The sequence below is a fragment of the Pseudoalteromonas sp. NZS71 genome (assembly GCF_015864715.1).
In the GTDB taxonomy this organism is placed as follows: Bacteria; Pseudomonadota; Gammaproteobacteria; order Enterobacterales; family Alteromonadaceae; genus Pseudoalteromonas; species Pseudoalteromonas arctica.
This window is the reverse complement of sequence record NZ_JADYWS010000011.1, coordinates 1-115,343: the sequence shown is the minus strand read 5'-3', so window position 1 is coordinate 115,343 and position 115,343 is coordinate 1. Positions and strand designations below refer to the sequence as shown.

The 115,343-nt window shown below is 39.7% G+C and carries 97 protein-coding genes and 1 rRNA gene (1 of these 98 running past the window's edge); 61 read left to right on the top strand and 37 right to left on the bottom strand.

Going from position 1 to position 115,343, the window contains the following annotated elements; genetic code table 11:
• A protein-coding gene (locus I6E85_RS09405; RefSeq protein WP_024589711.1) for an NRDE family protein crosses the window boundary here: on the top strand, positions 1-578 show its 3' portion. It extends 127 nt beyond the left edge of the window; 578 of the gene's 705 nt are visible here — the last part of the coding sequence; the start codon falls outside the window, past its left edge; its stop codon occupies positions 576-578.
• A 108-nt stretch (positions 579-686) separates the two neighbouring features.
• On the opposite strand, the gene I6E85_RS09400 is transcribed toward I6E85_RS09405, so the two are convergent.
• A complete protein-coding gene (locus I6E85_RS09400) occupies positions 687-2,450 on the bottom strand; it encodes a lysophospholipid acyltransferase family protein (RefSeq protein ID WP_024589712.1) in 1,764 nt (587 codons plus the stop codon).
• A gap of 352 nt (positions 2,451-2,802) precedes the next feature.
• Here I6E85_RS09400 and I6E85_RS09395 point away from each other — a divergent pair, with 352 nt between their 5' ends.
• On the top strand, positions 2,803-4,017 hold the full coding sequence (locus I6E85_RS09395; protein WP_007587289.1) for an HD domain-containing phosphohydrolase: 1,215 nt from the start codon (positions 2,803-2,805) through the stop codon (positions 4,015-4,017).
• Here the strand turns inward: I6E85_RS09395 and I6E85_RS20980 are convergent.
• Positions 3,977-4,300, bottom strand: a complete 324-nt coding sequence (locus tag I6E85_RS20980; protein WP_024592106.1) for a hypothetical protein — start codon at positions 4,298-4,300, stop codon at positions 3,977-3,979. The genes I6E85_RS09395 and I6E85_RS20980 overlap by 41 nt on opposite strands.
• A 294-nt stretch (positions 4,301-4,594) precedes the next feature.
• On the opposite strand from I6E85_RS20980, the gene I6E85_RS09390 reads away from it, so the two are divergent.
• A complete protein-coding gene (locus tag I6E85_RS09390) occupies positions 4,595-5,836 on the top strand; it encodes an outer membrane protein transport protein (RefSeq protein ID WP_024589713.1) in 1,242 nt (413 codons plus the stop codon).
• A gap of 113 nt (positions 5,837-5,949) precedes the next feature.
• Here I6E85_RS09390 and I6E85_RS09385 read toward each other — a convergent pair whose 3' ends face one another.
• The 3 genes from I6E85_RS09385 to pepA all read right to left on the bottom strand — a co-directional run bounded on the left by I6E85_RS09385 (position 5,950) and on the right by pepA (position 10,967).
• Complete coding sequence (locus I6E85_RS09385; RefSeq protein WP_024589714.1) at positions 5,950-8,805, bottom strand: valine--tRNA ligase; 2,856 nt, start codon at positions 8,803-8,805, stop codon at positions 5,950-5,952.
• A 53-nt stretch (positions 8,806-8,858) separates the two neighbouring features.
• Complete coding sequence (locus I6E85_RS09380) at positions 8,859-9,305, bottom strand: DNA polymerase III subunit chi (protein ID WP_007587285.1); 447 nt, start codon at positions 9,303-9,305, stop codon at positions 8,859-8,861.
• 150 nt (positions 9,306-9,455) lie between these two features.
• A complete protein-coding gene (gene pepA, locus I6E85_RS09375; protein ID WP_007587283.1) occupies positions 9,456-10,967 on the bottom strand; it encodes a leucyl aminopeptidase in 1,512 nt (503 codons plus the stop codon).
• A 309-nt stretch (positions 10,968-11,276) separates the two neighbouring features.
• On the opposite strand from pepA, the gene lptF reads away from it, so the two are divergent.
• Together lptF and lptG are read left to right on the top strand one after the other, a co-directional pair.
• Complete coding sequence (gene lptF, locus I6E85_RS09370; protein ID WP_007587281.1) at positions 11,277-12,389, top strand: LPS export ABC transporter permease LptF; 1,113 nt, start codon at positions 11,277-11,279, stop codon at positions 12,387-12,389.
• Complete coding sequence (gene lptG / locus I6E85_RS09365; RefSeq protein ID WP_007587278.1) at positions 12,386-13,453, top strand: LPS export ABC transporter permease LptG; 1,068 nt, start codon at positions 12,386-12,388, stop codon at positions 13,451-13,453. The genes lptF and lptG overlap by 4 nt, the downstream gene beginning before the upstream one ends.
• Positions 13,454-13,588: 135 nt before the next feature.
• On the opposite strand, the gene I6E85_RS09360 is transcribed toward lptG, so the two are convergent.
• The 4 genes from I6E85_RS09360 to I6E85_RS09345 form a co-directional block, all read right to left on the bottom strand.
• Positions 13,589-14,089, bottom strand: a complete 501-nt coding sequence (locus tag I6E85_RS09360; protein ID WP_024589715.1) for an RDD family protein — start codon at positions 14,087-14,089, stop codon at positions 13,589-13,591.
• 171 nt (positions 14,090-14,260) lie between these two features.
• A complete protein-coding gene (locus tag I6E85_RS09355) occupies positions 14,261-15,025 on the bottom strand; it encodes a DUF6515 family protein (protein WP_197236869.1) in 765 nt (254 codons plus the stop codon).
• Positions 15,026-15,403: 378 nt separating this feature from the next.
• Complete coding sequence (locus tag I6E85_RS09350) at positions 15,404-15,661, bottom strand: hypothetical protein (protein ID WP_010554878.1); 258 nt, start codon at positions 15,659-15,661, stop codon at positions 15,404-15,406.
• A 396-nt stretch (positions 15,662-16,057) separates the two neighbouring features.
• Positions 16,058-17,197: an alkene reductase gene (locus tag I6E85_RS09345; protein WP_197236868.1), complete on the bottom strand. Its 1,140-nt coding sequence runs from the start codon at positions 17,195-17,197 to the stop codon at positions 16,058-16,060.
• An 80-nt stretch (positions 17,198-17,277) separates the two neighbouring features.
• On the opposite strand from I6E85_RS09345, the gene I6E85_RS09340 reads away from it, so the two are divergent.
• From I6E85_RS09340 to I6E85_RS09320, 5 genes are all read left to right on the top strand, one after another.
• Complete coding sequence (locus tag I6E85_RS09340; protein WP_197236867.1) at positions 17,278-18,195, top strand: LysR family transcriptional regulator; 918 nt, start codon at positions 17,278-17,280, stop codon at positions 18,193-18,195.
• Between the two features lie 133 nt (positions 18,196-18,328).
• Positions 18,329-18,457, top strand: a complete 129-nt coding sequence (locus I6E85_RS21150; protein WP_269208790.1) for a hypothetical protein — start codon at positions 18,329-18,331, stop codon at positions 18,455-18,457.
• Positions 18,458-18,960: 503 nt separating this feature from the next.
• Positions 18,961-19,335 (top strand): hypothetical protein, encoded by a 375-nt coding sequence (locus I6E85_RS09330; RefSeq protein WP_197236866.1) that lies wholly within the window; start codon positions 18,961-18,963, stop codon positions 19,333-19,335.
• A 112-nt stretch (positions 19,336-19,447) separates the two neighbouring features.
• On the top strand, positions 19,448-19,870 hold the full coding sequence (locus I6E85_RS09325) for a hypothetical protein (RefSeq protein ID WP_197236865.1): 423 nt from the start codon (positions 19,448-19,450) through the stop codon (positions 19,868-19,870).
• A gap of 135 nt (positions 19,871-20,005) precedes the next feature.
• The gene (locus I6E85_RS09320; protein ID WP_024589723.1) at positions 20,006-20,350 is read left to right on the top strand and encodes a PDZ domain-containing protein; all 345 of its coding nucleotides are present in this window, start codon (positions 20,006-20,008) and stop codon (positions 20,348-20,350) included.
• Positions 20,351-20,620: 270 nt separating this feature from the next.
• On the opposite strand, the gene I6E85_RS09315 is transcribed toward I6E85_RS09320, so the two are convergent.
• Positions 20,621-21,478, bottom strand: a complete 858-nt coding sequence (locus tag I6E85_RS09315; protein ID WP_197236864.1) for an MBL fold metallo-hydrolase — start codon at positions 21,476-21,478, stop codon at positions 20,621-20,623.
• A 194-nt stretch (positions 21,479-21,672) separates the two neighbouring features.
• Positions 21,673-23,556 (bottom strand): propionyl-CoA synthetase, encoded by a 1,884-nt coding sequence (locus I6E85_RS09310; RefSeq protein WP_101216764.1) that lies wholly within the window; start codon positions 23,554-23,556, stop codon positions 21,673-21,675.
• A 186-nt stretch (positions 23,557-23,742) separates the two neighbouring features.
• Here I6E85_RS09310 and I6E85_RS09305 point away from each other — a divergent pair, with 186 nt between their 5' ends.
• Complete coding sequence (locus tag I6E85_RS09305; protein ID WP_165783606.1) at positions 23,743-24,144, top strand: NUDIX hydrolase; 402 nt, start codon at positions 23,743-23,745, stop codon at positions 24,142-24,144.
• Here the strand turns inward: I6E85_RS09305 and I6E85_RS09300 are convergent, their stop codons facing one another.
• From I6E85_RS09300 to I6E85_RS09290, 3 genes are all read right to left on the bottom strand, one after another.
• The gene (locus tag I6E85_RS09300) at positions 24,145-25,242 is read right to left on the bottom strand and encodes a polysaccharide lyase family 7 protein (protein WP_024589727.1); all 1,098 of its coding nucleotides are present in this window, start codon (positions 25,240-25,242) and stop codon (positions 24,145-24,147) included. It lies immediately after the preceding gene.
• 358 nt (positions 25,243-25,600) lie between these two features.
• Entirely contained in the window at positions 25,601-26,374 is a 774-nt protein-coding gene (locus I6E85_RS09295) for an ABC transporter substrate-binding protein (protein ID WP_024589728.1), read from the bottom strand.
• 92 nt (positions 26,375-26,466) lie between these two features.
• Positions 26,467-27,480, bottom strand: coding sequence for an AraC family transcriptional regulator (locus I6E85_RS09290; RefSeq protein ID WP_024589729.1), 1,014 nt, complete (start codon positions 27,478-27,480; stop codon positions 26,467-26,469).
• Between the two features lie 97 nt (positions 27,481-27,577).
• Here I6E85_RS09290 and I6E85_RS09285 point away from each other — a divergent pair, with 97 nt between their 5' ends.
• Both I6E85_RS09285 and I6E85_RS09280 read left to right on the top strand, forming a co-directional pair.
• The gene (locus tag I6E85_RS09285) at positions 27,578-28,024 is read left to right on the top strand and encodes an SRPBCC family protein (protein WP_024589730.1); all 447 of its coding nucleotides are present in this window, start codon (positions 27,578-27,580) and stop codon (positions 28,022-28,024) included.
• A complete protein-coding gene (locus tag I6E85_RS09280) occupies positions 28,021-28,842 on the top strand; it encodes a sterol desaturase family protein (RefSeq protein WP_024589731.1) in 822 nt (273 codons plus the stop codon). Before I6E85_RS09285 ends, I6E85_RS09280 begins: the two co-directional genes overlap by 4 nt.
• Before the next feature lie 11 nt (positions 28,843-28,853).
• On the opposite strand, the gene I6E85_RS09275 is transcribed toward I6E85_RS09280, so the two are convergent.
• The 4 genes from I6E85_RS09275 to I6E85_RS09260 all read right to left on the bottom strand — a co-directional run bounded on the left by I6E85_RS09275 (position 28,854) and on the right by I6E85_RS09260 (position 32,115).
• Positions 28,854-30,692, bottom strand: coding sequence for a DUF4105 domain-containing protein (locus I6E85_RS09275; protein ID WP_197236863.1), 1,839 nt, complete (start codon positions 30,690-30,692; stop codon positions 28,854-28,856).
• 79 nt (positions 30,693-30,771) lie between these two features.
• Entirely contained in the window at positions 30,772-31,254 is a 483-nt protein-coding gene (locus I6E85_RS09270; protein ID WP_024589733.1) for a DUF3015 domain-containing protein, read from the bottom strand.
• Between the two features lie 169 nt (positions 31,255-31,423).
• Positions 31,424-31,813 (bottom strand): hypothetical protein, encoded by a 390-nt coding sequence (locus I6E85_RS09265; RefSeq protein ID WP_007587227.1) that lies wholly within the window; start codon positions 31,811-31,813, stop codon positions 31,424-31,426.
• Positions 31,810-32,115, bottom strand: coding sequence for a hypothetical protein (locus tag I6E85_RS09260; protein ID WP_007587218.1), 306 nt, complete (start codon positions 32,113-32,115; stop codon positions 31,810-31,812). The genes I6E85_RS09265 and I6E85_RS09260 overlap by 4 nt, the downstream gene beginning before the upstream one ends.
• 273 nt (positions 32,116-32,388) lie before the next feature.
• On the opposite strand from I6E85_RS09260, the gene I6E85_RS09255 reads away from it, so the two are divergent.
• Positions 32,389-32,808, top strand: coding sequence for a VOC family protein (locus tag I6E85_RS09255; RefSeq protein ID WP_010554617.1), 420 nt, complete (start codon positions 32,389-32,391; stop codon positions 32,806-32,808).
• Positions 32,809-33,001: 193 nt separating this feature from the next.
• Positions 33,002-33,802, top strand: coding sequence for a hypothetical protein (locus I6E85_RS09250; RefSeq protein WP_231388428.1), 801 nt, complete (start codon positions 33,002-33,004; stop codon positions 33,800-33,802).
• Positions 33,803-33,843: 41 nt separating this feature from the next.
• On the opposite strand, the gene I6E85_RS09245 is transcribed toward I6E85_RS09250, so the two are convergent.
• On the bottom strand, positions 33,844-34,728 hold the full coding sequence (locus I6E85_RS09245) for an AraC family transcriptional regulator (protein WP_024589735.1): 885 nt from the start codon (positions 34,726-34,728) through the stop codon (positions 33,844-33,846).
• Between the two features lie 184 nt (positions 34,729-34,912).
• Here I6E85_RS09245 and I6E85_RS09240 point away from each other — a divergent pair, with 184 nt between their 5' ends.
• Together I6E85_RS09240 and I6E85_RS09235 are read left to right on the top strand one after the other, a co-directional pair.
• Entirely contained in the window at positions 34,913-36,058 is a 1,146-nt protein-coding gene (locus I6E85_RS09240) for an iron-containing alcohol dehydrogenase (RefSeq protein ID WP_007587207.1), read from the top strand.
• A gap of 216 nt (positions 36,059-36,274) precedes the next feature.
• Entirely contained in the window at positions 36,275-36,721 is a 447-nt protein-coding gene (locus tag I6E85_RS09235) for a DoxX family protein (protein WP_024589737.1), read from the top strand.
• A gap of 61 nt (positions 36,722-36,782) precedes the next feature.
• Here I6E85_RS09235 and I6E85_RS09230 read toward each other — a convergent pair whose 3' ends face one another.
• Positions 36,783-39,869: a beta-galactosidase gene (locus I6E85_RS09230; protein WP_024589738.1), complete on the bottom strand. Its 3,087-nt coding sequence runs from the start codon at positions 39,867-39,869 to the stop codon at positions 36,783-36,785.
• Positions 39,870-39,981: 112 nt separating this feature from the next.
• On the opposite strand from I6E85_RS09230, the gene I6E85_RS09225 reads away from it, so the two are divergent.
• The 5 genes from I6E85_RS09225 (at position 39,982) to I6E85_RS09205 (ending at position 47,004) form a co-directional block, all read left to right on the top strand.
• Entirely contained in the window at positions 39,982-40,800 is an 819-nt protein-coding gene (locus I6E85_RS09225) for a helix-turn-helix domain-containing protein (RefSeq protein WP_024589739.1), read from the top strand.
• An 80-nt stretch (positions 40,801-40,880) separates the two neighbouring features.
• Complete coding sequence (locus I6E85_RS09220) at positions 40,881-41,201, top strand: hypothetical protein (RefSeq protein WP_007378232.1); 321 nt, start codon at positions 40,881-40,883, stop codon at positions 41,199-41,201.
• Positions 41,202-41,351: 150 nt separating this feature from the next.
• On the top strand, positions 41,352-42,605 hold the full coding sequence (locus I6E85_RS09215) for a TolC family protein (RefSeq protein WP_024589740.1): 1,254 nt from the start codon (positions 41,352-41,354) through the stop codon (positions 42,603-42,605).
• Entirely contained in the window at positions 42,602-43,849 is a 1,248-nt protein-coding gene (locus I6E85_RS09210) for an efflux RND transporter periplasmic adaptor subunit (protein WP_024589741.1), read from the top strand. The genes I6E85_RS09215 and I6E85_RS09210 overlap by 4 nt, the downstream gene beginning before the upstream one ends.
• An 8-nt stretch (positions 43,850-43,857) precedes the next feature.
• Positions 43,858-47,004 carry an efflux RND transporter permease subunit gene (locus I6E85_RS09205; RefSeq protein ID WP_024589742.1) on the top strand — a complete coding sequence of 1,049 codons (3,147 nt, stop codon included), beginning with the start codon at positions 43,858-43,860 and terminating at the stop codon, positions 47,002-47,004.
• A gap of 86 nt (positions 47,005-47,090) precedes the next feature.
• Here the strand turns inward: I6E85_RS09205 and I6E85_RS09200 are convergent, their stop codons facing one another.
• Positions 47,091-48,326 carry a TMEM143 family protein gene (locus tag I6E85_RS09200; RefSeq protein WP_197236862.1) on the bottom strand — a complete coding sequence of 412 codons (1,236 nt, stop codon included), beginning with the start codon at positions 48,324-48,326 and terminating at the stop codon, positions 47,091-47,093.
• Positions 48,327-48,521: 195 nt separating this feature from the next.
• Here I6E85_RS09200 and I6E85_RS09195 point away from each other — a divergent pair, with 195 nt between their 5' ends.
• The 4 genes from I6E85_RS09195 to I6E85_RS09180 all read left to right on the top strand — a co-directional run bounded on the left by I6E85_RS09195 (position 48,522) and on the right by I6E85_RS09180 (position 54,407).
• Complete coding sequence (locus I6E85_RS09195; protein WP_010554604.1) at positions 48,522-49,106, top strand: YqaA family protein; 585 nt, start codon at positions 48,522-48,524, stop codon at positions 49,104-49,106.
• Between the two features lie 97 nt (positions 49,107-49,203).
• A complete protein-coding gene (locus tag I6E85_RS09190) occupies positions 49,204-50,109 on the top strand; it encodes a GGDEF domain-containing protein (protein ID WP_101163476.1) in 906 nt (301 codons plus the stop codon).
• 164 nt (positions 50,110-50,273) lie between these two features.
• Positions 50,274-51,635, top strand: a complete 1,362-nt coding sequence (locus tag I6E85_RS09185; RefSeq protein WP_121954641.1) for a hypothetical protein — start codon at positions 50,274-50,276, stop codon at positions 51,633-51,635.
• Between the two features lie 126 nt (positions 51,636-51,761).
• Complete coding sequence (locus I6E85_RS09180; RefSeq protein WP_024589744.1) at positions 51,762-54,407, top strand: DUF2339 domain-containing protein; 2,646 nt, start codon at positions 51,762-51,764, stop codon at positions 54,405-54,407.
• A 102-nt stretch (positions 54,408-54,509) separates the two neighbouring features.
• Here I6E85_RS09180 and I6E85_RS09175 read toward each other — a convergent pair whose 3' ends face one another.
• Entirely contained in the window at positions 54,510-57,950 is a 3,441-nt protein-coding gene (locus I6E85_RS09175) for a PAS-domain containing protein (RefSeq protein WP_024589745.1), read from the bottom strand.
• A gap of 414 nt (positions 57,951-58,364) precedes the next feature.
• Between I6E85_RS09175 and I6E85_RS09170 the strand changes: the two genes are divergently transcribed.
• The 12 genes from I6E85_RS09170 (at position 58,365) to I6E85_RS09115 (ending at position 72,691) form a co-directional block, all read left to right on the top strand.
• A complete protein-coding gene (locus I6E85_RS09170) occupies positions 58,365-58,628 on the top strand; it encodes a DUF4212 domain-containing protein (RefSeq protein ID WP_007377498.1) in 264 nt (87 codons plus the stop codon).
• A gap of 10 nt (positions 58,629-58,638) precedes the next feature.
• Positions 58,639-60,363 carry a sodium:solute symporter family protein gene (locus I6E85_RS09165; protein ID WP_007587184.1) on the top strand — a complete coding sequence of 575 codons (1,725 nt, stop codon included), beginning with the start codon at positions 58,639-58,641 and terminating at the stop codon, positions 60,361-60,363.
• A 125-nt stretch (positions 60,364-60,488) separates the two neighbouring features.
• Positions 60,489-62,327: a DUF294 nucleotidyltransferase-like domain-containing protein gene (locus I6E85_RS09160; RefSeq protein ID WP_197121367.1), complete on the top strand. Its 1,839-nt coding sequence runs from the start codon at positions 60,489-60,491 to the stop codon at positions 62,325-62,327.
• Positions 62,328-62,342: 15 nt separating this feature from the next.
• The gene (locus I6E85_RS09155) at positions 62,343-62,966 is read left to right on the top strand and encodes a 3'-5' exonuclease (protein WP_024589748.1); all 624 of its coding nucleotides are present in this window, start codon (positions 62,343-62,345) and stop codon (positions 62,964-62,966) included.
• Between the two features lie 150 nt (positions 62,967-63,116).
• On the top strand, positions 63,117-63,845 hold the full coding sequence (locus I6E85_RS09150) for an SIMPL domain-containing protein (RefSeq protein ID WP_024589749.1): 729 nt from the start codon (positions 63,117-63,119) through the stop codon (positions 63,843-63,845).
• 344 nt (positions 63,846-64,189) lie between these two features.
• Complete coding sequence (locus tag I6E85_RS09145) at positions 64,190-64,852, top strand: peroxiredoxin-like family protein (protein WP_024589750.1); 663 nt, start codon at positions 64,190-64,192, stop codon at positions 64,850-64,852.
• 178 nt (positions 64,853-65,030) lie between these two features.
• Positions 65,031-66,047, top strand: coding sequence for an erythrose-4-phosphate dehydrogenase (gene epd / locus I6E85_RS09140; protein WP_007587176.1), 1,017 nt, complete (start codon positions 65,031-65,033; stop codon positions 66,045-66,047).
• 64 nt (positions 66,048-66,111) lie between these two features.
• Complete coding sequence (locus tag I6E85_RS09135) at positions 66,112-67,287, top strand: phosphoglycerate kinase (protein WP_007587175.1); 1,176 nt, start codon at positions 66,112-66,114, stop codon at positions 67,285-67,287.
• Between the two features lie 201 nt (positions 67,288-67,488).
• Entirely contained in the window at positions 67,489-68,553 is a 1,065-nt protein-coding gene (fba, locus tag I6E85_RS09130; RefSeq protein WP_007587174.1) for a class II fructose-bisphosphate aldolase, read from the top strand.
• Between the two features lie 991 nt (positions 68,554-69,544).
• The gene (gene phoB, locus I6E85_RS09125; protein ID WP_024589751.1) at positions 69,545-70,234 is read left to right on the top strand and encodes a phosphate regulon transcriptional regulator PhoB; all 690 of its coding nucleotides are present in this window, start codon (positions 69,545-69,547) and stop codon (positions 70,232-70,234) included.
• Between the two features lie 65 nt (positions 70,235-70,299).
• Positions 70,300-71,607 carry a phosphate regulon sensor histidine kinase PhoR gene (gene phoR / locus I6E85_RS09120; RefSeq protein ID WP_007587170.1) on the top strand — a complete coding sequence of 436 codons (1,308 nt, stop codon included), beginning with the start codon at positions 70,300-70,302 and terminating at the stop codon, positions 71,605-71,607.
• A gap of 115 nt (positions 71,608-71,722) precedes the next feature.
• Positions 71,723-72,691, top strand: a complete 969-nt coding sequence (locus tag I6E85_RS09115; RefSeq protein WP_010554592.1) for a PstS family phosphate ABC transporter substrate-binding protein — start codon at positions 71,723-71,725, stop codon at positions 72,689-72,691.
• Positions 72,692-72,924: 233 nt separating this feature from the next.
• On the opposite strand, the gene I6E85_RS09110 is transcribed toward I6E85_RS09115, so the two are convergent.
• From I6E85_RS09110 to sfsA, 8 genes are all read right to left on the bottom strand, one after another.
• Positions 72,925-73,161 (bottom strand): hypothetical protein, encoded by a 237-nt coding sequence (locus I6E85_RS09110; RefSeq protein ID WP_007587168.1) that lies wholly within the window; start codon positions 73,159-73,161, stop codon positions 72,925-72,927.
• Positions 73,162-73,194: 33 nt separating this feature from the next.
• Positions 73,195-74,043, bottom strand: a complete 849-nt coding sequence (gene panC, locus I6E85_RS09105) for a pantoate--beta-alanine ligase (protein ID WP_007587167.1) — start codon at positions 74,041-74,043, stop codon at positions 73,195-73,197.
• A complete protein-coding gene (gene panB / locus I6E85_RS09100) occupies positions 74,043-74,837 on the bottom strand; it encodes a 3-methyl-2-oxobutanoate hydroxymethyltransferase (protein WP_007587166.1) in 795 nt (264 codons plus the stop codon). Before panB ends, panC begins: the two co-directional genes overlap by 1 nt.
• A gap of 30 nt (positions 74,838-74,867) precedes the next feature.
• Positions 74,868-75,353 (bottom strand): 2-amino-4-hydroxy-6-hydroxymethyldihydropteridine diphosphokinase, encoded by a 486-nt coding sequence (folK, locus tag I6E85_RS09095; protein ID WP_007587165.1) that lies wholly within the window; start codon positions 75,351-75,353, stop codon positions 74,868-74,870.
• A 4-nt stretch (positions 75,354-75,357) separates the two neighbouring features.
• On the bottom strand, positions 75,358-76,839 hold the full coding sequence (gene pcnB, locus I6E85_RS09090; RefSeq protein ID WP_007587164.1) for a polynucleotide adenylyltransferase PcnB: 1,482 nt from the start codon (positions 76,837-76,839) through the stop codon (positions 75,358-75,360).
• Positions 76,840-76,917: 78 nt separating this feature from the next.
• Positions 76,918-77,862 carry a tRNA glutamyl-Q(34) synthetase GluQRS gene (gluQRS, locus tag I6E85_RS09085; protein ID WP_024589752.1) on the bottom strand — a complete coding sequence of 315 codons (945 nt, stop codon included), beginning with the start codon at positions 77,860-77,862 and terminating at the stop codon, positions 76,918-76,920.
• A gap of 20 nt (positions 77,863-77,882) precedes the next feature.
• Positions 77,883-78,326, bottom strand: a complete 444-nt coding sequence (dksA, locus tag I6E85_RS09080; RefSeq protein ID WP_002962671.1) for an RNA polymerase-binding protein DksA — start codon at positions 78,324-78,326, stop codon at positions 77,883-77,885.
• A 316-nt stretch (positions 78,327-78,642) separates the two neighbouring features.
• Positions 78,643-79,362 carry a DNA/RNA nuclease SfsA gene (gene sfsA / locus I6E85_RS09075; RefSeq protein ID WP_024589753.1) on the bottom strand — a complete coding sequence of 240 codons (720 nt, stop codon included), beginning with the start codon at positions 79,360-79,362 and terminating at the stop codon, positions 78,643-78,645.
• Positions 79,363-79,485: 123 nt separating this feature from the next.
• On the opposite strand from sfsA, the gene pepB reads away from it, so the two are divergent.
• Positions 79,486-80,781, top strand: a complete 1,296-nt coding sequence (gene pepB / locus I6E85_RS09070; protein WP_024589754.1) for an aminopeptidase PepB — start codon at positions 79,486-79,488, stop codon at positions 80,779-80,781.
• Between the two features lie 183 nt (positions 80,782-80,964).
• Positions 80,965-81,531: a phosphoribosyltransferase gene (locus I6E85_RS09065; protein WP_007377478.1), complete on the top strand. Its 567-nt coding sequence runs from the start codon at positions 80,965-80,967 to the stop codon at positions 81,529-81,531.
• A gap of 48 nt (positions 81,532-81,579) precedes the next feature.
• Here the strand turns inward: I6E85_RS09065 and I6E85_RS09060 are convergent, their stop codons facing one another.
• Entirely contained in the window at positions 81,580-82,236 is a 657-nt protein-coding gene (locus tag I6E85_RS09060) for a Crp/Fnr family transcriptional regulator (RefSeq protein ID WP_002962665.1), read from the bottom strand.
• 288 nt (positions 82,237-82,524) lie between these two features.
• Between I6E85_RS09060 and I6E85_RS09055 the strand changes: the two genes are divergently transcribed.
• Positions 82,525-82,761: a YgjV family protein gene (locus tag I6E85_RS09055; protein WP_002962663.1), complete on the top strand. Its 237-nt coding sequence runs from the start codon at positions 82,525-82,527 to the stop codon at positions 82,759-82,761.
• A gap of 363 nt (positions 82,762-83,124) precedes the next feature.
• Here the strand turns inward: I6E85_RS09055 and rdgC are convergent, their stop codons facing one another.
• A complete protein-coding gene (gene rdgC, locus I6E85_RS09050) occupies positions 83,125-84,042 on the bottom strand; it encodes a recombination-associated protein RdgC (RefSeq protein ID WP_197236861.1) in 918 nt (305 codons plus the stop codon).
• Between the two features lie 367 nt (positions 84,043-84,409).
• Positions 84,410-86,179 (bottom strand): sensor histidine kinase, encoded by a 1,770-nt coding sequence (locus tag I6E85_RS09045; RefSeq protein ID WP_024593692.1) that lies wholly within the window; start codon positions 86,177-86,179, stop codon positions 84,410-84,412.
• A gap of 366 nt (positions 86,180-86,545) precedes the next feature.
• On the opposite strand from I6E85_RS09045, the gene I6E85_RS09040 reads away from it, so the two are divergent.
• The 14 genes from I6E85_RS09040 (at position 86,546) to I6E85_RS08975 (ending at position 102,605) form a co-directional block, all read left to right on the top strand.
• Entirely contained in the window at positions 86,546-86,914 is a 369-nt protein-coding gene (locus tag I6E85_RS09040) for a response regulator (protein ID WP_007587152.1), read from the top strand.
• A 228-nt stretch (positions 86,915-87,142) separates the two neighbouring features.
• The gene (gene thrA, locus I6E85_RS09035) at positions 87,143-89,560 is read left to right on the top strand and encodes a bifunctional aspartate kinase/homoserine dehydrogenase I (RefSeq protein ID WP_197236860.1); all 2,418 of its coding nucleotides are present in this window, start codon (positions 87,143-87,145) and stop codon (positions 89,558-89,560) included.
• A 9-nt stretch (positions 89,561-89,569) separates the two neighbouring features.
• Positions 89,570-90,505: a homoserine kinase gene (gene thrB, locus I6E85_RS09030; protein ID WP_197236859.1), complete on the top strand. Its 936-nt coding sequence runs from the start codon at positions 89,570-89,572 to the stop codon at positions 90,503-90,505.
• An 11-nt stretch (positions 90,506-90,516) separates the two neighbouring features.
• The gene (gene thrC / locus I6E85_RS09025; RefSeq protein ID WP_197236858.1) at positions 90,517-91,800 is read left to right on the top strand and encodes a threonine synthase; all 1,284 of its coding nucleotides are present in this window, start codon (positions 90,517-90,519) and stop codon (positions 91,798-91,800) included.
• Positions 91,801-92,060: 260 nt separating this feature from the next.
• Complete coding sequence (glyA, locus tag I6E85_RS09020) at positions 92,061-93,317, top strand: serine hydroxymethyltransferase (protein ID WP_024589760.1); 1,257 nt, start codon at positions 92,061-92,063, stop codon at positions 93,315-93,317.
• Positions 93,318-93,423: 106 nt separating this feature from the next.
• Entirely contained in the window at positions 93,424-93,873 is a 450-nt protein-coding gene (gene nrdR / locus I6E85_RS09015) for a transcriptional regulator NrdR (protein ID WP_002961761.1), read from the top strand.
• A gap of 166 nt (positions 93,874-94,039) precedes the next feature.
• Positions 94,040-95,164: a bifunctional diaminohydroxyphosphoribosylaminopyrimidine deaminase/5-amino-6-(5-phosphoribosylamino)uracil reductase RibD gene (gene ribD, locus I6E85_RS09010; protein WP_101164010.1), complete on the top strand. Its 1,125-nt coding sequence runs from the start codon at positions 94,040-94,042 to the stop codon at positions 95,162-95,164.
• Between the two features lie 26 nt (positions 95,165-95,190).
• Complete coding sequence (locus I6E85_RS09005) at positions 95,191-95,844, top strand: riboflavin synthase (protein WP_197236857.1); 654 nt, start codon at positions 95,191-95,193, stop codon at positions 95,842-95,844.
• A 29-nt stretch (positions 95,845-95,873) separates the two neighbouring features.
• Positions 95,874-96,986 (top strand): bifunctional 3,4-dihydroxy-2-butanone-4-phosphate synthase/GTP cyclohydrolase II, encoded by a 1,113-nt coding sequence (gene ribBA / locus I6E85_RS09000; protein WP_010554580.1) that lies wholly within the window; start codon positions 95,874-95,876, stop codon positions 96,984-96,986.
• Positions 96,987-97,086: 100 nt separating this feature from the next.
• Positions 97,087-97,551, top strand: coding sequence for a 6,7-dimethyl-8-ribityllumazine synthase (ribE, locus tag I6E85_RS08995; protein ID WP_007587130.1), 465 nt, complete (start codon positions 97,087-97,089; stop codon positions 97,549-97,551).
• Positions 97,552-97,566: 15 nt separating this feature from the next.
• Entirely contained in the window at positions 97,567-97,977 is a 411-nt protein-coding gene (gene nusB / locus I6E85_RS08990) for a transcription antitermination factor NusB (RefSeq protein WP_007587129.1), read from the top strand.
• A 46-nt stretch (positions 97,978-98,023) separates the two neighbouring features.
• On the top strand, positions 98,024-98,998 hold the full coding sequence (gene thiL / locus I6E85_RS08985) for a thiamine-phosphate kinase (RefSeq protein ID WP_197236856.1): 975 nt from the start codon (positions 98,024-98,026) through the stop codon (positions 98,996-98,998).
• On the top strand, positions 98,995-99,480 hold the full coding sequence (locus I6E85_RS08980) for a phosphatidylglycerophosphatase A (RefSeq protein WP_007587120.1): 486 nt from the start codon (positions 98,995-98,997) through the stop codon (positions 99,478-99,480). Before thiL ends, I6E85_RS08980 begins: the two co-directional genes overlap by 4 nt.
• Positions 99,481-99,518: 38 nt before the next feature.
• Entirely contained in the window at positions 99,519-102,605 is a 3,087-nt protein-coding gene (locus I6E85_RS08975) for a ligand-binding sensor domain-containing diguanylate cyclase (RefSeq protein ID WP_007587118.1), read from the top strand.
• Positions 102,606-102,678: 73 nt separating this feature from the next.
• Here I6E85_RS08975 and dxs read toward each other — a convergent pair whose 3' ends face one another.
• The 3 genes from dxs to I6E85_RS08960 all read right to left on the bottom strand — a co-directional run bounded on the left by dxs (position 102,679) and on the right by I6E85_RS08960 (position 105,779).
• Entirely contained in the window at positions 102,679-104,541 is a 1,863-nt protein-coding gene (dxs, locus tag I6E85_RS08970) for a 1-deoxy-D-xylulose-5-phosphate synthase (protein WP_197236855.1), read from the bottom strand.
• A 105-nt stretch (positions 104,542-104,646) separates the two neighbouring features.
• Positions 104,647-105,534 carry a (2E,6E)-farnesyl diphosphate synthase gene (gene ispA / locus I6E85_RS08965; RefSeq protein ID WP_101164007.1) on the bottom strand — a complete coding sequence of 296 codons (888 nt, stop codon included), beginning with the start codon at positions 105,532-105,534 and terminating at the stop codon, positions 104,647-104,649.
• Between the two features lie 2 nt (positions 105,535-105,536).
• Complete coding sequence (locus I6E85_RS08960; RefSeq protein WP_002961738.1) at positions 105,537-105,779, bottom strand: exodeoxyribonuclease VII small subunit; 243 nt, start codon at positions 105,777-105,779, stop codon at positions 105,537-105,539.
• Positions 105,780-106,100: 321 nt separating this feature from the next.
• Here I6E85_RS08960 and pomA point away from each other — a divergent pair, with 321 nt between their 5' ends.
• The 4 genes from pomA (at position 106,101) to I6E85_RS08940 (ending at position 110,433) form a co-directional block, all read left to right on the top strand.
• On the top strand, positions 106,101-106,868 hold the full coding sequence (gene pomA, locus I6E85_RS08955) for a flagellar motor protein PomA (protein ID WP_007587114.1): 768 nt from the start codon (positions 106,101-106,103) through the stop codon (positions 106,866-106,868).
• Positions 106,869-106,870: 2 nt separating this feature from the next.
• Entirely contained in the window at positions 106,871-107,791 is a 921-nt protein-coding gene (locus I6E85_RS08950; RefSeq protein WP_007587113.1) for a flagellar motor protein MotB, read from the top strand.
• Positions 107,792-107,934: 143 nt separating this feature from the next.
• Entirely contained in the window at positions 107,935-108,450 is a 516-nt protein-coding gene (locus I6E85_RS08945) for a hypothetical protein (RefSeq protein ID WP_024589766.1), read from the top strand.
• A 42-nt stretch (positions 108,451-108,492) separates the two neighbouring features.
• Positions 108,493-110,433, top strand: coding sequence for a DNA topoisomerase III (locus I6E85_RS08940; protein WP_024589767.1), 1,941 nt, complete (start codon positions 108,493-108,495; stop codon positions 110,431-110,433).
• Positions 110,434-110,509: 76 nt separating this feature from the next.
• On the opposite strand, the gene I6E85_RS08935 is transcribed toward I6E85_RS08940, so the two are convergent.
• The gene (locus I6E85_RS08935) at positions 110,510-111,820 is read right to left on the bottom strand and encodes a M20 family metallopeptidase (protein WP_024589768.1); all 1,311 of its coding nucleotides are present in this window, start codon (positions 111,818-111,820) and stop codon (positions 110,510-110,512) included.
• A 111-nt stretch (positions 111,821-111,931) separates the two neighbouring features.
• Between I6E85_RS08935 and I6E85_RS08930 the strand changes: the two genes are divergently transcribed.
• Both I6E85_RS08930 and I6E85_RS08925 read left to right on the top strand, forming a co-directional pair.
• Positions 111,932-112,789, top strand: a complete 858-nt coding sequence (locus I6E85_RS08930; RefSeq protein ID WP_024589769.1) for a tetratricopeptide repeat protein — start codon at positions 111,932-111,934, stop codon at positions 112,787-112,789.
• Positions 112,790-113,759: 970 nt separating this feature from the next.
• A 16S ribosomal RNA gene (locus tag I6E85_RS08925) occupies positions 113,760-115,295 on the top strand.
• Positions 115,296-115,343 lie beyond the last annotated feature (48 nt).

The window sequence follows — 115,343 nt, the reverse complement described above, 5'->3', positions numbered from 1 at the left end:
ATCCGCAAGGGGGTGGTACTTGGCTTGGTGTATCGCATTGGGGGCAAACATTAGCTTTATTAAACGATTATCAAAGTGCATTTGATATAAATGCCGTAAAGCACAGCAGAGGCCTCTTAATCCCGCATTTACTAAGCAATAATACCCCTGCATTGTCTCAATTAAAAAATATGGATTTATCGGGTTACGCGCCTTTTAAATTGTGTATTTTTCCGGATAAATTATCGCTAAATAATGGTCACATCGCTTTTGTTCGATGGGACTCAAAACAATTAATCGATTGCCAAGTTGAATCGCTTGCAACGTCATCTGGCGTTGAGCTAGAAACAGTTACACAAAAGCGTAAACAACAATTTAAGCAATTTATTGACTTAAGATATCCTGCAAGTGAGCAGTTTTTAGCATTTCATTACAGCAAAGCTGATCAAGGCCAATATGGTGTAAATATGCAAAGAGAAGATGCAATGACAGTCAGTATTAGCCATATTAAAGTTGGTAACACTATACGCTTTAATTATTTTGATAAGCAGTCTCAGCTCATTAGCAGCATTAGTTGTTTAAAAGTGGCTGCAGCTTAACTAAATATTTTTATAGCTGTTACATAACTAAAAAAGTCGACGCAATTAGTTGCGTCGACTTTTTTGTTGCTCTATTTTCATCTGCAGTATTAATACAGCAGGTGAAAATTATGAGTGATTTATATAATCATCTTTTTTATCACCAAGGTAGAGTTTAAGTAGCTTTTCAGGCGCACTTGGTAGGTGCACACTTAAAAGTAATCCTGGGGTGTGATTAAAGTTACTGTCAATTCCCATACAATGAAATTGAGCGCCTAGCTTATGATATTGCTTTAATAAAATCGGTATGTCTTTTTTATCTTCTTCTATTCCCATAACCAATGTTGATACATGATCTATGTTTAACGTGTGATCAATAATGAAGTCTTCAAACTCTGGATGAATTTTATTATTAAAAGGCGTATTGGCGCTAACACCTTGTTTATTATTAACCATTGCATGGTCAATAATTGCGACAGAACGAGGGTCGTAAAGCTTACTTAATGAAACCGTGCCATATAAAGTCCTATAACGTGGGTTTTGCGCCATAAACGCACCGATCCCTTTAAATAGCAGTAATAAGCCATGGTAACTGCCTTGATGTTTTTGAACTATAAACGAGCGACCCATTTCCAAGCACGGCTGTTGTTGATTAATAAAAGAGGGTTCAAAATTAAACATTTGCGATAAATAAAGGGCGCTCACGTCGCTATTTTTTTGTAATAAATCAGTTTGTCCAATTCGATAAGCTCCAATGATCTCTTCATTTTTATGATCAAAAATAAATAAATGCATGTAGCTTGCGTCAAACTTATCGGTATCACATGGCTCACCGCTTCCTTCGTTCAATGTACGAAAGGTTATTTCTCTAAGGCGTGTTATTTCAGCAACACAATTAGGTATTTGATCTTGATAACCGTAATAAACGGAGTAACTTTTAAAGTCTAATAAGTGCTGCTCGCTTGGTAAGCTAGCAAGTTCACTCGTCATTTTTGTTTTATCAACATCCTGCATAATCGCTTTTAGTTGCATTGATTGGGCATCGTCTTGCCAAGGTGTTACAAAGCGTTCATCGTTTAAATAGCAAAGCAGGCGCGCAATATCGTTAATGTCGTCAGTTTTCTCAAATTTATTTAATAACTTAGGTGTAAGTAAATTACCAGCACCTAAATTAATGGACCTTTTTTGAATTTTAAGTAATTCACGTATTAGCATTAATAATCTAAATCGGTAGTAAATACGTCCCAAATTGTAAAACATAGGGCTATTTTGACCACTAATAAACACAGGTAATAAAGGGGCTTGTGTTTTTAAGGCTAGTTGAGCCGCTAAGCGATTCCATTGACCGTCGGTTACACGTTGTTTTTTTGATTGAAAAAACGAAACCCTGCCAGCAGGAAAAACCACAAGTAAACCATCGTTATTTACATGTTTAAAACACTGTTTAATTGCACTGGTGTTAATGGCTGCTTTTGGTTTTAGCGGATTGGCAAAAATAAAATAGTCTTTAATTTCTGTAAATATTTTTAAACCAACGTTAGCCATTACTTTAGTATCGCTACGATAATGGGTGAGTAATTTAGCAATTATTACGCCCTCAATCATGCCATAAGGGTGGTTACATACTACTATGCAAGGGCCTTGCTTAGGTATTTTGTTAATAACACCTTGTGCGCCAAGTACATTAATACCCAATACATTTAAAAGCTTTTCACTAAACTTCTGCTTATCTAAACCCGATAAATTATTAGAGAGGTATATATCACGCAGTTTATTTATACCTAGTAAGCTATCGAGCAGTGGAGCGGCTACTTTTAATATATGACCCAAAGGCGAGGCTGTGTTTATTGCAGCCACACTTAGGTTTGATACGGGGTGGTTTAGTTTTGTCATATATTAGTACTCTTAAGAATTTAAAGCAGTTGTTATTAAGTGCTGTGTATATTGAGACCGAGGCAAAACAATATTATGTTCAAGAAAGGTTAATAAAGTTCGCTTTTTTATAATGATTAGATAAATTTTATAGCTAAATCACCTGCTTTTTAGTGATAAGCAATTTAGTGTAGTTGAGATGAAAGCGTTTAATTATTAAAAAGTAAAATAATCAGAATTACAGTGCAGCTCTAATAGGGCTGTAAATAATGGTTTTAGTTATATATAACTACTTACAACTCAAAAACTAGACTTTTAGGCTTAATTAATGCTATTTAAGGTACATATTCCTTAATAGAAAAATCCCGCCTTTATGCTAATTACTTTGCCCGTGTCTGAGCTTACTCCTGGTATGTATGTTGATAGCGTTACTAAGCAACATGAAGGGATCAATAGCATAAAAATTAAGACCAGTGGCTTAGTGCGCGATAGATCTATTATTAAGCGTTTAGTTTCCGAAGGGGTGCTTGAGCTGCTTATAGATTTTGCTAAAGGTGATGCCCCAGTTCCTGCCAAATATAAGCCTCAAAGCAAACCTAAAACATCTAATAGCCAGCAAAAAGCCGAAAAAACACCTATAGCAATCTCAATTGAACAAGAATTTGCTAAAGCGAGTGTCAATTACGATCAGCATGGCCGAAAGCTACAGTCGTTATACGGTGACTTAACATCTGGCCTGAGTGTTAATATAAAAGTGCTTGATGAAATAGCCAGCGAAATAGTCAGCTCAGTTTTTCGTAACGCCAACGCCATGACTATTCTTACTCGTATAAAAGATAAACACAGCTATAACTGGCGGCATATGATCAACTGCGCCATTTTTACCGCTGTATTTGCTAAATACTTAGGGTACAAAATGGCTGTTGTGCAAGAGCTTGCCATGGGCGCGTTACTTCATGATTTAGGCCAAGCTAAATTACCGCAGGGTATATTTTCAAAGCCAACTAAGGTTACTAATAATGAGCTCTTAGCGATTAAAAAGCATGTAGCGCAAGGTTTGGGTTTAGTTAAAGGCGAGAAGGGTATAACACCCCTTATGCTTGATATGATAGTGAATCATCATGAGCGCTTAGATGGCTCTGGTTATCCGCGAGGCCTACAGGCAGAGAAGTTAAGTCGTCCAGCGCGTATAATGGCAATTGTAGATGTGTACGATGCAATGACTGCCGATAGAATGCATCAAGATGGTGATGAACCAATCAACGCATTGCGGTACTTATTAGCCAATAAGCAATTGTTTGATGGTGAGTTAGTACAGCGTTTTATAAAGTGTTTAGGGGTTCATCCAGTAGGAACTATTGTAAAATTAACGAATGAACGTTTAGCTTTAGTGCTTGAAGGGAACGTATTAAATCCTATTAAACCTAAAATTAAGCTATTTTATAATGCTAAGCACAATCATCATGTTACACCGAAAGACATCGATTTAAGTGAGCACACCCAAGAGCTTAAAATACTATCAAGTGTTAAGCCCTTAGATTATCAGATTAATTTGTCTCGCCTGCTAAAAGAGCATTTGTTGAACTAGTTTTACTGCATTGCCTTTTTTTAGTTTGTTTTGCAGAAATAAACGCACCCAAAAAGCAATTTCCCATCAGTGTTAACCATAACAAAGTGCCTAGCTCTACGTGCAATGCAAAACAACACAGCGCTAAAGATATTAACGCATTTAACATTGCCCCTAGCCAATAATGGTTTACGGGGTTATCGCATTGTCCTGCTTGAGTACATGCGCAGTAGTTTGCTTTGTAAAAGCAAAACACACTCGCCCCACAAAATATTAGCCCTGTAATAATAAATAAAATGATCACAGTTTTACTTCCATTGCGATTTTATAATGAGTGTAAGTTGCTACTAATTTCAAGTCAATCTAAATGATAATTAATTACATTTAGAGTTTTTGCTCTAATACCACACTTCTAGTCCGATGAGTTTTAAATTACCGTTAATTTGTCGTTAAAATGTGGTTAAAAACCGGTTTTTTTGCTGTTTTTTGACACTTTCATAGAGTTTTTTACAAAAAATTAAGGTAGTGTAGCCAAGTTTTAAATCCTAATAACAACACACATAGTACCCAGACAGTCAGTTTGGTTAAGGACTCAACAATGAAATTTTCTAAAACTCTTATTGCAGCTTCGCTTGCATTTGTTTCAGCTGATAGCTTTGCAGCTGCGTTTCAATTATCAGAGCAAAATGCATCGGGTTTAGGCCGTGCATACGCTGGTGAAGCTTCTATCGCAGACGACGCGTCTGTAGTTGCACGTAACCCTGCACTAATGACTTTATTTAAAGAAAAGCAACTAAGTGTTGCTGCTATTGGCGTAATCCCAGATGTAAGCTTAGAAGGTGAAGGCGCGCCAACTGGTATTGATCAATCTTCATTAGATGACGATAGCATTGCACCAAGTGCAGTGGTACCAGCAGCTTACTTTACTATGCCTTACAACGATAAAGTATCGCTTGGTTTTGGTGCATTTTCTAACTTTGGTTTGTCAACTAAATTTAATGATGACTACGCCGCAGGCCAGATTGCGGGTGAGACTGAGATTTTTACAGTTAATATGAATGCAAGTGTTGCCTATAAAGTAACTGAGCAGTTTAGTTTTGGTGTTGGCCTAAATGTAATTTATGCTGATGCAACTATAGTTCGAAAAATAGGTGTAAACCCTTTTGGCGTTCCAAGTTCAACGAACGTTGTTGATCTTGAGGGTGATGATACTGGCTACGGCTTAAATGTTGGCCTAATGTATCAACTTGATGAAAATAGCCGTTTTGGTTTTAATTATCGTACAGAAACAGATATAACATTTGAAGGAACTTATTCAAGCGCTGCACGTGGTATCGCTGAGCGCTCAGGTTCTGTTGATATTACTCTACCCGCTATCGCTGAATTTTCTGGTTCACATCAGTTAGATGAAAAGTTAGGTTTACACTACAGCGTACTATGGACTGGATGGAGTAGCTTTGACAAATTAGAAGCTGAAGTTGGTTTACCACCAGAGCAAGGTTTTGAAAAAACAGAAGACTTCTCTGACTCTTTCCGCTACTCAGTAGGTACTGATTACCAGTTAAATGAAGACATACTACTTCGTGCTGGTGTTGCATTTGATGAGTCGCCGGTATCACAAACGCACTTATCAATCTCTATTCCTGATACAGACCGTTTCTGGTTCTCGTTTGGTGGTAACTACACAATTGATCAAAACTCTAATGTTGATCTTGGTGTGAGTATTATCCGTGGTAAAACACAAACGTTTACAGAAACTGATGACTCAGGTAGTCAGTGGGCTTTTGAATCTAAAGGTCACGCAGTACTAGTTGGTGCTCAGTACAACTACAAGTTTTAATGTAGAAGTGTCTTGTGGTTAATCACAGGGCACAAAAAAGCCGCTCACTTTAATTAAAGTGAGCGGCTTTTTTAATGCCTATTAAATAGTGTTAATAGGCATTTTATGAAAGCTTATAAACTTTCTATTTTAGTTTTTTGCTCAAGTAGCTTAGTTTTAGCATCGCTAAACTCAGCTAGTTTTGCATTTTCTTTAGCAAGTACAGCTTCTGGTGCGTTGTTTACAAACTTTTCGTTAGCGAGTTTGTTTTGCACTTGTGCTAGGCCTTTTTCTGCTTTTTCGAGTTGCTTATTAATACGCGAAAGCTCGGCTTCCACATCAATTAAGCCCGCCATTGGGATCATGATCTCAAGGTTGCCAACATAAGACGTGGCACATGCTGGTGCATCGTCTTTGTTTTCAAGCATTGTAAACTCTTCAATTTTTGCAAGTGATGCTAAAAATGATTTGTTTTCTTCAATGCGTCGCACGTCGTCGCTCGATGCATTAGCAAGTAATACGCTAAGTGGTTTACTTGGACTAATATCCATTTCACCACGAATATTACGAATAGCTAAAATGAATTGTTTAACCCACTCTAAGTCGTCCATTGCTTTAGCATCAACGCTTGCTTCATTATATACAGGGAACGGCTGAACCATAATGCTGGTGTTTGCTGTTTCAAGGCCTGCAAGTGGTGCAACACGCTGCCAAATAGTTTCAGTGATGTATGGCATCATTGGGTGCATTAAACGCAGTAAGCTTTCAAGTACGGTAATAAGTGTATTACGTGTACCACGTTGCTGCGCTTCATTACCTTTAAATAATACCGGCTTAGTTAGCTCTAAGTACCAATCACAAAACTGGTTCCAAGTGAATTCGTAAAGTGTGTTAGCAGCTAAGTCAAAACGGTAGTTATCTAAATGCTCTGTGTAGGTTTTAACGGTTGCTTCATATTGACCTAAAATCCAGCGGTCAGCTAATGAAAGCTCCGTTTGAGCACCGTTTGCAAAACCACAGTCTTGCTCTTCTGTATTCATTAATACGTAACGGCTCGCGTTCCATAATTTGTTACAGAAGTTACGGTAACCTTCAAGGCGGTTCATATCCCAGTTAATATCACGACCGGTAGATGCCATTGCAGCAAGGGTAAAGCGAAGGGCGTCGGTGCCGTGTGCTTCAATACCGCCTGCAAATACTTTACGCGTATCTTTTTCGATTTTAGCGGCAAGTTTTGGCTGCATCATGTTACCAGTACGTTTTTGTACTAGGTCTTCAAGTTCAATGCCGTCAATCATGTCTAGTGGGTCAAGTACGTTACCTTTTGACTTAGACATTTTATCGCCATTGTCGTCACGTATTAAGCCAGTTACATACACAGTTTTAAACGGGACTTGTGGTTTGCCATTTTCGTCTTTTACAAAGTGCAGCGTCATCATAATCATGCGCGCAACCCAGAAGAAAATAATATCAAAACCAGTTACCAACACGTCAGACGGGTGGAAGGTTTTTAAATCATCGGTATTTTCTGGCCAACCTTGTGTAGAGAACGTCCAAAGCGCTGATGAGAACCACGTATCAAGTACGTCTTCGTCTTGGCTTAGTGTTACACTATCTGCAATGTTGTTTTCACGGCGTACTTCAGCTTCGTCGCGACCAACAAATACGTTACCTTCATTGTCGTACCAAGCTGGGATACGGTGACCCCACCAAAGCTGGCGTGAAATACACCAATCTTGTACGTCGTTCATCCACGAGAAGTACATGTTTTCGTATTGCTTAGGTACAAATTGAATATCGCCATTTTTAACAGCGTCTTTTGCAGGTTCAGCAAGTGGTGCAACACGTACATACCATTGGTCGGTAAGTAGTGGCTCAATTACCACGCCAGAGCGATCGCCGTAAGGAACCGTTAAACCATGGTCTTCAATTTTTTCAAGTAGGCCTAGTTCTTCAAATTCTGCCACAATTGCTTTACGCGCTGCAAAACGATCAAGCCCGCGCAAGCGCTCAGGAATTGGCGCATCAAACTCAAGCTCTTTACCGTCAAAGGTGTATGTTTCACCTTGGGTTAAAATAGCGGCGTCTTTATCGAAAATGTTGATCATCGGCATTTGATGACGCTTGCCCACTTCGTTATCGTTAAAGTCGTGCGCTGGGGTTATTTTTACACAGCCCGTGCCTTTATCTTTATCGGCATGTTCGTCAGCAACAATTTTAATACGACGATTAACGATAGGTAATAAAATCTCTTTACCGATTAAATCTATGTAGCGTTCGTCATCAGGGTTTACTGCAACACCCGAGTCGCCAAGCATGGTTTCTGGACGCGTAGTTGCTACTACAATGTAGTCTTTTCCATCTTGCGTTGTAACGCCATCAGCTAGTGGGTAACGTAAGTTCCACATGTGGCCTTGCTTGTCTTTGTTTTCAACTTCAAGATCAGAAATAGCCGTGTGTAATTTTGGATCCCAGTTTACTAGGCGCTTGCCTCGGTAAATTAGGTTTTCTTTGTGAAGGCGTACAAACACTTCTTTAACAGCTTCAGATAAACCATCATCCATTGTAAAACGTTCACGATCCCAATCAACAGATGCGCCAAGGCGGCGAAGTTGCTTAGTGATAGTGCCGCCCGATTCTTTTTTCCATTCCCAGATTTTATTAATAAAATCTTCGCGGCCTAAATCGTGGCGTGTTTTGCCTTCTTCGGCATGCAGTTTACGCTCAACTAACATTTGCGTTGCAATACCTGCGTGGTCAGTACCTACTTGCCATAATGTGTTGTTACCTTGCATACGTTTAAAACGCGTTAGGGTATCCATTATTGTATCTTGGAAGGCGTGGCCCATGTGTAAGCTACCAGTGACATTTGGCGGCGGGATCATAATTGAATATGGTACGCCTTTGCCAGATGGCTTAAAGTAGCCTTTTTGTTCCCAGTCTTGATATAGAGACTGTTCAATATCTTGCGGATTGTAGGTTTTATCCATTACACAGAACCTTAAATAAGTACTTAAATTAGTTGGTTAGTTTGCCTGATTGGCTAGCTATTAATATCTTGCGTGGTGAGATTGGCACCGAGTTGGCGTAGCTTTTTAAAACGCTCGCGGGCTGCTTGTTTAGCCGCTGCTTCTACGGGTACAAAATCAAAAACTTGGTTAAACCGACGAATGTAATCCGGTAACTGAGTAGCCAAGTTAATTAAAACTTTACGATTGCCAACAGGTGGCGTAATACCAATTTCTACAGGTGCGCCGCCTTTAGGGCCTTCACCTTGTAAATTATGTGGCACAAAACTATCTGGATCGAATGCCCAAATTATTTCATCAATGGCACAGGCAGCTTCGTTATCGTTAACACAAATAAACACACGCTGCCCATTTCGATACTGATCGGCCGCAATTTGAGCAGCCAAAGCAAAATGATCGTCAGCCTTCGCTTTAGACTCATCTTGTTGCTTTAGAACGAAAAATTTAGCATTCATGTTCATTGTATCGGGGTTTCCCATGACATTGAATGTATACCAAATTGATATACATAAATTAAGAGGCAGATTTTGCCATATAACGGGGTTTGCTTCAATTAATACACAAATAAATAAGGCGCCAAATGGCGCCTTATAAATAGCTAAACAGTGTGTTTAATCTTGAGCGGCTTCACTTACGCCAGCTCTATTTAATAAATACTGAGTAAGCATTGGTACAGGTCGACCCGTTGCGCCTTTTTTAGCGCCACTGCGCCACGCTGTACCGGCAACATCTAAATGCGCCCAATGATACTTTTTAGTAAATTTAGACAAGAAACATGCCGCAGTAATAGTACCCGCAGAGCGTCCACCTAAGTTTGTAAAGTCAGCAAATGGGCTTTCTAGCTGATCTTGATAGTCATCCCATAACGGTAACTGCCATGCGCGGTCGCCACTTTGCTCAGACGCTTTTAATAAATCGTGTGCAAGTGGGTTATGGTTTGATAGTAAACCAGTCGCATGCGCGCCAAGGGCTACAATACAAGCGCCAGTAAGTGTTGCTACGTCAATAACCGTATCTGGATTAAAGCGTTCAACGTACGTTAGTGCGTCGCACAATACTAAACGACCTTCAGCGTCGGTGTTTAACACTTCAACTGTTTGCCCCGACATTGTTGTTAAAATATCACCTGGGCGATACGCGTTTGAGCCAGGCATATTTTCACAACCAGCTAAAACACCAATAACGTTAATTGGCAATTGCATTTGTGCAAGTGCACGCATTGCGCCAATAACACCTGCAGCGCCGCCCATGTCGTATTTCATTTCGTCCATGCCTTCGCCTGGTTTTAATGAAATACCGCCTGAGTCAAACGTTAAGCCTTTACCAACAAGTACAATAGGGGCTTGGTCGTCAGCGGCGCCTTTGTAGTTAATAATCGACATAATTGATTCGTTATCACTACCTCGGCCAACAGCTAGGTAAGAATTCATGCCTAGTTCTGCCATTTGCTTTTCGCCAATAATATCAACAGTGATGTTGTCAAAATTAGTTGCCAACTCTTGTGCTTGCTCGCCTAAGTACACTGGGTTACAAATATTTGGTGGCATATTAGCCACGTCTTTACACAGCTTACTACCTGCAGCAATGGCTAAACCATGCTCAATGGCACTTTCGCCAATCGTTAGTTCGCGTCGTGTTGGTACGTTAAACACCATTTTACGAAGTGGACGACGAGGGTCTACTTTTTTACTTTTTAATTGGTTAAACGTATATAAGCAATCTTGCGTTGTTTCTACTGCTTGACGAACTTTCCAGTAAGTGTCGCGACCTTTAACGTGTTGCTCTGTTAAAAAGCAGACTGCTTCCATAGAGCCTGTTTCGTTTAAAGTATTAATAGTTTTAGAAATAATTTGTTTATATTGCTTATCATCAAGCTCGCGCTCTTTACCACAACCTACAAGCAATATGCGCTCGCTTAATACATTGGGTACATGATGCAATAATAAAACTTGGCCTGGCTTACCTTCTAAGTCGCCACGGCGAAGTAAATTAGAGATATAGCCATCACTAATTTTATCGAGTTGTTCACCAATGGGGGATAACCTACGTGGCTCGTAAACGCCAACCACAATACATGCGCTGCGCTGTTTTTCTGGGCTACCACTTTTTACGTTAAATTCCATTGTCACTCCTGATTTTGAGTCATTTAAGTTAGTAAGTTGGGGCTAAAAAAGTATTTTCTAGTCTTATCTACGTAACTTATGTAAGGATAATTCTTATTTTAGCTGATTTTGCTAGACTCTTACTGTGTAATTGAACTTTATATGCTTAAGGGCTACTAATGCAACATTATATCGTGCACTTAGGTAGGATAATTAAATTTGATGGCTTATAATAATAGCCTATTTGCCGGTATTAATTGGGTAAAATAGCTATTTAACTATTCAATTCTCACTATCGTAGTGAAATTCCATGTTTAACAGGGGCGAGCATTGCTAATTTTCCGTTATTTGACCGCTGAGGTTTTAAAATCGCAGGTCGCCGTATTTTTAACTTTAATGACAATATTTTTGTCACAAAAGTTAGTTGGTATTTTAGGTGATGCCTCTGAGGGCAGCATTCCTGCTAAATTAGTGCTATCGATGATTGCACTAAAGCTTCCACAACTAGCCTCGCTAATACTTCCGCTGAGTATATTTTTAGGCATTATTTTGGCTTACAGCCGTATTTACGCCGATAGCGAAATGACCGTCCTTAAAGCCTGTGGCGTAAGTGAATGGTATGTTGTGCGCGTAACGCTTATATCAAGCGTTGGGCTTGCCATATTAGCCGCTGCATTGACTATGTATATAGCGCCGTGGGCAAGCGAGCAAGAGTATCAATTGAAAGAACAAGCCAAAGCCGATGCAGGGTTATCTGCACTCAGAGCTGGGCGGTTCCAAGAAACCGGTAACGAAAAAGCCGTGGTGTTTATTCATAATATTGAAAAAGGCGGCAAAGAGCTCAATAAGGTATTTGTTGCACAGTTACCTGATAGCGAAAAAGGCAATCTAGCGCGCTTAGTATATGCACAGCAAGGTGTTGTGGTTGAGGCCGTAAATGGTGAGCAACAGCTAGTACTAACAGACGGTAAACGTTACGAAACAGACGGCACAACGCCTGCACTTAATTTAACAGAATTTGACGGTTACAGCGTACAAATACGAGAACAAGAAATAGAGCATCAACGCCGTAAATTAGAGGCTGTGCCAACTAACCAATTATTGGCTATAAACACTCCTGAATCTATTGCTCAATGGCAATGGCGACTCGCTATTCCGTTATCAATCCCACTACTTACCTTACTGGCAGTGCCGCTAAGTGTGGTTAATCCTCGCCAAGGTAAATTTGCAAAACTAGTGCCTGCTATTAGCTTGTACTTAGGCTACTTTATTTTACTAAATGCCGCTAAATTTGCAGTTGAAGATGGCAAAATCCCGCCTTCAATCGGCTTGTGGTGGATTCACCTAAGTGCCCTGTTTATAGGTGGGTTATTAATTATAAAAGGGCGACCACTGGGCGCTTGGCTTAAAGCCGTTGTAACTAAGCGGGAGTTAGGCTCATGATGAAAACGCTTGATTGGTATTTAGGCCGCAGTATTTTACAAACTACCGGCTTTGCATTGTTGGTACTTGTTGGTATTAGCACCTTAATTAAATTTATCGACCAGTTAAAGTCGGTAGGGCGCGGCAGTTACGACTTAATGACCGCAATGCTTTACACGCTTTACACAATACCTGGCGATTTAGTGGTGTTTTTTCCGATGGCCGCGCTAATTGGTGGCTTAACGGGTTTGGGGGCACTTGCCTCAAACAGTGAGCTGGTAGTGATGCAAGCCGCTGGTATGTCGCGCTTACAAATAATTGGTTCAGTGATGAAAACGGCCATATTTATGGCTGTATGCATGATGGCACTTGGCGAATGGGGTGCACCTGAAGCGCAATTACACGCTAAAGAAATGCGAAACCAAGCAATACATGGCGGCGATGTGTTTAATACACAAAAAGGTGTATGGGCTAAAGACGGCAATAATTTTATTAATATTGAAGATGTTGATGAAAACGGCAGGCTCAACGGGGTACACATGTACCACTTTGATAAATCGCTAGAGCTTACCCAAATTACTAAAGCAAGAGATGCACTGAGCCGAAAAGAAGGCTGGCTACTTCGTGACGTAAATAAGGTTATTATTACTAGCGAAAAAACCACAACAGAGCAATTACCAGAAGAGTTTTACCCTTCGCAGCTCACAGCTGAAAAGTTAGGGGTTGTTTCGGTAAAACCGGAGTCACTTTCATTTACTGGGCTTTGGTCGTATTTAAGTTACTTAGAGCAAAACGAACAAGACACAAGTACCTATGAGCTTGCTCTATGGCGTAAGTTGATGCAGCCAGTATCTGTTGCGGTAATGCTGCTGGTGGCGCTCTCGTTTATATTTGGCCCACTACGTACCGTTACTATGGGCGCACGTATTATTATGGGTGTTGTAACGGGGATTGTGTTTCACTTAACTAATGAAATATTTGGCCCTGTCGTTATGGTTTACCAAATACCTGCCATTATAGGGGCGGTATTGCCCAGTATTATATTCATAGGCTTTGCGACATATTTGATGAATAAACGGGTATAGATTTACCTATTCAAAGCATGAAAAAGGGTGACCACTGGTCACCCTTTTTGCTTTTTAATTACCGCTTAACTACCGCTTAACTACCGCTTAACTACCGCTTAACTACCGCTTAACTCACGATTTGAAAAGTTGGTATTAATCAAGCTCACTATAAATACGTCTGTTTTCTTCTTTAGTAAGTGCAATAACTTCTGTTTTAGAGATGTAATCTTGCAGTGCTTTTTTGTTTTTAAAATCTACTAACACCACCAAATTACCTAAACCGAGTAAAGCGCTAACGCTGCGGATAATTGATTGTGGCCAGCTAATTAAATTACCCTCAATAGTTTGTACTTTTAAACGCCATGCACGCATGCCAATGGTTTGCCCGCTTTTAGTCCAAAAGTAGCCAAAAAATACTAAGGTAACAATAATTAAAAGAGCGGTACGAATACCCGAAAGAAGATTTGAGTTCTGAATAAAGGCAGATACATCCTCTGCGCCATTTAAACTAATTACATCGAGAGAAATAAGCCCTTGAACGGCAAATAAATACAGCACTACAGTTAACATCGCAAACGCAATAATGGCTAACGTATCGTAAACTAACGACGCAAAACGGCGCCAAAAACCAGCACGTGGAAACTCACCCGACATAAATACACTCTCACTATTAATATGCGAGCTAGTTTAGCAAAAAAGCTTACAAATACTAAGACATGTTAATGTTTAGAGAGGGAATTGATTTTATTGCTTTAAGTTATTACCTATAGGGGAAATGAAAAAGACCCTGCTATTGGTAGCAAGGCCTTTTAATTTATAGCGGATTTAACCTAGCTTTATAGCGAGGTATTTTATGTCGTCACCACTTATTTGCGGTAAAAAATAAATATCGCCGTATTTAAAATACTGCTGCGAGTTAATTATTACGGCCTGTGCTGCCTGAGGCAATGAATCGTAAGTTTGGCCCAAGCTATAATCATTCACATTACCCACTTTTATTGCCTGATTAAGACGGGTTGGTGGCTCATCAACCACTGTATAACCGTCATTATTTGCGACGTAATACACGTTTTGATATGTGTAGTAGGTGGTATTGTGATGCTTAAAATGCCTGTAATTTCTTGGTAGCGTATTTATACGCAGGCCTCTAGGTGGCGTAACTACGTGGTAGCCTCTTTTAGCTTTACGGTAGTAAAGGCCGTCGTTAAACGTAAACGAAATACCATTAAATCTAATCGATGCGCTATTGCGTGGTAAATGGTTTATAAATCGATTTTGTCTGTAAGCGACTGAATTATTATGGTTTGTTAAGTAGTTATATTTGCGCTGGTTGTAGCGGTATTGTTCACGCTTTTCCTGCTTGTACTTAGCAAGTTTACGTTTTTCTTGCTTTCGGTCTTCTCGTTTTTCTTTTTTATGCTCAATACGTTGCTTTTTTTCATGGCGGCGTTCATCGCGTTTATATTCAATACGTTTGTCGTGGTCACGTTTAAAGCTTTTATCATTCTCTCGCTCGTTTTGTGCTCCAAGCGCAAAGCCTGATACTGCGCCAATGGCGAGCAGTGCAGGTAGTAAAAAAGTAAGTTTCATAGTATTGCCTCGTTTATGTTTTTACATAACTGGGTTCAATACTAGCGGTTCAAACTGAATGTTAACTGACATACAACAGCAAACGGAGCTATGCTTACAGCTTTTTACATTTTACTGACGGTTCTTGACATAATCTCTAGTTTTTGACGATTTTTAAGGGTAATTCTGTTCTTTTTAAGTATATTTATTATGAGAGATATTTTAATAATATTGCTATTAAATTATGTATTTGGACTTTTTTGTTGTGCTTAGAAAACGTTATTTCCGTGCATTTTAGATGGGAAAATACCAATAATAGAGTTTAAATGGTGTAAAAAGCTAAGTTTGCGGCGCGTTGTTTATTGCCGCAAACATGACTTTATATTTTAAAGTGCGCATTTATCTTTTAATAAATTTAAGGCTAGGGTGATACGTTATGACATTAACTTTAACAAATGCTGTGTTATTAACGTTTCTTTTAACAACTTTAACTGGAACATACTTGATTACCTTAGTTTGGTTAATTTTTTTCAGTTCTCGTTTTAGCTGAACCTTTTTATATTCTTGCTTTGTATATCTATCATGTGGTGCTGCAAATGCAGAACTAGATAAAGTGCCAATAACTAATAGTGCAGGTAGTATAAATGTAAGTTTCATAATATTGCGTCGTTTGTGGTTAACATGGCTAGTATTGACGTTTGAAACTGAATGCCAACTGCATGCAGGGCAACTGTAGGGAGGCTTTACACCCCTTTACTTATCTTTACTATTCTTGACGCTAATACCAATCCGCAGTAATACTTAATCAATTTGAGAGATTCAATCTAACGCTAACTCTATTAAAAAATGACTGATATATGGCTGCATAAATGCAGAAGGTAGAGAAATGAAAGAGCAATTGTCGAGAACAACTAATAACAAATTCAGCAGTGTTATCAACACCGTTTTCTTACCTCAAAACAGGTAGCTTAATTAAGCTACCTGGTATAAAACCGTATCGGTTCTATGCCAATACCAATCCTTATCCCATATATCGTTTAGAGTTTAGGTTGGCTACTTTTGATAAAAAGGATAATCGCTATAACCGACTTCAGTACCGCCATACATAGTGGCTGCATCGGCCTCGTTAAACGTCCAATTATTCGCTATACGCTCTGGTAAATCAGGGTTAGCTATAAATGGGCGACCAAATGCAAATAAGTCACCGTAACCTTCACCTAAAATACGTACCGCTTTTTCTACTGTGTATTTACCAGCATAAATAATGCGACCTGAAAATTCAGCTCGTACTGCTTTATAAAATTCTTGTGGTAAATCAGGAGCATTTTCCCAATCAGCTTCCGCTATTGATAAGTAAGCAATGCCAGCTTGCTCAAGCACTTTAACGGCTTGTACATAAGTATGATGAGGGTTTGATTCTACAAGTCCTAGATACACTCGTGTTTCATCTGTGCTTTCAAATAAAGGAGCAAAGCGAACACCTAAACGATCAGAGCCTACAACGTCACTTACCGCTTCAACTATCTCTTTTAAAAAGCGCAGGCGATTACTAAGCGTTCCACCGTATTGATCGTCACGGTTATTAGTATGTTCAGAAATAAACTGATTAACTAAATACCCGTTAGCACAATGAAGCTCTACGCCATCAAAGCCTGCTTCTAGAGCATTACGTGCAGCTTGCGCATACATGTTTACCAGTTCGCCAACTTCAGTTGTTGTTAGTGCACGAGGCTCACTTGGGTCAGCCAATGCGCCTTCACCAGGTGCGGTTTCAATAAATACTTTTACATTGTCAGCAATAATATCTGAAGGGCCAACCGGTTTACCTGAATTTGGTTGTAGTGTGGCGTGCGATACGCGCCCTACATGCCAAAGCTGAGCAAAAATAACACCGCCTTTAGCATGTACTGCATGTGTTACTTTTTTCCAGCCTTCAATTTGTGCTTGCGAGTGAATACCTGGGGTCCAAGCGTAACCTTGCCCACGAGGTTCTATTTGTGTGCCTTCGGTAACCATAAAACCAGCCGATGCGCGCTGCGAGTAATACTCAGCCATTAATTCATTAGGAATATTGCCAGGCTGAGTGCTGCGAGAGCGAGTAAGAGGAGGCATCACAATACGGTTTTTAAGTGTAAAAGGGCCAAGCTCAATTGATGAGAATAAAGGAGCGGTATTAACTAATTCTGATTTCATTTTAAATTCTCTTATAAAGCAAACAAAGGCTTAAATAGTGGTTAAGCAACATTGGCAGCATAGAGATTTAAAGATACAATTTGAAACAACACTTTTTTGTGCAGCATACAATTATGAATGGTATTAGTCGGCTCGATATAAAACAGTTAAGAGTACTCAGTAGCTTATTAGAACTGCAAAATCTTTCGCAAGTAGCCAAAAAAATGGGGTTAACGCAACAAGCTATTAGTGAGCAACTACGAAAGCTACGAGACTTATTTGACGATCGCTTGTTTATTCGCCAAGGCAATAACATGGTTGCTACTCCTAAAGCGCAAGGACTCAAGGCGCCTATTAATCATATTTTAAAGCAATTAGAATCGTTATTAGAGCCCGAGCTGTTTAGTCCGCAAACTTATAAAGGTGTGTTTACCATAAGCGCAACCGACTACGCCACGCAGGCCTTATTGCCGCAATTATTTAATATTACCCGCCGCGAAGCGCCAGGTTTAAAGCTGATAGTGCGCGACTTTGCGTCTGACAACGTTAATCAACTTATAACGGCAGGCGAGCTTGATTTGCTGATAAGCTTTCCAGAATTTATACCCGACAACCTTTCTTATATCACTTTGTTTGAAGAACAGCATTTGTGTATTACCGGTATAGGTAACACTACTTACACTGAACCTTTGAGTTTGGCGCAATTTGCAAAGCATTCACAGCTAGTGGTGTCGCCATCGCGCGCTAATTTGCGCGGATCGCACGATCAGTGGTTTGAAAGCCAAGGGCTAAAACGTAATATTGTAATGTCGGTACCGAGTTTTTCAGCAGTGCCCGACATTTTACATACAACCGATATGCTAGCGTTTTACCCATCAAGATTATTACCAAACAGCAAAGTTAAACAGCTAAAAATAGAAGCTCTGCCTCCTACCTTTAAAGTAATAGCCGCATGGCATCCGCGTACCAATAACAGCCCAATCCATAAATGGTTGATAGAGCAGCTGCAAAATTTATAACGATGTAAAAAATCTAAAGTGATTACTTTTTACTGTTAAATTAATAACCCAACATTTAGATTAAATCATTTAACCCCTCCTTAACCCTCGACCTAATAAGCTATGTGTAATAGTACGAATTAGGCATAGTTAAATGGTTTATTTTAAAAAGCACTCAACCGGTTTTTTATTTGCACTTAGTTGCACGCTTGCTGCGTGTAGTAGTCAGCCAAGCTATCAAGGTAATGGCATATTGCACAACGAGATCTCTATAAGTAAATAGCAGCGTACAAACGGATACGCCACACACTGCTAATAACACAAATAAGCCCGCCAATATTGGCTACGGTTTAGGGGTGGAGTTAAGCGAAAAAATAATAAAACGACACGGTTGGGTATACGAAGTAAACGACATGCCTGGGCGTTATGAAGTGGTGGTCGATTTTAGTTAATACGCTTTTTTTAATACTTAGATTTAAAATATAAAAACCGCGCTAAGGCATCTTTAAAATTGCTTGAGCGCGTTTTTTTTATATTCAAAAATATTTAATTTAACGCTGAGAACATAAAAAACTTAGTGATAGTAATGTGTTAAGTAATTTGCTAAAACTGTAGGTAAGAAAAGTGAGGGTAGCGCGAGTAGGGATGTACGTTAATTTTGTACAGCTAACTTGTTGAGTTTCTTATAATGTTCGATTTATGTAACAAATAATGAGTAAAATAATATACGCAGTACGGAGTGTTAATTTAGACAAAATCAAAATAGGTGAGTCTAATGTACATTCAATGCTCAATAGAATACGAACGCATCAAACAGGCTCTGGAGATGAGCTTGAGTTGATCGGTGTGCACTATGGGAAGTACCAAACGGATAAGCAAATCCACCCTCTTTTAAATTCAAGCCATTCTCATTTAGAGTGGTTTAATAATACTGAAGAAGTAGCAAATTTCATCCAATCTAATTTTTTAATTTTTCCTAAAGCACTGTCACTTTTAACTGACATTAGTTGGTCAACAACAGAGACAATATCAACTGAAACAATCGCAATTAATGAGTATGTGAAAGGAAATATTAACAATAATGAGTTTACTACATGGTTGGCTAGCTTTAATGTTCTTGAATATATACAAAGTCAACTTAGAAAACACGAAGACGTTTAGCTTCAGTTAAAGTTAATTAAAGCAATTTGTTAGGTTTTTTCTATACATTATAACCTGCAGTTTTAGCACTGCTTAGTGCTACGTCTTTAGCATGCAAGAAAGGATAAGCTTTATGTTTGGATTTGGTAAGGGAAAGAAAATTGAGAAATTAATTGATGCAATTGGTTCTACTTTTTCTGGTCAAATGATGATATTACCAATTAGTCCTAAAGAGTTAATTTCGTTATCTAAGCATGACAAATTAATATCCGGTTATATTATGGGATTTCAATTGCATATTATTTCTCAATCACCTTTCAATGAAAAAGATCATAAAGGGATACTTTTAGATAGCTACTTTAATCTTTTTGGGTCGTATGATGCCCAAGAGGTGATTGATTTTGCTTTCAGTTCAGCAGGCGATAAATTGTTTAATTCAGGAGTTGCACTTGGAATTCAAGATATTATTAACTTCAGCAAAGATCCAATGGATGCCCCCTTAAGCCTAATAAGAATACTTAATGAAGAAAATCAAGGTGATGGTATACCATTTTGACTTGCTTCATAGCTAACGATACCATCAAGCCAGATTCGCAATAGTTGACTTAATCCAACTCAGCTAAACATTTTAGCGAACTATTACTCATCGCTTCTTATAGCTTAAATAGACTTACATGGAGTGTTAATTCATATGTTCAAATTCATAATTATTTTAATCTCAATTACTTCTTTCAATGCCTTGGCTGCAGAGAAGGTTAAACTTGGAGTTTTGGGGAACGTCGGGGCTGATGGTTTTTTTAGCCCGACGGTAACATCATTTGTTATTGAAAAAGTAGAGCCTAATTCACCCGCTGAAAAAGCAGGGATTGTTGCAGGACAGAAAATCATTTCTATAGAAGGCTGTAAAATTCCAGGCTGCCCTGCCAGTGAAGCAAAAGAATTAATGCGCAAGGAATCTGGAGAGATTTTACAATTACTTTTAGAGAATGAAGATGGTAGCCAAGTAACTTTAAAAATACCTATGAATGCTTGGTAAATCTAAGAAGTTTTTAAAATACCTAAATATACCCAGCCTATAAAGCATGGTTATTGTCAAAGCGTGGTTTTGTGTAAATGAGCTAGACGCAGTAAATATTGACAACGTTAGCGAGCTTTTGGAGTACTACTTACTCGGTTTATATGTAGGTTACTGCTTAAAGTAATTGGGATAGATTAAAAAGGTTTGATCAGTAATAACCTTATTTAATTAATGAATACATTGGTATTGCGTTAAATACGGCAATACCAATGATTATTAGACTAAAGCTTATAAATCGCTGCGCCAACCCATGCCAGACTCTTCCATTAAACGCTTGTACACGCCTTCTATGTTAAGTGGTAACCATGCATCAAACTGTTTAAAGTCACTAAATTGGTCTAATTTTACATTTTGTTTAATTTCGTCAAGCGTATTACCAGCTAAAACGCCTGCTGTTACTTGGCTATATAAATGCTCCAAATAACTTAAATAGCGCGCTACATCAGCCTTGCTGCCAATATCGGCATGTCCGCCTACAAAAGTATCAAAGTCATATTTGAGTACCGCTTGGGTTGAGTTAATCATGCCTTGAATATCGTAACTCCACAGCTTTTGCCACGGCATTCTGCCAATAACAATCCAATCAACTACAAATAACGTTTTTTGCTTTTCGAATAATATACTAACCGAACCACGACCATCGTTTGGACCATGGTAGTTAAGCTTTACTGTTGACTCACCAAGGGTAAGTAGTAGCTCGTCATCAAAAGTAAGGCTGGGCGTTACTGTTTTCATTTGTGTGTTTTTAATATCTTGCGCAGCGAGTTTATGCGCTACAAACGTGGTGTGCGGGCTTTTAAATACCTCGGCGCCGTAAATATGATCGCTGTGATTATGGCTATAAATTACATACTTTACCGGTACGTTAAAGCGGGTTTTAATTTGCTCGTTTAACCAGATGGCGGCTTTTTTATTAAGCGGGTCGGTAACAATTGCGCCCTCAGAAGTGATTAAAAATACTGAGCGGTGTCTGTCGTCTATAAAGCGGTGTAAGCCGTCCCCTAAGTCTTCTATTTCATAGGCTTGTGTGGCAAAGCCTATAAATAATAGGGCTGTAGTTAATAGTTTTTGTAGCAAGCGGGGCATACACCATTCCTTTTTAAATTGATTAAATTAATAACGCTATTAAAAGAAGAAAGTACAAAGCTGTAAAAAATTTCAGCTGTTGGTTAAATTAAAACTTAAAACTTAAACCTAAGCCTAAACCTAAGTAAAAGGATCAAATATGAGGATGAAATAAAAAGCCATTATAAAAATGGCTTTAGATAGGTTGGTTGGGTTTATCTTTGTGTTAGTTGTTGGTTTATTTCTTCAAAGATACTGGCATCATCTATGGTTGAAGGTATTTGTAGCTCTTCGCCATCAACCAGTTGGCGCAAATTTTTACGCAGTATTTTACCCGAGCGTGTTTTGGGCAGCCTATCTACGCTAACTATATTTTTAAGGCACGCAATAGCGCCAATTTGATTACGAACACTTAAAACAAGCGCTTGTTCTACGTCGGTACTTGAGCCTATAAAATCATTTTTAAGCACGATCATTCCCATAGGGAGTTGCCCTTTTAGGGGATCGTTTACACCAAAAACAGCGCATTCGGCAACAGCAGGGTGCGCGGCTACTATCTCTTCCATTTCGCCGGTAGAAAGCCTATGCCCTGCTACATTTATAACGTCGTCGGTTCTGCCCATAATAAATAGGTAGCCGTCTTCATCAATATAACCGCCATCACCAGATAAATAATAACCTTCGTATTCATTTAGGTAGCTTGCTTTAAAACGCGAGGTATCTTGCCAAATTGTTGGCAGGCAACCCGGTGGAAGTGGCAGTTTAATTACCACGGCGCCTTGCTCGTTAGCTGCGCATTCATTGCCATCCATATCTAATATTCGCACGTCAAAACCTGGAGTAGGCACGGTAGAGCTGCCAGGTTTTGTTGCTAAGTACTCAAGCCCTACAGGGTTACAAGCAATAGCCCAGCCGGTTTCTGTTTGCCACCAATGATCGAGCACTGGCAGTTTGGTTTTTTCTTTAAGCCACTCGTAAGTGGGAGGGTCTAATCGCTCGCCAGCTAAAAATAAACGTTTTAAGCTTGAGGTATCGTATTGATTAAAACCATCGGCATTTGGATCTTCTTTTTTGATTGCTCTAAAGGCGGTGGGGGCACTAAATAATGCATTTACTTTATATTCTTCAACCACGCGCCAAAATGCACTGGCATCGGGCGTTTTAACGGGTTTACCTTCATATAATACTGTCGCGCAGCGATACATTAGCGGCGCGTAAACTATATAAGAGTGCCCAACTACCCAGCCAATGTCAGACGCTGCCCAAAATACGTCGCCGGGCTTCATACCATAAACGGTTTCCATGCTGTATTGCATTGCCACTGCGTGACCGCCATTTTCGCGCACTACGCCTTTGGGTGTGCCTGTCGTGCCTGAGGTATATAAAATATAAAGCGGGTCATCTCCATTTACAGGCACCGGATCTGCGCTTGCAGCCGTTTGCATTGCCTGGGTCCAATCTATGTCTCGTTTAGGCTTAAGAGTGGCGGTAACTTGTGGACGCTGATAAATAATGCAGTGCTCTACTTTGTGCGTAGCTAAGTCTATTGCGTTATCAATGAGTGGTTTGTATTCAATAACGCTGTTTACTTCAACACCGCATGAGGCGCTAAGTATAAGCTTGGGCTTGGCATCATCAATGCGTACAGCTAATTCGTGTGCAGCAAACCCACCAAATACCACCGAATGAATAGCACCAAGACGAGCACACGCCAACATACCAATAACAGCTTGTGGGATCATTGGCATATAAATAACAACGCGATCGCCTTTTGTAACACCTAACGATTGTATTACGCCTGCAAATTTAGTAACTTCTTGTTGCAGTTGTGAGTAGCTATAAGTCTGCTTTGTATTAGTGACTGGGGAGTCGTAAATAAGTGCAGTTTGCTCGCCAAATCCGGCAATAACGTGTTGGTCTAGCGCTAAAAAACTGGTGTTTAATTGCCCGTCACTAAACCAATGATAAAGCCCGTCGTCGTCTTGTGTGTATGCTTTTGTGGGGGTTTTATACCATGGAATATTTTTACTTTGTTCGAGCCAAAATTGGGCTGGGTTTTGTTTAAAGGCAGTATATTGCTGTTTATATTCGCCTGACATGTAAGGCTCCTAAAGCTAAATTTGTGTGTGAGAGACCTTACAAAATGTAGGCTTTTTTTAGCAAGCAAGCTATTCGACCTTGGTCGGCTAAAAGTTAATCAATACACTGGTTTTAAAAATACCAAATTGACAATACAAAGCGTGTGGTTCAGCATGGCGGGCAGTAAAAATAAGAGAAAATACGATATGAGTAACGTAGTAAGAGTAGGGGTTGCGGTTATTATAATGCGCCAAAACACAATTTTACTAGGTGAGCGCATTGGTGCGCACGGTGCTAATACATGGGCAACACCTGGTGGGCATTTAGAGTTTGGTGAAAGTGTTGAGCAATGTGCAATACGAGAAGTGTTTGAAGAAACAGGTTTAAAGGTAAGTAAAATTACTAAGCTTGATTTTACCAATGATATTTTTACAGCAGAGAACAAACACTATATTACGTTGTATGTAAAAGCTGATTTTGAAGGCGGGGAGCCTGAGCTTAAAGAGCCTAATAAATGTTTAAAGTGGCGCTGGTGCGATATTAATAATCTACCAACGCCACTGTTTACATCACTAAAAAATTACTTATCTGAGGCTGTACTAGCCTAGTTATTTTGTTGGCGGTGTCGCTGGGCTTAACGCAAGTTTACTAAAGCTTACTTGAGCGTAATCGCCATTTTGTTTATCTGTAGACCAATCGCCAGTACCTAAACAACCTGGGTACCAAATACCTTTCGCGCTTTTAGTACTACATTGGTTATAAGCGCCGGCTTTAAAGTAATGCCAATCTGCAGCGTAACCATTTGGATGATCTTTTTCGTCTACTTTGCCATAAGCATCTACGTTATTACCTAAGTTAATAGAGTAGTTAACGTCTTCTTTGCCTTGTGTGCTAAATGTAAGGTGCATAACATTTTTATACACATTTACCGTGTAGCTAAATTCTTCACCTAGTGCAATACCGGCGCTGCCTGGCTCGTTAGGGTTTTCCCATGTATTACCCCAAACAGGGTAAGTAATGTCTTTACGGTCAGGATTTGTTTTAGGTAAATTACGTTCGTAGTTCCAAAAAACTGAGCCTGTTTTGTGCCCAGGCCATTTTTTGTAATATATTTTAATTGGTTCATTGCCCCAGCCATAACCAAGCTTGGTATCAATAAGTGCCTGATCTTTACCCGCGTGAATTTGTCCTACAACAACCGAGTAAGCTGCTTTTTTATCAGGGTCGGTCGCACGTAGCGCAACGTGATCTACTTTTAACGTTGCTTCCATTTTTCCACCAACAGAACCAAATCGGTCAGATAGCGGGTGAACAGCTAAAGCAAAGTTGTTTTTAGAGTGTTTAGTTTTAATTTTAGTATTTGATCCACGGATCATTTGTCTAAGTTCACTACGGGTATTAGTAGAGTTAGCACTTGTAAGCGCTTTATTAGGGGAGGTAAATACCATGTAGCCTTTTTCATCAAGGTAGAAAAAATCAGGGTGTGCGTAAGTCTGAATTTCTTCTACATCTATTTCATCAATTTTACCGTCGTTGTTTAAATCAACTGGTACATTTATTTTCCAGTGAGATAAATCAAACTTTGTTGCAGGTACCGGTGCATCGCTTTGCTGATTAGTGCTTTGGGTACTTGAACAAGCGGTAAAAAGTAAAGGGGTGATAACGGCTAAAGCCGTAAGTTTAAATGTGGATGTATTTTTTATCATTATTGTCTCTGTGTGATGAAGTAAAAATTGTGCGGTACAGGCATCGCTTAATCTCAATCTAGCATACCAATTTAACAATTAAAACTTACCAATTAGTAAAATTAAATATTTTTAAAATGATTTATTGTTATACCAATTTGGTTGAGGTGTTTTTTAACGGCTTTTATGGAGGTGTTTCCGGTATGTATTTTTTATGTGCTTGGCTATTCTCTTAGTGATATTTAACGTAGATTTTGGCGCTAAGGTGTAGTCTATTTTTTGGGGGGGAGGAGATTTTTAATTTTGTAGTTTGCTTTGCCGCGTTTAGCAAATAACTAAATAACCACTGCCAATAACTAATGCCGGGCTTTAACTATGGTTAGTGCTGCAAGTTAGTCGTGTTTGGTAATAAAAGTTGCCACTTGTTTAAAATGGCATGATATTCACCATTTTCTTTAATATTACTTAATGCGTCAGAGAGTGCTTTAGCTGTTTTAGGATTAAGTTGATTACTTGCTGCAAAATTAAGTGAGGAGGGAAGATCGCTTAAATGAATTCGTTTTGTTATTAGGCTAGGATCGAGTCCTAGGCTTTTTAGCTCGTTATTAAGTGTAAGTGTATTAGTTACTACAAAGTCGATCCGGTTTTTATAAAGCATTTGCCAAAGTTGATTATAGTAACTGACCAGTATTAAATTGTTATTTTCGGTAAAGCCTTTTTGCTTTAAGTAGGCTTCGCTCAGGTAGCCACGAATGGTTGCTACTTTATACTCTTTAGCAAAATTTAAGTGAACAACTTCATCTACATGGCTTTTTAAGCTAATTAAATAAGCATCTGCAAAATACACTTCGCCTAACCACGTATATTTATTAATCCGCTCTGGGGTTTTTAACAAAGACAACATTATGGCGTTGGTATTTGTTTTATGCTCCTTAAAAACGCGGGCCATAGGCATTATTTCAAAATTAGCGGTTAAGTTTGTTTGCTTCACAACTGCTTTGGCAATGTCGACTAAAGCGCCGCTTACTTCACCTTGCTGATTTTTAAAGTGATAAGGAGGAAGGTCTTCAGCTATAAAAGTAACCGAATCGGCGTTACACAGGGGGCTATATAAAATAAATACAAAAGCACTTAATAAAACACGCAAAAACATAAAAAATCTTTTAAAGCAATAATACACCTAGTGTAGAGAGTATTAACTAAAACATATATATATTATGTTTATATAACGTAAATAATTTGCACTTATTTGGCTGTGCTTGCTGTTTTGTATTTTATAAATTGTAATGGCGAGCATTTATGCCAGCGTAAAAAAGCTCGATTAAAAGAGCTTTGATCTTTAAATCCTAAAATATTAGATAAATCAGCAAGTGGCATGCTGGCTATTAATGTATCTGCACGTTTTTTACGTTCTTTTTCGAGTAGCTGAGCAAAGGTTAAGTTTTGTTGTTTTAAGCGTCGTTGTAGCGTTCGGGGTGTTAAATTAAGCGCATCAGCTATGCCTATTAGGTTGCAGTTTTGCAAGGTAGTTTTAGCTGTAAGTAACTGATTAACTTTATCGTCAATACACTGCTGGCTTTTAAAGTTAGAGAGTTGCTGCTCTGACAATTGCTTAAAAGTAGAATTAATAATGGCGTTATCGGTTTTAAAGGGCAGCGTCAAATAATCGCTCGGAAAGCTAATTTGATTATATTCAGCACTGCTTTTTACAGGGCATTTAAACCATGATTCAAGGGCGCGCCTTTGCGATGGCAACCAATTATAAGTGAAACTAATACTACTTGGCGAAAGCATTAAATTTATTAACTGGCGAATTACACTTACCCACGCGGTCATGTTTCGTAAAACAACATGCTCATTACAACTTTGGTGAGCAATCCAACGAATAGTTGCTGTATCAGTATTTAGTTCAAACTTGGCTTTACCAATATCAGCCACCAAGCTGTCGTAGCTTAACAATGCTTTAATGGCACTGCTTAAGTTATCGCTTGATTCAATTAAGTAACCTAAAACGCCGTAGTCAGCAGTGCGAATTTGCTGACCTAGGGTAAAACCAAAAAGAGGATCGTTAAGTGTTTTCTTGCCATAAACTAATAAAGCATTGTAACTATTTAAACTAATACGCGGCGCTAATTGATGGGTACGCTGATTACTAAATTCGTCAAAGCTAATAGCGTGCAAAGCCGTTTTAGTATTAATGCCTTGCGCTTGTAAGTAATCAAGAATACTTGAAAAGTAATGATCAGCCAATGTGTGCATTTGTCATCTAAAGCTAAAAAATAGTCGTGTATTAGCAAGTTTGCCACGTTAAATTTTTATATGCTAGTTGAATGCCTAATAACCTCTTGCTGTAAAAATGATACTTATAACAATTAAACAAGCGCTTAATGCACAGCCACAGCAAATAATAAGCACACTATTGGATCATCAACAGTTGCATCGATTTTTTAATGCCAAATTTACGCTGCTACAAGCACAAGACGAAGGGCAAATAGAAGGCGGAAAAGGAGCTGTTAGGCAAGTGAAAATAGGTAAAATAACTTTTTCAGAGCAAATAATCAGTGCCGATCAAAATCAGATCAGTTACCAAATAGTAGGCGATAAACCAGTAGCTAATCATCGAGGCGACATATACCTCAGTGCAAATAAAGACATCAATACTTTAGTTACCGAACTTAACTATTGCATAAGCTGCTCAGCTCCATGGTGGATGCCAAATGCATTACTTAAATATGTTATTACAAAAGATATAACCCAAGCGTTAAACAATTTAAATAATTATTTTTTGGCGGGTAAAGTATGAACTCAGAAATTATTTTGCTCGCTCTTAGCCCGTTATTTTTGATATTTGTTTGCTGTGAGTTTATTAAGTTTAAGTGCTATTACGACATAAAAGATAGCCTAGCAAATACAGTGTTAGCGCTATTACACCAAGGCGCAGATGCTATTGCGTTACTGCTGTTAATGCCTTTATTTAATTGGTTGTATGACTATAGATTGTTTGATATTGAAGTGAGTGTGTTAAGTATTGCATTTGCATTTTTACTACAAGATTTTTTGTATTATTGGTTTCATAAAGCATCGCATCATATTCATTGGTTGTGGGCTGCACATGTGGTGCACCACAGCTCAACTAAAATGAATTTTACCACCGCATTTAGGCAAAGCTTAATGTACCCCGTAGCCGGTATGTGGGTGTTTTGGCTACCTATGATTTTAATTGGATTTGAACCGCTAACAGTATTTAGCGTGGTTGCATTAAATTTGGCGTATCAATTTTTTGTACATACTCAAATAGTGGGTAAGTTAGGCTGGTTTGAAAAAGTATTTAATACGCCTTCGCATCACCGAGTTCATCACGCAATAAATACAGGCTACCTTGATAAAAACTTTGCAGGTGTACTTATTATTTGGGATAAGTTATTTGGCACCTTTGTAGAAGAAGATAAATCAAAGCCTTGTAAATACGGCATTATAGGGCAGCTTAATAGCAATAACCCAGTCGTTATTACGTTTCATCAGTGGGAGCACTTATTGAAAAGTGTTTATAAGGCATCGGGAATAAAAGCTAAATGTAGAGTGCTATTTGGCTACCCTACAAGTAGCATTAAATATAAATAATATTGAGAAAGTTAAAAGTAAAACTGCATAGCTAAACTCATTGATGAATTATGGCTATGCCATTGAGCATGCTGTACTTTGCTGCGCAGCGATACATTGCGAGAAACAGCGTAATTCCATGTTATAGCTATTTCGCTGTGCTTACTTGCTGCGTTATCAGTTAGCCATAATATATTGCCAGTTAAAGCGAGTTTATGGTTATTGCTTATTTGCCAAATTACACCGGCTTCGCTGCCTATTCCAGTACTAAGTCGGTCGGTTATATCGCCTGTATTTAGCTCAAATTGACCAAGAATATAGCCGTGTAGATTATTAGGATCGCCATAAGATTTACCATAGCCTCCTTTTGTAAAAAAGCGGCCTAAACGTTTATTGTCACTTGGTTGTCGGTCAAAGCCCATTTTAAAGTTCCACGACCAGCTATCAAATACGCGGTTATCGGGTGCAAGCGACATAGCATCTAATAAGTAAAAATGTTCAATATCTGCATTTCCTTCGTCAGTAATAGCGGCTTCCAAATCAAAAAAACTAATTTGTGCACCCGCTATAAAACCTTCAGGCCTATCTAATAAGTCATGATACGCAAGCCTATAACCAAAATTTGTAAGGTTTGCTTGGTTATTATTTTGTACCCTACCTAGCGATACTTTAGAAGAACCATGACCTTGCTCTGGGGAAGCAATAGGGCGGCTTGGCTTAGTAAATGGCGAAGCTACTTTATATTTGCTGCGCATTAGGAGTAGCTTAGTTAGTCGCGGGGCAATTTCTTCACGATTTAATGCTTTATCGTAAAATTCAAAATTTAACCATTCATACGCCATTTCTAAAATAGCGACTAATTGCGACTGTGAGTAATTACGAGTATTGAGAGAGCCACCTTGCATTAACTCTCTTGCATCATCAAGTTGTTCGTCAGTCATTTGAGTAGAGTAATGGTAAAGCTTAGTACCAAAAGCAGGGCGGTAATTAGGTGTTTGTAATAAGTTGTTATTTCTTAGTACTGCAACGGTATCTGATGGAATAGCTTGCATATTAAATGACGATGTTAAATCAAGGTCCTCTTGTGCAAGTTGTAATAATGCAAGTAATTGGTAAGAGCAGTTTTCATCAATAAAAAAGTAATCGAATGTAGCTAATTGTAGCTCCCATAAGTGCAATAAAATAAGCTCTACCTGTGGCTCTGATAAATTAAGTTTGTATTCCCAAATATCACGAGATTCTAAATCATTATATTCGCGTACTTTTTTATAGTATGGCATAAGTGAAAACTTACCTGGATAGCTGCCAATCAAGCCTTTTAGTGCATACATAGCTGCGTTATCTGAGCCGTCTGGTTCTGCTGCAAAATTAACTGCGAATGCGAGCAACTCTTTATGGCGAGTCTGATCTTTTGCATCAATACGAAGTAAAGTGTGGCCAAACATTGATGATGGGCTATTCATAAATGCAGTTGGAAAAACTAACGTAACCCCTTTAGGGTTTATTATTTTTTGCCACGCCTGTAGCTCTGGGCAATTAAGTTCGGGCCAGTTATTTTCAATTTTTGTTTTTAGCCATTTATAACGTGCAGGAAACTGACAACGATATTGTGTTGTTTTTGGGTCAGTATTTTTACCACTAAATGCGGCTATAGTGGCTTTAAGTTCGTCATATGGGCTTGTTTTACCTGTAGGAGATAAAAAAAACTCAGCACTGTCTACTTCACTTTTCCAATCACCTAATGTGGCCAAGCGGTAGTGACCTAATTTAAGCCAGTAAGAGTGTGTTGCTAATGTATTTGTTTCAATACTTTGAGCGTTTGAGTAAGTACTAAAAAGAGCGAGCAGTAAACCAAATAATATTTTTTTCATAATCACTAAATTACAAAAGCCGCTAGAGAAATACTCCAGCGGCTTTATTTATACGTATAAAACCGGCTAATTTAGCTGATTAAGAAAGAGTATAAGAAGCAAGTTGTGCGTTACTTGCAAGAACAGTGTTTAGGTTTTCTAAAACTGTTTGTGAAGTCACGTTTTCAGAAGTAAATACTGAAGAAAACTGTGCTTGAGCAAGCTTATTGAACGCTGCTTTATCTTGATCTGCAACACCCCAAGCTTCAGCTAGAGTAGCTAAAGTTTCGCCTTCACCTTTTGACATATCACGAGCAAGTTGCTCCATGTTACCGTCAATGAATAAAGCGATTTTTTCTGAAGAAGTTACTGTACCAGTACCATCACAACCAAGAGTACCAAAAGTGATACCAAAAGTTTGGTTACCAGATGTACCATTTGTTGTAGCGCCTAAAATTTTAACGCCTTTACCTTGCTGACCAGCAAATAACATAGAACCAAGACCACAACCAATATCTTGGTCAGCCATTGCGTTTGAGAAAGGAAGTAAAGATAGAGCTGCTACTGCGATTAGTTTTTTCATTTTCATAAATCCATATATGATTGTCTTTATTTAGGGTAAATAAAGTTCGCGGAAGATTCTAACAGACTTGCAGAAAAAAGGAACAGGTTAAAACATGAATATTTTACACTCTAATTTTTAAATATATTAAAGTTAATGTCAGGATAAAAATCAGCCTAGTTTCCACTTTTTATTGAACTGGTGGCGGTTTTTTACTTCTTGGGGCACCTAATAAAATACAAGTATGGCAAATACATACAGATAAAAATGCACTAATACCCAATGCACCGCCATAGCCGTCAAGTTTTGGTACAAGAAATTCAAATAAGATTGAAAACAAAATAGATGAGCTTGCTACAGTATAAATACCAAATCGATGTGGGGCGCTCATACCTATGAATGTGCCGCCAAAAAATACAATTGCGTATAAATCGGGGTTCAAATTTAAAGCGCTAAAAATTAAATAAGCAATAATAGAAAGTGAAGACGACGCTCTAACCCCGTCAAAGCGACTATGCTTAGCTAAATAAAATGTTAAAAAAGCCCCAAGCAGTACAAGTAATGGATATTCAATACTCATAATACAATTCCTTTGGCTAATACAAAAAGTGCCACGCTTGCAAAAGCTACGCTGCCAAGCTTGCCACCAAAACCTGTAAACATATTCATAGTAAGCACATACAAACTTGAGCCAATAAGCGAAATAATAGCAATTTCCCAGTAACTGGTAATTAAATGAGTTGAACACATGCCTGCAAAGCTACCAGCATAAATTGCAGCATACGGATGGTTTTTATAATGTGCAGGAAAAGGAATAAACGAGCCAATAAGCCCCGTTAGCGCAGCAGAAATCACTAAAGGTAATGCAAAAGTAGTGTGCATAGCAAAGCAAGCTACAAAGCCTAAAAAGAAAGTGATGAATTTTAAAAGTAAGAATTTAATCATAGCGGCGCATTTTAAACTAATCCTTTTGCGCTTTCTAATACTCTCTAACAAATAAATGTTATAAGTAATTACAAACTTTAAAAGCGTGTTTTTTAAACTGCATTTAGGTATTAAATATGCTTAATAGTGCCGCTGTTAATGTTCTATAAATCACAAGTTATGTATAATGGCGATAATTTAATGTATTAAAGTGTTAACCAAGGGTTATTTATGTCTAACTGTTTACATCTGGCTATTCCGGCTGGCGATTTAAAAGTGGCTAAAGCGTTTTATTGTGACGTACTAGGCTGTAAAACGGGTAACAGTGAAGAAGGTCGCTGGGTAGATATAGATTTTTGGGGTAATGAACTTACCTTGCACCAAAGTGTTGAGCGCCTACCAACAGTTCGCCATGATGTTGATATGGGAGCTGTAGCAGTACCTCACTTTGGGATTCACTTATCTGAAGATGAATTTAACGGGTTAAAAACACGTATTGAAGATGCGGGTATTGAATACCTAGATAAACCATATCGCCGTTTTATTGGTGATGAGTTTGAGCAAGAAACGTTTTTTATTGAAGATCCAAATGGCAATGTGCTTGAAATGAAAACCATGGTAAATCCAGAGGTTTTATTTAAAAAAGTATAAATGCTGTTGTTTAAGTTAAGCTAAAAAACCACTTTAACAAGTGGTTTTTTTATAACTATTAATCAGTGTTTTGATAAATTAGTTAATATTTACAGGTAAAAAAAATTACGCTACATACATGATTTTTATTCACTCTACAATGTAGGTATAGACACGTAGACTTAATTTCAATTCTCATACTTTATTGTTATTTATGCTGCTTAAACTCATAATTGCACCTTTGCTTATTTTACTAATAACATTCGCCCAAAAACGCTTTGGTAGTTTTGTTAGCGGCATAATTCCTGGCTTGCCTATTACCTCTGGGCCTATTTCTTATTTTATAGCATTAGAGCAAGGTAAATTATTTGCAGCTAACTCAGCGGTGGCCTCTCTTTATGGTATGAGCGGTATAGGCTTATTTTGTTTTAGTTACTTGGTTGTATCACGAAGGTTTGGAATGCTTAAATCGCTTTTTACAGCGTTGAGTATTTGGTGTGTATTTAGCGTTATTACTTTATTTTTACCAGTGAATATTATTGTGGCGAGTGTGGTTTCACTTTGTATTTTACTCGGTTTAACTATTATCTCTACAAAGCTAAATATATCGGTTGATGCAAAACCATTAAATGCTCGCTGGGAGCTTCTGGTAAAAATGATATTAGTGACGAGCTTTATCGTGCTTGTTACGTTTATATCACAGCATATAGGGTCTGCGTGGAGCGGGTTAATATCTACCTTTCCGGTTATTTTGGCGGTAATGGGCAGTGTTGCCCATTTTAGTGACAAACAAGCCTCAACGTTTAAAATTCTTAATGGCGGTCTTATTGGTTCATTAGGTGGGTGTGTATTTTTTGCGGTGATTGCGTTTATGTTAAAACATAACTTTATGATTTGGCAGGTGTACGCAACAGCTGCCATTTTCTCAACGTTATTTACTATTATTTTTAGCCAACTTATTAATCGCCAATTTACTAAGCAAGCTTTGCTAAACACCAAAAAAAGCAGTGCTTAAGATTGACTCTCTCGGTTAATTTACATCTCTAAAACCATTACCTAGTTATGTAGTTGAATTAACATTTCACTGGGGGTTTTATTAAAGTGGCGTTTAAATTCGCGGCTAAATTGCGATGGGCTGGTATAGCCAACCTTTAATGCGGCTTCGTTGGCTTTGCTTCCACTACTGGTTATAAGCTCTTTAGCCTTAGCTAAGCGTACTTTTTTTAAATACTGCAAAGGTGACTCAAACGTTACTTGCCTAAAAGCACGATGGAACGACGATACGCTCATGTTTACATCTTCAGCCAACCCCTCAACTGTAATTTGATTGGCATAACTACTGTGCATAGTTGAAAGCGTGCGGGCGATACGCGCATAATGCCCATCATGCATAGCAAGCCCTATTAAAGTATGTCCTTGTGGGCCACAAAGTACACGATATACTAATTCTTTTACTATATCTTCGCCAAAAACGTCAGCCTCAATGGGGTTATTAAGCACGCTAAGTAAACGGTGGGTTACTTGCTCCATTGCGCCATCTATTTTAGCCGATTGAACGCCACTCATTTGCCCAGTAGTGAATGGCTTATGTGTACCAATTTGGTTTACTAATTTATGTAACATTACCGGGTTTATATCTATAACAATCCCCATAACAGGCAGGTTGTTATCGGTAAAAGCTTCGCATTCAAGTGGCACAGGTACACCTAAAACAAGGTAGTCGCCTTCACCATATTTTATTTGATGATCAGGAAAATGAATTATCTTATGTCCTTGTCCAACAATAATAATACCTGAGTTATATATAAGTGGCTGGCGCGGCGAGCTTTTACTTGCACGATGAAAATACACACCTGGAATAATGGTTTCCATGTTGCCTTCAAAGTTAAGTAAATTATTGTGCTCTGCGAATTTTTGCATCATGTTGGCTATTGAGGACATTAAAACTTCTACTATCGTACGAATTTTGCGTAAAATATCAATCTTGACAGTTTTAGGCAAGCTTTTGCGAGTTATTGGGCTTTTTTTATGTTTGTTTTGCCACTAATATGCACTCATTGAAGTTTAGCCTAGTTAGTAACTAAGCATTCTATTTAGTATTTAACCGTCACCTAGGAGCAAAATAATGAAATTTAGCTACGTAAACCCAACACTTATCCAGTTCGGCCAAGAACAAATTGCCTCACTAACTGATTTGATCGCAAAGGATCAAAAAGTACTTGTAGTGTACGGCGGCGGTTCAATTAAAAAGAACGGCGTGTACGACCAAGTTGCAGCAGCACTTGAAGGCTTTGACTGGGTTGAGTTTTCGGGTGTTGGCGCTAACCCAACTATAGAAGTACTAGACCAAGCAGTAAAAATTTGTAAAGAACAAGGCATCGACTTTGTACTAGGTGTAGGCGGCGGTTCAGTAATCGACGGCGTTAAATACATTGCAGCATCTGCAGTTTATGATGGCGAAGGTTGGGATATTCCTACTGGTAAGCACACTATTACTAGCGCATTACCAATTGGTGCAATATTAACATTGCCTGCAACGGGTTCAGAGTCTAACCAAAACTCAGTTGTGAGCAAAGAAGCAACAAAGCAAAAACTACCGTTTGCATCACCAGAAGTACTTCCTAAATTTGCGATTATGGACCCTGATGTAATGAAAACATTACCACAGCGCCAACTTGTGAATGGATTAGTAGATGCATGGGTTCATACCTGTGAGCAGTACCTAACATTCCCTGAAACAGCATTGGTTCAAGAAGGTTACGCAGAGGCACTTTTAAGAACGCTTAAAACACTGGGCGATAACTTTGAAAACCAAGACGACGCATGGCGTGCAAACCTTATGTGGGCAGCTAACCAAGCACTTAATGGTTTGATTGGTTCTGGTGTATCGCAAGATTGGGCAACACACATGATTGGCCACGAGCTTACAGCCGCTTACGGCGTTGATCATGCTCGTTCACTTGCTATTGTTCAGCCTTCTTTACTACGCAACCAATTTGCAGTTAAAAAAGCAAAACTAGAGCAAATGGGTAAAAACGTATTTGGTCTTGAGCAATCTGACGATTTAGCTGAGAAAACAATTTTAGCAATCGAAGCGTTTTACCACAGCCTTGACGTAGCGACCCAGCTTACTGAGCATGGCGATGATAAAGCCGCTGCTATTGACAATATTATTGGCAAACTTGAAGCACACGGCATGCTGGCACTTGGTGAAAACCAAGCTATTACGCTTAAAGAAAGCCGCGAAATTTTAGAGCAAGCAGTTGCTTAATTTTCAAAGCTAAGCGCTTACTTAAATATACTAAGTTTTAGCGTTAATAAAAAACCGTCGACCTTTAGGTTGGCGGTTTTTTTATGGTTTATTATAAATACTGTGTTGCTAATTAACCAATAAAGTCTGTATTAATGTTTTTAATGATGATAGTAAACTGTGCTCAACGGTTAGGAAAAATCTAACGATTAAATAAATTAAAACAGGACTAAACTCATGAAATTACTAAACACATTACTTAGCTCAAAAGCAGGCGTAGCAGCATTAATTTTACGAGTACCAGTTGGCCTTATTTTAGCGGCGCATGGTGCACAAAAACTATTTGCTTGGTTTGGCGGTTACGGGCTTGAAGGTACAGGTCAATGGATGGCGAGTATTGGTTTAGAGCCTGGCTATTGGTTAGCAATGATGGCAGGTAGCGCTGAGTTTTTTGGTGGCATTGCATTAGCAATTGGATTGTTAACTCGCCCAGCAGCTGTAGTTGCCGGCTTTACTATGATGATTGCTATTTTTAGCGTACATATTAGTAATGGCTTATTTATGGCAAACAATGGCTATGAATACGCATTAACGTTACTTGTAGTAACTGTAGTTTTAGCAATTCAAGGAGCGGGAAGCTTTTCGCTTGATAACGTATTAGTTAAAAAGCTAGCTAAAAAATAGAGTTTATTAATTGAAGAATAGCGGCCAATTTGGCCGCTGTTTTTGTAGGTTAACTACTAAATTATTTAGCTGAAAAAGTTAAAGAATAACTGTACTGCTTTTGCTCAAGTAAATACTCTTTATGAGTACTTGGGCTCCATGAATCATCGCCACCTACGCCCATATGTTGATGATCAATGTGTACATGTACGCAATCATCAGCAATTAGTTCGTTAGTGTGCTTTGCTTGCGTTAGCGTACTTTGCGAATACTCGCTGGCTGCAAACAAAAACGCGCCAGTTACAGTTAAGTTATTAATACTCAGCAATTGGCAATCGCTACGCAGGCCATTATCAGTTGGAAATATATACGGTGTATGTAGCTCATTTAAGCTCAAGCTGTAATAACCTAAACGTGCTGCGGCTTTGCGATCTGGGTAGTTTTCAAAAGGCCCTAAACCTAGCCAGTTTACTTTTGTATCGCTTTGCTTGTTAAGCGTTGTGCTTAGCCCTATACGCGGCATTGGCGGCAGAGTATCGTTTAAGTGCACGTCAATATTTAAGCTAATATTGCCGGTATTATTTAGTGTATATAGCCACTGTGTTTGAGCCTGTAGCACGCCATTAAACTCGTAATTAAATACACAAGTAATACGTACATCAACACTTGATTGCACTGCGTGAATCGAGCTGCATGTGCGCTGCCATTGCCCTATACCTGCACGCAACCAACGAGCCTCCCATGCATTGGGGTCTAGGTTGTCTACTTCGCTTACACCAATGTCGTTATCAAGTGGGGCACGATAAAAGTTATCAACCAGTGGGCTACTAATAACCTGAGTATCGTTTTGTAACCACTGCTCTATAAGCCCTGATTGCTTGCTAAAAATAAGTTTAAATTTATCGTTTTCAATACTTAGTTGAGAGTCGGTTTCATTAACACTTATAGCGTTTTGCTCAGATGATGATGCAAATGACTTACTGCTTAAATTATTACTATTTATAAGCTTAAATTGTTCGGTATCCATAATATGTTGAGCGTTTGCAAAGTGTGAGTCGTTAATTAGTGCTACATCTAAATTAAGGTAATATTGTGCACCTTGCTCAAACGCTGTTTTAGTTTTAATCGTTAACGTGTGCGTACTTTGCGGGGCAATATTAAGTACATGCTCGCCTTGCTCAACACAGATGCCATTTTGCATTAATTGCCAAACCAGTTTTTCGTTATCTGTGTGTCTAAATACGTAATCGCTTAATATATCAATGGTGTATTGGTTTTGATTTTGCTCACGCAATGTAAATTGTAAATGTTGCTGGCTGTATTTAGCCTCAAACAGGCTAGGGTGCGGCGTGCGGTCTGGGAACAATAGCCCGTTTATACAAAATTGACGGTCATTTAGTTCATCACCAAAGTCGCCGCCGTAAGCCCAATAATGCTTGCCGTTTTCGTCTGTTTTAGATAAACCTTGATCTACCCAATCCCAAATAAAGCCGCCTTGCAGGCGTGGATATTCTCTAAATGCTTGCCAGTAATCGTCAAAGCTACCTAGGCTGTTACCCATTGCATGGGCGTATTCACATAAAATAAGCGGGCGAGTTTCACCTGGTAGGCTCAACCATTTTTTAATAGAGTATTTAGGTACCGCATCGTCTTTAATATCGGTATCTACACGGGCGTACATTGGGCAAATAATGTCGGTAGCCGTTGTGTTTGCGCCTCCGCCTTCGTATTGCACTGGGCGAGAGGGGTCAAAGCTTTTTGACCAGCCGTACATGGCATCATGATTTGCGCCGTGTCCGCATTCGTTTCCTAGTGACCAAATAATAATTGAGGCGTGGTTTTTATCGCGCTCAACCATTTGCGTATAACGCGACATAAATGCACCAGCCCACTGCGGATCGCTAGCTAAACGCCCCATAGGAAACATGCCATGGGTTTCTATATTTGCTTCATCAACTACGTATAAACCTAGCTCGTCACACAGTTCGTAAAAACGAGGGTGGTTAGGGTAGTGAGCAGTACGTACGGCATTAAAGTTATTTTGCTTCATCAGCTTAATATCTTCAATCATATCGGCGGTAGTAACTGTATGGCCGTTTTCTGGGTGGTGTTCGTGGCGGTTAACACCGCGAATAAGTAGCGGTTTGCCGTTTAAGCAAAGCTGCCCGTTAAGCATTTCTACTTTTCTAAAGCCAATGTTATAAGCTTCAACGTCGACGGTATTGCCTTGTTCATCAAGCAGACTCACAACGCAGCGATATAAGTACGGGGTTTCGGCGGTCCATTTTTTAGGGCTTTGTATATCAATTGTTTGAAATACTACATCGCTCCAGCCACCTTTTTCATCAACACGTTTATTGTTAGTACTTTGAATTTGTGGCTCACATAGTGGTGTTTTATCATCAAAAATTTGCATTGCTACTTGGTAGTTATTCGGCGCATTAATCGCCGTTTTTATATGTAGTGCTGCATCGCGATAGCAAGCGTCTAAATCGGGGGTTATAAACACATCACGTATTTGGTTTTGTGGTTTTGTAAGTAAGCTAACATCGCGAAAAATACCGCTTAGCCACCACATGTCCTGATCTTCTAAATAACTGCCATCGCTCCAACGAATAACCATAACGGCAATACGGTTAGTGCCTGCAACTAACAGTTCGCTTAAATCAAACTCGCTCGGTAAACGGCTATCTTGTGAATAACCCACCCACTGTCCGTTACACCACAGGTGAAACGCCGAGTTAACGCCTTCAAAAATAATATGATTACGCTGAGTTAGCTGACTTTCGCTTATATTAAATTCAGTGCGGTAACAGCCTGTAGGGTTGTCGCTTGGTACAAAAGGCGGGTTAACTGCAAATGGGTACTTAACATTACAGTAAATAGGTTTATCAAAGCCGTGTAATTGCCAGTTAGAAGGCACTGTAATACTTTGCCAGTTGCTGTTTAGTGTTTCACTTAGCAACGATTCATCAACCGCTTCGGGTTTATCAAATAATTTAAAGTCCCACTGACCGTTTAAACTTTGTTTTTGCGATTGCGTGTTAGTACGGGCATGGTCAACGCTTTTAAATCCATTGAGTGGGCTGTGCGCTTTTACTTGATTAACTTGTACTGAAATTGGGTTTTCCCAATCTCGGCGATTAATTATGTGCTGTAAAGAGGTCATGTTTATCCTATTGCATAAGCGGGCAATTATAATGCGCTAAATATAGCTAAAAATAATCGCAGGGGTTATGCTTAAAGCTCTCCTTTATTTATCCAAAACTATCATTGTAATTATGCGCTATAACATTAAAGACATACTCGATATTGGTCCGCGTTGTATAGAACGCTTTATTGATTCACAAACGCTCGCGCAAATGTCAAACCTTGAAATAGCACTTGCGGGTTGCTCAAACCTATCGGGTCGTTATTGCGTAGCACGCTCAGCACCGCTAGAACATACACTTTTTTATACGCTTGCAGGGCAGGGTAAATTAACAACACAAAATGAGCAGTACACACTTAATGCCAATACACTTATTGTGCTACCAGCAAAGCAAAGCTTTGAAGTGAAAATTGATGCTGAACATTGGGATGTTATTTGGTTAAACCTTGCAAATACTAAACGTTGGCAGCATTTAAACTTAGCGCAAGCACTGGTACTAACCGAGCAAAAACTTGAACCGTTACACCTTGCTATGGAGCTTTTATACAGCGAGTCTAATGCTAATTTACGCGAAAGCGTAACGCCTATTTTAAGTCATTACTTAAATGCTACGCTGCAAAATAACTCACAGGGTGCGGCGCATAACCGTTTAATTAGTCTGTTTGAAGAGGTAGACAAGCGCTTGCAGTTTGATTGGACAATAGAGGTAATGTGCGAACATGTGCATTACTCATCGCCGCATTTGCATCGTTTATGCCAAGCGCAATTTGGTAAAAGCCCAATACAACAACTTATTTATTTACGCATTGAACGGGCTAAAAACTTATTGTTAAACACGGCTTGGCCAATTTCGCATGTGGCAAGTTATGTGGGGTACTCTAATATTTTTAATTTTTCCAAACGTTTTAAGAAGTCGGTAGGTGTGTCGCCAAGCGAATTTAGAAAATAACGTTAGCGGCTCTCTACATTTGAATAAATTTAAGGTATTGTGCGATTTCTTAAATTGCATTTTAGAGTTTTAGGTAGGTAATGCGCTCAAACCGTTTTTTAATAGTGATATTATTAGTGCTTGTACATAGCTTTATTAGCTGTGATGGCGCTGCGTATCATTTGCAAGAAGACGTTGATCACGTAACCAGTTCGTTATCGCAAGGCGACTCCACGGCCGATGATAACCAAAGCGATAAAACATCAACTACCGAGATTCATGCCCACCAACATTGCCATTGTGGCTACAACAGCACTTCTAGCCACTCAATAAGCCCAGAGCAAAGTAAAGCAACTTCGCCTGCTTGCTATAACGGGTTAAATTACCCGCCAGATGTACCGCCACCCAATTCACTTAGTTAGTTTTTAATTTTAAATACTTTGTAAAAAACTGCCTGCGCTTGTGCGCTATTAGGCTAGTTATTTACATATTTAGGTTGCTTGATCGCGCTTATTTTTAAAATAGGCGTAGTGATTAAGTTAACTCTGTTTGTTAAAAAACGGACACGCTATATGAATAAAAAACCAATTATGTTGGTGGCGCTAATGTGCGCGCTACCTGCTTTTAGTACTTTGGCGAATGTTAAAACATTAACCCTTAAGCAGGCACTGAGTAATACCGAACAACAAAATCTGGTATTAAAACGCTACCCTTATCATCAAAAAATATTGAGTGCGCTTAAATCTCAAGCTGCACTTTCGCCTAATCCTGTATTGAATGTTGAAGCCGAAAACTTACTGGGTACTAACAAGGCGCGTGGCATTCAAGGCGCTGAAATAACGCTCGGGCTTAGCCAACTAATAGAGCTGGGCGATAAGCGGCAACACCGTATTAATTACGCAACCGCCAATATTAAAGCCCAAGCAATACAGTATCAAAATACCCGTTTAGCGTTATTGGCAACCACTGCTGAGCGATACTATCAAGGGCTTAAATTTCAAACATTATTAAGTTTAAACAACGAGCGTAAACAGGTCGTTATCCAAGCGCTTAAAGCGATTGAGCAAAGAGCCAATGCGGGTGCTGCGTCGCAAGCTGATGTAACGCGCATGCGTTATGCACTTAGCCAAGTAGAGCTTGATAAAGCCATGCTTAATAGTGAATTTGAGCGAGCAAGTTTATCGCTTAACGAGCTGTGGAGTGAGGAGCAACCCTACGATACTTTTGCTGGCAATATTAATGTAATTATTGCGCTTAAATCAGCGCAAGCACTTTTAGATGCGGTTAACCAAGCCCCTGAATTTGCATTATTACAGCAGCAATATTTACAGCAAACAGCTAACTTAACACTGCAAAAAGCAAACGGACAAAGCGATATTAATGTAGGGGGAGGCGTGCGCTATAACCAACAAAGTGACTCCAGCTCATTAGTGTTTTCGTTTTCTATGCCACTGCAATTAAGTAATTCAAATAGCGGAAATATTGCATCTGCAAATAGTCAGCTCATGCTTTTAAATGAGCAGCAAGGGCAATTGCGCATCCAGTTACGCCAGCAAGTACGTACTTTGTACGCTTATTATCAAGGTCGAGCTAATCAGGCAAAGCTGTTATCTGATCAAATTATTCCTCAGGCACAAACATTGATTGAGCAAAGCTTAAAAAGTTATCAACGCGGACAAATATCGGTGTTGCAATTGCTTGATGCTCAACAAGCACTTTTTGATTCTAAACGCACACTTATTACAACTCACGCAGAGCTGTACCAAGTGCTACTTACTCTTGAGCGTTTAACAGGCCAATCTTTAATTGAGACTCATCAATCATGAATAAAAATATAATCGCATTACTAGTATCACTTTCGTTTGCCAGCAGCTTTGTAAGCACAGATGTATTTGCCTCTGCTGAGCATGGCGAGTCAGGTCATAAAAAAACAGAACAACACGAGCAAAAGCAAGGTCCACACGGCGGCTTTTTATTAACTGACCCTAAATTAACCCTTGAGCTTAAATTGCAAGAATTTGCAGGTAATGTTGAGCTACGTGTATACGGCTATAAACAAAATCAGCCGATTAATATAAACGACTTAAACATAACAATGAGTTTAAAGCGCTTAGTTGAAGCGCCGCAAAATATACAGTTTACAGCTGAGGGCGACTATCTTGTTAGCACGCAATCAATTAACGAACCACATTCGTTTGCACTTGCCGTTACTGCTAATTATAAAGGTGAGAGCATTAGCTATGAATACGACCAACACGAAGGGCAAACTACGCTAACAGAGCGAGCTATTGAGCGCGCAGGCATTAAAACCGAGATAGCGCAAAGTGGTGAAGTGGATATTACCGATACGCTTTTTGGCGTTATTGCACCAACGCAGCACGGCACGGTAGAAGTAATGGCGCCGTATACGGGATTGATCAGCGATATTTTTGTAAGCATTGGTCAAAACGTTAAAAAAGGCGAGGTACTTGCCAGCGTAACCAACCGTGAAACACTGCAAAATTACCCCATTAAAAGTCCAATTAGCGGTGTTGTAACCGAGCAATACTTAAAGCGTGGCGAGCTTGCAAGTACCAGTGCACTGATGCAGGTAGTTAACCTTGATAAAGTATGGGTTGAGTTATCGGCTTTTCCTGAAAACATTGAAAAGCTAGCCATAGGGCAAAGCGCAAAAGTGTACGACTTACATCATCATTTAAACGCGCAAGGTGAGGTGTTTTACATAGCCCCTATGATGAGCGGCGGGCATATTGCGCGTGCGCGAATCGAGCTTAAAAACCCTGATGGTCATTGGCGTCCTGGTATGCATGTTAATAGCGACATTAGTACTGCAAAAGTAGATGCTGCAGTGCGAGTAAAGGCTACAGCTGTGCAGGAATTTAACGGCAAACCTAGTGTGTTTATTAAAAGCGGCAATGTATTTGAAGTACGCCCTGTAAAGCTTGGTGCTAAAAACAGCGAGTGGGTAGAGGTACTTGAGGGGCTTTCGCCAAATAGTGAGTACGTAACGCAAAACAGTTATGTAATTAAAGCTGATATTTTAAAAAGCGGCGCAAGCCACGCTCACTAGGAGGCACCATGATTAATTGGATAGTTTCTTTTGCGGTTAAACGCCGCATGCTGGTGCTTGCGCTTACATTTTTATTTGCTGGATTTGGTGTATACAACATTCAAAATTTAGCGGTAGACGCAGTACCCGATATAACCAACGTACAAGTGCAAATTAATACCAAAGCGCAGGGCTTTACGCCATTAGAGGTAGAGCAACGCATTACCTACTTAGTAGAAACCGCCATGGCGGGCATACCTAAGCTTGATTACACCCGCTCGCTTTCGCGTTATGGGCTTTCGCAAGTAACGGTTATTTTTAATGAAGGCACCGATATTTATTGGGCGCGTCAGCAAATTGGTGAGCGTATTCAAAGTATTCGATCCGACTTACCTAATAACGTAGAGCCAAACTTGGGTCCTATTGCCAGTGGTTTAGGCGAAATATTTACTTATAGTGTGCACGCCGCGCCTAATGCGTTAAAAGAAGATGGCACTGCCTACAACGCCGAAGACTTACGTACTTTGCAAGATTGGGTTATTCGTCCGCAGCTTTTAAAAGTAAAAGGCGTAACCGAAATAAACAGCCAAGGTGGTTTTGAGCGTCAATACCAAGTAGCGCCAGTGCCCGAAAAACTCATTGCCTATAAGCTTACTATTAGCGATGTAATTAGTGCACTTGAGGTTAATAACAGTAACCGAGGCGCAGGCTATATTGAACGCTTTGACGGGCAATATTTAGTACGCTCGCCTGGGCAGCTTAAAACCATTGATGACATAGCCAATACCGTTATAGCTAAGCGCGACGATGCACCTGTACGCATTAAAGATGTGGCTAACGTGTTTTTAGGCAAAGAGCTTAGAACCGGCGCGGCCACTTATAACGGCGAAGAAACCGTGCTCGGCACCGCCATGATGCTAATTGGCGAAAACAGCCGCGTAGTGGCAAAAGCTATGGCTGATAAGTTAGTTGATGTGCAAAAAAGCTTACCCGCTGGCGTTATTGTTGAAGCGGTTTACGACCGTACAACTCTTGTTGATAAAACCATAGCAACCGTGCAAACCAACTTATTTGAGGGTGCCGTTTTAGTGATAGTGATTTTGCTATTACTGCTGGGTAATGTAACGGGCGCGCTTATTACGGCAATGGTTATTCCGTTGAGTATGTTGTTTGCCGTTACAGGTATGGTGGGTAATCGCGTATCGGGTAACCTAATGAGCCTAGGCGCAATCGACTTTGGTTTAATTGTTGATGGTGCTGTAATTGTAGTTGAAAACTGCCTGCGCCAACTCGGTGTAGCTCAGCATAAACATGGCAGGCTACTTACCTTAAACGAGCGTTTAAATGTAGTGACCGCAGCCACCAAAGAAGTATTTACACCGGCTGTATTTGGCATTGTTATTATTATGCTGGTTTACTTACCTTTATTTGCACTAAGCGGCGTTGAAGGCAAAATGTTTCAGCCAATGGCATTTACTGTAGTTGCGGCGTTAATTGGCGCGCTTATATTTGGCGTTACCTTTGTACCGGCTGCTATTGCAGTGTTTGTTCGCGGTAAGGTTGATGAAACCGAAAACGCAGTCATGCGCGGCGTTAAAAAAGTGTATAAGCCATTACTTGGTATATCGCTTAAATTACCGTGGCTGATGGTGGGTATTGCCACTGCATTAGTATTAGTGCTTGGTTTTAAAGTTAAAAACATGGGCGCAGAATTTTTACCGAAACTTGATGAGGGTGATATTGCTATGCATGCGCTGCGCATTACTGGCACCGGTATTGAGCAATCTGTGCAAATGCAAAAAGAGCTTGAGCAAGCCATATTAGATCAGCCTGAGGTTGCTAACGTATTTTCAAAAATTGGTACTGCCGATGTAGCAAGCGATCCTATGCCGCCCAATGTTGCCGATACTTTTTTAATACTCAAACCGCAAGATGAGTGGCCTAATCCAGCACTTACTAAAGCAGAATTGGTTCAGCAAATTCGTACCCGTGTTAACGATGTCCCTGGTAATAATTACGAATTTACACAACCAATAGAAATGCGCTTTAATGAGTTAATTGCTGGCGTGCGCGCCGATGTGGCACTGCGTATTTATGGTGACGACTTAAGCGTACTTAAAGAGTTTGGCGAAAAAGCCACAGGGCTAATGCGTAATATTGCAGGTGCTACCGATGTACGTTTGGAGCAAATGGAAGGATTGCCAACACTTTCGGTAACACCAATGCGCGACCATATGGCGTTATTGGGTTTAAGCGTAAACGACATTCAACAAACACTTGCCGCCGCTGTTGGCGGCGTGCAAACCGGGCTAATTTACGAGGGCGATAAACGCTTTTCGTTATTAGTGCGCCTTGATAAACGTTGGTCTAGCGATGTATCAGCACTTGCTCGTTTGCCAGTTGCTTTACCTAAAGATAGTAACCCAGAACTTGCGTTTGTACCGCTTGGCGAAGTGGCAACAATTAGCATTGAAAAAGGGCCTAATCAAATAAACCGCGAAAGTGGTAAGCGCAACGTCGTGGTAACTGCCAATGTAGAGGGGCGCGATTTAGCAAGCTTTGTAAGTGATGCGCAAGCGAGCATGAATGAATCACTTAATTTACCAAGTGGCTATTGGCTTGAATACGGCGGCACGTTTGAGCAGCTACAATCGGCAAGTAAGCGATTGTCGTTGGTTGTACCGGTCACTTTACTGCTTATATTTGGCTTACTGTACAGCGCCTTTGGATCGCTTCGTGATTCATTGATTATATTTAGTGGTGTGCCACTGGCATTAACGGGTGGTGTGCTTGCGTTATTGCTGCGCGATATGCCGCTTTCAATATCAGCAGGTGTCGGCTTTATTGCCCTAAGCGGTGTCGCGGTATTAAACGGCGTGGTTATGCTGTCGTTTATTAAGCAATTACGAAGCGATGGTTTAAGCTTGTTTGATGCAATTCACAGCGGTGCATTACAGCGCCTGCGCCCAGTACTGATGACTGCGCTGGTGGCAAGTTTAGGCTTTATACCTATGGCGCTTAATTCGGGAACGGGTTCTGAAATGCAAAAACCTCTCGCGACAGTAGTGGTTGGCGGGATTATTTCATCAACTTTACTGACACTGTTAATATTGCCTGCGCTTTATAAGTTAGTACATTCTAAATTTACTAAAAAAGCAGAAGCTGAATTAGCTTAAATACTAGCTATTAATAATGTAATAAAAAAAGCAGCTGTACTTACAGCTGCTTTTTTATTTGGGTATTATTTAGCAAAAATACTACATTAATTATATTGAAAAAGATTATCCCAACGCTCATCTAATATCGTTTTTGCGTGATCTAAATTTATTGCGCTATACACATCACTAGTGCACGTTACCAAACGCATACGCACCAGCTTTTCAAGTGCGTCGCTAATTTCAAAATCAAGATCGCACTGGTATTTACTTTTAAACCAATGCTCTATTTGTTCATCAAGCGTTTGTGCGGTTAAGCCGCTTTCTGATTTGAGTAAAAAGGTATACGCAAGCAGGGCTTCTTTTATGTCTTCTTCTTCGGCAGCGTCAATAAGCGTGTGAAAAACACCCGCGTTATTATCAAGGTTTTTAAAGTAGAGGTTATCGCTAAGCGCTTTCATAAATTTAATTTTACGGTTTTTAAACTTACTCCATTCTTTAAAAATAAAGCTGCCAAATACTCCCATGCCAATAGCAAAGGTAATAAAATGTTGTTGGGTCATTTCTACAGCTTCACTTCTAAAACCACCCCAAAAAGCAAACAGAGCAAGCAATAATACGATTGATGCGCCAAGTTTAGTTATAAGTACCACTGCACCGCCAACTAAAGCCGATGAGCCAATAATTGCTTTATCAATAGGGCGCATGCGTACTTCGCTATTAGGAAATAGCATTTCGAGATCGGCCTTTGGCACATTTTGAAACAGCTTTACTATGGTTGAGCTTGGCTCAAATCCCATTGGCGTTTTATTTTTAGCTTCAAAATAAGCGCTATCTTTAAAGCGAATAAACACGGCAACACGGTCGTAATTAGTAAAGTGCAGCGGCTTTTTACGCAAGCCCCAAAAGCTGGTAATAGTTTCAGTGAGTTGCGACTCGCCACGGCGATAAAATACCACTTCTTCAAAGTCGTCAAATTCAACTTCAAGGCGCACCTTAAATAATGACTCTTCATTTAATGCATCTTGTAAGTCTTCATTGGTTATCACTTCAAAATTAGCGGCATTAAGCACCTTAGCAAAATCTTTAGCAAACTCATGTTGGCACTGCGCTTTTTGATCCGCCGATACTGGCGCTAACGATCGCGTGTCACTGTTGGGATCAAAAGGGGCGTAGTTGTTTTTAAGTGACTCAAGTGTTGAGTGGTAATCGTAATGAATAAGGCTTGCTAGTAAATCGCAAAATTGTTTAAACGATGTTTTTTGTGTACTGCTTTTAAGCTCTTCGTTACACATATCAACAATATCTTGCTTTCTAAAGGGAATAAAACGCGCACTTTGCATAAATTAATAACTACTGTGATAGGGAATCTAACTGCATGGGCACATAATAAAATATTCTTATGGATATTACTAATTTGTTAATGCAGTAGGACCTGATAAATTTAGTACGCTGTTTTCAGCGTGTATTAACCTAAATGTGTAATTATTGGCTTATTGAATACTCTTGTTCTTACTGATAAGTGAAAAGGATTTACTATGGCCATTCAAAAAAAGCTAAAAGAAAAAACGCGTAATTTTATTGACTCTAAGCATATGCTTAGCGGTATTACAGTGGCGTCGTTTTTAGAGTCAACCATAGTTCCTATTCCACTTGAAGCTGTATTAGTACCGCTAATGCAGGCTCGTCGAGAAAAGCTATGGCTTATAGCATTAATGGCGACCTTGGGCTGCATAGTGGGCGCATTGTTTGGTTATGCGTTGGGTTATTATTTATTTGATGCGGTTGGCGATTGGATTATTAATACGTTTTCGAGCCCTGAGCAATTTGAAAACGTTAAACAGCAAATGCAAGATCAAGGTTTTTGGTTTGTAATAACACTAGGCATAGTGCCTATTCCGTTTCAAATAGCGATGCTTGCAGCTGGCGCGACTAAGTACTCTATTTGGCTGTTTTTGTTGGCCTCGGGTATTGCGCGTTCTATTCGTTACTTTGGTCTGGCTATTATTGTTTATTATGCAGGTAATGAAGCTGAGCGAATCATTAGTAAACACAAAACTAAGGCAATGGTTTTAATAACGTTACTTGTGTTAGGAGTTTGGGGATTAAGCTTGGTGATTTAAGCTCATTATTAAAGGTTATTAACCACCTTATTCTAATAAGCCTTTTTGGTAATGTGCTATAGTTTTTTAATATAGTATCGAAAAGCTTAGGGTTAATATGATTGAAACTGTAAAACTCACTATCAGGCTTTCTAATTTTTTTAAAATGAGCTGGAAAAATAAAACTGTAAGCCTATTTTTATTAGCTTATATTGTTATTTTTTCAGCCTACTCCCTAACTAACTTTCCTCCCCTACAAGTTCAAAATAATGTTTACGGTTTTACAACTGATTTTATTAATTTAATTGTTCTTATTTTTTTATTTTGGATGGTTCAGTGCTCCAAACTTTCAAAGCTTGCATATACATTTTCGACTCTCGGATTAATGCTCTGGTCCATGGGTAATACAGCTGATTTAATCGATGAGATAGTGATACAGCCTTACTGGGTAAGTATTTATTTTGAAGATTTATGCAGAACCAGCGGCATGCTTTTAACTTCCTATGGTTTATTTAAAACGATGCGCTTTATACAAAGTATTAATAATCGATTAGCGCGTGAGCTAATTATTGACGATTTAACCAAGGTACATAATAGACGTTATTTTTATCAGCACGCTAAAGATGCTCAGCACTCACCTTACGTTATTTTAATTGTAGATATAGACCACTTTAAAGCAATTAATGATGAATTTGGTCATGATGTTGGTGATGTGGTGCTTAAAGAACTAGCAACTAAATACGACAATGCTTTTACGCACCAAAACAAATTTGCTCGCCTCGGTGGTGAAGAATTTGGTGGCTACTTGCCTATAAATAATATGACGCAAGCGTGTGATTTTTCGCAGCAATTAATTGATCTTGCACACACCATAAATGTTCAAAATTCTCGCCACTTAACAGTAAGTATAGGTGTTGCAATGCAAACGCCTAATGAGCCTTTAGATAAAGTAATGAAGCGCGCTGATCAAGCTTTATATTTAGCTAAGAAGAGTGGCCGAGATCGTTTTGAAATTGCCCCGTAAGCGTTTTTAACTATATAAAAACACGTCCTTATTGTTTGCACATTTACTACACTTTTTAACGTTTTCGTAAGGAAATGTCAGTGAGGGTAATGCTTTGTAAATCATGAAATTAAAATAGAATGTTTAGGTCATAATGGGGATATTAATAATAAGGAATAACCTTAATGACCAACTCCCTTTTAAAAGCTGCATTACCCTTAAGTCTAATTACTATTTTGTCGGGCTGCGGCTCTGATGATAGCTCAAGCTCTACAGGTTACATCCAATTGTATAACGGCTCTTACAATAGCCCATACACACGTTTGTTTGTTGAAGAAACAGAGCGTTCAGGCGCTGATTTTGCCGATGTAACTACTCGCCACAACTACAGCACAGGCACTTATGATGTAAGTTTTGAATACCTAGATGCTAACGACAGCTATATAACAATTAGCGACCAAGAAATTTCTATTAAAGGTGACAAAACACAGTTAGTAGTAATGAGCGGCAACTTTGATGAGCCTACATTTACAGAGCTTAGCGTACCTATTACAAGCGATACGGGTGAGTTTAACTTAGGGTTTTATAATATTGCAGGGGAGGATACTAACTACGATATTTACTTAGCAACTGATGATGGCGTATTTGAAAGCGCGACACTTTTTTCATCGGCTCAATATTTAAGTGAGTTAGATCTGCAAAGCGTTGATGAAGGTTATTACACTATTTACATAACCGAAGCGGGCAGCAGTGATGTTGTGTATGAGTCGTCATCTGTTTATTTATACGACGAAGCAAGCTATGTTGCAATGATCCGCCCAAGTTATGCTACAGAAGAAGGCGGTATTACGCTTGATGTAGTAACCGATAATAACTACGTTACTGAGCTTAAACATCAATCTGCACTGGGGCAATTACGCTTTATAAATACGGTCGATGACTACTCACCAGTGAGCTTTTCTGCTACACGCGGTACAACTGTAAACACAACAAATACAGTCGCTAGTGACTCTTATACCGATTATGTTGAACTTTCGCCCAATAGTTACAGCGTAGCGATGTACGACGAAGAAGGTACAAAACTAGCTGATAACTTTTTAATGACGCTAGAGCGTGAGCAAAGTGCGGTGGGTATTTTTTATAACGACGTTGATAACGGTTTACGTATGATGAGCGTTGAAGAAAACCTAACACCAAGTAGTTACAGCCATACGGTATCGGTTGTAAACCTAATTGAAAGCTACGCAGGGCAGTCGGTTTCAGATGTTGATGTGTACTTTACACTTAACGGCGAAACGGTAGACGACACCAGTAACGTAGTCGATGGCCTAGATAAGTATGACCAAGAAGAACAGGTTGTAGATAACGAAATTTACACGGTTTATGTTGTTTATGAAGATAATGGCCAGCAAATTGTGCTTATTCAGCAAAGCGATATGGACTTTACACAAGAGGGTAACTACATATTGATTTTAGAGCATGATGAAACAACAAGCTCAGGTTATAAAATGACCCTAGAGCGCACTATTACCGATAGTGTTGAATAAATCTAAACATATTAAGTAGCATAAAGCCTAAGCACTTTAAGTACTTAGGCTTTTTTATTGAACAAAATTTACCTACTCATTAATAATTAGGTACACTCAGGGCATAATAATTAATAAGAGTGTGCCATGGATGATTTAGTTGGGTTAGCCGTCATAGTAATACTGGTTGTAGTTGCCGGTGCTATCTGCGGTTTAATAGCGCTAGTGCAGTTAAATGGATTAAAACAAGAAGTGGCTGTTTTAAGGGCCAAAGTAACACACTTACAAACACATAAACCGATATCGCAAAGTGAACCTCAAAGCGAAGCATCTACTGCTCAGGCAGCGCTTTCAAGGTCTGAGCCAATTGCTCATAAAACACAGCCAAACTTAACGTCCCAAAGCGTGTCGCCACCTGTAATAAATCAGCCATCAGCGCCTCCTAAAAAAGCCAAACCAGCTGAAGCATCAGCCATAGAATTACTATTTAATAAATTACGCGCAGGGTTTGAGCAAAACTGGATGACCTGGATAGGCGCAATAGCGCTTGCGTTTGGTGGCATATTTTTAGCTAAATACAGCCTAGAAGCGGGATTATTATCGCCTGTAATGAGGCTGAGCTTAGGCGGCTTATTTGGGCTTGGCTTAATTGCAGCTGCGGCTTATTTACACCATAAACGTATTATATTTGAAGGCTTTAATAATTACATACCCGCAGCGCTTGCAAGCGGCGGGTTTATTACCTGTTTTGCTTTAACGCTTTTAGCCTACAGTAGCTACGATATGCTTAGCCCTACCGTGGCATTTTTTACACTGGCAGTTATTGCAATTAGCGCAAGTGCTATGGCGCTTAGGTTAGGCCCATTATTAGCGGTATTAGGTATTATTGGCGCTTATAGTGTACCAATATGGGTTAGCACTGGCAGTGGTAACTTGTTTGCATTATTTATGTATGTTGGCTTTGTAAGTTTGTCGGCCGCGTTAGTTGCACATAAAGTACAGCGAGCTTGGTTGTGGTATTTATTATGGGCAGGGCACATTGGTTGGTATTTAGTTGGTTTTACATTACTTAAAATTAATACCGTTTGGTTAATGGGGGCATTTGCTTTACTTAGTATTATTGGGTTAATTGCTATACCGCGCTTAGGTCTAAAACTGAATGTTATTGAACATCGCCCGCACAGTTTAAAACGCTTAATTAGAGTGCTTCCAGATCATGCATTATTACTCGCCTTTATGGCGCCCTTAATATTTACCATGCTAATAAGTCACTTTGATATGCAGTGGCAAACAATCGGCGTGTTGAGTATTGTATTGGTGTTGTTTTTAGTCCTTAAAAATAGCCGTTGGGATATTTGGCAGGGTGTAGCGTTAGTTATTTCAACGCTATTAGTGATAGGCGCTCAGCGCACGCATCTTTCGCCAAACCTATTTGATGACGCACTCTTTATATTCAAAAATGAGTATGGTTTGGGTTTATTTCTCGGATTGTTACTTACCGCTTTTGGGCTTTATTACGGTAAAAAACAGATTAAGCGTTTAGCGTTTCATATTACGGGGGCATTTAGTGTATTTGTAATGATAGCGACTTTATATACGCTTATTCCTAATTCCGCGTTAAGTACTGCATATCCACTTTGGGCCGTTGTATTGTTTGTAGTCGCCGCTATTTTAATAAAGCTCGCGCAACATAATACAACGCTATTTCAGCGTTTTACTTATTGGGTAGGCGCTAATGCCAATATTACGTTAGCAATTACCATGCTACTAAGTGACAGCGGCCTAACCATTGCTCTTGCTGTACAAGTATTACTTATAAGCGTACTTATTAAACGCTATAGCGTGCCTATGCCACATTGGCCTATAAAAGCCTTGGTTGCTGCGTTATTACTGCGCCTTACGCTTTCACCTTGGACGCCAAGTTACGATGCACTCACGGTATTTGGTTTGCATTGGAGCATTGTGGTTTATCCGTTATGTATTGCGTTATTTTTTGCCGCAGCTAAGTGCTTTGACTCATCAAAACTGAAAATATGGCTCGAAGGTGCAGCGCTTCATTGTTTAGCACTTTTTATTACCACCGAAACAAGTTATCAGTTAGTAGGGCATTATCCGCAATTTGATTCACTTAACTTTTACGAACAAATACTCCTTACCTGTAACTGGCTGGCATTAGGGTGTGTGTATTTACACAGAGCAAAACTTGCCGGTACTTTAGCTAAGTTATACCAAGTTGCGGGCTTTGCACTTGTAGGGTTAGCAGGGCTTTTTGCTATTAAAACACTGCTTGACGACAACCCATTATTTGAATCACTTTACATAGGTGAGCTGCCAATATTTAACTGGTTATTACTATTGTGGTTAGTACCTGCAGGATTAACGCTTTGGCTGGCCAAGCTTGTAAAACCAATAAACGCTAAAGCTACGCCATTTATATTGGCCGTTGCGGGTGGGTTTATATTATTGGCAATAAACAGCTTTATTCGCCAATACTGGCAAGGGCCTTATATTTACTTATCAAAAGGCGCAAGTAATGCAGAGCTTTATAGCTACTCTGTTATTTGGTTAGTAATGGGGGCGGGTACTGTTATTTTTGGTCATTTAAAAAACCAGTTATTAATACAAAAAATAGGCTTAGGCTTACTAGCTGCAGTTATTGTTAAAGTGTTTTTAATTGATATGGCTAACTTGGAGGGCTTACTTAAAGCGCTTTCGTTTATTGGATTAGGACTTTCGTTGGTGGGGTTAAGTTGGTTATTCCAAAAGCTTAGAAGCCGAGTAAATCCAGTTTAACTTTATAAACACTTAATAAAGCAAAGCCCAGTGAAGATACTGGGCTTTTTGTTTTACGCTATTACTTGATAGCTTTTAACTTGATCACTTTTAGCTCGCTTATTATGTACTGTGATTAAGCAGTGCCTTTAGTTTGCCCGGTTTAATTGGTTTACTTAAATAATGAATATTAGCGGCTTTGGTTTCTTGTTTAAGCTCGGTGTCGCGCACTGCGGTAATTAAAATAGCGGGCACTTGGCTTTGCCAAATTTCGCGCAGGGTTTTAATTAGCGTTATGCCATCGCAGTCATTGCCTAATTGGTAGTCCATTAAAATAACATCGGGTGCACCGTTTTGCTTAGCGTGCGCCAGTACATTATTTACATTATCAAATAGCGTGTAATTAGCTTGCCACTTTTTAAGTAAGCTTGCCATTGCAGCTAGATTTTCAGGATCGTCGTCTACGGCAACAATATTAATTGCTGCACGGTTTTCTATTAGGCTGTTTGTCGTACTTTTTTGTTGTACAAACTGCTCGTCACCATAAGGTACCTCAATGCTAAAACGGCTACCTTTATTTGGCTCAGAATGCACATCAAGCGGCAAACTTAATAAGTCAGCCATACGTTTTACAACACCTAAGCCTAAGCCTACGCCTTTGTTATCGCCCGACTCAACACGGTAAAAGTCATTAAATATTTTAGCTTGCTCTACTTCGCTAATACCAGGGCCTGTATCCCATACTTCTATTCGTAAATTATGCTTTCGGTTCCTACAGGCAATTAATACACGGCCATTATCGGTGTATTTAACTGCATTAGAGACCAAGTTTTGAATAATTCGGCGTAAATAGGTTATATCGCTGTGCACAATTTGCTGGTGTGAACGCACACTAAGCTTAAGGCCTTTATCACTTGATAAAATAGCGTATTCACTTTGCAATGGCGCTAAAATATCTTCAATATAAAAATGGCGAGGGGTTGGGGTCATAGCGCCTTGTTCTAGCTTGGCTATTTCAAGTAGTGCCGACATTAAGTGCACGGTTGAATCGAGACTGTCGCCTAATTTTTCAAAGCTGTTTTGGTTAGTGCTGTCGAGTTGCTTTTCGTCAATGGCAGCAAGGTATAAACGTGCTGCGTTTAACGGCTGTAAAATGTCGTGGCTCGCCAGTGCTAAAAAGCGCGTTTTACTGTCGTTGGCTTGCTCTGCTTCTCGTTTGGCTAAAGTAAGTGCTTGCTCGGTTTGTACACGGCTATCTATTTGAGCTTGTAAGTCTCTATTAATGGTTTGCACTTCTTGAGTTCGCGCTTCTATGCGGTTTTCAAGATCCATGTTTACTTCTTCAAGCGCATTTTGCGTACTTATGTGATTGGTAATATCCGAAAAGCTGGTAACAAATCCACCATCGGGCAGCGGATTACCAATCATTTCGTATACTTGGCCATTACGACGGTGGCGAATAAAGTGATGCGAGCTGCCGTATTTTAAATGCTGCACACGTTTTTCTACTTGGCGTTCTATTTCGCCAGGGCCACATTCACCACGGTTAGCGTTGTATCTAATAATATCTTCTATGGGTTGGCCTACTTCTAAAAATCCTTCAGGATAGCCAAACATTTCGCTGTAGCGTCTATTCCAAGCTACTAGCTTTAAATCTTTATCAACAACTGAAATACCATGGCTTAAATTTTCGAGTGAGGTAAATAACAGATTTTGATTAAATTGCAACGCTTGTGTGGTTTCGTCAAAAAAGTTTACAACTTCTTCAAACGCCATACGCTTACCCGACGATACCGTATGTATTAATGCTTGTGCGGAAGATGCGCCCAGCACGCCTGTTAACGCGCGTTCGCAGTAGGCTATAAATTCAGGCTCTGGGTGTGCGTTGTTATCGCTTAAGTGATGGGCGAGTGCGTAATGCGCCAATACTTGTTGGCTGCGCTGAATACCTAAAAAGGTTTGTAGTAGTATTTTAAAGTCGTAAACAGTGGCTTTTACGTCTTTATTTAAGCGCCTTGATAAAATAGCCTGATCTTTAGGGTTAACAAAAGCAGCTGCCTGAATCTTATCAATTAAGCGCTCCTCAGCCCCAAGTGAAAAACTAATATAACACCCAATATTGGCAAACAAAGCTATCAAGGTTCCGCGTGTTATAAGCGTTTGTTGTAGCTCGCTATCAAGCGTTGCACCGGCATCGAGTATTGGCAGCATTAAAAATAGTACCCAGCAAATAAAGCCCGCAACTAAACCTGCATAAACCCCATAAGCATGGCCTTTTCGCCAGTATAAGCCGCCCACAATAGCGGGTAATAATTGAGTAACAAGTGAAAAAGCAACTAAGCCCATACTTGCCAGTGCGCTGCTATGGCCAAACCATTGCTGATAGAAATAGGCCAAAATTAATATGCCTGCAATAGCAAAGCGCCTTACAAGTAAAATGCGAGACTTATAACTGGTGGTAATTAAGTTGCGTTTAAATTTACGACGTAGCATTAGGGGTAATACCACATCGTTTGAAATCATCGTGCTTAATGTAAGCGTTGCTACCACTATCATTGCGGTGGCGGCCGATAAACCACCTATAAATACAAAGGTGGTTAAAAAGGCGTTGTCGTTAATTAACGGTAGGGCAAGTACAAAGCTGTCGGGTGAATAGCCGCTGCCAATTTCAGGATGAATAGCCGCAGTCGCAATAGGTAAAATCATTGCGGCAGTTAATAGTAAATACAGCGGGAAAGCCCAGCGAGCGGTAAGTAAGTGGCGTTTGTTTTGATTGTCGACCACGGTTACATGAAACTGGCGTGGTAAACATATAATAGCCGCCGCAGCCATTAAAGACTGGCCAATAAAGTTAAAACTAAAAAAGTTAAAGTCGCTCCAATGGGCCCAAATCGACTCGGTTACTTTATTTGAAGTAGGCTCTGGCATATTAAATAAGGTGTAAACAGCAAGGCCTGCTACAGCAATAAGTGCAATAAGTTTAATCATCGATTCAAACGCGACAGCAAGCATTAACCCAGAGCGATACTCTGTTACGTCCACTTTGCGGGTACCAAAAAATATTGCAAATAAGGCCATAATTAATGTGGCAGAAAGCGCGAGCATATCGCCTGATATTTTATTACTGTTTTGCAAAAGTAAAAAGCTGGTACTAAGCGCTTTTAATTGCAGTGCAATATAGGGAATAGTCGCTAGTAAGGCGATTACAGTAACCATAATAGCGGTAGTTTGGCGTTTGCCGTAACGAGCTGAAATAAAGTCAGCAATAGTGGTTATGTTTTGTTTTTTGCTTACCAGTACCAGCTTACGTAAAAACCCTTGGCCGAATAAAAACAGCAGCGCAGGGCCCAATAATATTGGCAAATAACTCCAACTGCTGGTGGCGGCTGTACCCACTGAGCCGTAGTAAGTCCAAGAGGTACAGTAAATCCCAAGTGAGAGTGAATACACAAAAGGGTGATGGCTAATACGCTTTGCCAAAGGGGTTGTTTTATCGCCCCAATTGGCGAGCCAAAACAGCACACCTATATAACTTAAAGCAACAATAATGAGTACGGCAGTCATGTTGTTATTAAACCTTATTATTTTAAATAGTCCCTCAACCCTATGAGGGATTAACACAATACCAGAACTGAGGTTAAGTGTGAGGCTTGAATTTAAAATAAAACTTTCATTTTATTTCTATCTTATTGAATATTAATAACAAAAATAAAATCATCTCAAGCATTAGACTAATGTCGCATTAATAACCAACTTACCAATTTAATCATAAAGCCAGCTTACAAAAACAGCCTAAGCAATTGAAATAATATAAAAATATATAAAACACGCTTGAATGATAAATACAGTTTACGTAAACGTTAACAAGCTGTTACGACTATGGTCTCAATTCAATATGTAACCAGCGTTGCTAAATTGGTAAGCGAAGATAAAAAACCACTCATCGCGATATTGCGGTGCTTAAAGGGGAAAACAAAAATGGCTTTTAAAGATGAAGAACAAGCAAAAGCTTATTGGGCAGAAAACATTTCGCTGTTATTTAAACTATTAGCAGTGTGGTTTATCGTGTCTTTCGGCTTTGGCATATTACTGGTTGATGTACTTAATGAAGTGCGTTTTTTTGGGTTTAAACTTGGCTTCTGGTTCGCCCAGCAAGGCGCGATTTATACCTTTGTTGCTTTGATTTTTGTGTACGTTTTCAAAATGAATACGTTAGATAAAAAATACGGCGTAGACGAATAGGAGCTAAGCAATGGATGTTCAAACACTCACGTTTATAATTGTTGGTTTAAGCTTTGCGCTTTATATCGGCATAGCAATTTGGGCCCGTGCGGGTTCAACTAAAGAGTTTTATGTAGCAGGCGGCGGCGTACCTCCTCTTGCTAATGGTATGGCAACGGCTGCCGATTGGATGAGCGCCGCGTCGTTTATTTCAATGGCGGGTATTATTTCGTTTGCAGGTTACGATGGCAGCGTTTACTTAATGGGGTGGACAGGTGGTTATGTATTATTAGCCATGTGTTTAGCGCCATACTTACGTAAATTCGGCAAGTTTACTGTTCCTGATTTTATTGGCGACCGTTACTATTCACGCACTGCGCGTTTAGTAGCCATTGTATGTGCCATATTCATTTGTTTTACTTACATTGCAGGGCAAATGCGTGGTGTAGGCGTCGTATTTTCACGCTTTTTAGAAGTAGAAATTGAAACCGGTGTTTACATTGGTATGGTGATTGTATTCTTTTATGCGGTACTTGGCGGCATGAAAGGCATTACCTACACACAAGTAGCGCAGTATTGTGTACTTGTATTTGCCTACCTTGTACCAGCCATTTTTATCTCGATGATGATGACGGGTCACTTTTTCCCACAAACCGGTTTTGGTGCCACATTAATTGGCAGCGATGGCGTGTACGTACTTGATAAACTAGACGGCTTAAGCGCTGAACTTGGTTTTGCGCAATATACCGAAGGCTCTAAGAGCATGATTGACGTGTTCGCTATTACTGGCGCGTTAATGGTAGGTACTGCTGGTTTACCACATGTAATTGTTCGCTTTTTCACTGTACCTCGCGTAAAAGACACGCGTATTTCTGCGGCATGGACGTTAGTGTTCATCGCGATTGTTTACACAACAGCACCTGCGGTTGCAGCCTTTGCTCGCGTAAACATGGTTGATACTATTAATGGTAAAGACGGTAGCGGTACAGCTTACGCAGAAGCACCAGGATGGATTAAAAACTGGGAACGCACAGGTTTAATTACATTTGATGATAAAAACGGCGATGGCAAAATGTTCTACACGGCGGGTAAAATCACCGATCCGAACAGTGCTAACGAAGTAAACGTAGACCGCGACATTATGGTATTAGCTAATCCAGAGATTGCTAACTTACCAGCATGGGTAATTGCACTTGTAGCTGCTGGTGGTATTGCCGCGGCACTTTCTACAACAGCAGGTTTACTACTGGTTATTTCGACCTCGGTTTCGCACGATTTACTCAAGCGAACCCTCAAGCCCGATATTACCGACAAGCAAGAGTTACTTGCAGCGAGGTTGGCAGCCATGGTCGCTATTGTTATCTCCGCGTACTTTGGTATTAACCCGCCTGGGTTTGTGGCATCGGTAGTGGCATTTGCATTCGGCTTGGCGGCAGCGAGTTTCTTCCCCGCAATTATTATGGGTATATTCTCTAAAACAATGAACCGCGAAGGCGCAATTGCAGGCATGGTAACGGGTATTGGCTTTACCGCTGCATATATCATTTTCTTCAAGTTTGTTAGCCCAGAGCTAAACAGCCCTGAAAACTGGTTCTTAGGTATTTCGCCTGAAGGTATTGGCTTAATTGGTATGATTATTAACTTTGCAGTTGCTGCAATTGTTCTTAAGTTTACTAAACCAACACCGGTTGAAATTCAAGAAATGGTTGAAAGCATTCGTAACCCTAAAGGGTCTGCAGAAGCACACGACCACTAGGCTACAATTTATAGATATAGTTTAGAAAACATAAAGCACCAAAAGCCCGACTTTAGTCGGGCTTTTTATTTGTTTAATAAATAAGTACATTAGATTGGTACATCACCATTTAAAGAGCGAATACAATGAGTGTAGAACAACAAGAAATAGCCCAATACGTTTGTTTGCAAGCACCTTTTACTATGCTTGATAGCAGCGCATACGAATATTTTGTAAATCATCTTGATATTATTTACCTCACCCGCGAAAACCAGACTCAGTGGTTACAAAGTGAAAACCCTAAACTGTTTTTAATTCGCTCTGGTTTGTATGACCTAGTTGATGGTAAGGGCGATGTTGTTACACGCTTAGCGCAAGGTGACTACTTTGGTTTTCCGTCGCTGTTAACCGGTGAGGCAATTCAAAATAGGTTGGAAGTACAAAAAGAGGGCATAGTGTATATGCTCTCTCAAACGCACTTTGATTTTTTACGCAGAGAATATAAATCGTTTGAGCAATACTTTGTACGCGCTCATGCTAACCGGTTGTTGTCATCGCATTATAAAAGTAAAAACGATAGTTGGTCTGAACGTAAAATATCAGAGCTGATGACCCGCACCGCCATTACGCTTACGCCCGATGCAAGTATTAGGCAAAGTGCTAAAAAAATGAAAGAGCATGGCGTATCGTCAATAATGATAACGCAGCACGCACACTTAGTGGGAGTTGTGACTGACCGCGACTTACGTAATCGAGTACTTGCCGACGAAGTAGATCCACAAGACGCAGTAAGCAGTATTATGACAGCCAAACCTAAGTTTATATTTGAAAATAACAGGGTGTTTTCGGCGCTGCACTTAATGCTTAAATACAATATTCATCATTTACCCGTGCTTGACGAAAATCATAACCCAATAGGGATGATAACCAGCACCGATTTACTACGCCAACAAAAAAGCGACCCCGTACAGCTTATTGGGCGCATATATAAAGCGCATACTGTTACTGATTTAAAACGCTACGCTAAAGAAATTCCCGAACTTTTGCGTGGTTTTTCGTACAACATTGACGACATATCGCTAATTGGTAAATTACTCAGTGGTTTAACCGATGCGCTTACATCGCGCCTGATTCACTTATTTCAAGAAGAGCATGGCGCAGCGCCAACCAGCTTTAGTTTTATTTGCTTTGGCTCGCAAGCACGCGAAGAACAAACCCTGCATTCAGATCAAGACAACGGCTTGTTACTCCCTAACGACTTAACCACCGAGCAACACGCTTACTTTAAAAGTATGGGGGAGTTTGTATGTGAGAATTTAGTTGAGTGCGGCATTAGGCGTTGCCCAGGTAATATTATGGCAAGCAGTGATGAGTGCCGAATGAGCGTAAACGATTGGAGCGAGCGCTTTTTTAAATGGATAAAAAGCCCCACACCGAATGCAATGCTTAACTGTAAGATATTTTTTGACCTGCGATTTATTGAAGGTTCAAATGCTTTATATACCGCTTTTTGCGAGCAATTAATTCGTATATCGCGTAACGACTTATTCTATGCCGCAATGGCAACCGACATAAGCAGCAACAGCGTGCCAATTGGTTTATTTAATAAATTTAAAACCGAAAAAACAGATCAAAATAATAAATACATAGATTTAAAAAAACGTGGTGTCGTAATTATAAATGACATAGTGCGGTTATACGCTTTAAAAGCGGGTATTAGGCGCGCCAACACACAAGAGCGGTTGGATGCACTACTAAAACATAAACTGATCAGCAAAGAAGATATATACAACCTAAAAGACTGCTGGCGGTTCTTAACGCAGCTTCGTTTGAGTACACAAATAAACGAAGAGGGCTTACCGAGTAATTGCATTAACCCTAATAAATTAAACTCACTAGAGCGCCATCAACTAAAAGAAGCGTTTTACCTTGTTAAACAAGCGCAGCAAGCCGCCGCGTTTAAGTTTGCTCGCGGCAGTTTATAATGATGGATTACTAACATGGTAAAAAAGCTGCTCACTCGGTATTTAAAGCGCCGTAAATTACTAGGTAAAAATGCCTTACAACAACGTTATTTGGTGATTGATTTAGAGCTCACTGGCCTTGATGCAAAACAGCACGAAATTGTATCGGTAGCGTGGGTGATAATAGATAATCAATGTATAAAAATGAGTGAGTCACAGCACCTTATAAATAAAGACGTAAAAAGCCTTGAGCAAAGTCCTGTTTTTCATGGAATTAGCGACGATGCTATAACAAAAGGACAGAGCTTGTGCAGTATATTAACGCAACTAAGCTGCCATTTTAGCGACTGTATTTTAGTGTTTCATAATGCCATGCTCGACTGGGGTTTTTTAAAAATAGCGCTTAAAAATGCCAATATAACAATACGGCCTAAACTGATACTCGACACACTGCATATTGAGCAAAAGCGCTTACTCCATCATTCAACTGAAATAAAACAAGATGATTTAACCCTTAATGCATGCCGCACACGTTATGAGTTACCAAGCTATCATTGCCATCATGCCCTCACTGACGCACAAGCAACCGCTGAGTTACTGCTAGCCCAGTGCCATCAAATAAGCCGTGGCAAAAAGCTAAAAGTAGGCGAGTTGACGTAGGTTGGATAGAGGACAGCGAAACTCAACGATAAAATGCCTTATCGGTTAACACCGAGGTTTAGTAATATACAGTTTACTTTTATTGTTGTATGTATAATTATGGGTACAGTTACGTAATCATTATCTAACTAATCGCTTCAAGGAACGAACATGAAACTCATTACCACTATTTTTCTAACCTTATTTCCTCTTATCACTTTTGCTAATTCAAGCTTAGCTACAAATCGTCAAATTGCAGTTCAAGGTACTGCAGAGGTGCTTGCCAATCCTGATATCGCTAAAATACTATTTCAAATTATAAGTATTAAAAACGAACCTTTAGCAGCTAAGAACGATCTTGATAATAAAGTTAATTTACTAATTGACGGACTAAATCAATTTGAAATAACTGCCGATGATGTAGTTGCTTCAAGTGTTAAAGTTGAAAAAACGGGTATGGATTACATTGAAACAGGGCATCAGGCCCCCGCAGAATACGCAGCTATAAGGACCTTTGAAGTAACACTAAAAAATATTGAAAGAGTGAATGATTTAAGTGATTTTTTATTGAGTTTAAAAGTAAATGCGATTCAAAATACTGAGTTTTTATCTTCAAAAGCTGAGCTGTTACAAGCACAAGCTACACAACAAGCACTTAATAACGCAAAAGAAAAAGCAAATATGCTTGCTAACTCCTTTGGTACAAAAGTGGGTGAAGTACGCACTATTAGCTCAACTCAAAAAAGCGTTTACAGTGGCTTTGGTGCAGCGGTTAAAAAAATAGATAGAGTAAATCCAATGAGCGATTCATTTCCTAAAGCTCGCAAAAATTATTTACAACAAACGGTAAGCTTTAAATCATCAATAAACGTGGTGTTTGATTTAGAAGTAAATGATTAAGTTAGGGCGTGTTTTTCTTTCGATGTTGAATTTGCAGCGGTATGTTTGGTATTAAAGCAAGGCAGAGCCTATGGTGTGTAGTTATTCCACATAAGTAGGCGATAACACAGCATAAATACCAAACATGCGCTGCCCTTTGGGTTCGTCCTAGGGACAACTCACTCTTTGTTGCTCAGTTTTTACTTAGCCCACTAGGTTTCAAATCTCGCGCCGCGATTAAATAGCCCCTAGATAGAACAAATTTAACCCTGAAAGGTCAACACGCCCCAAAATTTTCATTCCAAATACATTTTCATAATGTAAGCTGGCTTTAAGTTTTTGATTAATTTGAAGGTAGCCATATTATGAGCGATGAAAATAACACGTTAAAAGCACAAACTGAGGCAAAAATAGCAGCAGGGCGTAAAGGTAATCCTGATTTTATGAAAGGTGTTGATGAAACGATTGCACAAGCAAAAGCGTTTCAACAAGGTGCTAATGCACTTGATTTAAACCAAAGCGCACCAAGTTTTGAGTTACCAAATCAACATGGTCAATCGGTGCAGTTAACCGAGTTACTTGCTAAAGGGCCTGTGGTTGTTACTTTTTATCGTGGAAGTTGGTGTCCGTACTGCAATTTACAGCTCAAAGCGCTTCAAGCACGTTTACCTGAAATTCACGCATTAGGTGCACAATTGGTGGCTATTAGCCCACAAGTACCCGATGGCTCACTTAGTGATGATGAAATAAGTAAAATGGATTTTTTAGTGCTGAGTGATCAAAATGCGGATGTAGCAGCAAGCTACGGAGTAGCATGGCAAGTACCCACATTTTTACTCGAGCATATGCGAGTAGACCGAGGCTTAGATTTAGAGTCGGTTAACAATGGCAATAGTAGTGTTTTACCGATCCCTGCCACCTTTGTTTTAGATAAACAAGGTAAAGTGACTTGGCGTTATGTTGATGTTGATTATCGTACTCGTTCTGAGCCAGAAGATATAATTAACGCATTGAAAAATTTAGTATAAAAAACTTAATTTTAAAAGTCAGAACCCTCGAAGAGCTTGCAATGCCTAAGCTCTTTAACCTTAATTTAAAGTTTCTAATGCTTCCCTCTTATAATCAGATGCAAGGTCGATTACAATACAGACATCTAAAAGGCGTATTGCCTTTATCTGCACGCTAAAAGAGTGGATTTTATATTTCATGGCAATCAAACTTGCAATTAATGGTTTTGGTCGTATTGGTCGAAATATTGTCCGCGCGTTATACGAGTCTGGTTTGAGCGACGATATAAAAATTGTTGCGATTAACGAACTTGCTGATCCTGAAGCTATTGCTCATTTATTAAAATACGACACATCCCACGGTCGTTTTTCTTTTCCTGTAAAACTTGGTGAAGACACCATTAGTGTTGCAGGCGATACCATTGCACTTTTTTGTGAAGAAAACCCAATTGAATTACCTTGGCAAACGCTCGATGTAGACGTTGTACTTGAATGTACTGGTGTTTATCACTCGCGTGAACATGCGCAGTTACATATTACCGCAGGCGCTAAAAAGGTGTTGTTTTCGCATCCGGCCGATAACGATGTTGATGCTACGATTGTGTATGGCATTAACGACGATGAGCTTAAAAACGAGCACACAATTGTGTCTAACGGCTCGTGTACAACTAACTGTGTTGTGCCGGTTATTAAAGTATTAGATGATGCATTTGGTATTGAGTCGGGCGCTATTACAACGATTCATGCGTCGATGAACGATCAACAAGTGATTGATGGTTATCATCATGATTTACGCCGTACTCGCGCTGCAAGCCAATCAATTATTCCAGTTGATACAAAGCTCGCCCGTGGTATAGACCGTATTTTACCTAAATTTAAAGGCCGTTTTGAAGCTATCGCCGTACGTGTACCGACTATAAATGTCACGGCAATGGATTTAAGTGTAACGGTTAATACCGATGTAGATTTAAACGCAGTAAATAACGCACTTAAAGCACAAGCAAAAGACCGCTTAGAAGGTATTTTAAGTTATACCGAAGAGCCGCTTGTGTCGGTTGATTTTAATCACGACCCACATTCTTGTATTATTGATGGCACACAAACACGTGTTAGTCACAAACGACTGATAAAGTTATTAGTATGGTGTGATAACGAATGGGGTTTTGCTAATCGTATGCTCGACACAGCGCGTGCTATGATGGCAGTGAATAAGTAATTTATTAATATAATAATTTTAAACGTATTTTTCAGGTTCAGTATCGTTAACTAAGGAGATGTTCATGTCGGTCATAAAAATGGCAGATTTAGATTTAAACGGCAAACGCGTATTAATTCGTGAAGATTTAAATGTACCAGTTAAAGCAGGTAAAGTGACGTCAGATGCGCGTATTCGTGCAGCACTACCTACTATTAAATTAGCGCTTGAGATGGGTGCTAAAGTAATGGTTATGTCACATCTTGGCCGTCCTACGGAAGGGGAATATGATGAAGCGTTTTCGCTAGCACCTGTCGCTGATTACTTAAACGATGCCCTTGAGCAAACTGTACGTTTAGAAAAAGATTACCTAAACGGTGTTGATATTGCTGATAACGAAGTTGTTGTTTTTGAAAATGTGCGCTTTAACAAAGGCGAGAAGAAAAACGACGAAGCGTTATCTAAGCAACTTGCAGCACTGTGTGATGTATATGTAATGGATGCATTTGGTACGGCTCACCGTGCGCAAGCATCTACGCATGGCGTTGGCTTATTTGCTGATGTGGCATGTGCAGGTCCATTGTTATCAGCTGAACTAGAAGCGTTAGGCAAAGCACTTGATAACCCAGCTCGTCCATTAGTGGCGATTGTTGGTGGTTCTAAAGTTTCAACTAAGCTAACCGTTTTAGATTCACTTTCTAAAATTGTTGACCAATTAGTTACCGGTGGCGGTATTGCAAATACCTTTATTGCTGCATCAGGTAGCCCAGTTGGTAAATCGCTTTACGAACCAGATTTAATGGATGAAGCTAACCGCTTATGTGCAGCAGCGATTGCTAATAATGGTGAAATTCCGGTACCGACTGACGTAGTTGTTGGTAATGAGTTTTCCGAATCTGCTGTAGCTACGCTTAAAGATGTAAGCGAAGTAACAAGCGACGATATGATTTTTGATATTGGTCCTGATACAGCGAGCAAGCTTGCAAAAATTATTGCAAATGCGGGCACTGTTGTATGGAATGGCCCTGTTGGCGTGTTCGAGTTTGACCAATTTGGTAATGGCACACGTGCTATTGCACAAGCAATTGCTAACTCAAATGCGTTTTCAATTGCTGGTGGTGGTGATACCTTAGCCGCAATTGATAAATACGGCATTGCCGATAAAGTTTCTTATATTTCTACTGGTGGTGGTGCGTTCTTAGAGTTTTTAGAAGGCAAAAAACTTCCAGCAGTTGAAATGCTAGAGTCGCGCGCTAAGTAATTTTAGTGGCGTAAGGTGAGGGGGTAATAGCTCTCACCGACAATTAATTATTAAATACCTCTCACCCTAATTTAATAGTTAATTTAGACGGAATATTACTGCAAAGCAGTGGTTTTTCGTGGCGTTGTTATAACGCCAAACTAACACATCCGTTCAAACTAGATGGTAGGGAACTACTGTCGATAAATTGGAGAATACCCAATGGCTTTAATCAGTATGCGACAACTTTTAGATCATGCAGCAGAGCATGGTTACGGCGTACCTGCTTTTAACGTTAACAATCAAGAGCAAATGCGCGCAATAATGGAAGCGGCTGACAAAACAAACAGCCCAGTAATCGTTCAGGGATCAGCTGGCGCACGTGCTTATGCTGGTGCTCCATTTATTCGTCATATGATTTTAGCAGCCGTTGAAGAATGGCCACATATTCCCGTTGTTATGCACCAAGATCACGGCACATCGCCAGGTGTATGTCAGCGTTCAATTCAGCTTGGTTTTTCATCAGTAATGATGGATGGCTCGTTAATGAGCGACGGCAAAACTCCTTCAAGCTACGAATACAATGTAGAAGTAACGCGCGAAACTGTTGCTATGGCGCATGCTTGTGGCGTATCGGTTGAAGGCGAGCTAGGTGTACTTGGTTCACTTGAAACAGGTGAAGCTGGCGAAGAAGATGGTGTTGGCGCAGAAGGGTTACTAACCACTGAGCAAATGCTAACAGACCCTGAAGAAGCGGCTGACTTTGTAAATAAAACACATGTTGATGCACTTGCAATTGCCTGTGGTACTTCGCACGGAGCTTATAAATTTACTCGCCCACCAACAGATGACATTTTAGCGATTGACCGCATTAAAGCGATTCATGCACGTATTCCTAACACGCATTTAGTGATGCATGGTTCATCTTCAGTTCCTCAAGAGTGGTTAGAAATTATTAATCAGTACGGTGGCGAAATTCCAGAAACTTATGGTGTGCCAGTTGAACAGATTGTTGAAGGCATTAAATTTGGTGTTCGTAAGGTAAATATTGATACCGATTTACGTTTGGCATCTACCGGTGCAATTCGCCGTCATATGGCGCTTAACCCATCTAACTTTGATCCACGTAAATACCTAGCTGAAGCTACAAAAGCAATGACAGAGATTTGTGTTGCGCGCTATAACTCGTTTGGTACTTCTGGTCAGGCTAGTAAAATTAAGCCAATTTCACTTGATGAGATGCACCTTAAATACTTAAGCGGCGAACTAGACCCTAAAATTAGATAATAGATCAATTTATAATTGATCATTATTAGGGCCTGTTTATCTTTCGAGGTTAAATTTGCAGCAGTATGTTTGGTATTTAGGCAAGGCAGAGCCTATGAAGTGTGGTTATTCCCCATAAATAGGCGATAACGTGGAATAAATGCCAAACATGCGCTGCCCGAAGGGTTCTGCCTAGGGGCAATTTACTCTTTGTTGCTCGGTTTTTACTTAGCCCGCTAGGTTACAAACCTCACGCCGCGATTAAATCGCCCCTAGATTGAACAAATTTTAATCCTGAAAGGTCAACAGGCCCTAAGCCAGTAACTTTGTTGCTGGCTTTTTTAATGTCAGCCCTTTTTATATTGCAGGTTACGGCTTCTATTGATCAGATCGCTGTACTATCAATGCCGTACTTTGGGATCACGCATTTACTAACACAGCCTTTTCGGATCATTACTTTACTAAGCCAAATACACTTTTTCGCTATTTTAGGCTCTGAGATAATTTGATCGTTATTTATTTGTATAAACAATCAACAACTTATGGCTTTGACTAGGTACAACTCTGATCTGAGAGTGGATCGGCTTGGTAAAAATCTGATCCTTTATTTTGGGCTTAGTAAAATTTAGATCTATTTTTAAACGTATTGATTGTTACACAGGCGGGTTTGTTAATTTTAAAATAGCTTTAAAGCTACTTTTAAACGATCGATCTGTAAAAATGTCTTGGTTAGTAAAACAATGATCCCAGCTAATTTTGTATTATTTAATGATTTAACTAGCGACAAAAAGCAGATAATTTCAAAAATTAGCTATTTATAAATTTATCGTAAATCTCTTATTATTACGTTAAATATTAAAAAGGTTTTAAAAATATGACGTTAATGAGGTTTTTTGTCACTAATTTGTGTTTTTTTTACCACCATTTTAATTTACACGTTACACTTTCATAAAAATGTCATACTTAGTCATAATAATGAAAACTAATTCGATAGCGTAAGAGATAAATTGGAATGTCACGTAAAGTACTAGTCGTAGATGACGAAGCTCCTATCAGGGAGATGTTGATTTTTGTTTTAGAGCAAAATGGATTTCAAGCAATTGAAGCAGAAGATTACGACTCTGCTATTGCAGCTATGGTTGAACCTTACCCAGATATGGTTTTACTTGATTGGATGTTACCAGGTGGAAGCGGTATTCAAATTGCTAAAAAGTTTAAGCAAAACGAACACACCCGCCAAATCCCAATTATTATGCTTACAGCCCGCGGCGAAGAAGAAGACAAAGTACGTGGCCTTGAAGTAGGTGCTGACGATTACGTAACTAAGCCGTTTTCTCCTAAAGAGCTTATGGCACGTATTAAAGCGGTTATTCGCCGTGTATCGCCAACCTCATTAGAAGAAGCTATTGAAGTACATGGCCTGCGTCTAGACCCTATTTCGCATCGTGTTACCTCAGAAGGTAATGAGCTTGATATGGGGCCAACCGAATTTAGATTACTGCACTTTTTTATGACTCACCCAGAGCGTGTTTATAGCCGTGAACAACTGCTTGATCATGTATGGGGAACTAATGTTTACGTAGAAGATCGCACGGTTGATGTGCACATTCGTCGTCTGCGCAAAGCAATTGGCCCACTTGGACATGACCGTTTGGTGCAAACTGTACGTGGTGCGGGATATCGTTTTTCAAGTAAGCTGTGATCAGCTTAAAGCTTAGCTAATGTATGAAATACGCATGTATTACTACTCTAAGGTAAAGTGAGTGTATGTATCGAGTTGTTAATAAGCAGGCGTTAGTAAAGCGCCTGTTTATCTATTTTTTACCCTTACTATTAATTGGTGTGCTAGTTGGCGCGCCATTTTTGCTTTTATTTTTAGGATCTTTTTCCCTCCTTATTTGGCACTACCATCAACTTTATCGTTTGAGCGATTGGCTACTTAATCAACGTAGCTTTAATCCACCTGAGGGCGAGGGTGCATGGGAGCAAGTGTTTGAAGGTATTTATCATCTACAGCACCGTAATCGTAAAAAACGTAATGAGCTTGCTGATTTAATTCGTCGCTTTCGCGATGGAGCTGAAGCAGTACCTGATGCGGTAGTGGTATTACAAAACGATTTAAGTATTGTGTGGTGTAATCAATTAGCCCTTAAAGTGCTTGGTTTGCAGTGGCCAACCGATCATGGTCAGCGTCTTGATAATTTAATTCGCGAACCTAAGTTTGCTAAATACATGCACAAAGGTGAATTTGACGACGCGCTTGAGCTGGATAACGGCCATAGCATTGAGCAAGTACTAGAATTTAGGGTAATGCCTTATGCAAGCACGCAACTTATGGTTGTTGTGCGTGATGTAACGCGCTTAAAACAGCTAGAACAGATGCGTAAAGACTTTGTAGCCAATGTGTCACACGAACTACGTACACCGCTTACAGTGGTTACTGGGTATCTTGAGATGATGGATGGCGACATGATGCCGCCGCCAGCAATGTGGAACAAAGCGCAAAATACTATGCTTGAACAATGCAAGCGCATGGATAGCTTAGTCAGCCAATTACTATCGCTTTCGCGTATTGAAGGTGCTCGTCGCCAAGACAATGATAAAGCCATAAACGTACCGCAATTACTTGGTTATATTCACACTGAGGCAAACTCAATTAATCAAGACAAAGGCCATGAGCTTATTTTTAATATTGATAAAACCCTCGATATTAAAGGCTCTGAGGATGAACTGCGTAGTGCGTTTTCTAATTTAGTATTTAACGCCATTCATTACACTAAACCCGGTGGCAAAGTGGAAGTATGTTGGCAGCGCAAAAACAATAAAGCGTGTTTTAGTGTTACCGATAATGGTGATGGTATTGCGCCAGAGCATATTAACCGTTTAACTGAGCGTTTTTATCGTGTTGATAAAGCCCGCAGCAGAACAACAGGTGGCTCAGGCTTAGGGCTCGCGATTACAAAACATGTACTAACGCGCCACGATAGTAAATTAAATATTAGCAGTGAAGTTAACAAAGGTTCGTGTTTTTCTTTCGAATTTTCAATAGATAAGATAGTTTCGCTAGCTAAGTAATTAGGCTGAAAAGCAAAGTCATAAAAGTGTCATTTAAGAGTAATGTAACTGTCATGTACTCACTTTAGAGTGGGCAGCAGTTAGAAAATGGGACGAACAAACCGGAGAACCCTACATGAAATTTAAAAACTTAGTTGCCGCAATGGGTGTGGCTGTTACAACTTTCGTATCTGCACAAGCAGTTGCTTTAGATCAAGATATTCCTGAGTATCAAAAAATTAGTGGTGTTTCAGGTAACTTCTCATCAGTAGGTTCTGACACTTTAGCCAACATGATGACGTTCTGGGCTGAAGAGTACAAACGTATTTACCCAAATGTAAATATTCAAATTCAAGCGGCAGGTTCTTCTACTGCACCACCGGCACTTACCGAAGGTACAGCTAACCTAGGTCCAATGAGCCGTAAAATGAAATCTAAAGAAATCGAAGCGTTCGAAAAACGTTACGGTTACAAGCCAACAGAAGTTCGCGTAGCTATTGATGCACTTGCTGTATTTGTACATAAAGATAACCCAATTGAAGGTCTTCGTATTGACCAAGTAGATGCTATTTTTTCATCTACTCGTAAATGTGGCGCACCAGAGCAAGTTAATCGTTGGAGCGATGTCGGCCTAACAGGTGATTGGGCAGCTAAAGATGTGCAACTTTACGGACGCAACTCAGTATCAGGTACGTATGGCTACTTTAAAAAGAAAGCACTGTGTAAAGGTGATTTCCGTAATAATGTAAATGAGCAACCGGGTTCTGCATCAGTAGTACAGTCAATTTCATCTTCATTAAATGCAATTGGTTACTCTGGTATCGGCTATAAAACATCGGGCGTACGTACAGTACCGCTTGCTAAAAAAGGCGATAACTTTGTTGATGCAACACTTGATAACGTTGCGCAAGGTAAATACCCGCTATCGCGCTTTTTATATGTTTATGTGAATAAACACCCGAATAAGCCACTATCACCTATGGAAGAACAATTTTTAAGAATGGTACTTTCAAAAGATGGTCAGCAAATTGTAGAAAAAGATGGTTATGTACCACTTTCTGCAAAGCTAGTAAAAACAGAACTTAAAAAGCTTGGTTTGAACTAATACCAATTGCATTAAATTAGTGAGTTATTATAGCGATAAGAAAATAGCGCAATAACAAGGCTAAAATTATGATACATAGTTGTTCTATATAAATAATTTTTAACGTAGTTAGTGAGTTATTTAATACGCTAGAATGGTCATGTTTTTAATAAAATTGGTATGATAAACCATAGGCAATAAAAAACCGCTCATTGAGCGGTTTTTTTGTGCCTAAAACTAAAAACTTTAAGGAATTAAATATTACCTAATTTTTCGGCTTGTGCTTTACATTGGTTGTAGCTCTCAACACATTTTCCAGAGCATACTTGCTGCTTTAAGCCCTCAGCAGTTGTTTGCTGTTCACATGTACTTTCGCATTGGTAATTTTGCTGAGCACACTGATTCATTTCAGGGTTTTCAACTTGGTTTTGGCAACCTACTAATAGTGCAAAAGTAAGGGCGACTACGCTTGTTTTTATTAAAGTGTGCATGCTTCTTATCCTTAAAATGGAGTCGCAATAATATTAAATTTCGACTTGAATATTGTCGATCAATCTAACACCACCAAAATAGGCTGCGGCTAAAATAACAAATTGAGTATCTTCGATTGTAGCAGTTTTTAATGTATCTCGTTGAGCAATCTCAAAATAGTCTGGCTTTAGGCCAGCTTGCTCTAAGCTCTGTTTAGCTAAGCTTTCAAGTTTTACGAAGTCTTTTTCGCCGCTTTTAAGTTGCTCAGCGCATGTATTAAGTGCTTTAAATAATACGGTTGCAGTCGCTTTTTGCTCATCAGATAAGTAACCATTACGTGAGCTCATAGCAAGGCCAGAAACTTCTCGCATTGTAGGTACACCAATAACTTCAACCGGAATTGATAGGTCGCGTGCCATGGTTTTAATTACTTGCAGTTGCTGAAAATCTTTTTCACCAAAGCAGGCGTAATCGGGTTGTACAAGGTTAAATAATTTTGTAACTACCGTGGCAACACCTCTAAAGTGACCAGGACGTGAGCCACCACAGTAACCTAATGAAATATCAGGCACATCTACAAAGCTCTGTGCGCCAAGTCCATTTGGATAAATTGTTTCTACACTTGGGGTAAATACAATATCAGTGCCTAGTTCTGCAAGGCCTTGTTTATCTTCGTTTAGTGTACGAGGATAGTTATCTAAATCTTCGTTAGCACCAAATTGCATTGGGTTAACAAAAATACTCACAACGACTTTATCGGCTAAGTTTTTTGCTTTTTCTACTAGCGAAAAATGCCCACGGTGCAAGTTGCCCATTGTTGGCACAAGTGCCACGCTAAGACCCGCTTGGCGCCATGCTTTAATTTGACTACGTAACGATCTGATTTCAGTAATTGACTGCATTATTTAAACTCGTGTTCAGCGCTTGGAAACGCGCCATTTTTAACGTCTGTACAATACTTTTGAACGGCTGCAGGCATATTGCCTGTTTCGAGCAAAAAGTTTTTAGAAAATTTAGGAATGTAACCTGCTGAAATACCAACAAGGTCATGCATTACCAGTATTTGGCCGTCAGTTAAACTGCCCGCACCAATACCAATTGTTGGGATGCTTAGGGCGTCTGTAATGCGTTTTGCCAGTGCACTTGGAATACATTCAAGTACTAATAATTGTGCGCCAGCAGCTTCTAGTGCTTTTGCGTCATCAATCATTTTTTGTGCTTTGTCTTCTTCGCGACCTTGTATTTTAAAGCCACCAAATACATGTACTGACTGTGGTGTAAGGCCTAAATGCCCGCAAACTGGAATACCTTGTTGAGTAAGCGTTTTAATGCTCTCGTAAAGCCATTCTCCGCCTTCAAGCTTAATCATGTTTGCGCCAGCGCGCATAAGCTCAGCTGCATTTTTACAAGTATCACTTACGCTTGAGTAGGTCATAAAAGGTAAGTCAGCAATTACAAATAATTCGCGGCTACCAGCGCGTACACAGCGGGTATGATATGCAATATCTTGATTGGTTACGCCAAGGGTGTCATCGCCGCCTTGTAGTACCATGCCCAAAGAGTCGCCCACTAAAATAACTTCAACGCCGTTATCATGAAATAACTTTGCAAAACTAGCGTCGTAGGCTGTTAATGCAGTAATCTTGTTATTTTCTGCTTTCATTTTATTTAAAGTAGAAACGGTTATTTTAGACATAATATCCTCGCAGGCAAAAGCCTAGGTTAATTACAGAGGTAATTGTTGTAAGTCGTTGAGCGGTAAATTATTTGCAATGGTTTTTAATGCAATGCCGCTAGGTAAAATAAGTTCAGGTGCAAGCTCTAATAGTGGATAAACCACAAACTCGCGATTATTCAAACCATAATGAGGCACAGTTAAGCGCACCGTATTTATAATTTGATCATCAAATAATAGAGTATCTATATCAAGTGTGCGTGGACCCCAACGCTCAGCCTTTCTTACTCGACCATGCTCAAGTTCAATTCGTTGCGTTAAATCAAGTAATTGCTCTGGCTCAAGGGTCGTTTTAATGCACGCTACTGCATTGATATAGTCTGGTTGATCTTGTGGGCCCATAGGCTTACTTGCATAGTAATGCGATACGTTTATAAATTCACAATTAGGCAGCTTTTTAAGCGCGATTACCGCGTTATCAAGCTGCTCTTTTGGTGAGTTTAGGTTGGCACCTAAACCCAAATAAACACAGTGCATGTTATTACTCAGCTGGCTTTTTAGTAGGTCGACGGCGCTTTCGCGGCTTAGGACCACCTTGATGGCCTAAGTTTTTAACCATCTCTTTTTGGCCGTTTATATCTTGGCTTAAGTATTGTGTCCACCACTGGGCAAGCTCAGTATGCTGTGTTTCGCCTGCATCTACGCGTAAGAGTAAAAAGTCGTAGGCGGCTTTAAAGCGAGGTTGCTGCGTTAGTCTGTAAGCACGTTGGCCTGCGCGTTTATCCAAACGGTGCTGAATATGCCAAATATCGCGAGCACCTAAAGTAAAGCGTTTAGGAACCGCAATGTGTTGTGAGTTATCGCTTAGTACTTTATTCATTGCTTGTGCGAAAGCATCGTATTCTGCAAGTTGCTCTTGGCTTTGAATCTTTTTAGTACGCTCAAGCAGCGGGAACCAAAGTAGTGCGGCAAAAATAAACGCTGGTGTTACTTTTTTATCGGCATTAATACGTTTGTCGGTATTTTGAAACATTTGCTGAATAAGCGTGTGTTCTAAGCCACTTGGGTTTTTATCTAAGATTTTATCAAGCTCAGGAAACAGTGAGCGGAATAAGCCGTATTTACGCAGCATTAAAAAGTTGGCTTCGGCCTTGCCATTTAAAAACAGCTTAAGAATTTCTTCAAATAAACGTGCTGGCGGAATGTTATCAAGCAAACTTGCAAGCTCACTAATTGGCTTTTCACTTTTAGGCGCAATGCTCATATCAAGTTTAGTAGCAAAGCGAACTGCACGTAACATACGAACAGGGTCTTCGCGGTAACGCGTTTCAGGGTCGCCGATTAGCTCAATTTGTTTAGCTTTAATTGCCGCTAAGCCGTTGGCGTAATCGTGAATACTAAAATCTTTGATTGAGTAATAAAGTGCATTGATTGAAAAGTCGCGGCGTTCTGCATCTTCTTCAATACTGCCAAATACGTTGTCACGTAGTAATTGGCCTTCATCGCTTGATTGGCTTATTTGATTTTTGTCTTCTTGCGCTTCGTGGTGGCCACGCATAGTCGCCACTTCAATAATTTCACGGCCAAATACAATATGTGCTAAACGAAAGCGACGACCAATAAGGCGACAGTTTCTAAATAGTTTTTTTACTTGATCTGGCGTGGCATTAGTAACTACGTCAAAATCTTTTGGCTGTTGGCCTAACAATATATCGCGAATACAACCACCAACAAGGTAGGCATCGTAGCCACCGTCTTTTAAGCGGTATAATACTTTGATTGCATTTGGGCTAAATTGTTTGCGAGAAATACCATGCTCACCACGAGTGACAACAATAGGTTCACTGCTTACAGAAGCGCTTTCGGCACTGGTATTCGGGCCGATTATTTGTCGGCAAAATTGAAAAAGCTTGGAAATAATAGTCTGTCTCCTAGAAGGTGTGATTGACTCTGCATCGCAATCAAAAGTTACAGCAAATGGGGCGGTTATAGCCCAGTACAAGCTGTTTGACGTAATTAGCATATATTTAGGCGGCTATCATATACCAGCAGGGTTTAAAAATTAAGTTGATGTGTTGAAATTAAGCCGTTTTTAGCTATTTTATTTACTTAAATGTGTAAATTGGACTTTCTGACTACGTGGATGCTGAGAAATTTGTATTTCGGATACTTGTGGTACCTGTTTTAAGCTAAAGTTTTTAATTCCCCAAGCGATTAATTGTTCAATATTTAAATCGATTAAATCAGCTATAACAGGCAATCCTAAAAATTCAAATGCACTAATTAAAGCAGGCTTTGGATTTTGTTTGCTAATGGCAGGAGCATAATTTTGTTTAGACAATTTGAAACCAGGCTTGGCAACCGCTAAAGGTAAATGAGCAAATTCAGGCACAGGGCTATCGAGTTGTTTAAATAAACTAATTTGCCGAGCGGTTGGCTCAATTAAATCAGCACCTCTTACAATTCGATTAATCCCTTGAGCAATATCATCGACGACCACAACAAGTTGATATGCAAATAAGTCATCGCTGCGTTTAATTAAGTAATCTTCATGGGAAAGGGCGCTATTTACCGTTATATCACCTTGAATTAAGTCATTAAATTGAGTCGTTGGATGTTGCTGAACTAAGCGAAGCGCACCGGATTGAGTATTATGATTAAGTGTTTGGCAATGCCCCTGATAAATACCGCCAATGGCTTTTATTTGTTTGCGAGTACAGGTGCAACCATAAACAAGGTTTTGTTTTAAAAGTGAGTGGGTAATATCTTGGTATAAAGGCAGACGCTGCGTTTGATATACAACAGGTTCGTCCCAGTGAAGGGCGTAGGCATGTAAGGTATTAAGAATATCGGAGTCGGCGTTTTTAACCACGCGCGTAGTGTCAATGTCTTCTATACGAACTAACCAATCTCCTTGGTTAGCTTTTGCATCTAGATAACTACCCACAGCCGCTACAAGTGAGCCAAAATGTAATGGCCCAGAAGGAGACGGTGCAAAACGACCGCGATATTTACGCATAGGCGCAGTAACGGCTGTAGGAGACATAACTAATTAATAAGTATTAATTAGCCGCGTCCAGATTGCTTTTCTTTGATTTCTGCAAGTGTTTTGCAGTCTACGCATAAATCGGCAGTAGGACGTGCTTCTAAGCGACGTATGCCAATTTCGATGCCACAAGACTCACAAAATCCAAAATCATCTTCTTTAATCAAATTAATTGTTTTTTCAATTTTTTTGATTAATTTACGTTCGCGGTCACGAGTACGAAGTTCTAAAGAGAACTCTTCTTCTTGTGCAGCGCGGTCAACTGGGTCAGGAAAGTTAGCAGCTTCGTCTTGCATGTGTGATTTAGTACGATCAACTTCGTTACGTAAATCATTACGCCAAGTTTCTAAAATCGCTCTAAAATGAGCACGTTGTGCATCATTCATGTACTCTTCGCCTGGTTTTTCTTGGTATGGTTCTAAACCGGCTTGAGCCAATAAACCATGTTTCTTTTGGTCTGGCATAACTCTCTCCTAAATCCTTAATTTAATGCCTCAGCATTAGCCGGCGGTATAAATAACAGAATCTTATATCCTAGGCAAATTTATTTTTAATTAATCGAATTAGCTTCAACCATGCTTACTGAGTAAAAAGTGTATTAATAGTCTATTTACACTTTTAATTAATTCACATATTCGCTTTCTAAAACTTGCCTTGTTATGTGGGCAAAAGCTTTAAAAACAAGTTAATTTTTATAATTCACTTTGTATAACTTTTTTTAATTTGAGTACTTTGCTTATTTTGCAAATTACGCTTAGTTCAATCCCTTGGTTTAATACACTATTGTGCAAATACTATTTTTTTATGAAGTAAAACTTCATTAGCAGAAATTGTGGCCTTGTATGCTAATACTTCAACGCCGGCTATTATTGCTTGGCTTAATAGCGTGGCGTATTTTTTATCAATATGCGCAGCTGCACTTACTGTATTTATTCCTTCATGCAAAACAGCGAACAGTAATACTGCTCGGTGGCCTTGTTCGATCATTTCTATTAGTTCGCGAATATGTTTTTGTCCGCGCAGTGTTTGCGCATCAGGAAAGTAGCCTTGCCCGCTTTGTGGTGCATCTTCGCTTAATAATGTGACTGATTTAACTTCTACGTAGCAATCAGGCTTATTTTCGTCAGTGAGCAAAAAGTCGATTCTGCTGTTTTCGCTGCCGTACTTTACTTCGCTTTGCAATTGACTGTAGTCGAGTAGCTCGCTTATTACATTATTGTTTATTGCTTCTTCTACTACTTTATTAGCCACTGCTGTATTTACACAAATAAGCTGCGATAAGTTATTTTGCGTAAGCTCTAATGAATGCGGGTATTTTCGTTTTGCGTTATCGCTTGTTGAATAAAAAGCAGCAAAACCCGGCTCTGCGCATCCCGTCATTTTACCCGTATTAGCACAGTGGGTGGTAAATTCACTGCCATCACTTAATTGTAAATCAGCTAAAAAGCGTTTGTAGCGTTTTAATAAGGTGGCAGGTTGCAGAGTTGGCGTGTACTTCATGATAACTTCCAAAGCGTAAATACTGCACAGCAGTGTGGTTTATGTTATTTATCTCAAGCTGTTGGGAACTTAAGCGCTCTATAGTAAACTCGGTGGCACATTTAAGTGCAAGGGTATTCTAACATGAGTGAAAAATTTGTTGTTCAACTAAGCGAACAAGCAGCAGCGAGTCATTGGGGCGATAATGCGTCATTGTCTTTTAATGAGCGCGGTGCAACTGTTCATTTGTCTGAGCAAGAAACATTGAAAAATGTTCAAAAAGCTGGTCGTACTATTGCAATCCAAGGTATTAAAAACGTTGAATTAGCAGGCGATGCTTGGTGTACAGAAAGCCAGTGGGCTTTTTATCAAGGCTTTGTAACACCAAAATCGTTAAATGGTGTTGAGTTTGTTGATAACGCACAATCAGATATTAAAGAACTTGCTCACTTAAAAACGTCAGCAATTTGGGCACGTGAAATGGTTAACGGGACTGCCGATGACATTTACCCAGAAAGCCTTGCTGAAAAAGCAGCTGAGTTTATTCAATCATTAGCGCCTGAGCATGTAAGTTACCAAATTATTAAAGGTGATGCGTTACTAGAGCAACAGTGGATTGGTATTCATGCTGTTGGTCGCGGTAGTGTTCGCCCGCCAGTATTGCTTGAGCTTGATTACAACCCAACAGGCGACGAAAATGCACCAGTAAGTGCAGCGCTTGTAGGTAAAGGTATTACGTTTGACTCAGGTGGTTACTCAATTAAATCAAGCGAAGGTATGCTTGGTATGAAGTGCGACATGGGCGGCGCTGCAACAGTAACTGCAGGTTTAGCATTGGCTATTAACCGTGGTATTGAAAAACGTATTAAACTGTTTTTATGTTGTGCTGAGAACTTAATTTCGGGTCATGCATACAAATTAGGTGATATTCTTACTTATAAAAATGGCACGACAGTTGAAATTGTAAACACCGATGCTGAAGGTCGCTTAGTACTTGCAGATGGCCTAATGGCCGCAGGTGAGACTGGCGCTCCACTTATTATTGATGCAGCAACACTAACTGGCGCAGCGCTTGTTGCTGTTGGTCAAGAGTACAATGCATTATTTGCACTTGATAAAGAACTTGTACGTGAAGTTGAGAGTTTTGCATCTCAAGAAATGGAAGCTGCTTGGCCACTTCCTCTTGAAAAATGGCATCAACAAAACTGCCCATCTCCTTATGCTGATACGGCGAATAGCCGTGCGCAAAAAGGTGGCGGTTATGGCGGTGCATCGAATGCTGCAGGCTTTTTATCGCGCTTTGTGCCAAACGATGGCAAAGGCTGGGTACACATCGATTTAGCGGCTGCATTTAACATGGGCAGTACAAGTCAATGGGCAGCGGGTGCAACAACTCAAGGTATGCGTACAGTTGCTCGTACTTTACAAGAAAAAGCATAATATTTACTAAATTACGCTTTTTACGCTAAAAATAGGCACCCTTGGGTGCCTATTTTTTAATTTACAGGCAAGCAATTTTATTTCATTTACGGTAAAATCAGTCGCCAATACCTGTTTGAGTTTAATTTTTGCTTAACTCTAAGCTGCGCTCAAATCTTATATCCACCACTGGGGTTTCTAATTATGTCAGATAAGTGCTACATCACAGCTCAACAGCTGCTTGAAGATTCGTTCCGCGTAGCGGCACAAGTATACCAAGATGGCTTTCGTCCTGATTTTATTATTGGTATTTGGCGAGGTGGTGCACCGATCGGTATTGCTGTTCAAGAATATTACGATTACAAAGGCATTGAGACTGACCACATTGCAGTACGTACATCGTCTTATTACGGTATTGGTAAACAGTCGAAAGAAATTAAAGTACACGGCTTACATTACATTGTAGAGAACGCAAATGCAGGTGATTCATTATTAATTGTTGATGATGTATTTGACTCAGGTCGTAGTATTGTTGCATTAAAAGAAAAGCTTTCAGAGCTTATGCGCTTAAACTTGCCACGTGATATTCGTATTGCATGCCCGTACTACAAGCCAAAAAACTCAAAAGTGGACACTGTTCCAGATTATTATATTCATGAATCTGAAGAGTGGTTAGTGTTCCCGCATGAATTATCGGGTTTAACACCGGATGAAATTATTGCTGGTAAATCTGATCTTGCGAAAATTCATGACATTTTGCTAGAGAAGTAATTAGTAATTTGCATAAATAAAAAAAGGCCGTTAAGGCCTTTTTTTATTTTAAAGCTGAGCAAAGCTATCTACGTATTCACTTAGTTTTGGTATATCGACTGCTTGCAAGCCATCGTTACTTCTAAGTACCAAGCCTTTTTCTACGAGTTCTGTAACAACACGTCTGTAAGCTCGCTCAGTGGTAGCAAAACGTTCGGCTTCAGCATTTACAGTTGGGTAGGCTCTAAGTAGCGTAGGGTTGTTGTTCTCGGCCCTTAGTAAGCAATCTTTAGCTATGTTATAGCTAAGTGGTAGTAATAACTTATCTAAATTGATTTTTTGGTTTTCCTGAAACTTAGCCGCAATAGTTTGTGCTGTGTATAAGCTTAGTTCTGGTTTTTCAAGCAGTAGAGCACGCCAATGCCTTAATTCAATAAGGTTATAAGTGACATCGCTAAAGCACGTTACCGTATATATACACGGATTATTATTTAGCGCTTCTATTTCACCAATAAGGGTGTTGTTACAATCCAATTGTCCTAACAGCAGGCGTCGTCCATTACCTACGTCGTAACTAAACGACACAGTGCCACTGCGTACAAGCACAAGCTTGCTTAAAGGCTGATCTTGATGGATCAGAACTTCTTTTTTTGATTGTTGATAGCTACTACCGGCAAAGGTTAAAAGCTGATCAACAAGGTAACTAGAAAAATGGTATTGAAACATCAATGTGCTCTTCGGACATTTGTCCTATTTATTACATCTTAATGACGATAGCATTAAGACACTAAGAATTTACGCTAACTTGCTACTAATATTATTAGCTTTGCTAAGAGTATTATTTTACCTTCATTTCCCGTGTAATGATTTAAGAATTTGCTGGTATTTTCCGGCAAACTTTTTCAGGTTTTTTAAGCAGGTTAGCTTTTTTATTTTGTTGTAACTTTGCAATACTTACAAGTGCCATAAGATAGCAGTACATGTAATGCTAACCTAAAGGCTAGGAGAGAACAATTGAGTTGGGAATATTTAGGTTATATTGCATCAGCTTTATTGGTTGCATCGTTAACAATGACAGATGTAGTAAAACTGCGTTGGTACAACATGTTTGGTTGTATTGTATTTACTGCATACGGTGTTGCCATTGGCGCAGTGCCTGTTATTTTTACCAACGGCTTATTGTCGCTTGTAAATTTATACCACATTATAAAAATATATCGCCAACCTAAAGTTGAAGACGCTAAAAGCTAAAATAAGTTATCTGCACAAAGTAAGTTAATGGTTTTAATTAAAATCAAAAATTTCAGCTTTTGTGCAGTCCAGCTTGAAGCGTATATAGATAATCTCATATCACTCTACATAACTTACCTCGATGAACCTTTGAACCATGCTGTAATATCCTACTTAAAAGATGATTACTTTAGGTTTTAATACGTCGATCGTTAGCTAAATTCTGTTCGCGGTTTAGATATAAATAAGTGCTTCTAAATTTCATAAAAAAATCCGATAGCAGTAAACTGCTATCGGATTTTTATCTGTTATACCAACCTACTTACATATGCTATTTAATTCATTAAATTGCTTAAATATTTATGCAGGTAGGCACTATGGTATTTACGCTTTTTCTAAATCTTCAACGTCACCTAAACCTGCAGTTAGCTCTTCAAGTAATTGCTTTATTTCTTCAGAAGCTAAAATAAAGTCAGCATCAAGTTTTAAAGTCATATCTTCTTTAGGAATATCTGCGTTTTCTTCTTTTAGAGTTTCAGAGTAGCTTAAACGTTTGATAGAGCCATCGTTTTGCAGCATAAACTTAAGACGCTCTTGCCAATCAAGTGCAAGTTTAGTTACGCGTTTACCACTTTCTAAATGCGATTTAACTTCATCACACGATAGATCATGACCTTTAAGCTTTACTTGTGCGCCGCTGTCGTCTGCTTCTTCAAGTTCAGCGTCTGAGCCAATAGCAAAACCTTCTGGTGTACTAAAGTTAGTTAACCAATCAGTTAAAAATACATCTAGGTCGTAGTTAGCAAACGCAGGTACAACCGGAAGCGTTCCTAACGATTTACGAAGTAGTGCTAGTAGTTCTTCTGCTTTATTAAAGCTGCCACTATTTACAACAACCCAACCGTTTTCTTGGTCAATAAAGGCAAATTGTAAGCTCGACTTTTTAAATGCTTGAGGTAGAAGAGTATGAAGAATGTTTTCTTTTAATTCGTCTTTTTCTTTCTTTTTAACTGGGCGGTTTTCTTCAGCTTCTATCAGATCAACTTTCTCAGCAACTAGTTCATTAATAACAGAAGCAGGGAGTACTTTTTCTTCGCGTTTAGCGCAAACTAGAATACTTTTTTGAGAAAAATGCGATAGCGTATCGCCATGTTTTCCAAACGCTTTTGTCCAACCAAATGTTGCAAGCTCTTGACCAGTACATGGGCGAAATAAATCTTGCTCTAATGCTTTATCAAAGTCTTCTTGAGTATATGAAACGTCTTGCTTAAAGCGGTAACAAATAAGGTTACTAAACCACATAGGGGAATTGATCCATTTGAAAAATTTGTACAATCATAGCAATAAAAACAGCATCTCGAAATGACTGATTTGTTACTAGGGCGTGTTGAACTTTATGGATTGAAATTTGTTCAATCTAGGGGCGATTAAATCGCGGCGCGAGGTTTGTAACCTATGGACTAAGTAAAAACCGAGCAACAAAGAGTTAATCGTCCCTAGAAAGAACCCAAAGGGCAGCGCATGTTTGGTATTTATGCTGCGTTATCGCCTATTTATGGGGAATAACCACACTACATAGGCTCTGCCTTGCCTAAAAACCAAACATGTTGCTGCAAATTCAACCACCAAAGAACAACACGCCCTAATAATTTAATGCATATACTTTTATTTATTCATATTTATCAAAAATAGGCAGTGGCTTAGCCATGTTCTTCGGAAATTGAATATAGTAACGCAGACCTTTGCCCGGCTCACTCGTTGCATCAATAGAGCCACTAAGGGTTTGCTTGACCAAATTAAGCATTATATGGGTGCCTAATCCGCTACCACCTTCATCGCGTTTGGTAGTAAAAAATGGGTCAAATAATTTTTTTAATTGCTCGTTAGTAACACCGTTACCGTCATCTTTGTAATCAATAGTTAAGTTGGTGTCATCAGCGCTTATTTTAATATCCATTACACCGTTGCTTTTACCTTCAAAGCCATGAATAAGTGAGTTCATAATTAGGTTAGTAAAAATTTGGCTTATAGCCCCAGCAGGTAGATTTAAAACTAAATCATCAGGACATTCTAATTTTATAGTATGGGATGTCTTTTTTAGTTTTGGGTGCAGTGAGCGTATTACTTCGTTAGTGTAATCTTTAAAGTTAATGGTTCTTACTGCTTCACTGGCTTGATCGACCGCTATTTGTTTAAAGCTAGCTATAAGCTCCGAAGCTCTATCTAAGTTAGTGGTTAGTAAGCTTGTGCTTTGTTTTGCTTCGTTAATGAATTCTTCTAGTGCTTTTGGCGAAAGTGTTTTTTCGGTATAAGCATTTTCGAGTTTATTTAAGCGTTCTTGTAAAAATGATATTGCCGTTACACCTATCCCAATAGGGGTGTTTATATCGTGTGTAATACCTGCTACAAGTCCGCCTAGCGCAGCCATTTTTTCTGTGCCTAGTAAACGTTCCTGTGCAAGGCTTAACTCTTCTATATAGCGCTGAGATTCAGTTTGCTTTGTAATTAACTCTAGCTCTGTGCTGCGGCGTAAGTCTACTTCTTCGGTGAGGACAATTTTTTGCTTTTCGAGTTCGTATTTTTGCTGCTGTAAATCCATCATTGCTTGGCTTAAGTTGGATGTTTTACGGGCTACGTCTTGTTCAAGTTGTATGTTGTGTTGATCAAGCTTTTCGTTACTTATAATGAGTTCTTTTTGGGTGTGTTCAAGCTCTTTTCTATACTGAACCACTTTATCTATTAGTTTGTTAAATGACTGCTCCATCACTTTTAGTTCATTATGTTCTTCTGTTTCTATTTCTATATGTTGACCTTCTAGCTCGTCTAGTTCTAAATTTTCTAGTTGCTCAGTGAGTTCTGCTAAAGGGTCTGTAAGAAGTTTTCTAAATGCCATTAAAAATAAGATGATCAAAAAGGTGGTTTTAATCATCGCATTACCAATCAAAAAGTAGATTGATACCATAATGCGGCTAAAAACAACTTCTCGACTTGAGAATAAGGTAACGTCACCAACTTGAGTAGCACGACCTGAAAATTCAAAAATAAGTGGAAAGGTATAACCAAATAAACCCGATTTTGCGTCTTCTAAAATAACCTCTTCTTGTACTAACTGTTGGTTATATAGCTTGTGTATATCAAGAGAGCGCCCTAGCTGTGAAATAATTTCGCCGCTGTCGTCTCGAACAATAATCCCTTCAATCATGGGGATGGCGAGTAAACCTTCTGCTGTTGTAATTGTTTGCTTGGTATTAAGCTCCCAAATTGCACGTGTTAAGCTGCGACTAAAGGTTTTTTGTAAGGTACTAAGTTCATCGCGAATATAGTCTTTAGTATTGACGTATTCAGCAAGCACTTGTCCACAGGTCACTACAAAGGTAAGCAAAAAATAGACGGATAAAACGCTAGTCAGTAGCTTCTTAGAAAGACTTTTTTGTAACATGAGTGACTTGTTCATCCTTTATTATTTTTGTAACGTTACGATAGTAATTTAAAAGTTAGTCAATAAACCTCTAAAAATAAATAAAAAAGTTAAAATTTAATAAGATAAATCCAAAAAGTGAGCGTGTAGTATCAAAGTATTTAAACCAAGGTATAAATTAATAAATTCGTTATCTGTTATGTATTGTAGGCTTAATTAGTATTTGCTTTGGTTAATTATATCTTAAACGGATTTATTCTATATTTATCATTGTATTAAATTATTAATGCGCTGAGTGCTTTGAGGCGTGTTAAAGTGTCTAAAATGCAATGGAAGGCATTAGTTTAATAACCTTTTAATAACTTTGATGGTTGTGTAGTAGTAAACATGATGAAATTTTCGATATTAGTCTGTGACGATTCTGCAGTTGCCCGTAAACAAGTCGTGCGGTGTTTAAATGAATGTATAGACGCTCAAATACAACAAGCTACAAATGGAGCGCACGCTCTAGAACTTTTACGAGCACAAAGCTTTGATTTATTGTGCTTAGATCTCACCATGCCCGAAGTTGATGGTATACAAGTACTCGAGACTATAAAAACAGAAAAAATAGAGTGCTTTGTTTTAGTTATTTCTGCCGATATACAAGAAAAAATGAAGCAACGAGTCGCACAACTTGGCGCAATAGACTTTATCGATAAACCTATCAATAAATCTAACTTAAACGAAATATTGCATAAATTTGGCATTCATTAGGTTTTTTCATGTTAAAAAAGGCTGTTTTATCTTTTAATTTAGGGTTGACAGCATAGCCTTTGTTAAGGCAATCTTAACATATGAAAACAATTAATCGCGTACTGACCATTATTATTACAACCATCATTCTTACTGGATAGTGGCATAGGTCGGTGCAACAAATTTAAAGGCCTGTGTTCACTTAGAACACAGGCCTTTTTTCGTTTTATGGGATGAGGAACATAAACAATGCGAGTTTTAAAATTTGGTGGGTCTTCGCTTGCCGACTATGCATGCTTACAACAGGTAGCTCAGCTAGTTAAAGCACAATTAAAAGATGAAATGCTTTTGGTACTTTCTGCTCCAGGTGGAATGACCGATTCGCTAGTTGCACTTGCAAGTGCTGCAGAACAAGGCTCTGACTTTTCGCAGCAATGGCAAGCATTAGTTAGCCGCTGTGAAGGTTTGAAAGCTGACGTTGAAAAAAGTGGTGTAGTAGTTACAAGTTGGCCAAACTTAAGGGAACTTAAAAATAAACTAGATGGCGTGTCACTTATACAATGTTGCCCTGATCAAGTTCGCGCATTTGTAATTAGCTTTGGAGAGCGCGTTAGTGTTTCTTTAATGCAGGCTTTATTGAACTCGCACGATGCAAGATACTTAGAAGCAACAAGCTGTATCGCTTCAACTGGTGGTTATATTGATGCAGAAGCTGATTTGGTGGCAAGTAAAGCTCGCTTTCAAGCTGTGCTTAAAGAAAGCCCTGCAACTATCTATATCATGCCTGGTTTTACAGCGAGTAATGACAAAGGTGAACTTACAACGCTTGGCCGTAATGGCTCAGACTACTCAGCAGCAATTGCCGCAGCATGTTTAGAAGCTGAAATTTGCCAAATTTGGACAGACGTTGATGGTGTATACAGTGCTGATCCTCGTTATATTAAAAAAGCGACTAAAGTAGATTTTTTATCTTATAAAGAAGCGATGGAGCTTTCTTATTTTGGTGCAAAAGTACTTCACCCTAAAACAATTTTACCGTGTGCTAAAGCAGGCGTGCCGTGCGAAATTAAAAATACGCATAACCCAGACGCACAAGGCTCATTAATTGGTAACGATTATTCATCAGATGAGCCTGTAAAAGCGCTTTCGAGCCTACAAGACCTTGCAATGCTAACTGTCTCAGGGCCAGGCATGAAAGGCAAAGTAGGTATGGCGTCTAAGGTATTTAACGCGCTTGCTCACGATAACGTATCAATTGTATTGATCACGCAGTCATCATGTGAATTTAGCATTAGCTTTTGTGTACACGAAACAGACCTAGCGCTTGCACTGGATGCGTTACAAACTGCATTTGAACTTGAATTACAAGCAGGGCTTATTGAGCCTGTACAAGTACAACGTAATTTAGCCATTGTTACTTTAGTGGGCGATAACATGCGCGCGCACCGTGGCTTAGCGGCTAAGTTTTTTGCATCGCTTGCACAAGCTCAAGTAAACATTGTTGCAATAGCACAGGATTCTACTGAAAGTGCTATTTCAGCCGTAATTGATGGCGAACTTTGTAACGACGCGGTTAAAATATGTCATGAAAACTTTTTCACACATGTGCCGTCAATTGATGTGTTTTTACTCGGTTGTGGCTTAGTAGGGCAAGAGCTTATTAATCAGCTTGAGCGCCAACAAGCGTGGCTTGAAAAACGTAATATTAAACTTAACTTGTATGGTGTTGCTAACTCTCGCCAATTACACCTTGATAGTGAAGGTATTGCTTTTGGTGATTGGCAGCAAAAATTGGCCTCATCTGAGCAGGCGTTTGATTTAAAACTAGTAGAGCAGTTTGTTAAGCAAAATCATTTAGTAAATCCAGTGCTTGTTGATTGTACGTCGTCTGATGCACTTGCTGCGCAATACGTAGACTTTTTAAATGCAGGTTTTCATGTAGTAGCTGCCAATAAAAAAGCAACAACAAGTTCATACACGTATTACCAAGATTTAATTGCAGCAACACAAAAGAATAATCGTAAATTTTTATACGAAACAAACGTTGGTGCAGGCTTACCAGTAATCGACAACTTACAGTCATTATTTGGTGCTGGTGATGAGTTATTAGAATTTAGCGGTATTTTATCAGGCTCACTTTCGTATATGTTTGGCGCACTTCAAGATGGTTTATCACTTTCAGAGGCAACTATTAAGGCAAAAGAAAGTGGCTTTACTGAGCCAGATCCTCGTGATGATTTATCGGGTACCGACGTAGCACGTAAGTTATTGATCATTGCTCGCGAAGCCGGTATGAAATTAGAGCTAAGCGATATTGAAGTTGAGTCAGTATTACCACAAGGTTTTGCACAAGGTGATAGTGTTGATGAGTTTATGGCAAAACTACCAAGCCTAGATGCTGATTTTAACGAGCGTATCAAAAGCGCTGCGAGCGAGGGTAGGGTACTTCGCTATGTAGGCACAATTAAAGAAGGCCACTGTAAAGTAGGTATTGAAGCGGTAGATGCAAAGCATGCGCTTAGTGTCATTCGTGATGGCGAAAACGCACTGGCTATTTTAAGCCAATACTACCAGCCACGTCCGTTTGTAATTCGTGGTTATGGCGCCGGCTCGGAAGTAACAGCCGCAGGTGTATTTGCTGATATTTTAAAAACGTTATCGCGCTAGGAGCTCGTTATGATTGAAGTCTATGCTCCGGCGTCTATTGGTAATTTTGCAGTGGGTTTTGATGCACTTGGCGCAGCGCTTGCGCCAATTGATGGCAGTTTGTTAGGTGATGTAGCCGTTGTAAGCGCAGCACCAAGCGATGAGTTTATTTGCACAGGCGAGTACGCTCACAAGTTACCCAGTGATGCTAATGAAAATTTAGCGTACCAGTGCTTAGTGCATTTTAGAGCGCATGTTGCGCCTAATATGCCAAGCGTAAAGCTCGAGCTTAAAAAGAACTTACCAATTGGCTCAGGGCTTGGCTCTAGTGCGTGTTCGGTAGTGGCTACCTTTGCTGCTCTTGATAAGTTTGCACAGACTAATTTAAGCCAGGTTGAGCTAATTGAGCTTATGGCTGACTTTGAAGCTGTGGTAAGCGGCGGTCGTCATTACGACAACATTACGCCATGTTATTTAGGTGGTTTGCAGCTAACAGGTGATTTAATTCCTGATAAATCGATTGCACTGCCGGTTGATGAAAACTGGTATTACGTTGCTGCATTTCCTGGTTTTTCGCTAAATACCGCAAAAGCGCGTTCTGTTTTACCAAAAGAGTTGAGCATGCATGCAAGTGTTGAGTTTGCTCAGCGTTTGTCGGCATTTAGTAGCTTACTGTTAACTAGCCGTTTTGACGATGCGCTAAGCATAATGAAAGATGAAATAGCAGAACCTTACCGCGCACCGCTTATAAAAGGTTTTAGTGAAGCCAAAGCAAGCTTGCCAGCACTGGGCGCTGAAATAGTCAGTATTTCGGGCGCAGGACCAACCTTATTTAGTGTGTGTAAAACACTTGAAGCTGCACAGCAATGCGCGCAGTGGTTAGAAACCAATTACATTAACGAGCAAGGCTTTTGCCACATTTGTAAATTAGATAACGACGGCACGCGTCAATTAACAGTTTTATAGGATAGTTAGTCATGCAATTACATAATTTAAAAGATAGCTCACAAAAAGTGTCGTTCGTTGAAGCCGTAAAAACAGGTTTGGGTCGTAACCAAGGTGTATTTTTCCCAGAATCACTGCCGCCACTGTCCGATGTTGATGCATTGCTTGATATGGACTTTGTTACGCGCAGCGGCAAAATATTATCGCACCTAATTGGTGATGAGCTACCAAGCGATACCGTGGCACAAATGGTTAAAAATGCATTTAACTTTCCAGTTAAGCTGGTGGAAGTTGAAGAGAACACATACTGTTTAGAGCTGTTTCATGGTCCTACACTTGCGTTTAAAGACTTTGGTGGTCGCTTTATGGCAGAGTGTTTAACGCAGTTTAATAAAGACGAGAAAGTAACTATTTTAACAGCAACATCGGGCGATACCGGTGCAGCCGTTGCGCATGCTTTTTACAATAAACCAAATATCGATGTTGTTATTTTATACCCTAAAGGCAAAATTTCACTTGCTCAGCAAAAGCTATTTACTACGCTAGGTAACAATATTCATTGTTATGCAGTCGAGGGCAGCTTTGATGATTGCCAAGAGCTAGTTAAAAATGCCTTTTTAGATGAAGAAGTTAAATCAACACTTGGGCTTAACTCAGCTAATTCAATTAATATTAGCCGTTTAGTTGCTCAGGTTTGTTACTACTTTGAAGCGATTGCACTGCTACCAAAAGAAAAACGCGCAACAGCACATATATCAGTACCTAGTGGTAACTTTGGTAATGTGTGCGCCGCAATGATTGGTGCGGTTATTGGTTTACCTGTAGGTAAATTAAGCGCAACAACAAATCAAAATGATACTGTGCCGCGCTTTATGCTTGATAAAAACTGGACGCCAAACGCAACGCTTGAGTCGCTTTCAAATGCGATGGATGTAAGTAAGCCAAACAATTGGCCGCGTGTACAAACAATGTTAGATAATAACTGGTTTAGCTACGATAATTTTTATTCAACAAGCGTAAACGAGCAAGACACGCAAGCCGTGATGAAAAAAATTCAACAAACGGGCTATGTTGCAGAGCCTCATACTGCTATTGCTTACCAAGGTCTTGTTGAAAATCGTGCACCTGGTACAGCGGGTATCTTTTTAGCGACAGCTCATCCTGCTAAGTTTAAAGAAAGCGTAGAGGGTATTCTAAATATTGAATTAGGTATGCCAAAACCACTTGCTGATGCACTAGCAAAACCATGCCTAGCAAGCGATATGAACGCCGATTACGACGAGTTACGTACCGAAATGCTCGCTAAATTAGGCTAAGTTAAATTAAAAGGAAAAGCGGCTTGAGCCGCTTTTTTTATAACTTTATACGGATGAATACACTTAGTTATATTTACTAATTAAATATAATTCATTTAAAATTATTATGGCTTTATAAAAAAATATCATCTTAAAAGAGCTGTGAAATAGTTTCAATCCCTGTTTAAATATCCTCAACTTAAGAGCGTAGGCAAAGAGTCGTTTAAAGCGTACAATAAAGCCTCTAAAAAACACCATACACGTTGCCCTAGGAGACCCCAATGTTAGAACGTAGCATGAATATTTCGGATTTTGATCCAGAGTTATTTGACGCGATAACCAAAGAAACTGCTCGCCAAGAAGAGCATATCGAACTAATCGCTTCAGAAAACTACTGTAGCCCACGCGTACTAGAAGCGCAGGGTTCACAGCTTACAAACAAATACGCAGAAGGTTACCCAGGCAAACGTTATTATGGCGGTTGTGAGCATGTAGATGTTGTTGAGCAATTAGCAATTGACCGTGCTAACGAATTATTTGGTTCTGACTACGCTAACGTGCAGCCACATGCTGGTTCGCAAGCTAATGCTGCTGTTTTTCTAGCATTATTAGACGCTGGCGATACTGTATTAGGTATGAGCTTAGCTCATGGTGGTCACTTAACTCACGGTTCTCACGTAAGCTTCTCTGGTAAGCTTTACAATGCAATCCAATACGGACTAGATGAAGCAACGGGCGAAATTGATTACGCACAAGTTGAAGCACTAGCACTTGAGCACAAGCCAAAAATGATTATTGGTGGTTTCTCAGCGTACTCTGGTATTGTTGATTGGGCTAAATTCCGTGAAATTGCTGACAAAATCGGTGCTTATCTGTTTGTTGACATGGCTCACGTTGCGGGTTTAATTGCGGCAGGCGTTTACCCAAGCCCTGTTCCTCATGCACACGTTGTAACTACAACTACGCATAAAACACTTGCAGGCCCTCGTGGTGGTTTGATTATTTCTGCATGTGGCGACGAAGCAATCTACAAAAAGCTTAACAGCGCTGTTTTCCCTGGTGGCCAAGGCGGTCCTTTATGTCATGTTATTGCAGCAAAAGCAGTGGCATTTAAAGAAGCACTTCAACCAGAGTTTAAAGTATACCAAACACAAGTTGTTAAAAACGCAAAAGCAATGGTTGCTGTAATGCAAGAGCGCGGCTACAAAATCGTTTCTGACAAAACTGAAAACCACTTATTTTTACTTGATTTAATCGATAAAGATATCACTGGTAAAGATGCAGACGCAGCCCTAGGCAACGCTAACATCACAGTTAATAAAAACTCAGTACCGAACGATCCACGCTCACCATTTGTAACATCTGGTTTGCGTATTGGTTCTCCTGCAATCACTCGTCGTGGTTTCAAAGAAGAAGAATCAAAAGAGCTTGCTGGCTGGATTTGTGACGTACTAGATAACATCACTGATGAATCTGTACAGGCGCAAGTTAAAGAAAAAGTAAAAGCAATTTGTGCAAAACTACCTGTTTACGCTTAATTGCATAAGCAGCAGTAATTTAGAGCACAACAGGCCCTATTTTTTTGCTAAGATAAAAGACCGCTAAATAGCGGTCTTTTTTGTTTTAAAACGGAAGTACCGAGCTATGCATTGTCCATTTTGTACCGCAAAAGATACTAAAGTTATTGACTCACGCCTTGTTGGCGGAGGCCATCAAGTTCGCAGGCGTCGTGAGTGTAACGACTGCCACGAGCGCTTTACTACATTTGAAGGCGCTGAACTGGTTATGCCTCGTGTTATTAAACAAGACGGCAGCCGCGAACCATTTAACGAAGATAAATTATTAAATGGCTTAAATCGCGCACTCGAAAAACGCCCAGTGAGCACAGAGCAAGTAGACGAAGTGGTGAATATAATAAAATCGCAACTACGCGCAACGGGTGAGCGAGAAATTTCAAGCCATTTGGTGGGTGAATGCATTATGGAAGCCCTCAAAAAACTCGATAAAGTAGCGTACGTAAGATTTGCCTCTGTTTATCGCTCGTTTGAAGATATACGCGAATTTGGCGAAGAAATTGCCCGCTTAGGGGAGTAATACCAATTTTATTAAAAACATGATCATTCTATCGCATTAAATAGCGCACTCACTGCGTTAAAAATTATTCATATAGAACAACTACATGTCATAATTTTCGCCTTGTTATTGCGCTATTTTCTTAGCGCTATAATAGACCACTTATTTAACGCAATTGGTATAATAAATGCTTAACCAAGTTCCTTTTACCGAACATGACGAAATGTATATGGCACGCGCCATAGAGCTTGCCAAAAAAGGCCGGTTTACTACCACGCCTAATCCTAATGTTGGCTGTGTATTAGTTAAAAATAATCAAATAATTGGTGAGGGTTTTCATCAATTAGCAGGTCAAGGCCATGCTGAAGTAAATGCACTGGCAATAGCTGGCAATAATGCACAAGGTGCAACGGCTTATGTAACGCTTGAACCGTGTAGTCATTATGGGCGTACGCCACCGTGTGCTGAAGGCTTAAAAAAGGCGGGCGTTGTAAAAGTAATTGCCGCTATGGTTGATACAAACCCACAAGTTGCAGGCAAAGGCCTTAAAATACTGAGCGATGCCGGTATTGAAGTTGCTTATGGATTACTTGAATCACAAGCTCGCGCACTTAACGTTGGCTTTTTTAAGCGAATGGAACAAGGCTTACCTTATGTGACCTGTAAAATGGCAGCAAGCATAGATGGTAAAACAGCGCTTAAAAATGGGCAAAGTAAGTGGATCACAAGTCCCGCTGCTCGCCAAGACGTACAATTATACCGAGCGCAAAGCTGCGCTATTTTAACCGGTGCCGATACCGTGTTAGTAGACGATGCTAAACTTAATGTGCGGCTAAGCGAGTTGCCTTGCACGCTACCTACCGATTTACCGCTTCGCCAGCCCGTGCGTGTTATAATTGATTCACAGAATCGTTTAACGCCCAACCTTGCTTTATTTAAAATCCAAAGTGATGTAATAATATTTACGACTAAGGTTGATAAATCACTGCAATGGCCGCATTTTGTAAAGCATATTGAAGTAAGTGAAAGTAACGGCAAAGTTGATTTACAGGCTGTTTTAGAAAAGCTTGGGCAACTGCAGTTTAATAATGTTTGGCTTGAGAGCGGAGCAACACTTGCTGGTAAAATGACAGAGCTTGATTTAGTTGACGAGTTTGTTTTTTATTTGGCGCCTAAATTAATGGGCCATGATGCAAAAAGTTTAGTTAATTTTCCTGAATTGACGAGTATGCAAAACACCGTTGATTTAACATTTAATGAATGTGCGCGCATTGGTGACGATTTACGTATCACCGCGTTAAAAACTCATTAAAATCACTTAATAAAAAGAGTAGCGCTATGTTTACTGGGATAATAGAAGCCACAGGCAAAATTGCTTTATTACAAAAAAAACAAGGCGACTTAGCCATTCGTATCCAAAGTGCTGACCTTGATATGGAAGACGTAAAGCTAGGCGACAGCATTGCAACCAATGGCGTTTGCTTAACCGTAGTTGATAAACATATTGACGGTTTTAGTGCTGATTTATCTAACGAGACGATTGGTTTAACCGTTTTTGCTCACTATGCTTTAGGGCAAACGGTGAATCTTGAAAAAGCCATGCAACCTGTTTCGCGTTTAGGCGGTCATTTAGTATCTGGCCATGTTGATGGCATAGCAACTATTACAAGCATTACAGCAAACGCTCGAGCAACAGAATATTGGCTTACAACCGAAGAAAATTTAATGAAATACATCCCGTACAAAGGTTCGGTATGTATTGATGGTATAAGCCTTACAGTAAACGCTGTAGAAGGTAATAAATTCAAATTAACAATAGTCCCACATACGAGTGAGCAAACCACAATTGCTCACTTTAAAGTAGGCACTCAAGTTAATTTAGAAGTCGATCAAATTGCACGTTATTTAGAGCGCCTTATAAAAGGTGCAGAGCAACCAACGGGCTCTGATATTTCGATGAGCTTACTCGCTAAAGCGGGTTTTATTAAATAACGAAACTGATAACTTATACGAGCAAATTTATGAATTTACACAGCGCACAAGAAATCATCGACGATATTAAAGCCGGTAAAATGGTTATTTTAATGGATGATGAAGATAGAGAGAATGAAGGCGATTTAATTATTGCCGCAGAGCATATTAGTGCACAAGCTATTAATTTTATGGCGACTCATGGCCGTGGTTTAATTTGTTTAACTATGACGCAAGAGCGTTGTGAACAACTTGATTTACCTTTAATGGTTAAAAATAATGGTGCTGCATTTTCGACTAACTTTACAATGTCGATAGAAGCATCAAAGGGTGTTACTACAGGTATTTCAGCAGCAGATAGAGCGCGTACAGTGCAAGCGGCTATAGCTAAAGGCGCAGTACCAAGTGATATCGTGCAGCCTGGTCATATTTTTCCAATTATGGCACAACCTGGCGGCGTATTAACTCGCGCAGGACATACTGAAGCTGGCTGTGATTTAGCGCGTTTAGCTGGGCTTGAAGCATCATCTGTTATTGTTGAAATACTTAATGCCGATGGCACCATGGCGCGTCGCCCTGATTTAGAAGTTTTTGCGAAAGAGCATGATATTAAAATTGGTACTATTGCTGATTTAATCGAATACCGTAACTTAAATGAAACAACAATTGAGCAAGTTGCAAAATGTAAGTTACCAACTATTCACGGTGAATTTGATTTAGTTACTTACAAAGACACAATTGACGGCCAATTACATTACGTATTGCTTAAAGGCGATATAAAAGAGCAAGAACCGACAAATGTACGTGTACATTTGCAAAGTACCTTTAACGATATCCTACTTTCAGATAGAAGTGCTGACCGTAGTTGGGGCCTTTCAGAAGCAATGGCTTATATCGCTAAAAATGAAGGTGCTTTAGTTATTTTAGGTAAGCAAGAAAGCACTGAAGAATTAGAGGCAACTGTAAAAGCATTCGCAGCAGCTGATGCTGGCGAAAGCGTTACGCCTCGTAAATTCAAAGGTACATCTCGTACTGTTGGCGTAGGCTCGCAAATACTTGCAGATCTTGGAATTAAACAAATGCGATTAATGAGTCGCCCTAAAAAGTACCATGCACTTTCGGGCTTTCATTTAGAAGTTGTTGATTATGTTGAGCCACAATAAGCATCACGCTTAAACTAGGCTATTATTTTATTTTTATGGTATGATGCGCAGCAATTTTTGCGCAATCGCAACCGCTTGAACTTATTTTTAGGGTTATCAAATGAAAATTATTGAAGGTAGTAAGTACGCTCCTGGCAAAAAGTTTGCCATTGTCATTTCTCGTTTTAATGACTTTATCGGTAGCAGCCTCCTTGCAGGTGCTGTTGATGAGCTAAAACGCACTGGTGGCGTATCTGATGACGACATTACCGTTATTTATGTACCAGGCGCGGTAGAATTACCTTTAGCGGCTAAACGCGTTGCGGCAAAAAAAGAGTATGATGCAATCATCGCATTAGGCGTAGTGATCAGAGGTGGTACACCACACTTTGACCTAGTTGCTGGCGAATCAAACAAAGGTCTTGCGCAAGTATCACTTGAGTATGATATCCCGGTTGCATTTGGCGTATTAACCACAGAAAGCATTGAACAAGCAATTGAGCGTGCTGGCACCAAAATGGGCAATAAAGGCGGCGAAGCTGCTTTAGGCGCGCTTGAAATGGTTAATGTGTTAGATAAAATTTAAGTTTAAGGAATTTTTGTGAAACCAGCAGCAAGACGTAAAGCACGTATCTTAGCACTCCAAGCCGTTTATTCTTGGCAAATAAGTGGCAATTTAATTGCCGATATCGAACAACAAATGTTGATCGAAACAGACGTTACTAAAATTGATGTTGAATACTTTAAAGATTTAGCGACGGGTGTTGCTGTAAATTATAAGCAACTAGACGAAGCTGTATCACCACATTTAACACGTCCGTTTAATGACTTAGATATGGTTGAGCGCGCAATTTTACGTTTAAGCAGCTATGAGCTTAAGTTCCGTGAAGATGTACCTTATAAAGTTGCTATCAACGAAGGTATTGAGCTGGCCAAAATATTTGGCGCTGAAGACAGCCATAAATTTGTAAACGGTGTACTTGATAAAGCTGTTAAGCATTTACGCAAGTAAGTAAACCGTTAAAGAGGGGAGCCGGCATAGGCCGGCTTTTTTGTGTATGAAGGAATTTGAATTAATTAACCGCTACTTTAAAGGTCGCGGGATCACCCGTCGTGATGTAAACCTAGGTATAGGGGATGATTGCGCTTTAGTAACCGTTCCAAAAAACTGCCAACTTGCCGTTACAACAGATACTCTTGTTGCTGGCGTACACTTTTTTGATGATATTTCCCCTCGTGCATTAGGTCACAGAGCGCTTGCTGTTAATTTAAGTGACTTAGCGGCAATGGGCGCTGAGCCAACATGGGTTTCAGTTGCGTTAACCTTGCCAAGTATTGACCCACAGTGGATTGAAGAGTTTACTGAAGGCATGCATGAAATTGCAGAATACTTTAATGTGCAAATTATAGGTGGCGATACTACGCAAGGTCCATTAACTATCACTATTTGTGCAAAAGGGACTGTACCAGAAGGTACTGCACTTCGCCGTAGTGGTGCGAAAGTGGGTGATTGGATTTATGTTACAGGTCCGCTAGGTGACGCTGGACTTGCAATTGAGTCTCGCAAACAAGGTATAAGTATTGAGCCAGAGCATTTAAAGTACTTAAATAAGCGCTTTGACTTTCCAACACCGCGTGTTGCTGCTGGGCAGGTATTGCGAGGCCTTGCATCATCGGCTATTGATGTATCAGATGGTTTAATCGCTGATTTAAGTCATATACTTGATATGTCGCAAGTAAATGCAGTTGTGAATATTGAAAGTATTCCGACTTCAGATGCAATGCAAGCAAGCCTTGATTTTAATCAGCAGTTGCCATTTATTCTAAGTTACGGTGATGATTACGAATTAATTTTTACTGTACCTGATAGCAATAAAAGTATGCTAGATATAAAACTGCGTCAATATGGTGTAGATGCAACATGCATAGGCCAAATTAAAAGTGGCGATGGTCAAATTGAACTTTTACACAACGGTGAGAAGTTTGATTTTAAGCAGCAAGGTTTTGAGCATTTTGCAAAGGAGCTGGTTTGAACAAAAACCGAAAGTTTAATTTAAAGCGCCCACATCAGTTTTTTGGTTTGGGTTTTGGTACTGGGTTAGCCCCTAAAGCACCTGGTACATTTGGCACTTTTGCTGCACTGCCATTCATTTTTATGACTATGTATTATCCGCTATGGTTGCAAATTGTGTTTGCCGTAGTGATCAGTATATTTGGTATATGGGCCTGTGGTAAAACGGCTGATGATTTAGGCGTGCACGACCATCCTGCTATTGTATGGGATGAAGTGGCAGGTTATTACATTACAATGATTGGTGCAGCACTTAGCTGGCAAACATTACTCGTTGGTTTTTTGTTATTTCGCTTTTTTGATATAGCAAAACCTGGCCCAATCCGTATGCTAGACAAACGAGTACATGGTGGTTTAGGTATTATGGCCGATGATATACTTGCGGGCGTTTTTTCGCTTATATGCTTACAGGCGCTAATAAAAGTGGGTTTACTACCCTTTTAATTTTTTATATTTGATTTGTTTAACTAGGTGGCAGCAATATGATGCGATTTTTACTGGTTTGTGTACTGATGTTGTGCGCGACACCAAGTTGGGCTTCAATTAGTGATTACGTAGTTAAGCAATGGAATATAAAAGATGGTCTACCTTCGCAATCACTTAAAAGCGTAGTACAAGACCAGCAAGGCTATATGTGGCTTGGTACTCAGTTTGGCTTAAGCCGTTTTGATGGCACAACATTTACAAACTACAACACGCAAAATAGCCCGTTCTTGCCTAGTAATGGTATTAATAAACTTTTAGTCGATTCTAGTGGCTTATTGTGGGTAGGTACTAAAAGTGGCTTGGTAGTTATTAATCCTGCCACATTTGCAGCACAAGAGTTTAATATTAAAGGTCCAGTAAGAGATATTCTTGAGGACTCTAAAGGCAGCATATGGATTGCGGCTAATGGTTTATACTATGTAGATAGAGGGCAAGTTGATTTACGCACTCAAGTAAATGGCCCCCTACCTATTGTTAATGCTACCGTAATTACCCAAATTGTTGGCTCTGTTAGCCAAATGGCACTCTCTCCTGAAGGTATTTGGCTGGTTAATGATCGTCATTTATTACGCCTTACTAAAAACTCATCAGATTTCTCTAAACTACGTTTAGAGCTTACCGCTAAAATATCGTTACCAGAGCGCTTAGCGCAAACCATAGTGCACGATTTATCATTCTTAAACGGTAATTTGTATATAGCCTCTGAGCTAGGTGCATACTTTTTAGATTTAGATGACGAACTAAGACCTTTTCCTTTACCTAATGCAAATAACTCAGCCGTATATAAGTTTATGAGTGATACCGATGGTGGCTTATGGGTTTCGACTTATGGACGTTTATTATTTAGAGATAAAACCGGTGAGTGGCAATGGGTAGAGCCAAGCCAACTTGATCAAAGCATATGGTTTGCTGATATTTTTAGAGATGATAAAAATAACGTTTGGTTAGCAAGTTTTAGTGAAGGCTTATGGCTTGCCCATGAAGGGCGGGTAGAAAGGCATTCAGCAGTTTCAGATATGACCGAGTCTGTTATGGCTATTAGCCAAGCTCCAGATGGAAAACTGTGGGTTGCTAACAAAAGCGGCATTGGTTATTTCGATTTAGATAAAAGTTTTATTAATTTAGTTCCAAGTAGTAAATATGGATACGCGTCAGTACACGATCTACAATTCGATGGTGAACGATTATATATAGCCACAGGGCGCGGCTTATTTGTTTTTGAAAACAAGACACTCTATACCGTCCCTGGTCGAGCGCTTCGCGATAACCCGGTATTTGCAATAAGTCGCTCTAGTAAAGGCGGTTTTTGGATTGGTACCGGACGCGGTTTATATCGATTAAATTATGCTGGTTTAACGCCTTTTGCATATAACGCTTTTTTAGGTAGTAAGTTTATTACCTACGTATTGGATAAAACAAACTTTGGTGTGATTGGTACTAGTAAAGGGGCATATTACTTTACAGACCGTGGCATTGAAAAAATTGGTGACCAAACAACACTTGAAAGTGCATACGTAACGAGTGTGCTACATATAGATGGCGTGGGTATTTTAATCGGCTCTCTTAACGATGGGCTTTTTTACAGAAGTACGCAAGGGCAGTGGCGTCAACTCGATGCAGCTAATGGCTTACCGTATGGGTCTATATTTAGCCTAGAATATGATGAAAAGTTAAAACATGTTTGGGTAAGCACCATGAAAGGTGTTTACAGAATGCCTGTAGAGCAATTTAAAACAGAGATAAAAAGCTTAAAAGTTGAAGAAGTGATTTCATCTTTTGACCGTCAACTCGATGGTAAAGCGAATCAATGTTGTAGTGGACTTGGGCATGATGCGGTAGCAGACACCGGCAATTCTATTTGGTACCCAAGCTTACAAGGTGTTGTTGAAATACCTAAAAATGTAGAGCTATTTGGTGTGCTTGCATTAAAGCCAACAATAGAAACAATAACAACACCACTTCGTCATTTAACCACCGCTGCGCTTGGTAAAAAACCATCATTAGAAACAGACGAGCGTGATATAACGCTAACTTACACAGCTATTGATTATTATGCACCAAACAGTATTGAATTTAGATATAAACTAAGTGGCTTAGATAGTGACTGGCGCTATGCTAATACGCGACGTGAAGCTATTTATACTAACTTGCCTCCAGGCTCGTTTTTGTTTCAATTAGAAGCGAAGCGCCAAGGTGAAGACTGGACTAAAGCGCAAGAAGTAGAATACGGTTTTGTAGTGCCTGAGCGCTTTGACGAAACTATTTACTTTAGGCTTTTAATTACCAGTGGCTTTATTTTGCTTTTCTACCTTATTTTTTGGGTGTTTAGAGCGCAAGAGCGTAGAAAACAAGAAGCATTAGAGGGCTTGATCACCGAGCGTACCTTAGAGCTTCGTCAAGCTAATGATAAATTAGGCCAAGTTAATTCACAGCTTAAATTAGTTAGTCACTCAGATGAGTTAACAGGGCTGCGTAGTCGTCGCTTTTTGTTTGATCAACTCCCTAAAGATATTGAACACTTTCAACGTAATTCACAATCGCTGCAGGCACAAGGCAAGTCACTGGTGCTGGTAATTATTAACTTTGATAACTTCAGCCGTATCAATGATGCCTATGGCCCAATTGCAGGTGATAGCTGCTTACAGCAAATGGCTGCATTATTAAATTCGCGTACGCAGGGTTCTGACTATGTGGCACGTTGGAGTGGTGATGAGTTTTTACTATTATTACGTGATTTTAAATGCAATAAAATAGACAGCTATGCTTCAGATCTTTGTAAAGTAATAGCGGCTAATTCATTCCAATTACCAAATGGAAAAACAACTAATATCACGGCATCAATTGGTTGGTCATTTTATCCATTACCACTTTTGGGTGGGCAGGTAATTAGCTGGGAGACATCTATTAACCTAGCAGATATTTCACTACACCAAGTTAAAAAGCGCGGTGGTGATGGTGTTGCAAATATTACGTTTGATGATCAGCTTGATGCATTTGAGTTTGAACAAAATTCTAACGTTGATCAACAATTAGGTATTTTACAAAGCAATGGCCTAGCTGATATTAAAGTGTGGATGCGCTGATCAGCAATATTTGATATTAAAAAAGGAGCCTAGGCTCCTTTTTTAATATGCTCAACTTTAGATGTATAGGAAGTTAATTAATAAACGCTTTAATAGCGGTTAATATTCCTTGCTCGCCTAACCCCATTTCATCGTGCATTTCATCTTGGGTGCCGTGTTTAATAAACTCATCAGGAATACCTAAGTTAAGGATATTAATATCAGCTTTTTGCGTTGCTAAGAATTCGTTAACTGCAGAGCCGGCACCGCCAGCAATCGCATTATCTTCAAGCGTAACAATTACATCGTGGCTAGTTGCAAGCTCATTTAAAAGTGCGGTATCAAGTGGTTTAATAAAACGCATATTAACAAGCGTTGCATCTAATTCATCTGCAGCAAGCTGTGCATTTTCAAGTAATGTACCGAACGATAAAATGGCAATTTTACTGCCTTTCTTAATTGTATCTGCCTTACCTATTTCAAGCAGTTGCATAGTGCTTTCAATGTCTGCAGTACCTGCACTACCGCGAGGGTAACGAACAGCAACTGGGCAATTTGCTTTATAGCCGGTGTACAGCATTTGACGGCACTCGTTGGTATCGCTTGGTGCCATAATTACCATATTTGGAATGCAGCGCATAAAGCTTAAATCGTACGCACCTTGGTGAGTTTCACCATCGGCTCCCACAATACCAGCGCGGTCAATGGCAAATAATACAGGTAAGTTTTGCAGTGCAACATCATGTATTAATTGGTCATACGCACGTTGTAAAAAGCTTGAGTAAATAGCAACAACAGGTTTTAAGCCTTCACAGGCAAAGCCAGCAGCTAAAGTAACCGCATGCTGCTCAGCAATGGCCACATCAAAGTATTGATCTGGAAACTCTTTAGAAAAACGTACCATGCCTGAACCTTCGCGCATTGCAGGCGTGATAGCCATTAACTTGCTGTCTTGTTCGGCCATATCACATAACCAATCGCCGAATACTTTTGAAAAAGTAGCAGCACTAGGTTTAGATTTAGGTAGGCTAGTTGTGCTCGGATCGAATTTTGGTACACCATGATAGCCAATAGGATCGGCTTCAGCCGGTTTATAGCCCTTACCTTTTTGCGTTTTTATATGTAAAAGCTGTGGGCCTTTTAAATTACGCATATTACGTAATGTATCTACCAACATGTTTACATCGTGACCATCAATGGGACCAATGTAATTTAGGCCTAATTCTTCAAAAAATGTCCCTGGAATCATCATACCTTTTATATGTTCTTCCATTTTACTAGCAAGTTGTTTTACAGGAGGTACACCAGAGAGTAACTTTTTACTACCTTCACGAATGTTAGTATAAAAGCTACCTGATAAAATTCGAGCAAAGTGATTTGTTAATGCGCCAACATTTTCAGAAATCGACATTTCGTTATCATTTAAAATAATAAGCATGTCTGATTTTACATCACCTAAATGATTCATCGCTTCAAATGCCATGCCTGCGGTTATAGCTCCGTCACCAATAATGGCTACAGACTTTCGACCTTTACCTTCTTTTTGTGCAGCAATAGACATACCTAAAGCAGCCGAAATAGAGGTGCTTGAATGGCCTACGCTAAACGTATCGTATTGGCTTTCATCGCGAAAAGGAAAAGGGTGCAAACCGTCTTTTTGGCGAATAGTGTGCATTTGCTCGCGACGACCAGTAAGAATTTTATGCGGATAAGCTTGATGACCCACATCCCAAACTAGGCGATCGTCTGGAGTGTTATAAACATAATGCAGCGCAACGGTTAGTTCAACCGTCCCTAAACCAGACGCTAGATGACCGCTACTTTGCGATACTGAGTTGAGTAAATAATCGCGCAGCTCATTGCTAAATGCAGGGAGTTTGTCTTGCGCTAAGTCACGCAATTGGGCTGGCTCGTCAACCAAATTAAGTAATGGATACTTGCTACTATCAAGTGTCATGGTTTTATATATATCCTTCGCTAACATTAATTAATTCAAAGCTTTTACGAATAATTAATGTTGAGTAATAATGTCAGTGCTAATTGCAATACGTATGAGCAAAAATTAGTGGTCACGCTCAATTAGGTAATTTGCTAGCGACGCAAGAAGTGTTGTGTCAGCATCTATATTTGCTAACGCTTCATGGGCTTGTTGTATTAAATTCTGCGCCATTTCTTTAGCGCCTAGCATACCTAATAACGCCGGATATGTCGCTTTATTCGCGGCAATATCGGAGCCTTGTGGCTTTCCTAAAATAACTGTATCGCCTTCAACATCTAAAATGTCGTCGTGTACTTGAAATGCTAGCCCTATAGCATACCCAAAAACACTTAAATTTTCTAAGGTTTGTTGATCAGCCTTTTCACTGCACAGTGCACCAAGTGTAATTGCGCAATTAATTAGAGCCCCGGTTTTTAGCTTATGTATTCGCTCAAGCTCTTGTACGGTAATTACTTTATCAGTTGCTGCTATATCAAGGCCTTGTCCGCCAACCATACCCTGAAGGCCTGATGCGTGGGCAAGTGTAGCAATCATTTTTACTTGTGTTTGCGATGAGCATTCAAATTTGTGATTCGCAATAAGCTCAAAAGCAAGAGTTTGAAGAGCATCACCGGCTAAAATTGCATTTGCCTCGCCAAACTCTATATGACAAGTAGGGCGTCCGCGGCGTAAGTCGTCGTCGTCCATTGCTGGTAAGTCATCATGGACTAACGAATAGCTATGAATACACTCAATTGCAGCAGCAAGTACGTTTAAGTCTTGATGGTTTGCGCCGAGCATTTTACCTGTGGCATAAACTAAAAATGGACGTAATCTTTTACCGCCATTAAATAATCCATACTGGGTGGCGTTCTTTACCGTTTCTTCTGTATCGAGAGGCTGGTTAAAATGCTGTTGTAAGGTCGCTACTACATCTTTTTGAGCACGTTCAATATGATTTTTTATGCTCACAGCTATTCCATATCATTATCAAAATTTGTAAGTACTGACTTTTCGCCATTCCCCATCAAAATTGATACTTTTTGTTCTGCTTGCTGTAATTTCCCTGATGAAGCACTTGCTAATGCAATTCCACGCTCAAATTGCTTTAACGATTGCTCAAGCGATAAGTCACCTTGTTCCATGTCACTAACGATTGTAGATAATTCTTCTAGTGCTTGTTCGAAACTTAAGTTTTCAGGTTTTTTAGTCGCCATCTTTATTTCAGCTTACATAATAAATTTAGGGGTCAATTTTAGGGGGAATGCTAAACTAGGTCAAAGGATGATATTGGTTTTTTACCTTTATAACGTTAAATTATATTTCAAGTGCATTAATAAAGCCTTAATAGCGGTCTGTTGGTTTAATAAATCAATTGATAATTAGGTAGCCCTTATAACTTGATCTAAGATAGTGCTAAAGGCTGCTTTTTATGTTTATTTATAAAAATGGCTTAAGCAATTCAATATGTTGCCGATAAGCAGTTAATAATAAAAGTTTATGATAAGGCCATTAAGCATGAAACTTCTGGAGGAAATGTGGATTTAGCAACCATAATCGGGATCCTAGGCGCAATTGGCTTAATTGTCATGTCTATGTTTATGAGTAGTAGCGGTGAAATGGCTATGTTTTACAATACCCCGTCTGTGGTTATTGTATTTGGTGGTTCACTCTTTATTGTTTTATCAAACTTCACCATGTCGCAATTTTTGGGGATAGGTAAAGTTGTTGCTAAAGCGTTTATGTTTAAAATCGAAACGCCAGAAATACTTATCGAAAAAGCAGTAGAACTTGCGGATTCAGCTCGTAAAGGCGGTTTTTTAGCACTCGAAGAAGCTGAAATTCCAAACCCCTTTATGCGCAAAGGCGTCGATATGCTCGTTGATGGCCACGACGCAGATGTAGTTCGCGCTACACTTCAAAAAGATATTTCTCTAACCACGACTCGCCATGAATTGGGCGCGGGTTTATTTAAGTCGTTAGCTGATATAGGGCCTGCAATGGGTATGATTGGTACTCTAATTGGTTTGGTTGCAATGTTGTCTAACATGGATGACCCAAAGGCAATTGGTCCGGCAATGGCAGTAGCACTATTAACAACTTTATATGGCGCGTTTTTAGCCAATGTTGTGGCAATTCCTATTCAGGTAAAACTCGAACTGCGTAAAGACGAGGAAGCGATGAATCAGCGTTTAATTTTGGATGCTATTTTAGGTATACAAGATGGTCAGAATCCAAAAGTAATCGAAGGTATTTTGAAAAATTACTTAGCTGAATCTAAACGCAAAGTAGATACCGAGGAGTAATTATGTCTGATCAAGAGTGCAAATGCCCACCGCCAGGTCTACCTGCATGGATGGGAACGTTTGCCGATTTAATGTCACTGTTAATGTGCTTTTTTGTACTCTTGCTCGCGTTTTCAGAAATGGATGTACTTAAGTTTAAACAAATTGCGGGCTCTATGAAGTTTGCTTTTGGTGTGCAGAATAAAATTGAAGTAAAAGACATCCCTAAAGGTACCTCTGTTATTGCCATGGAGTTTACCCCAGGCAAACCAGAGCCAACCCCAATAGAAACCATTCAGCAGCAAACAGTCGAAATGACTCAACAAATGTTAGAGTTTCAGGCTGGCGATGAAAGCTCAGCAGGCGGCAGGCAAGAACAGCGCGGGGATAAACGCGGTGGCGAATCTCGTAGTACCTCACAAGAAGAATCTTCTGAGCAAGCAACTTCAGCAGCCGATCAGGAGCAAACTAACGAGCTTGTTAAAAAGATAGCGCAGCAGCTTGAAAAGCAAATAATCGATGGCGCAATTGAGCTTGAGTCTTTAGGGCAGCAAATAATTATTCGCATTAGAGAGAATGGTTCATTTCCTTCAGGTAGTGCATTTTTACAACCTAAGTTTAAACCTATAATTCAAGATATCGGTGTGCTGTTAAAAGATGTACCCGGTGAAATAACAGTATCTGGCCATACAGATGATTTTCAGGTATCGAATGAGTTATATATTAATAATTGGGACCTATCATCAAAGCGTGCTGTAGCCGTTGCAAGTGAACTGCAAAAAGTCCAAGGATTTGATAAAACCCGAATGATGGTGGTTGGTCGAGCTGAAACACGACCACTTGTACCGAATGACACAGATGAAGATCGCCGCAGGAATCGCCGAGTAGAAATATCTATATTACAAGGTAAAGCAAAAGAGTCAGCTCCTATCGACGTAAGGTAGTACTGCTTGGCAAAGCTTATTTTTTAGCTTAAAGTAAAACTCCTTAACAATTGTAATGGAGTACTTATGAAAATAATAAATAAATATTGTTATATGCCGGGCAACGGAACTGGTGGAGACGATGATAAGACTAAAGAATAACCATGCCTTTATGGGTTGATAAAGTAATCTTTTTTCTTGAACTTAGCTGGGTTTTATTTTTAATCCCGGCTATTTTTATTTTCTATTTACGTAAAGATTTTTTGGCATTACGGTTTGTATGTATAACAGGAGCATTTTTTTTATTTGGTGCACTTATATTCGATTCTTTAAAAGAGTTTGATAAAGATATTTATATATATAGGTATCTTGTTTGGGCGTTTAATGACATTGCTTGGATGGCACTTATTGCATATCTAGGTTTAAAAGATAAAGTTTATTTATGGCAATGTGTGGTAGGTCAGTTAGTTGTTATTATGGCACCAATTTTACAACTTTTTCGTGTTGTTGATCGCCACCTTTGGGATTTATCTTATAGTACGCTGATCTATAAAACGCTTTTACCTTTAATTAATATAGGCACTGTAGTGGTGTGCTATCTTCCGCTGATTTATTTAGTGATCAAAAATAATAAAGTTGTAACCAGTAATGGTTATAAAAAAGCCCCTCCTTTAAAATAGTTGTGCTAAACTACTGTTTATATGAACAGTGGTGAGCAAGCTATGAAACTCTACATTGCAGAAAAACCTTCACTTGGACGCGCTATTGCTGATGCGTTACCAAAACCACATAAAAAACACGATGGTTATATAGAAGTCGCTAATGGCGATTGTGTATCGTGGTGTATTGGGCATTTGCTAGAACAAGCAGAACCTGATGACTATGATGAGCGTTTTAAAAAGTGGCAGTTTGAACACTTGCCTATAATACCTGAGCAATGGAAGCTAAAAGCTAAAACCAAAACACGTAAACAGCTCACTGTTTTAAAAAAATTAATTAAACAAGCTTCGCAACTTATTCACGCTGGCGATCCAGACCGTGAAGGCCAGCTATTAGTCGATCAAGTAATTGAAGAAGCTAAAATAAGTCAGGCTAAAAAGCAGAGTACACAACGTTTACTCATTAGTGATTTAAACTTATCGGCAGTAAAAAAATCATTGAGTAATATGCGCTCTAATCGAGACTTTATTCCGTTAAGTGTATCTGCTTTAGCACGCTCTCGTGCTGATTGGCTATTTGGTATGAATTTAACGCGTGCATATACATTAGCGGGTCAAAAAGCAGGATTTGGTAATGTACTTTCGGTAGGACGGGTACAAACCCCTATTTTAGGGCTTGTTGTTAATAGAGATAACGAAATAGCACACTTTGTATCTAAGCCTTTTTACGATGTACTGGCGCATTTACTTACTCCAGATAACCAGCCATTCATAGCTAAGTGGGTTCCTAGTAAAGCATGTGAGCCACATCAAGATGAAGAAGGGCGAATACTTAACAAAGCACTCGCAGAAAATGTTGCTTCGCGTATTACCAAACAAAATGCTGAGCTTACAGCGCTTGAGCAAAAACAAAAAAAACAAAGTGCTCCATTACCTTATAATTTATCTGCACTGCAAATAGATGCGGCTAAAGCATTTGGAATGCCGGCTCAAAAAGTGTTGGATATTTGCCAAATACTTTATGAGCGACATAAATTAATTACCTACCCACGCTCGGATAATCGTTATTTACCTAAAGATCACCATCAAGATGCATCTGCTATTTTTAAAGCTATAAGTGCTAATGGTGGGCAAAGCACCGAATTGGTAAATGGGGCTGATGTAAAAAAGCGTAGTAAATGTTTTAACGGTTCAAAAGTGGCTGCCCATCATGCCATTGTCCCTACGGCTAAGCAGTTAAAGTCAGCGAGTTTGAGCGGTGACGAAGCGAAGGTATATCAATTAATAAGCCGCCATTATCTAATTCAGTTTTATCCCGACTATATATATAACGAAACTAAAGCAGAGATAACAATCGCTGGCGGATTATTTAAAGCAAATGCAAAACAAGATGTAAGCTTAGGCTTTAAGGTATTAATGGGTAAGTCTGAATTAAAAGATGAAGCTACGTTACCTCCTTTAACAGAAGGTATGTCTCTTTTTTGTGAGCAAGGCGAAGTAGTCGAAAAGCATACATCACCCCCAGCTTATTTTACTGATGCTACATTATTGGCTGCGATGACCGGCATTAGTCGTTACGTTAAAGATCCACAAATTAAAAAAGTATTAAAAGACACTGATGGTTTAGGTACGGAGGCAACACGTGCGGGAATAATCGAGTTGCTATTCAAGCGGCGTTTTTTAAAACGTGAAGGTAAGTCAATTAGAGCGACCGAAACGGGACTTGCCCTTATTAGCGTATTACCACAAGGTTTAGCGAGTCCTGATTTAACCGCAAAGTGGGAATCGAGCTTAGGTGATATTGCGCAGCAAGTAATGAGTTATCAGCAATTTTTACAGCCGTTACTTGCCGACTTAAATGGGTTTGTACAATTAGCAGCAAACTGCGATAGCAATGCATTTGCAAGGTTACCAAAAAGCTCACCTAAAAAACGTTTTGCTAAACGAGGTGGAAAAGCGACCTTTAAAAAGTCGAGTTATAAAAAAAGCTCTGTTGCTAGTTAGCTACAGAGCCATTTTATTAAACGATATCACTTAACCTGAACTCTGCTTGAGATAGATTTATTATCCAGAATTCAGGTTACTTATTAAATAAAGCAACAGCAGCATTACTCATTGCTTTTATTCCGGTAGGGATAGCAACTTTATAATCTGGTGCAAATTTACTAGAGTGTAGGGAAGGGAGTACTTCACCTGTTTTTATCGAATCTGCATATTGTGCTTGGTTTACGCCACCTAGCCAAAATAAGGTAATAGGGATGTTTTCATCGGTGCGTCCGTATAGGCCAAAGTCTTCACCCGCCATTACAGCTTGTGTTTCAAGCACATTGGTATCACCAATTGCGCTGGCAATAGAGTTTCTAACAATGTCTGTTTGTGCAGGGTTATTATAAGTAGATGGAATAGATTCATCTTCATGTACATATACTACAGGGTAGTTTGATTCATTTAGGCCAGCACTTTGTGCAATACCTGCCGTGATTCGTTTTATTGCTGCTATTTGAGCACTTCTAACATTTGGGTTATAGCTTCTGAGAGTGAGTTGTAGTTTTACTTCATCCGAAATCACATTATGTTTTGAGCCACCATGAATAGACCCAACCGTAATAACCGAAGGCTCTAGCGGTGAAAGTTCTCGGCTTGTGATTGTTTGCAGAGCAAGTACTGTGCGTGCAGCTATAATCACAGGGTCTATAGTTGTATGCGGATAAGCACCATGACCACCTTTACCTTTTATTGTAATATCGACAGAATCTACACTTGCCATAGTGTATTCATTTTTCATTGATACCTTACCAGCGGGGACGCTAGCACTTACATGCAAAGCAATTATATGATCAGGTTTTTCATATTTACTAAATAGTCCTTCGCCTAACATGGCTTTAGCACCCCCACCAACTTCTTCGGCAGGCTGTGCAACCATCATCAAAGTGCCTTTCCATTGATCTTTGTGTACTATTAATTGCTCAGCAGTACCAATAAAAGAGCTCATGTGAATATCGTGGCCACAACCGTGCATTACACCTACTTTAGCACCATGCTCGTCTATTACTTTAACTTTTGAGGCATAGGACTTTCCTGTCTGCTCTATAATAGGTAAGCCATCGGTGTCAGTACGGATCATCACGGTTGGACCGTTTCCGTTTTTGTAAATGCCGACAACACCAAAGCCACCTACATTACTTGTTACTTTAAAACCCAGCTGAGTTAATTTATCCGCTATTTTATTACCCGTTTTTTGTTCGTGATAAGAAAGCTCTGGCGATTGGTGTAAATCGAGGTAAAACTTTTCTATAGCTGGCATGGTTTTGCTTAAATTCAAATCGAGTCCATTTGCTTGTACTAATGGGCTTGCTAATAAAAGTATTGCACTTAGATAAGTTAATTTCATGTTTTCCCTCATTGTTGAATATGTATACCGGATGATTTAGGTATATGACTTGTAATTATTATGTTCACCACCATATAAAAACCTAAATAGATGAATATGGCAATCAATTCAATGAGCAACATAGTTAGTATTAATGCGCAAAACCTTCAACAAGTACTCGGTGAAACATCACAACAAAAATTGGTGTTGCTTAACTTTTTCTCTCCTCAAAGTCCTGACTGCATCGGACAGGCTGCAATTTTAGATAAAGTAGCGGCAGAATATGCAAGCTATATAGTAGTAGCAAACCTAGATTGCGATGCAGAGCAAGCACTCGCATCTCAACTTGCGCAACAAGTTGGTCTGCAAACACTGCCTACGCTTGTATTATTAAAAGACTCTGCACCAGTAGATTTACTTGCAGGTGTTCAAAGTGAGGCACAAATACGCGAAGCCCTAGCAAAGCATTTACCTGCGCAACAAGACTTACTGTTAGAGCAAGCAAAACAAGCGTTATTAAAGTCAGATTTAAATGCTGCATTTAATTATGCAAAGCAAGCTTATGAAATAGACAGTGGTAATGCACGCATCAAATTAGTGCTTGCAGACATATGTATTCAAATTCACAAGGTAGATGAAGCCCAAGCGCTTATAAATACAATAGACGCACAAGAGCAAGATGCTTACTTTAATAATATAAAAGCAAAATGCGAAGCTGCGCTTGAAGCAAAAGACTCACCAGAGATTAAAGAAAAGCAACAACAAGTAGAAAAGTACCCTAATGACCTAGAATTAAAAGAAGAGCTCAGTATTTTACTCAATGAAGCAGGCAGAAAAGAAGAAGCATTGGATATACTATTTACAGTGCTTCAAAAAGATCTGAATTTCAATGAAGCGAAACCAAGCTTTTTAGCCATTATTGCCTCTTTACCCGATGGTGATGCGCTCGCAGCAAAGTATCGTCGCAAGTTATATAGTATTTTATACTAGGGTCTGTTGCTCTTTGCGGATTAAAATTTGTTCAAACTAGGGGGTGTTTAATCGCGGCGCGAGATTTGTAACCTAGTGGGCTCGGTAACTGCTCCTGCGTTACCCTACTGGCTTACATCCATGTAAGAATAAGTAAAAACCGAGTAACAAAGAGTAAATAGCCTCTAGGAAGAACCCTTTGGGCAGCGCCTGTTTGGCATTAATGCTACGTTATCGCCTATTTATGGGGAGTAACCACACTACATAGGCTATGCCTTGCCTGAATACCAAACAGGCTGCTGCAAATTTAACCTTGAAAGATAAACAGACCCTAGATTCTAATAACTATTACTTTTGAGAAGCACCTATATAGGGTGCTTTTTGTATTTTTAGGGTTTTAATTAAAAGCTTTAGTATGGTTTAGCTATGTAAAAACAAGAGTTATCAACAGGTTTTTGTGGGTAACTTGTGCTTATCATGTGTGCTTGCTTGGGGCTTAATTTTAATTACTATTTTATACAAAAAACGCTTGCGTAAAATCCGCCGCTCCCTATAATGCGACCCCACTGAGACGGGAAACGCCAACGCATAGCGAGGCACGAACAAATCAGAGAGTTAAATAAAACTTCGGTTTTAAATTGTCGAAAGAAAGTTTAAAACTAAGTGTTGACTCGAAAAATAAAGGGTGTATTATTCGCATCCCTTGAGACGCTAAAGCGAATCAAAACGTTCTTTAACAATATAAAGCAATCATCTGTGTGGGCACTCGTACAGATTGAGTTCTAACAGCCAAGCTACTTAGGTAGCGAGGCAAACAAATTAGAGTCTCAATTGAAACTGAGTGACCATATGTTATTAAAAGATTCAGCCTTGAGCTGTTTTGATTTCACTTTTTTTAAAAGTGAAAATAATAACGCACAGTCAATTCGTTTTTGGCAACAAAAACAAAAAATTCAGAATTCATTGAGCTGTCGAAAGACATAAAACTTTTTAATTGAAGAGTTTGATCATGGCTCAGATTGAACGCTGGCGGCAGGCCTAACACATGCAAGTCGAGCGGTAACAGAAAGTAGCTTGCTACTTTGCTGACGAGCGGCGGACGGGTGAGTAATGCTTGGGAACATGCCTTGAGGTGGGGGACAACAGTTGGAAACGACTGCTAATACCGCATAATGTCTACGGACCAAAGGGGGCTTCGGCTCTCGCCTTTAGATTGGCCCAAGTGGGATTAGCTAGTTGGTGAGGTAATGGCTCACCAAGGCGACGATCCCTAGCTGGTTTGAGAGGATGATCAGCCACACTGGGACTGAGACACGGCCCAGACTCCTACGGGAGGCAGCAGTGGGGAATATTGCACAATGGGCGCAAGCCTGATGCAGCCATGCCGCGTGTGTGAAGAAGGCCTTCGGGTTGTAAAGCACTTTCAGTCAGGAGGAAAGCGTGGTGGTTAATACCCATCATGTGTGACGTTACTGACAGAAGAAGCACCGGCTAACTCCGTGCCAGCAGCCGCGGTAATACGGAGGGTGCGAGCGTTAATCGGAATTACTGGGCGTAAAGCGTACGCAGGCGGTTTGTTAAGCGAGATGTGAAAGCCCCGGGCTCAACCTGGGAACTGCATTTCGAACTGGCAAACTAGAGTGTGATAGAGGGTGGTAGAATTTCAGGTGTAGCGGTGAAATGCGTAGAGATCTGAAGGAATACCGATGGCGAAGGCAGCCACCTGGGTCAACACTGACGCTCATGTACGAAAGCGTGGGGAGCAAACGGGATTAGATACCCCGGTAGTCCACGCCGTAAACGATGTCTACTAGAAGCTCGGAGCCTCGGTTCTGTTTTTCAAAGCTAACGCATTAAGTAGACCGCCTGGGGAGTACGGCCGCAAGGTTAAAACTCAAATGAATTGACGGGGGCCCGCACAAGCGGTGGAGCATGTGGTTTAATTCGATGCAACGCGAAGAACCTTACCTACACTTGACATACAGAGAACTTACCAGAGATGGTTTGGTGCCTTCGGGAACTCTGATACAGGTGCTGCATGGCTGTCGTCAGCTCGTGTTGTGAGATGTTGGGTTAAGTCCCGCAACGAGCGCAACCCCTATCCTTAGTTGCTAGCAGGTAATGCTGAGAACTCTAAGGAGACTGCCGGTGATAAACCGGAGGAAGGTGGGGACGACGTCAAGTCATCATGGCCCTTACGTGTAGGGCTACACACGTGCTACAATGGCGCATACAGAGTGCTGCGAACTCGCGAGAGTAAGCGAATCACTTAAAGTGCGTCGTAGTCCGGATTGGAGTCTGCAACTCGACTCCATGAAGTCGGAATCGCTAGTAATCGCGTATCAGAATGACGCGGTGAATACGTTCCCGGGCCTTGTACACACCGCCCGTCACACCATGGGAGTGGGTTGCTCCAGAAGTAGATAGTCTAACCCTCGGGAGGACGTTTACCACGGAGTGATTCATGACTGGGGTGAAGTCGTAACAAGGTAGCCCTAGGGGAACCTGGGGCTGGATCACCTCCTTATACGATTTAGAACTTATTTGTTCGTAGTGTCCACACAGATGATTGTTA

What these genes read in the sequence shown, in the direction of transcription:
- I6E85_RS09400 (WP_024589712.1), bottom strand. Translation starts at nt 2,450, where the DNA reads ATGACAAAACTAAACCACCCCGTATCAAACCTAAGTGTGGCTGCAATA.
- pcnB (WP_007587164.1), bottom strand. Translation starts at nt 76,839, where the DNA reads ATGCTAATTACGTCAAACAGCTTGTACTGGGCTATAACCGCCCCATTT.
- fba (WP_007587174.1), top strand. Translation starts at nt 67,489, where the DNA reads ATGGCTTTAATCAGTATGCGACAACTTTTAGATCATGCAGCAGAGCAT.
- I6E85_RS09005 (WP_197236857.1), top strand. Translation starts at nt 95,191, where the DNA reads ATGTTTACTGGGATAATAGAAGCCACAGGCAAAATTGCTTTATTACAA.
- I6E85_RS08940 (WP_024589767.1), top strand. Translation starts at nt 108,493, where the DNA reads ATGAAACTCTACATTGCAGAAAAACCTTCACTTGGACGCGCTATTGCT.
- I6E85_RS09240 (WP_007587207.1), top strand. Translation starts at nt 34,913, where the DNA reads ATGAAATTTAGCTACGTAAACCCAACACTTATCCAGTTCGGCCAAGAA.
- I6E85_RS09135 (WP_007587175.1), top strand. Translation starts at nt 66,112, where the DNA reads ATGTCGGTCATAAAAATGGCAGATTTAGATTTAAACGGCAAACGCGTA.
- I6E85_RS09110 (WP_007587168.1), bottom strand. Translation starts at nt 73,161, where the DNA reads ATGCACACTTTAATAAAAACAAGCGTAGTCGCCCTTACTTTTGCACTA.
- glyA (WP_024589760.1), top strand. Translation starts at nt 92,061, where the DNA reads ATGTTAGAACGTAGCATGAATATTTCGGATTTTGATCCAGAGTTATTT.
- I6E85_RS09205 (WP_024589742.1), top strand. Translation starts at nt 43,858, where the DNA reads ATGATTAATTGGATAGTTTCTTTTGCGGTTAAACGCCGCATGCTGGTG.
- I6E85_RS09350 (WP_010554878.1), bottom strand. Translation starts at nt 15,661, where the DNA reads ATGAAACTTACATTTATACTACCTGCACTATTAGTTATTGGCACTTTA.
- gluQRS (WP_024589752.1), bottom strand. Translation starts at nt 77,862, where the DNA reads ATGTCTCCTACAGCCGTTACTGCGCCTATGCGTAAATATCGCGGTCGT.
- I6E85_RS08975 (WP_007587118.1), top strand. Translation starts at nt 99,519, where the DNA reads ATGATGCGATTTTTACTGGTTTGTGTACTGATGTTGTGCGCGACACCA.
- I6E85_RS09195 (WP_010554604.1), top strand. Translation starts at nt 48,522, where the DNA reads ATGGCCATTCAAAAAAAGCTAAAAGAAAAAACGCGTAATTTTATTGAC.
- dxs (WP_197236855.1), bottom strand. Translation starts at nt 104,541, where the DNA reads ATGACACTTGATAGTAGCAAGTATCCATTACTTAATTTGGTTGACGAG.
- I6E85_RS09165 (WP_007587184.1), top strand. Translation starts at nt 58,639, where the DNA reads ATGGATGTTCAAACACTCACGTTTATAATTGTTGGTTTAAGCTTTGCG.
- I6E85_RS08935 (WP_024589768.1), bottom strand. Translation starts at nt 111,820, where the DNA reads ATGAAATTAACTTATCTAAGTGCAATACTTTTATTAGCAAGCCCATTA.
- I6E85_RS09295 (WP_024589728.1), bottom strand. Translation starts at nt 26,374, where the DNA reads ATGTTTTTGCGTGTTTTATTAAGTGCTTTTGTATTTATTTTATATAGC.
- I6E85_RS09185 (WP_121954641.1), top strand. Translation starts at nt 50,274, where the DNA reads ATGACCAACTCCCTTTTAAAAGCTGCATTACCCTTAAGTCTAATTACT.
- rdgC (WP_197236861.1), bottom strand. Translation starts at nt 84,042, where the DNA reads ATGTGGTTTAGTAACCTTATTTGTTACCGCTTTAAGCAAGACGTTTCA.
- I6E85_RS09230 (WP_024589738.1), bottom strand. Translation starts at nt 39,869, where the DNA reads ATGACCTCTTTACAGCACATAATTAATCGCCGAGATTGGGAAAACCCA.
- panC (WP_007587167.1), bottom strand. Translation starts at nt 74,043, where the DNA reads ATGCAGTCAATTACTGAAATCAGATCGTTACGTAGTCAAATTAAAGCA.
- I6E85_RS09220 (WP_007378232.1), top strand. Translation starts at nt 40,881, where the DNA reads ATGCGCTCAAACCGTTTTTTAATAGTGATATTATTAGTGCTTGTACAT.
- I6E85_RS09250 (WP_231388428.1), top strand. Translation starts at nt 33,002, where the DNA reads ATGCTGCTTAAACTCATAATTGCACCTTTGCTTATTTTACTAATAACA.
- panB (WP_007587166.1), bottom strand. Translation starts at nt 74,837, where the DNA reads ATGTCTAAAATAACCGTTTCTACTTTAAATAAAATGAAAGCAGAAAAT.
- I6E85_RS09180 (WP_024589744.1), top strand. Translation starts at nt 51,762, where the DNA reads ATGGATGATTTAGTTGGGTTAGCCGTCATAGTAATACTGGTTGTAGTT.
- thiL (WP_197236856.1), top strand. Translation starts at nt 98,024, where the DNA reads ATGAAGGAATTTGAATTAATTAACCGCTACTTTAAAGGTCGCGGGATC.
- I6E85_RS08950 (WP_007587113.1), top strand. Translation starts at nt 106,871, where the DNA reads ATGTCTGATCAAGAGTGCAAATGCCCACCGCCAGGTCTACCTGCATGG.
- sfsA (WP_024589753.1), bottom strand. Translation starts at nt 79,362, where the DNA reads ATGAAGTACACGCCAACTCTGCAACCTGCCACCTTATTAAAACGCTAC.
- I6E85_RS09200 (WP_197236862.1), bottom strand. Translation starts at nt 48,326, where the DNA reads ATGCAAAGTGCGCGTTTTATTCCCTTTAGAAAGCAAGATATTGTTGAT.
- I6E85_RS09155 (WP_024589748.1), top strand. Translation starts at nt 62,343, where the DNA reads ATGGTAAAAAAGCTGCTCACTCGGTATTTAAAGCGCCGTAAATTACTA.
- I6E85_RS09210 (WP_024589741.1), top strand. Translation starts at nt 42,602, where the DNA reads ATGAATAAAAATATAATCGCATTACTAGTATCACTTTCGTTTGCCAGC.
- I6E85_RS09290 (WP_024589729.1), bottom strand. Translation starts at nt 27,480, where the DNA reads ATGCACACATTGGCTGATCATTACTTTTCAAGTATTCTTGATTACTTA.
- pepA (WP_007587283.1), bottom strand. Translation starts at nt 10,967, where the DNA reads ATGGAATTTAACGTAAAAAGTGGTAGCCCAGAAAAACAGCGCAGCGCA.
- I6E85_RS09355 (WP_197236869.1), bottom strand. Translation starts at nt 15,025, where the DNA reads ATGAAACTTACTTTTTTACTACCTGCACTGCTCGCCATTGGCGCAGTA.
- I6E85_RS09310 (WP_101216764.1), bottom strand. Translation starts at nt 23,556, where the DNA reads ATGTCAGGCGAATATAAACAGCAATATACTGCCTTTAAACAAAACCCA.
- I6E85_RS09245 (WP_024589735.1), bottom strand. Translation starts at nt 34,728, where the DNA reads ATGTCCTCAATAGCCAACATGATGCAAAAATTCGCAGAGCACAATAAT.
- I6E85_RS09300 (WP_024589727.1), bottom strand. Translation starts at nt 25,242, where the DNA reads ATGATAAAAAATACATCCACATTTAAACTTACGGCTTTAGCCGTTATC.
- phoB (WP_024589751.1), top strand. Translation starts at nt 69,545, where the DNA reads ATGTCACGTAAAGTACTAGTCGTAGATGACGAAGCTCCTATCAGGGAG.
- I6E85_RS09150 (WP_024589749.1), top strand. Translation starts at nt 63,117, where the DNA reads ATGAAACTCATTACCACTATTTTTCTAACCTTATTTCCTCTTATCACT.
- I6E85_RS09275 (WP_197236863.1), bottom strand. Translation starts at nt 30,692, where the DNA reads ATGAAAAAAATATTATTTGGTTTACTGCTCGCTCTTTTTAGTACTTAC.
- I6E85_RS09270 (WP_024589733.1), bottom strand. Translation starts at nt 31,254, where the DNA reads ATGAAAAAACTAATCGCAGTAGCAGCTCTATCTTTACTTCCTTTCTCA.
- ribD (WP_101164010.1), top strand. Translation starts at nt 94,040, where the DNA reads ATGCTTAACCAAGTTCCTTTTACCGAACATGACGAAATGTATATGGCA.
- thrB (WP_197236859.1), top strand. Translation starts at nt 89,570, where the DNA reads ATGATTGAAGTCTATGCTCCGGCGTCTATTGGTAATTTTGCAGTGGGT.
- I6E85_RS08930 (WP_024589769.1), top strand. Translation starts at nt 111,932, where the DNA reads ATGAGCAACATAGTTAGTATTAATGCGCAAAACCTTCAACAAGTACTC.
- I6E85_RS21150 (WP_269208790.1), top strand. Translation starts at nt 18,329, where the DNA reads ATGGTTTATTTTAAAAAGCACTCAACCGGTTTTTTATTTGCACTTAGT.
- I6E85_RS09175 (WP_024589745.1), bottom strand. Translation starts at nt 57,950, where the DNA reads ATGACTGCCGTACTCATTATTGTTGCTTTAAGTTATATAGGTGTGCTG.
- I6E85_RS09265 (WP_007587227.1), bottom strand. Translation starts at nt 31,813, where the DNA reads ATGAGTATTGAATATCCATTACTTGTACTGCTTGGGGCTTTTTTAACA.
- I6E85_RS09360 (WP_024589715.1), bottom strand. Translation starts at nt 14,089, where the DNA reads ATGTCGGGTGAGTTTCCACGTGCTGGTTTTTGGCGCCGTTTTGCGTCG.
- I6E85_RS09305 (WP_165783606.1), top strand. Translation starts at nt 23,743, where the DNA reads ATGAGTAACGTAGTAAGAGTAGGGGTTGCGGTTATTATAATGCGCCAA.
- I6E85_RS09145 (WP_024589750.1), top strand. Translation starts at nt 64,190, where the DNA reads ATGAGCGATGAAAATAACACGTTAAAAGCACAAACTGAGGCAAAAATA.
- I6E85_RS09380 (WP_007587285.1), bottom strand. Translation starts at nt 9,305, where the DNA reads ATGAACATGAATGCTAAATTTTTCGTTCTAAAGCAACAAGATGAGTCT.
- I6E85_RS08945 (WP_024589766.1), top strand. Translation starts at nt 107,935, where the DNA reads ATGCCTTTATGGGTTGATAAAGTAATCTTTTTTCTTGAACTTAGCTGG.
- I6E85_RS09115 (WP_010554592.1), top strand. Translation starts at nt 71,723, where the DNA reads ATGAAATTTAAAAACTTAGTTGCCGCAATGGGTGTGGCTGTTACAACT.
- pepB (WP_024589754.1), top strand. Translation starts at nt 79,486, where the DNA reads ATGAGTGAAAAATTTGTTGTTCAACTAAGCGAACAAGCAGCAGCGAGT.
- ribE (WP_007587130.1), top strand. Translation starts at nt 97,087, where the DNA reads ATGAAAATTATTGAAGGTAGTAAGTACGCTCCTGGCAAAAAGTTTGCC.
- thrA (WP_197236860.1), top strand. Translation starts at nt 87,143, where the DNA reads ATGCGAGTTTTAAAATTTGGTGGGTCTTCGCTTGCCGACTATGCATGC.
- I6E85_RS09235 (WP_024589737.1), top strand. Translation starts at nt 36,275, where the DNA reads ATGAAATTACTAAACACATTACTTAGCTCAAAAGCAGGCGTAGCAGCA.
- I6E85_RS09065 (WP_007377478.1), top strand. Translation starts at nt 80,965, where the DNA reads ATGTCAGATAAGTGCTACATCACAGCTCAACAGCTGCTTGAAGATTCG.
- ribBA (WP_010554580.1), top strand. Translation starts at nt 95,874, where the DNA reads ATGAATTTACACAGCGCACAAGAAATCATCGACGATATTAAAGCCGGT.
- I6E85_RS09225 (WP_024589739.1), top strand. Translation starts at nt 39,982, where the DNA reads ATGCGCTATAACATTAAAGACATACTCGATATTGGTCCGCGTTGTATA.
- folK (WP_007587165.1), bottom strand. Translation starts at nt 75,353, where the DNA reads ATGCACTGTGTTTATTTGGGTTTAGGTGCCAACCTAAACTCACCAAAA.
- I6E85_RS09255 (WP_010554617.1), top strand. Translation starts at nt 32,389, where the DNA reads ATGTCTAACTGTTTACATCTGGCTATTCCGGCTGGCGATTTAAAAGTG.
- I6E85_RS09190 (WP_101163476.1), top strand. Translation starts at nt 49,204, where the DNA reads ATGATTGAAACTGTAAAACTCACTATCAGGCTTTCTAATTTTTTTAAA.
- I6E85_RS09060 (WP_002962665.1), bottom strand. Translation starts at nt 82,236, where the DNA reads ATGTTTCAATACCATTTTTCTAGTTACCTTGTTGATCAGCTTTTAACC.
- thrC (WP_197236858.1), top strand. Translation starts at nt 90,517, where the DNA reads ATGCAATTACATAATTTAAAAGATAGCTCACAAAAAGTGTCGTTCGTT.
- I6E85_RS09385 (WP_024589714.1), bottom strand. Translation starts at nt 8,805, where the DNA reads ATGGATAAAACCTACAATCCGCAAGATATTGAACAGTCTCTATATCAA.
- dksA (WP_002962671.1), bottom strand. Translation starts at nt 78,326, where the DNA reads ATGCCAGACCAAAAGAAACATGGTTTATTGGCTCAAGCCGGTTTAGAA.
- I6E85_RS09215 (WP_024589740.1), top strand. Translation starts at nt 41,352, where the DNA reads ATGAATAAAAAACCAATTATGTTGGTGGCGCTAATGTGCGCGCTACCT.
- I6E85_RS09280 (WP_024589731.1), top strand. Translation starts at nt 28,021, where the DNA reads ATGAACTCAGAAATTATTTTGCTCGCTCTTAGCCCGTTATTTTTGATA.
- I6E85_RS09320 (WP_024589723.1), top strand. Translation starts at nt 20,006, where the DNA reads ATGTTCAAATTCATAATTATTTTAATCTCAATTACTTCTTTCAATGCC.
- I6E85_RS09160 (WP_197121367.1), top strand. Translation starts at nt 60,489, where the DNA reads ATGAGTGTAGAACAACAAGAAATAGCCCAATACGTTTGTTTGCAAGCA.
- I6E85_RS09345 (WP_197236868.1), bottom strand. Translation starts at nt 17,197, where the DNA reads ATGAAATCAGAATTAGTTAATACCGCTCCTTTATTCTCATCAATTGAG.
- I6E85_RS09040 (WP_007587152.1), top strand. Translation starts at nt 86,546, where the DNA reads ATGATGAAATTTTCGATATTAGTCTGTGACGATTCTGCAGTTGCCCGT.
- phoR (WP_007587170.1), top strand. Translation starts at nt 70,300, where the DNA reads ATGTATCGAGTTGTTAATAAGCAGGCGTTAGTAAAGCGCCTGTTTATC.
- I6E85_RS09390 (WP_024589713.1), top strand. Translation starts at nt 4,595, where the DNA reads ATGAAATTTTCTAAAACTCTTATTGCAGCTTCGCTTGCATTTGTTTCA.
- nrdR (WP_002961761.1), top strand. Translation starts at nt 93,424, where the DNA reads ATGCATTGTCCATTTTGTACCGCAAAAGATACTAAAGTTATTGACTCA.
- I6E85_RS08960 (WP_002961738.1), bottom strand. Translation starts at nt 105,779, where the DNA reads ATGGCGACTAAAAAACCTGAAAACTTAAGTTTCGAACAAGCACTAGAA.
- I6E85_RS09330 (WP_197236866.1), top strand. Translation starts at nt 18,961, where the DNA reads ATGCTCAATAGAATACGAACGCATCAAACAGGCTCTGGAGATGAGCTT.
- I6E85_RS09170 (WP_007377498.1), top strand. Translation starts at nt 58,365, where the DNA reads ATGGCTTTTAAAGATGAAGAACAAGCAAAAGCTTATTGGGCAGAAAAC.
- I6E85_RS09395 (WP_007587289.1), top strand. Translation starts at nt 2,803, where the DNA reads ATGCTAATTACTTTGCCCGTGTCTGAGCTTACTCCTGGTATGTATGTT.
- I6E85_RS09045 (WP_024593692.1), bottom strand. Translation starts at nt 86,179, where the DNA reads ATGTTACAAAAAAGTCTTTCTAAGAAGCTACTGACTAGCGTTTTATCC.
- lptG (WP_007587278.1), top strand. Translation starts at nt 12,386, where the DNA reads ATGATGAAAACGCTTGATTGGTATTTAGGCCGCAGTATTTTACAAACT.
- I6E85_RS09325 (WP_197236865.1), top strand. Translation starts at nt 19,448, where the DNA reads ATGTTTGGATTTGGTAAGGGAAAGAAAATTGAGAAATTAATTGATGCA.
- I6E85_RS09260 (WP_007587218.1), bottom strand. Translation starts at nt 32,115, where the DNA reads ATGCACACTACTTTTGCATTACCTTTAGTGATTTCTGCTGCGCTAACG.
- epd (WP_007587176.1), top strand. Translation starts at nt 65,031, where the DNA reads ATGGCAATCAAACTTGCAATTAATGGTTTTGGTCGTATTGGTCGAAAT.
- I6E85_RS09285 (WP_024589730.1), top strand. Translation starts at nt 27,578, where the DNA reads ATGATACTTATAACAATTAAACAAGCGCTTAATGCACAGCCACAGCAA.
- I6E85_RS09315 (WP_197236864.1), bottom strand. Translation starts at nt 21,478, where the DNA reads ATGCCCCGCTTGCTACAAAAACTATTAACTACAGCCCTATTATTTATA.